The 110,657-nt window shown below is 72.1% G+C and carries 111 protein-coding genes, 1 rRNA gene, 1 pseudogene and 1 riboswitch (1 of these 114 running past the window's edge); of the genes and pseudogenes, 20 read left to right on the forward strand and 93 right to left on the reverse strand.

Features of this window, described 5'->3' with window-relative positions:
* From BM223_RS07570 to argC, 12 genes are all read right to left on the reverse strand, one after another.
* Positions 1-230 (reverse strand): 16S ribosomal RNA (locus tag BM223_RS07570); the annotation flags it as partial.
* Between the two features lie 452 nt (positions 231-682).
* The gene (locus BM223_RS07575) at positions 683-1,282 is read right to left on the reverse strand and encodes a DNA-3-methyladenine glycosylase (protein ID WP_038678694.1); all 600 of its coding nucleotides are present in this window, start codon (positions 1,280-1,282) and stop codon (positions 683-685) included.
* A gap of 10 nt (positions 1,283-1,292) precedes the next feature.
* The gene (gene argH, locus BM223_RS07580) at positions 1,293-2,723 is read right to left on the reverse strand and encodes an argininosuccinate lyase (RefSeq protein WP_038678692.1); all 1,431 of its coding nucleotides are present in this window, start codon (positions 2,721-2,723) and stop codon (positions 1,293-1,295) included.
* Positions 2,720-3,196 (reverse strand): NUDIX hydrolase, encoded by a 477-nt coding sequence (locus BM223_RS07585; RefSeq protein ID WP_038678691.1) that lies wholly within the window; start codon positions 3,194-3,196, stop codon positions 2,720-2,722. Before BM223_RS07585 ends, argH begins: the two co-directional genes overlap by 4 nt.
* Position 3,197: 1 nt before the next feature.
* Entirely contained in the window at positions 3,198-4,628 is a 1,431-nt protein-coding gene (gene argG / locus BM223_RS07590) for an argininosuccinate synthase (protein WP_038678690.1), read from the reverse strand.
* A 1-nt stretch (position 4,629) separates the two neighbouring features.
* Positions 4,630-5,154: an arginine repressor gene (locus BM223_RS07595; protein ID WP_038678689.1), complete on the reverse strand. Its 525-nt coding sequence runs from the start codon at positions 5,152-5,154 to the stop codon at positions 4,630-4,632.
* Between the two features lies 1 nt (position 5,155).
* Positions 5,156-6,088, reverse strand: coding sequence for an ornithine carbamoyltransferase (gene argF, locus BM223_RS07600; RefSeq protein ID WP_038678687.1), 933 nt, complete (start codon positions 6,086-6,088; stop codon positions 5,156-5,158).
* A complete protein-coding gene (locus BM223_RS29700; protein ID WP_038678685.1) occupies positions 6,085-7,290 on the reverse strand; it encodes an acetylornithine transaminase in 1,206 nt (401 codons plus the stop codon). Before BM223_RS29700 ends, argF begins: the two co-directional genes overlap by 4 nt.
* A complete protein-coding gene (argB, locus tag BM223_RS29705) occupies positions 7,287-8,210 on the reverse strand; it encodes an acetylglutamate kinase (RefSeq protein ID WP_038678683.1) in 924 nt (307 codons plus the stop codon). The genes BM223_RS29700 and argB overlap by 4 nt, the downstream gene beginning before the upstream one ends.
* Positions 8,207-9,367, reverse strand: a complete 1,161-nt coding sequence (gene argJ / locus BM223_RS07615; protein WP_038678682.1) for a bifunctional glutamate N-acetyltransferase/amino-acid acetyltransferase ArgJ — start codon at positions 9,365-9,367, stop codon at positions 8,207-8,209. The genes argB and argJ overlap by 4 nt, the downstream gene beginning before the upstream one ends.
* Positions 9,368-9,398: 31 nt before the next feature.
* Entirely contained in the window at positions 9,399-9,824 is a 426-nt protein-coding gene (locus BM223_RS07620; RefSeq protein ID WP_052138549.1) for an ACT domain-containing protein, read from the reverse strand.
* Positions 9,821-10,867: an N-acetyl-gamma-glutamyl-phosphate reductase gene (gene argC / locus BM223_RS07625; RefSeq protein ID WP_038678680.1), complete on the reverse strand. Its 1,047-nt coding sequence runs from the start codon at positions 10,865-10,867 to the stop codon at positions 9,821-9,823. Before argC ends, BM223_RS07620 begins: the two co-directional genes overlap by 4 nt.
* Before the next feature lie 102 nt (positions 10,868-10,969).
* On the opposite strand from argC, the gene BM223_RS07630 reads away from it, so the two are divergent.
* Positions 10,970-11,980, forward strand: coding sequence for an ATP-binding cassette domain-containing protein (locus tag BM223_RS07630; protein ID WP_052138548.1), 1,011 nt, complete (start codon positions 10,970-10,972; stop codon positions 11,978-11,980).
* A complete protein-coding gene (locus tag BM223_RS07635; RefSeq protein WP_038678678.1) occupies positions 11,980-12,822 on the forward strand; it encodes an ABC transporter permease in 843 nt (280 codons plus the stop codon). Before BM223_RS07630 ends, BM223_RS07635 begins: the two co-directional genes overlap by 1 nt.
* A 3-nt stretch (positions 12,823-12,825) precedes the next feature.
* Here BM223_RS07635 and BM223_RS07640 read toward each other — a convergent pair whose 3' ends face one another.
* From BM223_RS07640 to BM223_RS07685, 10 genes are all read right to left on the reverse strand, one after another.
* A complete protein-coding gene (locus tag BM223_RS07640; protein ID WP_038684274.1) occupies positions 12,826-15,906 on the reverse strand; it encodes an AfsR/SARP family transcriptional regulator in 3,081 nt (1,026 codons plus the stop codon).
* Positions 15,903-18,386, reverse strand: a complete 2,484-nt coding sequence (gene pheT, locus BM223_RS07645) for a phenylalanine--tRNA ligase subunit beta (protein ID WP_038678676.1) — start codon at positions 18,384-18,386, stop codon at positions 15,903-15,905. Before pheT ends, BM223_RS07640 begins: the two co-directional genes overlap by 4 nt.
* A gap of 1 nt (position 18,387) precedes the next feature.
* Positions 18,388-19,485 (reverse strand): phenylalanine--tRNA ligase subunit alpha, encoded by a 1,098-nt coding sequence (gene pheS, locus BM223_RS07650; protein ID WP_038678674.1) that lies wholly within the window; start codon positions 19,483-19,485, stop codon positions 18,388-18,390.
* A 45-nt stretch (positions 19,486-19,530) separates the two neighbouring features.
* Positions 19,531-20,133, reverse strand: a complete 603-nt coding sequence (locus BM223_RS07655; RefSeq protein ID WP_038678672.1) for a DinB family protein — start codon at positions 20,131-20,133, stop codon at positions 19,531-19,533.
* Positions 20,134-20,137: 4 nt separating this feature from the next.
* On the reverse strand, positions 20,138-21,163 hold the full coding sequence (locus BM223_RS07660; RefSeq protein ID WP_038678670.1) for a sensor histidine kinase: 1,026 nt from the start codon (positions 21,161-21,163) through the stop codon (positions 20,138-20,140).
* A complete protein-coding gene (locus tag BM223_RS07665; protein ID WP_038678668.1) occupies positions 21,160-21,936 on the reverse strand; it encodes a TrmH family RNA methyltransferase in 777 nt (258 codons plus the stop codon). The genes BM223_RS07660 and BM223_RS07665 overlap by 4 nt, the downstream gene beginning before the upstream one ends.
* A gap of 5 nt (positions 21,937-21,941) precedes the next feature.
* A complete protein-coding gene (gene rplT, locus BM223_RS07670; RefSeq protein ID WP_038678666.1) occupies positions 21,942-22,328 on the reverse strand; it encodes a 50S ribosomal protein L20 in 387 nt (128 codons plus the stop codon).
* Between the two features lie 41 nt (positions 22,329-22,369).
* Positions 22,370-22,564, reverse strand: a complete 195-nt coding sequence (gene rpmI, locus BM223_RS07675; protein WP_028654205.1) for a 50S ribosomal protein L35 — start codon at positions 22,562-22,564, stop codon at positions 22,370-22,372.
* Between the two features lie 63 nt (positions 22,565-22,627).
* On the reverse strand, positions 22,628-23,257 hold the full coding sequence (gene infC, locus BM223_RS07680) for a translation initiation factor IF-3 (RefSeq protein WP_235319263.1): 630 nt from the start codon (positions 23,255-23,257) through the stop codon (positions 22,628-22,630).
* A gap of 328 nt (positions 23,258-23,585) precedes the next feature.
* Entirely contained in the window at positions 23,586-24,113 is a 528-nt protein-coding gene (locus BM223_RS07685; protein ID WP_038678662.1) for an SseB family protein, read from the reverse strand.
* A gap of 26 nt (positions 24,114-24,139) precedes the next feature.
* Between BM223_RS07685 and BM223_RS07690 the strand changes: the two genes are divergently transcribed.
* The 4 genes from BM223_RS07690 (at position 24,140) to BM223_RS07705 (ending at position 28,240) form a co-directional block, all read left to right on the forward strand.
* Entirely contained in the window at positions 24,140-25,387 is a 1,248-nt protein-coding gene (locus BM223_RS07690; RefSeq protein ID WP_052138546.1) for an amino acid deaminase/aldolase, read from the forward strand.
* A complete protein-coding gene (locus BM223_RS07695) occupies positions 25,371-25,907 on the forward strand; it encodes a uridine kinase family protein (protein ID WP_038678660.1) in 537 nt (178 codons plus the stop codon). The genes BM223_RS07690 and BM223_RS07695 overlap by 17 nt, the downstream gene beginning before the upstream one ends.
* A gap of 41 nt (positions 25,908-25,948) precedes the next feature.
* Positions 25,949-27,235: an HNH endonuclease signature motif containing protein gene (locus BM223_RS07700; RefSeq protein WP_038678657.1), complete on the forward strand. Its 1,287-nt coding sequence runs from the start codon at positions 25,949-25,951 to the stop codon at positions 27,233-27,235.
* Positions 27,236-27,331: 96 nt separating this feature from the next.
* Positions 27,332-28,240 carry an aldose 1-epimerase family protein gene (locus tag BM223_RS07705; protein ID WP_038678655.1) on the forward strand — a complete coding sequence of 303 codons (909 nt, stop codon included), beginning with the start codon at positions 27,332-27,334 and terminating at the stop codon, positions 28,238-28,240.
* Positions 28,241-28,262: 22 nt separating this feature from the next.
* On the opposite strand, the gene BM223_RS07710 is transcribed toward BM223_RS07705, so the two are convergent.
* Genes BM223_RS07710 through ribD form a run of 7 tightly spaced genes read right to left on the reverse strand, consistent with a single transcriptional unit; the run spans position 28,263 to position 33,300 of the window.
* Positions 28,263-28,712: a PH domain-containing protein gene (locus BM223_RS07710; protein ID WP_158510197.1), complete on the reverse strand. Its 450-nt coding sequence runs from the start codon at positions 28,710-28,712 to the stop codon at positions 28,263-28,265.
* A 5-nt stretch (positions 28,713-28,717) separates the two neighbouring features.
* A complete protein-coding gene (gene hisG / locus BM223_RS07715) occupies positions 28,718-29,560 on the reverse strand; it encodes an ATP phosphoribosyltransferase (protein ID WP_038678651.1) in 843 nt (280 codons plus the stop codon).
* 28 nt (positions 29,561-29,588) lie between these two features.
* The gene (locus tag BM223_RS07720; protein ID WP_038678649.1) at positions 29,589-29,852 is read right to left on the reverse strand and encodes a phosphoribosyl-ATP diphosphatase; all 264 of its coding nucleotides are present in this window, start codon (positions 29,850-29,852) and stop codon (positions 29,589-29,591) included.
* A gap of 59 nt (positions 29,853-29,911) precedes the next feature.
* Positions 29,912-30,397: a 6,7-dimethyl-8-ribityllumazine synthase gene (gene ribH / locus BM223_RS07725; RefSeq protein ID WP_038678647.1), complete on the reverse strand. Its 486-nt coding sequence runs from the start codon at positions 30,395-30,397 to the stop codon at positions 29,912-29,914.
* Position 30,398: 1 nt separating this feature from the next.
* Entirely contained in the window at positions 30,399-31,667 is a 1,269-nt protein-coding gene (locus BM223_RS07730) for a bifunctional 3,4-dihydroxy-2-butanone-4-phosphate synthase/GTP cyclohydrolase II (protein WP_038678645.1), read from the reverse strand.
* Positions 31,664-32,272, reverse strand: coding sequence for a riboflavin synthase (locus BM223_RS07735; protein WP_038678643.1), 609 nt, complete (start codon positions 32,270-32,272; stop codon positions 31,664-31,666). The genes BM223_RS07730 and BM223_RS07735 overlap by 4 nt, the downstream gene beginning before the upstream one ends.
* The gene (gene ribD / locus BM223_RS07740; RefSeq protein WP_038684269.1) at positions 32,272-33,300 is read right to left on the reverse strand and encodes a bifunctional diaminohydroxyphosphoribosylaminopyrimidine deaminase/5-amino-6-(5-phosphoribosylamino)uracil reductase RibD; all 1,029 of its coding nucleotides are present in this window, start codon (positions 33,298-33,300) and stop codon (positions 32,272-32,274) included. The genes BM223_RS07735 and ribD overlap by 1 nt, the downstream gene beginning before the upstream one ends.
* A 136-nt stretch (positions 33,301-33,436) precedes the next feature.
* Positions 33,437-33,566, reverse strand: a riboswitch (FMN riboswitch).
* A gap of 151 nt (positions 33,567-33,717) precedes the next feature.
* Here ribD and BM223_RS07745 point away from each other — a divergent pair.
* On the forward strand, positions 33,718-34,233 hold the full coding sequence (locus tag BM223_RS07745) for a TrmH family RNA methyltransferase (RefSeq protein ID WP_038678641.1): 516 nt from the start codon (positions 33,718-33,720) through the stop codon (positions 34,231-34,233).
* A gap of 35 nt (positions 34,234-34,268) precedes the next feature.
* Positions 34,269-34,763 (forward strand): cupin domain-containing protein, encoded by a 495-nt coding sequence (locus BM223_RS07750; protein ID WP_038678639.1) that lies wholly within the window; start codon positions 34,269-34,271, stop codon positions 34,761-34,763.
* A gap of 3 nt (positions 34,764-34,766) precedes the next feature.
* Here BM223_RS07750 and BM223_RS07755 read toward each other — a convergent pair whose 3' ends face one another.
* The 5 genes from BM223_RS07755 to BM223_RS07770 are packed head-to-tail and all read right to left on the reverse strand — an operon-like array spanning position 34,767 to position 39,400.
* Positions 34,767-35,939, reverse strand: coding sequence for a lipid-transfer protein (locus BM223_RS07755; protein ID WP_038678638.1), 1,173 nt, complete (start codon positions 35,937-35,939; stop codon positions 34,767-34,769).
* Positions 35,936-36,334: a MaoC family dehydratase gene (locus tag BM223_RS07760; RefSeq protein WP_038678636.1), complete on the reverse strand. Its 399-nt coding sequence runs from the start codon at positions 36,332-36,334 to the stop codon at positions 35,936-35,938. Before BM223_RS07760 ends, BM223_RS07755 begins: the two co-directional genes overlap by 4 nt.
* The gene (locus BM223_RS28850) at positions 36,331-36,720 is read right to left on the reverse strand and encodes a Zn-ribbon domain-containing OB-fold protein (RefSeq protein WP_235319262.1); all 390 of its coding nucleotides are present in this window, start codon (positions 36,718-36,720) and stop codon (positions 36,331-36,333) included. Before BM223_RS28850 ends, BM223_RS07760 begins: the two co-directional genes overlap by 4 nt.
* Complete coding sequence (locus tag BM223_RS28855; RefSeq protein ID WP_038678635.1) at positions 36,717-37,247, reverse strand: FAS1-like dehydratase domain-containing protein; 531 nt, start codon at positions 37,245-37,247, stop codon at positions 36,717-36,719. Before BM223_RS28855 ends, BM223_RS28850 begins: the two co-directional genes overlap by 4 nt.
* On the reverse strand, positions 37,244-39,400 hold the full coding sequence (locus BM223_RS07770; protein WP_038678633.1) for an acyl-CoA dehydrogenase family protein: 2,157 nt from the start codon (positions 39,398-39,400) through the stop codon (positions 37,244-37,246). The genes BM223_RS28855 and BM223_RS07770 overlap by 4 nt, the downstream gene beginning before the upstream one ends.
* Positions 39,401-39,434: 34 nt before the next feature.
* Between BM223_RS07770 and BM223_RS07775 the strand changes: the two genes are divergently transcribed.
* Positions 39,435-40,349 carry an alpha/beta fold hydrolase gene (locus tag BM223_RS07775; RefSeq protein ID WP_038678631.1) on the forward strand — a complete coding sequence of 305 codons (915 nt, stop codon included), beginning with the start codon at positions 39,435-39,437 and terminating at the stop codon, positions 40,347-40,349.
* Here BM223_RS07775 and BM223_RS07780 read toward each other — a convergent pair.
* Positions 40,306-41,715, reverse strand: coding sequence for a WS/DGAT/MGAT family O-acyltransferase (locus tag BM223_RS07780; protein ID WP_082003642.1), 1,410 nt, complete (start codon positions 41,713-41,715; stop codon positions 40,306-40,308). The genes BM223_RS07775 and BM223_RS07780 overlap by 44 nt on opposite strands.
* Before the next feature lie 66 nt (positions 41,716-41,781).
* Between BM223_RS07780 and BM223_RS07785 the strand changes: the two genes are divergently transcribed.
* Positions 41,782-43,086 (forward strand): alpha/beta hydrolase, encoded by a 1,305-nt coding sequence (locus BM223_RS07785; protein ID WP_052138543.1) that lies wholly within the window; start codon positions 41,782-41,784, stop codon positions 43,084-43,086.
* Positions 43,087-43,121: 35 nt separating this feature from the next.
* Positions 43,122-43,340 carry a hypothetical protein gene (locus BM223_RS07790; protein ID WP_038678627.1) on the forward strand — a complete coding sequence of 73 codons (219 nt, stop codon included), beginning with the start codon at positions 43,122-43,124 and terminating at the stop codon, positions 43,338-43,340.
* A 387-nt stretch (positions 43,341-43,727) separates the two neighbouring features.
* Here BM223_RS07790 and BM223_RS07800 read toward each other — a convergent pair whose 3' ends face one another.
* Complete coding sequence (locus BM223_RS07800) at positions 43,728-45,785, reverse strand: acyl-CoA dehydrogenase family protein (protein WP_038678623.1); 2,058 nt, start codon at positions 45,783-45,785, stop codon at positions 43,728-43,730.
* A 50-nt stretch (positions 45,786-45,835) separates the two neighbouring features.
* On the opposite strand from BM223_RS07800, the gene BM223_RS07805 reads away from it, so the two are divergent.
* Positions 45,836-46,495, forward strand: a complete 660-nt coding sequence (locus BM223_RS07805; protein WP_235319261.1) for a class I SAM-dependent methyltransferase — start codon at positions 45,836-45,838, stop codon at positions 46,493-46,495.
* On the opposite strand, the gene BM223_RS07810 is transcribed toward BM223_RS07805, so the two are convergent.
* The 3 genes from BM223_RS07810 to BM223_RS07820 are packed head-to-tail and all read right to left on the reverse strand — an operon-like array spanning position 46,466 to position 49,654.
* Positions 46,466-47,623: a prenyltransferase gene (locus BM223_RS07810; protein ID WP_052138541.1), complete on the reverse strand. Its 1,158-nt coding sequence runs from the start codon at positions 47,621-47,623 to the stop codon at positions 46,466-46,468. The two genes, BM223_RS07805 and BM223_RS07810, sit on opposite strands and share 30 nt — an antisense overlap.
* Positions 47,620-48,369: a class I SAM-dependent methyltransferase gene (locus BM223_RS07815; protein ID WP_038678621.1), complete on the reverse strand. Its 750-nt coding sequence runs from the start codon at positions 48,367-48,369 to the stop codon at positions 47,620-47,622. The genes BM223_RS07810 and BM223_RS07815 overlap by 4 nt, the downstream gene beginning before the upstream one ends.
* 10 nt (positions 48,370-48,379) lie before the next feature.
* Positions 48,380-49,654 (reverse strand): glycosyltransferase family 4 protein, encoded by a 1,275-nt coding sequence (locus tag BM223_RS07820; protein ID WP_038678619.1) that lies wholly within the window; start codon positions 49,652-49,654, stop codon positions 48,380-48,382.
* A gap of 153 nt (positions 49,655-49,807) precedes the next feature.
* Between BM223_RS07820 and BM223_RS07825 the strand changes: the two genes are divergently transcribed.
* Entirely contained in the window at positions 49,808-50,419 is a 612-nt protein-coding gene (locus BM223_RS07825) for a TetR family transcriptional regulator (RefSeq protein ID WP_038678617.1), read from the forward strand.
* A gap of 22 nt (positions 50,420-50,441) precedes the next feature.
* On the opposite strand, the gene BM223_RS07830 is transcribed toward BM223_RS07825, so the two are convergent.
* The 15 genes from BM223_RS07830 to BM223_RS07900 are packed head-to-tail and all read right to left on the reverse strand — an operon-like array spanning position 50,442 to position 64,089.
* Positions 50,442-51,197, reverse strand: a complete 756-nt coding sequence (locus tag BM223_RS07830; RefSeq protein ID WP_038678615.1) for a glucose 1-dehydrogenase — start codon at positions 51,195-51,197, stop codon at positions 50,442-50,444.
* A gap of 2 nt (positions 51,198-51,199) precedes the next feature.
* Positions 51,200-52,102, reverse strand: a complete 903-nt coding sequence (locus tag BM223_RS07835; protein ID WP_038678613.1) for a 3-oxoacyl-ACP reductase — start codon at positions 52,100-52,102, stop codon at positions 51,200-51,202.
* A gap of 2 nt (positions 52,103-52,104) precedes the next feature.
* The gene (locus tag BM223_RS07840) at positions 52,105-52,305 is read right to left on the reverse strand and encodes a ferredoxin (protein ID WP_038678612.1); all 201 of its coding nucleotides are present in this window, start codon (positions 52,303-52,305) and stop codon (positions 52,105-52,107) included.
* Between the two features lie 8 nt (positions 52,306-52,313).
* Positions 52,314-52,781 (reverse strand): pyridoxamine 5'-phosphate oxidase family protein, encoded by a 468-nt coding sequence (locus tag BM223_RS07845; RefSeq protein WP_038678610.1) that lies wholly within the window; start codon positions 52,779-52,781, stop codon positions 52,314-52,316.
* Positions 52,782-52,788: 7 nt separating this feature from the next.
* Positions 52,789-53,793 (reverse strand): NAD(P)/FAD-dependent oxidoreductase, encoded by a 1,005-nt coding sequence (locus tag BM223_RS07850; protein ID WP_235319260.1) that lies wholly within the window; start codon positions 53,791-53,793, stop codon positions 52,789-52,791.
* Between the two features lie 19 nt (positions 53,794-53,812).
* The gene (locus BM223_RS07855) at positions 53,813-54,658 is read right to left on the reverse strand and encodes a hypothetical protein (RefSeq protein WP_038678605.1); all 846 of its coding nucleotides are present in this window, start codon (positions 54,656-54,658) and stop codon (positions 53,813-53,815) included.
* Between the two features lie 11 nt (positions 54,659-54,669).
* The gene (locus BM223_RS07860) at positions 54,670-55,257 is read right to left on the reverse strand and encodes a hypothetical protein (RefSeq protein WP_052138537.1); all 588 of its coding nucleotides are present in this window, start codon (positions 55,255-55,257) and stop codon (positions 54,670-54,672) included.
* Positions 55,254-56,525: an MCE family protein gene (locus BM223_RS07865; protein WP_038678603.1), complete on the reverse strand. Its 1,272-nt coding sequence runs from the start codon at positions 56,523-56,525 to the stop codon at positions 55,254-55,256. Before BM223_RS07865 ends, BM223_RS07860 begins: the two co-directional genes overlap by 4 nt.
* Positions 56,522-57,880 carry an MCE family protein gene (locus tag BM223_RS07870; RefSeq protein ID WP_075018537.1) on the reverse strand — a complete coding sequence of 453 codons (1,359 nt, stop codon included), beginning with the start codon at positions 57,878-57,880 and terminating at the stop codon, positions 56,522-56,524. The genes BM223_RS07865 and BM223_RS07870 overlap by 4 nt, the downstream gene beginning before the upstream one ends.
* Positions 57,877-59,127, reverse strand: coding sequence for an MCE family protein (locus BM223_RS07875; protein WP_141267247.1), 1,251 nt, complete (start codon positions 59,125-59,127; stop codon positions 57,877-57,879). The genes BM223_RS07870 and BM223_RS07875 overlap by 4 nt, the downstream gene beginning before the upstream one ends.
* Positions 59,128-59,132: 5 nt before the next feature.
* The gene (locus BM223_RS07880) at positions 59,133-60,122 is read right to left on the reverse strand and encodes an MCE family protein (RefSeq protein WP_038678601.1); all 990 of its coding nucleotides are present in this window, start codon (positions 60,120-60,122) and stop codon (positions 59,133-59,135) included.
* A complete protein-coding gene (locus BM223_RS07885; RefSeq protein ID WP_038678598.1) occupies positions 60,119-61,198 on the reverse strand; it encodes an MCE family protein in 1,080 nt (359 codons plus the stop codon). The genes BM223_RS07880 and BM223_RS07885 overlap by 4 nt, the downstream gene beginning before the upstream one ends.
* Complete coding sequence (locus BM223_RS07890) at positions 61,195-62,520, reverse strand: MCE family protein (RefSeq protein ID WP_052138534.1); 1,326 nt, start codon at positions 62,518-62,520, stop codon at positions 61,195-61,197. Before BM223_RS07890 ends, BM223_RS07885 begins: the two co-directional genes overlap by 4 nt.
* Positions 62,521-62,527: 7 nt before the next feature.
* Positions 62,528-63,367, reverse strand: a complete 840-nt coding sequence (locus BM223_RS07895) for an MlaE family ABC transporter permease (RefSeq protein WP_038678596.1) — start codon at positions 63,365-63,367, stop codon at positions 62,528-62,530.
* Complete coding sequence (locus tag BM223_RS07900) at positions 63,367-64,089, reverse strand: MlaE family ABC transporter permease (RefSeq protein ID WP_052139280.1); 723 nt, start codon at positions 64,087-64,089, stop codon at positions 63,367-63,369. The genes BM223_RS07895 and BM223_RS07900 overlap by 1 nt, the downstream gene beginning before the upstream one ends.
* A 234-nt stretch (positions 64,090-64,323) precedes the next feature.
* Here BM223_RS07900 and BM223_RS07905 point away from each other — a divergent pair, with 234 nt between their 5' ends.
* Positions 64,324-65,013 carry an ion channel gene (locus tag BM223_RS07905; protein WP_052138532.1) on the forward strand — a complete coding sequence of 230 codons (690 nt, stop codon included), beginning with the start codon at positions 64,324-64,326 and terminating at the stop codon, positions 65,011-65,013.
* A gap of 174 nt (positions 65,014-65,187) precedes the next feature.
* Here the strand turns inward: BM223_RS07905 and BM223_RS07910 are convergent, their stop codons facing one another.
* From BM223_RS07910 to BM223_RS07990, 17 genes are all read right to left on the reverse strand, one after another.
* Entirely contained in the window at positions 65,188-65,625 is a 438-nt protein-coding gene (locus tag BM223_RS07910; RefSeq protein ID WP_038678594.1) for a VOC family protein, read from the reverse strand.
* A 186-nt stretch (positions 65,626-65,811) separates the two neighbouring features.
* Entirely contained in the window at positions 65,812-67,941 is a 2,130-nt protein-coding gene (gene uvrB, locus BM223_RS07915; protein ID WP_038678592.1) for an excinuclease ABC subunit UvrB, read from the reverse strand.
* Positions 67,942-67,975: 34 nt separating this feature from the next.
* Positions 67,976-68,515 carry a carboxymuconolactone decarboxylase family protein gene (locus BM223_RS07920; RefSeq protein WP_038678590.1) on the reverse strand — a complete coding sequence of 180 codons (540 nt, stop codon included), beginning with the start codon at positions 68,513-68,515 and terminating at the stop codon, positions 67,976-67,978.
* Positions 68,512-69,399: an SDR family oxidoreductase gene (locus BM223_RS07925; protein WP_038678588.1), complete on the reverse strand. Its 888-nt coding sequence runs from the start codon at positions 69,397-69,399 to the stop codon at positions 68,512-68,514. The genes BM223_RS07920 and BM223_RS07925 overlap by 4 nt, the downstream gene beginning before the upstream one ends.
* Positions 69,400-69,409: 10 nt before the next feature.
* Positions 69,410-70,018 (reverse strand): TetR/AcrR family transcriptional regulator, encoded by a 609-nt coding sequence (locus BM223_RS07930; RefSeq protein ID WP_038678586.1) that lies wholly within the window; start codon positions 70,016-70,018, stop codon positions 69,410-69,412.
* 175 nt (positions 70,019-70,193) lie between these two features.
* Positions 70,194-71,456 carry a phospholipase D-like domain-containing protein gene (locus BM223_RS07935; protein ID WP_235319259.1) on the reverse strand — a complete coding sequence of 421 codons (1,263 nt, stop codon included), beginning with the start codon at positions 71,454-71,456 and terminating at the stop codon, positions 70,194-70,196.
* A gap of 30 nt (positions 71,457-71,486) precedes the next feature.
* Positions 71,487-72,074, reverse strand: coding sequence for a hypothetical protein (locus tag BM223_RS07940; protein ID WP_038678584.1), 588 nt, complete (start codon positions 72,072-72,074; stop codon positions 71,487-71,489).
* On the reverse strand, positions 72,071-73,165 hold the full coding sequence (locus BM223_RS07945; protein ID WP_052138531.1) for an MlaD family protein: 1,095 nt from the start codon (positions 73,163-73,165) through the stop codon (positions 72,071-72,073). Before BM223_RS07945 ends, BM223_RS07940 begins: the two co-directional genes overlap by 4 nt.
* On the reverse strand, positions 73,165-74,373 hold the full coding sequence (locus BM223_RS07950) for an MCE family protein (protein ID WP_082003640.1): 1,209 nt from the start codon (positions 74,371-74,373) through the stop codon (positions 73,165-73,167). Before BM223_RS07950 ends, BM223_RS07945 begins: the two co-directional genes overlap by 1 nt.
* Before the next feature lie 5 nt (positions 74,374-74,378).
* Positions 74,379-75,425 (reverse strand): MCE family protein, encoded by a 1,047-nt coding sequence (locus BM223_RS07955; RefSeq protein ID WP_141267246.1) that lies wholly within the window; start codon positions 75,423-75,425, stop codon positions 74,379-74,381.
* Positions 75,422-76,396, reverse strand: a complete 975-nt coding sequence (locus tag BM223_RS07960) for an MCE family protein (protein ID WP_075018538.1) — start codon at positions 76,394-76,396, stop codon at positions 75,422-75,424. The genes BM223_RS07955 and BM223_RS07960 overlap by 4 nt, the downstream gene beginning before the upstream one ends.
* Before the next feature lie 5 nt (positions 76,397-76,401).
* Positions 76,402-77,418, reverse strand: coding sequence for an MCE family protein (locus tag BM223_RS07965; protein ID WP_038678577.1), 1,017 nt, complete (start codon positions 77,416-77,418; stop codon positions 76,402-76,404).
* Positions 77,415-78,473: an MCE family protein gene (locus BM223_RS07970; RefSeq protein ID WP_052138530.1), complete on the reverse strand. Its 1,059-nt coding sequence runs from the start codon at positions 78,471-78,473 to the stop codon at positions 77,415-77,417. The genes BM223_RS07965 and BM223_RS07970 overlap by 4 nt, the downstream gene beginning before the upstream one ends.
* A 7-nt stretch (positions 78,474-78,480) precedes the next feature.
* Positions 78,481-79,347 (reverse strand): MlaE family ABC transporter permease, encoded by an 867-nt coding sequence (locus BM223_RS07975; protein WP_082003639.1) that lies wholly within the window; start codon positions 79,345-79,347, stop codon positions 78,481-78,483.
* On the reverse strand, positions 79,347-80,171 hold the full coding sequence (locus BM223_RS07980; protein ID WP_038678575.1) for an MlaE family ABC transporter permease: 825 nt from the start codon (positions 80,169-80,171) through the stop codon (positions 79,347-79,349). Before BM223_RS07980 ends, BM223_RS07975 begins: the two co-directional genes overlap by 1 nt.
* Positions 80,171-81,124, reverse strand: a complete 954-nt coding sequence (locus tag BM223_RS07985; protein ID WP_038678573.1) for an SCP2 sterol-binding domain-containing protein — start codon at positions 81,122-81,124, stop codon at positions 80,171-80,173. The genes BM223_RS07980 and BM223_RS07985 overlap by 1 nt, the downstream gene beginning before the upstream one ends.
* A 57-nt stretch (positions 81,125-81,181) precedes the next feature.
* Positions 81,182-82,120 carry a DNA-3-methyladenine glycosylase family protein gene (locus tag BM223_RS07990; RefSeq protein WP_052138529.1) on the reverse strand — a complete coding sequence of 313 codons (939 nt, stop codon included), beginning with the start codon at positions 82,118-82,120 and terminating at the stop codon, positions 81,182-81,184.
* A gap of 83 nt (positions 82,121-82,203) precedes the next feature.
* Here BM223_RS07990 and BM223_RS07995 point away from each other — a divergent pair, with 83 nt between their 5' ends.
* From BM223_RS07995 to BM223_RS08005, 3 genes are read left to right on the forward strand one after another with little or no spacing between them, the layout of a single operon-like run.
* Positions 82,204-82,812 carry a TetR/AcrR family transcriptional regulator gene (locus BM223_RS07995; RefSeq protein WP_038678569.1) on the forward strand — a complete coding sequence of 203 codons (609 nt, stop codon included), beginning with the start codon at positions 82,204-82,206 and terminating at the stop codon, positions 82,810-82,812.
* Between the two features lie 4 nt (positions 82,813-82,816).
* Entirely contained in the window at positions 82,817-84,355 is a 1,539-nt protein-coding gene (locus BM223_RS08000) for an ATP-dependent DNA ligase (RefSeq protein WP_038678567.1), read from the forward strand.
* A 10-nt stretch (positions 84,356-84,365) separates the two neighbouring features.
* Positions 84,366-84,797, forward strand: coding sequence for a hypothetical protein (locus BM223_RS08005; RefSeq protein ID WP_141267244.1), 432 nt, complete (start codon positions 84,366-84,368; stop codon positions 84,795-84,797).
* On the opposite strand, the gene BM223_RS08010 is transcribed toward BM223_RS08005, so the two are convergent.
* The gene (locus tag BM223_RS08010; RefSeq protein ID WP_038678564.1) at positions 84,770-85,339 is read right to left on the reverse strand and encodes a hypothetical protein; all 570 of its coding nucleotides are present in this window, start codon (positions 85,337-85,339) and stop codon (positions 84,770-84,772) included. The two genes, BM223_RS08005 and BM223_RS08010, sit on opposite strands and share 28 nt — an antisense overlap.
* Positions 85,340-85,599: 260 nt before the next feature.
* On the opposite strand from BM223_RS08010, the gene BM223_RS08020 reads away from it, so the two are divergent.
* Positions 85,600-86,292, forward strand: coding sequence for a TetR/AcrR family transcriptional regulator (locus BM223_RS08020; RefSeq protein ID WP_038678561.1), 693 nt, complete (start codon positions 85,600-85,602; stop codon positions 86,290-86,292).
* Positions 86,293-86,386: 94 nt separating this feature from the next.
* On the opposite strand, the gene BM223_RS08025 is transcribed toward BM223_RS08020, so the two are convergent.
* Positions 86,387-87,667: an acetyl-CoA C-acetyltransferase gene (locus BM223_RS08025; protein WP_038678559.1), complete on the reverse strand. Its 1,281-nt coding sequence runs from the start codon at positions 87,665-87,667 to the stop codon at positions 86,387-86,389.
* A gap of 156 nt (positions 87,668-87,823) precedes the next feature.
* Between BM223_RS08025 and BM223_RS08030 the strand changes: the two genes are divergently transcribed.
* Complete coding sequence (locus BM223_RS08030; RefSeq protein ID WP_038678557.1) at positions 87,824-89,170, forward strand: 3-oxoacyl-ACP reductase; 1,347 nt, start codon at positions 87,824-87,826, stop codon at positions 89,168-89,170.
* 2 nt (positions 89,171-89,172) lie between these two features.
* The gene (locus BM223_RS08035; protein WP_052138528.1) at positions 89,173-90,018 is read left to right on the forward strand and encodes a MaoC family dehydratase; all 846 of its coding nucleotides are present in this window, start codon (positions 89,173-89,175) and stop codon (positions 90,016-90,018) included.
* Between the two features lie 52 nt (positions 90,019-90,070).
* Here BM223_RS08035 and BM223_RS08040 read toward each other — a convergent pair whose 3' ends face one another.
* The 20 genes and pseudogenes from BM223_RS08040 to BM223_RS08130 all read right to left on the reverse strand — a co-directional run.
* A complete protein-coding gene (locus tag BM223_RS08040; protein WP_052138527.1) occupies positions 90,071-90,472 on the reverse strand; it encodes a hypothetical protein in 402 nt (133 codons plus the stop codon).
* Positions 90,473-90,476: 4 nt separating this feature from the next.
* The gene (locus BM223_RS08045; RefSeq protein WP_307723157.1) at positions 90,477-91,361 is read right to left on the reverse strand and encodes an acyl-CoA thioesterase; all 885 of its coding nucleotides are present in this window, start codon (positions 91,359-91,361) and stop codon (positions 90,477-90,479) included.
* Entirely contained in the window at positions 91,358-92,308 is a 951-nt protein-coding gene (locus tag BM223_RS08050; protein WP_052138526.1) for a proteasome assembly chaperone family protein, read from the reverse strand. Before BM223_RS08050 ends, BM223_RS08045 begins: the two co-directional genes overlap by 4 nt.
* Before the next feature lie 9 nt (positions 92,309-92,317).
* Positions 92,318-93,097 carry an amino acid permease gene (locus BM223_RS30030; protein ID WP_269465048.1) on the reverse strand — a complete coding sequence of 260 codons (780 nt, stop codon included), beginning with the start codon at positions 93,095-93,097 and terminating at the stop codon, positions 92,318-92,320.
* A gap of 148 nt (positions 93,098-93,245) precedes the next feature.
* Positions 93,246-93,803: pseudogene (locus BM223_RS30035) on the reverse strand (amino acid permease); the annotation flags it as partial.
* Positions 93,804-93,848: 45 nt separating this feature from the next.
* A complete protein-coding gene (locus BM223_RS08060; RefSeq protein ID WP_038678555.1) occupies positions 93,849-95,102 on the reverse strand; it encodes a gluzincin family metallopeptidase in 1,254 nt (417 codons plus the stop codon).
* Positions 95,089-96,999 carry a 1-deoxy-D-xylulose-5-phosphate synthase gene (gene dxs / locus BM223_RS08065; protein ID WP_038678553.1) on the reverse strand — a complete coding sequence of 637 codons (1,911 nt, stop codon included), beginning with the start codon at positions 96,997-96,999 and terminating at the stop codon, positions 95,089-95,091. Before dxs ends, BM223_RS08060 begins: the two co-directional genes overlap by 14 nt.
* A 25-nt stretch (positions 97,000-97,024) precedes the next feature.
* Positions 97,025-97,975, reverse strand: a complete 951-nt coding sequence (locus BM223_RS08070) for an SMP-30/gluconolactonase/LRE family protein (RefSeq protein WP_038678551.1) — start codon at positions 97,973-97,975, stop codon at positions 97,025-97,027.
* A complete protein-coding gene (locus tag BM223_RS08075; protein WP_038678549.1) occupies positions 97,972-98,400 on the reverse strand; it encodes an NUDIX domain-containing protein in 429 nt (142 codons plus the stop codon). Before BM223_RS08075 ends, BM223_RS08070 begins: the two co-directional genes overlap by 4 nt.
* Before the next feature lie 22 nt (positions 98,401-98,422).
* Positions 98,423-99,724: an aminotransferase class V-fold PLP-dependent enzyme gene (locus BM223_RS08080; protein ID WP_038678547.1), complete on the reverse strand. Its 1,302-nt coding sequence runs from the start codon at positions 99,722-99,724 to the stop codon at positions 98,423-98,425.
* Entirely contained in the window at positions 99,721-102,546 is a 2,826-nt protein-coding gene (locus BM223_RS08085) for an Ig-like domain repeat protein (protein ID WP_038678545.1), read from the reverse strand. Before BM223_RS08085 ends, BM223_RS08080 begins: the two co-directional genes overlap by 4 nt.
* 51 nt (positions 102,547-102,597) lie before the next feature.
* Entirely contained in the window at positions 102,598-103,818 is a 1,221-nt protein-coding gene (locus tag BM223_RS08090; RefSeq protein WP_038678542.1) for a fibronectin type III domain-containing protein, read from the reverse strand.
* Entirely contained in the window at positions 103,815-105,227 is a 1,413-nt protein-coding gene (locus BM223_RS08095; protein ID WP_052138525.1) for a dicarboxylate/amino acid:cation symporter, read from the reverse strand. Before BM223_RS08095 ends, BM223_RS08090 begins: the two co-directional genes overlap by 4 nt.
* Positions 105,228-105,447: 220 nt before the next feature.
* Complete coding sequence (locus BM223_RS08100) at positions 105,448-105,957, reverse strand: hypothetical protein (RefSeq protein WP_038678540.1); 510 nt, start codon at positions 105,955-105,957, stop codon at positions 105,448-105,450.
* Positions 105,958-105,965: 8 nt separating this feature from the next.
* Positions 105,966-107,039 (reverse strand): DNA polymerase III subunit beta family protein, encoded by a 1,074-nt coding sequence (locus BM223_RS08105; protein ID WP_200887109.1) that lies wholly within the window; start codon positions 107,037-107,039, stop codon positions 105,966-105,968.
* A 48-nt stretch (positions 107,040-107,087) separates the two neighbouring features.
* A complete protein-coding gene (locus BM223_RS08110; protein WP_052138524.1) occupies positions 107,088-107,762 on the reverse strand; it encodes a thioredoxin-like domain-containing protein in 675 nt (224 codons plus the stop codon).
* Positions 107,759-108,058 carry a thiamine-binding protein gene (locus BM223_RS08115; RefSeq protein WP_038678536.1) on the reverse strand — a complete coding sequence of 100 codons (300 nt, stop codon included), beginning with the start codon at positions 108,056-108,058 and terminating at the stop codon, positions 107,759-107,761. The genes BM223_RS08110 and BM223_RS08115 overlap by 4 nt, the downstream gene beginning before the upstream one ends.
* Positions 108,055-108,555 carry a SigE family RNA polymerase sigma factor gene (locus tag BM223_RS08120; RefSeq protein WP_038678535.1) on the reverse strand — a complete coding sequence of 167 codons (501 nt, stop codon included), beginning with the start codon at positions 108,553-108,555 and terminating at the stop codon, positions 108,055-108,057. Before BM223_RS08120 ends, BM223_RS08115 begins: the two co-directional genes overlap by 4 nt.
* Positions 108,542-109,849, reverse strand: coding sequence for a hypothetical protein (locus BM223_RS08125; RefSeq protein ID WP_038678533.1), 1,308 nt, complete (start codon positions 109,847-109,849; stop codon positions 108,542-108,544). The genes BM223_RS08120 and BM223_RS08125 overlap by 14 nt, the downstream gene beginning before the upstream one ends.
* 91 nt (positions 109,850-109,940) lie before the next feature.
* Positions 109,941-110,657, reverse strand: partial view of a nucleotidyltransferase domain-containing protein gene (locus BM223_RS08130; protein ID WP_052138523.1) — the 3' portion only. 90 nt of this gene lie beyond the right edge of the window; only the last 717 of its 807 coding nucleotides appear in the window; its start codon lies beyond the right edge, outside the window; it ends in the stop codon at positions 109,941-109,943.

A 110,657-nucleotide genomic window follows, 5' to 3' on the forward strand; every position in this document is an offset into this window, starting at 1 on the left:
CGAGCACATCCTGGACCGAAAAACTTTCCACCACCACTAGATGCCTAGAGTGGTCATATCCGGTATTAATCACCGTTTCCGGTGGCTATCCCAGAGTCCAGGGCAGATTACTCACGTGTTACTCACCCGTTCGCCGCTCGAGTACCCCCGAAAGGGCCTTTCCGCTCGACTTGCATGTGTTAAGCACGCCGCCAGCGTTCGTCCTGAGCCAGGATCAAACTCTCCATAAGAAAATTCTAACCTGACAATCGACGGACACTGACAACAAACGTTGTCAGAATCATCATTGTCACAAACACATCCATCATAAAGACAGACGCACACAAACGTCACAACAATCTATTTGCATGACACACTGTTGAGTTCTCAAACATCACACGCACTCGCGCTCTCACCCTTGCGGGGCCTGAGTCGCGGGGCAACCTGTGAAACCTTACCCGGTTCGTTTCCCCCCGTCAACTCGGCCTGTTCGGCCTCGTATCGGGGTGGGGCGAACCCCGGGTGCTGGGCACATGACGAAACTTCTTGTGGCTAGGTCGAGGACCTTGGCCCGAAGGTTTTCCGCCGCGTGCTCCGGCAAGAAGAACATTACCAACACATGGCGGCGCGGTTGCAAATCGGGGGGCCCTCCGGCGTCCGGAGGGGGCTCTCTGAGCGTGCGTGCAGGGGTTCCGGACCCTGCTCAGCCGGCCTCGGGACCCTCCGCGCGGGGGTGGCGCCGATAGGGAGAGACGGTGGGATCGGCGTCGATCCAGAAGCGCCACGGGCGGTCGCTCGCACGGCGCAGTCCGGTGCGCGGTCCGGTGCGGACGGCGGTCACGGGCACCGGGGTGTCGGGCAGCTCGAGCCGGATCGGACCGGTCGCGAGGTCGGTCCCGTCGTCGGCGAGCGAGAGCCCGAGTGCCTGGCCCAGCCGGCCGGGGCCGCGGGCGAGGTCGCGATCGGTGGAGCGGGGACGGCGGGCACGGGCGACGTCGAGCCCGGCGACGACCTCGCCGGCGCGGAGGAGGACGGCGCCGGGGCCGTGCTCCTCCCCCACGGTGATGTTCGCGCAGATGTGGATGCCGTGGCTCAGGTAGCAGTAGAGCCGGCCGGCAGGGCCGAACATCGTGCCGTTGCGGCGGGTGGGGCCGCCGAAGGCGTGGGAGCCGGGATCGGTGGCGCCGGCGTAGGCCTCGACCTCCGTCAGCCGGACGGCGACGTCGCCGTACCGCAAAACGGCGCCGAGCAGCCGGGGCGCCACCTCGAGGGGCGGCGCCGCCAGCTGCTCGGCGAGCGACATGGTCGGTCGATCAGCCCAGAGGGCCGCGCGCTTCGGCGACCCGGGCGCGCAGCTCGGCGAGCTGCTCGGTGACCCGGACAGGCGACGTCCCCCCGCGACCGTCCCGCGAGGCGACGGAGCCCTCGGCGGTCAGCACCGATCGCACCTCGGGCGTCAGGTACGGCGAGATGTCGGCGAACTGCTCGTCGGTGAGCCCGTCGAGCTCGATCCCCAGCTCCTCGCAGCGGCGCACGCAGGCGCCGGCGAGCTCGTGCGCGATCCGGAAGGCGACGCCCTGCTTGACCAGCCACTCCGCGATGTCGGTGGCGAGCGAGAAGCCCTGGGGGGCCAGCTCCCCCATGCGGTCGGTGTCGAACACGAGGGTGGCGACCTGGCCGGTGAAGGCGGGCAGCAGCACCTCGAGGGTGTCGACGGAGTCGAAGACCGGCTCCTTGTCCTCCTGCAGGTCGCGGTTGTAGGCGAGCGGGAGCGCCTTGAGCGTGGTGAGCAGCCCGGCCAGGTTGCCGACCAGGCGGCCCGCCTTGCCGCGGGCGAGCTCGGAGATGTCGGGGTTCTTCTTCTGCGGCATGATGCTCGACCCGGTCGACCAGGAGTCGTGGAGCGTCACGAAGCCGAACTCCTTGGTGGCCCAGAGGATCACCTCTTCGGCGATCCGGCTGATGTCGATGCCGGTCTGCGCCGCGACGAAGGCGAACTCGGCGACGAAGTCGCGGGAGGCGGTGCCGTCGATCGAGTTGGCCGTCGAGCCGGTGAAGCCCAGCTCCCGGGCGACCAGCTCGGGGTCGAGACCGAGGCTCTGGCCCGCCAGCGCCCCCGACCCGTACGGCGAGTCGCCGGCCACCCGGCGCCGCCAGTCGGCGAGCCGCTCGACGTCGCGGAGCAGCGCCCACGCGTGGGCCAGCAGGTGGTGCGAGAGCAGCACCGGCTGGGCGTGCTGGAGGTGGGTGCGCCCCGGCATGATCGCCGGCCGCCCGTCCACGGACGTCAGGTGCGCGTCGGCCTGGGCGGCGAGCGCGTCGACCAGGTCGAGCACGAGCCGGGCCACGGTGACCGAGTGGTCGAGCAGGTAGCAGCGGAAGAGCGTGGCGATCTGGTCGTTGCGGGAGCGTCCGGCCCGGAGCTTGCCGCCCACCTCGGGGCCGACCTCCTCGATGAGGAGCCGTTCGAGCGCGCCGTGCACGTCCTCGTCGGACGGGTCCGGGCGCAGCGAGCCGTCGGTGAACCGCGCGGCGAGCGCGTCGAGCCCGGCGTGCAGCGCCGCCTCCTCGTCGGCGGTCAGCAGCCCGGCGGCGCCGAGCGCCTTGGCGTGGGCGTGCGAGCCGGCGATGTCGTAGAGGCCGAGGCGCCAGTCGAAGTGCGTCGAGCGCGAGAGCGCGTCGAGCTCCGGCGACGGGCCCCCCTCGAAGCGGCCGCCCCAGAGCTTGCCGGTGTTGGTACTCATGCGTCGGTTCCTCCTCGGACGTGCGCGATCGCCGCCCGCATCTGGTCGATCAGCCGCGGGTCGACCGCGCGGCCGTCGTGGTCGAGATCGTCGGGGGTCCACCAGGCGGCGTCGAAGATCGACTGCGACTCCAGCTGGTCGAGCCCCTCGAAGCTGATGGGCGTCTCCTCGAGGGCGAGCGCGAACAACGTCGACTCGTTGACGTAGTCGCGCCCGTCCCAGGAGAACTCCACCTCGAACGTGCCGAACGGCGCACCCAGCCGGGCGGGGTCGACGGCGATGCCGGTCTCCTCGCGCAGCTCGCGGGCAGCGGCCTCGGCGAGGGACTCCCCCTCGTCGGCCGCTCCCCCGACGGTGAACCAGTAGCGCACCTCCGGCAGCGCGGGGTCGCAGCCGAGCAGCAGCAGGACCTTGCCCTCGCTGCTGACCGGTAGCACCCGCGCCACCGTGCGCCGGGTCGGCTCGTGGTGCACGTCAGTCGGTCCCGAGCTCCATGGCGGCCTCCTCGAGGATCGCCTCGCTCTCGTCGCCGCCGTCGGGGTTCGCGGTGATCTGGTCGTACCCGCCGGCCGGCAGCTCGCCGAAGAGCGTGCCGTTCTCGACCAGGACGGTGCCCTGATCGAGGGGCTGGCCGGCGTACAGCTCGAGCTTGGCGCGGCTGTCGGCGATGTCGAGGTTGCGCATCGTGAGCTGGCCGATCCGGTCGGTCGGGCCGAAGGCGGCGTTCTCGACGCGCTCCATCGAGAGCTTCTCGGGGTGGTAGGAGAAGTTCGGGCCGTCGGTCTTGAGGATCGTGTAGTCGTCGCCGCGGCGGAGCCGCAGGGTGACCGTGCCGGTGACCAGCGAGGCGATCCAGCGCTGGATGGACTCGCGCAGCATGAGCGCCTGGGGGTCGAGCCAGCGGCCCTCGTAGAGCAGCCGGCCGAGCTTGCGGCCCTCGAGGTGGTAGTTGGCGAGCGTGTCCTCGTTGTGGATGGCGTTGAGCAGCCGCTCGTACGCCGTGAAGAGCAGCGCCATGCCGGGCGCCTCGTAGATGCCGCGGGACTTGGCCTCGATGATCCGGTTCTCGATCTGGTCGGACATGCCCAGGCCGTGCCGGCCACCGATGGTGTTGGCCTCGACGACGAGGGCGACCGCGTCGTCGTAGTGCCGCCCGTTGATGGCGACGGGACGACCGGCCTCGAACGTGACCGACACGTCCTCGGTCTCGATCGGGACGGACGGGTCCCAGAACTTCACGCCCATGATCGGCTCGACGGTCTCGAGCGAGACGTCGAGGTGCTCGAGGGTCTTGGCCTCGTGGGTGGCACCCCAGATGTTGGCGTCGGTGGAGTACGCCTTCTCGGTGGAGTCGCGGTAGGGCAGGCCGTGCGCGACGAGCCACTCGCTCATCTCGTGCCGGCCGCCGAGCTCGGCGACGAAGTCGGCGTCGAGCCACGGCTTGTAGATGCGCAGCTCGGGGTTGGCCATCAGGCCGTAGCGGTAGAACCGCTCGATGTCGTTGCCCTTGTACGTCGACCCGTCGCCCCAGATGTTGACGTCGTCGGACTGCATCGCGCGCACGAGCATCGTGCCGGTGACGGCGCGGCCCAGGGGCGTGGTGTTGAAGTAGGCCTTGGCGCCGGAGCGGATGTGGAAGGCACCGCAGGCCAGCGCGGCGAGACCCTCCTCGACCAGCTGCGGCTTGATGTCGACGGCGCGGGCGATCTCGGCGCCGTACTCGCGCGCACGAACGGGGACGCCGGCGATGTCGGGCTCGTCGGGCTGGCCGATGTCGGCCGTGTACGTGCACGGGATGGCGCCCTTGTCGCGCATCCAGGCCACCGCGACGGACGTGTCGAGGCCGCCGGAGAAGGCGATACCGACGCGCTCTCCCCTAGGCAGGGAGGTCAGGACCTTGCTCAACTCATGAATCCTTTCGGGTGTCGCCTTCGGCGAGAGCGGTGAACTTGTGGGCCAGGGCGTCTCCCCCGGCGGGATCGCGCCCGATCACGAGCACGGTGTCGTCGCCGGCGATGGTGCCGAGGACGTCGCCGAGCTCGACCTTGTCGATGGCGCTGGCGAGGAACTGCGCAGCACCCGGAGGCGTGCGCAGGACGACGAGGTTGGCGCTGGCCTCGGCGCTGACGAGCAGCTCGGAGGCCAGCCGGGACAGGCGGTGCTGGGAGGCGGCGCTCTCGCCCGTGACCGGGGTGCGGTCGCCGCCCTCGGCCGGGACGGCGTACACGAGGCCGCCGGTGGTGGAGCGGACCTTGACCGCGTCGAGCTCGACGAGGTCGCGGCTCAGCGTGGCCTGGGTGACGTGCACGCCCCGACTGCCGAGCAGGTCGGCGAGCTCCTGCTGGGACCGCACCTCGCGGGTCTCCAGGAGCTCGACGACGATCGCCTGCCGGGCGTTCTTCGTCATCGGGGTCAGGGCGTGCTCGCTCATGTCAGGCCCGGGCCTTCTCGTGCAGCCAGGTCATGATCGCCTTCTGCGCGTGCCGGCGGTTCTCGGCCTCGTCCCAGACGACGCTCTGCGGGCCGTCGATGACCTCGGCGGCGATCTCGACCCCGCGGTACGCCGGGAGGCAGTGCATCACGATGGCGTCCGGGTTGGCCGCCGCGACGAGGTCGGGCGTCACCGACCAGGGCCCGAAGACCGCGCGGCGGGTGGACGCCTCGTCCTCCTTGCCCATCGAGATCCAGGTGTCGGTGATGACGACGTCGGCACCGGCGACCGCCGCGAGCGGGTCGCCGACGGCACTGGCCGAGCCGCCGGTGGTGGCGCCGATCTCGCCGGCCCGGGCGAACATCTCGTCGGAGGGGACGTAGCCGTCGGGACCGCTGATCCGGATGTGCATGCCGGCGGTGGTGCCGGCCAGCAGCCACGAGTTGCCCATGTTGCAGGCACCGTCGCCGAGGAAGGCGGCGGTCAGGCCGGCGAGCTCGCCCTTGTGCTCGCGGATGGTGAGCAGGTCGGCGAGCAGCTGGCAGGGGTGGAAGTCGTCGGTGAGCGCGTTGATCACCGGGACGGACGAGTGGGCTGCCATGTCGTCGAGGTTGGCCTGGGCGTAGGTGCGCCAGACGATCTGCGCGGCCTGCCGGTCGAGCACCCGGGTCACGTCGGCGACGGACTCGCGCTTGCCGATGCCGGCCAGCGTGCCGTCGACGAGCATCGCGTGCCCACCGAGCTCGGCGATGCCGGCCGCGAACGAGGCCTGGGTGCGCAGGGTCGGCTTGTCGAAGATCATCGCCACCGTGCGGGGGCCGGCGAGCGGCTGGTGGTCGAAGGGCTCGGCCTTGAGCTTCGCGGCGAGGGCGAGGACCTCGGCCTGCTCGGCCGGGGTGAGGTCGTCGTCGCGGAGGAACGAGCGGGTGCTCATGCGGAGACTCCTGCCTGGTCGAGGATCGCGGGCCAGGCGGCGACGAAGGCGTCGGCGTCGGCGTCGGTCAGCACGAAGGGGGGTGCCATCCGGATCCGCTCGGGGGTGGCGCCGTTGACGACGAAGCCGGCGTCCTGGGCGGCGGCGACGACCTCGGCAGCCTTGGGCTGGGCGAGGGTGAGACCGACGAGCAGGCCCGCTCCCCTGGTCTCGGTGACCCGGGCGTCGGCGCCGAGCCCCTGCTGCAGCCGGGCGCCGAGCGTGGTCGCACGGGCCAGCAGGTCGTCATCGACGATCGTGTCGAGGACGGCGAGCGCGGCCGCCGCGGCGACCGGGTTGCCGCCGAAGGTCGTCCCGTGGTTGCCGGGGTCGAAGAGCTTGCCGGAGCCGTGGGTCGCGATGCAGGCACCGATCGGGATGCCACCGGCCAGGCCCTTGGCGAGCGTGACGATGTCGGGCACGACGGGGGCGTCGACGAGCGCCGGGTTCTGGTGGGCGAACCAGGTGCCGGTCCGGCCGGCGCCGGTCTGGATCTCGTCGAGCCAGAGCAGCGCGCCGTGCTCGTGGGCGATCCGCTGGGCGGCGGGCAGGTAGCTGCGCGGCGGCACGATCACGCCGGCCTCACCCTGGATCGGCTCGACCAGGATCGCGGCCGTCGTGTCGTCGACGGCGGCCTCGAGCGCGGCCTCGTCGCCATAGGGGACGAAGACGACGTCGCCGGGCAGCGGCTCGAAGGGGGCGCGGTAGGCCTCCTTGGAGGTGAGCGCGAGCGCGCCCATCGTGCGGCCGTGGAAGGAGCCTTCGGTGGCGACGATCTTGGTGCGGCCGGTCCGGCGGGTCAGCTTGAACGCCGCCTCGTTGGCCTCGGCGCCGGAGTTGGTGAAGAACACGCGGCCGTCGGCGCCGAGCAGGCCCACGAGCCGCTCGGCGAGCGTGATCTGGGGGGCGCTGGCGAAGAAGTTGGAGATGTGCCCGAGGGTCTGCAGCTGCTCGGTGACGGCGGTGACCAGGCGCGGGTGGGCGTGACCGAGGGCGTTGACGGCGATCCCGCCGAGCAGGTCGACGTACTCGCGGCCGTCGGCGTCCCAGATGTGGGCACCCGCGCCGCGGGCGAGGACGATCTTGGGCGGGCCGAAGGTGTTCATCAGCGCGCCGGCGTACCGCTCGGTCCACTCGGCGGTGCTCGGGTTCGTGGTGGTCACTTCAGGGCCTCCCGGGCCTTGCGGGTCTTGGTGGTGACGCCGGGCAGCACCTGGGTGCCGACGCCCTCGTCGGTGAACAGCTCGAGCAGGACGGCGTGGGCCTGGCGGCCGTCGACGACCGTCGCCCGCTTCACGCCCTCGCGCACCGCCTGCAGGCAGGCGCTCATCTTGGGGATCATGCCGCTGGCCAGCGACGGGAGGATCTCCTCGAGCGCCTCGGGGCTGATCTCGCCGATGACCTCCTCGGGGTCCGGCCAGTCGAGGTAGAGCCCCTCGACGTCGGTGAGCACGAGGAGCTTCTCGGCACCGAGCGCGGCGGCCAGCGCGGCGGCGGCCGAGTCGGCGTTGACGTTGTGGACGACGCCGTCGGCGTCGGGCGCGACGCTGGAGACGACGGGGATCCGGCCGGCCTCGATCAGGTCGAGGACCGCCTCGGGCCGGACCTGGGCGACCTCGCCCACGAGGCCGAGGTCGACCTGCTCGCCGTCGACGACCGTGCCGGTCTGCTCGGCGGTGAAGAGGCCGGCGTCCTCGCCGGAGAGGCCGACGGCCAGCGGGCCGTGCTCGTTGATCAGGCCGACCAGCTCGCGCTGGACCTGGCCGACGAGCACCATCCGGACGACGTCCATCGCCTCGGGGGTGGTGACCCGCAGGCCGCCGCGGAACTCGGACTCGATGCCGAGCCGGTCGAGCATCTGGGAGATCTGCGGCCCGCCGCCGTGGACGACGACCGGCCGGAAGCCGGCGAAGCGCAGGAAGGCGATGTCCTCGGCGAACGCCCGCTTGAGGGTGTCGTCGGTCATCGCGTTGCCGCCGTACTTGATGACGACGACCTTGCCGTGGTAGGCCTTGAGCCACGGCAGCGCGCCGGCGAGGGTCTCGGCCTTGAAGGGGTCGGGCTTGCCCGGGATCTCGGTCATGAGGAGTACGCGCTGTTCTCGTGGACGTAGGCATGGGTGAGGTCGTTGGTCCAGACCGTGGCCCGGGCGTCGCCGGCCTTGAGGTCGATGGTGACGGTGACCTTGCGGCCGGACAGGTCGACCAGGGAGGGGTCCTCGGCGGGCGTGCTGTTGCGGCAGACCCACACGTCGTTCATGGCGACGTCGAGGTCGGCCGGGTCGAACGCGGCCTGCGTCGTGCCGACGGAGGCGAGGACCCGGCCCCAGTTGGGGTCCTTGCCGAAGACGGCGGCCTTGAACAGGTTGCTCCGCGCGACGCTGCGGCCGACCTCGACCGCGTCGTCCTCGCTCGCGGCGTTGAGCGTGGTGATCGCGATCTCGTGGTCGGCGCCCTCGGCGTCGGCCAGGAGCTGGAGGGCGAGCGAGCGGCAGACCTCGGTGAGCGCGGCGGTGAAGTCGGCCAGGGACGGCGTCACGCCGGAGGCACCGCTGGCCATCAGGGTCACGGTGTCGTTGGTGGACTGGCAGCCGTCGGAGTCGAGCCGGTCGAACGAGACCCGGGTGGCGGCGCGCAGCGCGGCGTCGAGGTCGGCGGCCGGGACGACGGCGTCGGTCGTGATGACGACGAGCATGGTGGCGAGCGCGGGCGCGAGCATCCCGGCGCCCTTGGCCATGCCCCCGATCGACCAGCCGGCGCCGTCGGGGCCCTCGATGACGACCTGCTTGGCGACCGTGTCGGTGGTCATGATCGCCTCGGCCGCATCGTTGCCGCCCTCGGCGGACAGCTGCGCGTGGAGCGTGCCGACGCCGTCGAGCAGCGTCTGCCGGTCGTTGACGAGGCCGATCAGCCCGGTGGAGCAGACCACGACGTCGCCGGCGGCGATGCCGACGAGCTCGCCGACCTTCTCGGCGACCTGGTGGGTGGTCTGGAAGCCCTCGGGGCCGGTGTAGCAGTTGGCGCCGCCGGAGTTGAGGACGACGGCGCGCACGACGCCGTCCTTGACGACCTGCTCGCTCCACAGCACGGGGTTGGCCTTGCAGCGGTTGCTGGTGAAGACCGAGGCGGAGTCGTAGGTGGGGCCCTGGTTGACGACGAGGGCGAAGTCCTTGTTGCCGCTGGCCTTGAGGCCGATGGCGGCTCCGGCCGCGACGAAGCCGGCGGGATGGGTGACGCTCATGGTTCGGGGTGGTTCCTTCTCGGGCGAGGGGTCAGGCGGGCACGGCGGGGGCGACGGTGCACCCCGATCGTCGCCAGGCCTCCTCGGCCGCGTCCGCCTTCGCGGTGGGCACCAGGATCCAGTCGGTGTCGTAGGTCGAGAGCGTGAAGACCGGGATCTCGGCCTCGGCCAGCGGGGTCAGCAGGCCGACCAGGATCCCCACGGCGGACAGGTCGAGCTGACCGTCGACGCTGAACGCGGTGAGCGGCTTCTGGTGCCGGGCCTTCTTGGGCACGCTGCGCCCGGCGCAGACCAGCGAGGTCTCGGTGGCCGTCGCGGTGATCGAGAAGATCGAGGAGGACTCGGCCCACTCGGGGATCTCGGCGCCCGGGGCGAGCCGGACGACCGCGAGGGTCTCGGGGAAGCGGGACAGGGAGAGGGGCTGCTGCTCGGTCTGCTCGGTCTGCTGCTCGGTCACGGGGCCAGTCCTACGGTCGAGAGGCCCGTGGTCTCGTCGAGACCCAGGGCCAGGTTCATGCACTGCACGGCGGCGCCGGCAGTGCCCTTGGCGAGGTTGTCGATCGCGCCGACGGCGACGAGCCGGCCGGCCGCCTCGTCGACGGTGACCTGGAGGTGGACGGCGTTGGAGCCGAGCACCGCCTGGGTCTGCGGCCACTGCCCGGCGGGCAGGACGTGGACGAAGGGCTCGTCGGCGTAGGCCTTGGCGTAGACGGCGTGCGCCTCCTCGGCGCTCACCGGTCCGGCCAGGGGGGCCGAGCAGGTGGCGAGGATGCCGCGCGACATCGGCACGAGCAGCGGGGTGAAGCTCACCTTCACCTCGGCGTCGGTGAGCCGGCCGAGGTTCTGGGTGATCTCGGGGGTGTGGCGGTGGACGCCGCCGACGCCGTAGGCGCTGGTGTTGCCCATCACCTCGCTGCCGAGCAGGTGCGTCTTGGCGGCCTTGCCGGCGCCGCTGGCCCCGGAGGCGGCGACGACGACGACGTCGGGGACGACGAGGCCGGCGGCCACGGCGGGCGCGAGGGCGAGCGAGGAGATCGTCGGGTAGCACCCCGGGACGGCGACCCGCCGGGTACCGCGCAGCACGTCGCGCTGACCGGGCAGCTCGGGCAGGCCGTAGGGCCAGGTGCCGGCGTGGGCGCTGCCGTAGAAGTGCTCCCACGCGGCGGCGTCGTCGAGCCGGAAGTCGGCACCGCAGTCGACGACGACCACGGCGGGATCGAGCGCGGTGAGCTCCTCGGCGAGCGCACCGGACTGGCCGTGCGGCAGGCCGAGGAAGACGACGTCGTGCCCGGCGAGCACCTCGACGGTGGTCGGCTCGAGGACCCGGTCGGCCAGCGGCAGCAGGTGCGGCTGGAGGGCACCGAGCCGCTCCCCCGCGTTGCTGGCCGCGGTCACCGCACCGATCTCGACGCCGGGGTGCCCCAGCAGCAGCCGCAGCACCTCGCCCCCGGCGTACCCGCTGGCGCCGGCGACGGCGACCTTCACCTTGCTCATGTGCATGAATATACAGGACCCTGCATGTTCGTGCGCAAGCGACCCGCTGAAACCGGCGGCGCGTGCGGTGAAGGCGAACTGAAACCGGGTGCTCCCAGGCTAGGGCCCATGAACGACATCCTCCACTCCCCGGCGCCCCGCGGCGACCTCGCGGTCGACGCGACGGGCCTGGTCAAGACCTTCGGCGACTTCCGAGCCGTCGACCAGGTCGACCTCCAGGTCGCCCGTGGCGAGGTGTTCGGCGTGCTCGGGCCCAACGGCGCCGGCAAGACGACGACCCTGTCCATGCTCGCGACCCTGCTGCCCATCGACGGCGGCCGCGCCTCCATCTTCGGCGTCGACGTCGCCGAGCAGCCGCACCGGATCCGGCAGCTGCTGGGCGTCACCGGGCAGTACGCCTCGGTCGACGAGAACCTGACCGCCACCGAGAACCTCGTCCTCTTCGCCCGGCTGCTCGGCCACCGCCCGCCGGCCGCACGCACGATCGCGGCCGACCTGCTCGAGCGGTTCGGCCTCACCGAGGCCGCCACCCGGCAGATCAAGAACTTCTCCGGAGGCATGCGCCGGCGCCTCGACCTCGCGGCCTCGCTCATCGCCCGGCCGCCGCTGATCTTCCTCGACGAGCCGACCACCGGCCTCGACCCGCGCACCCGCGGCCAGATGTGGGACACCATCCGCGAGCTGGTCGCCCAGGGCTCGACGATCCTGCTCACCACGCAGTACCTCGACGAGGCCGACCAGCTGGCCGACCGGATCGCCGTCATCGACGCCGGCCGCAAGGTCGCCGAGGGCACGCCGGAGCAGCTCAAGGCCGGGGTCGGCTCCTCGACCCTCCACCTGCGGCTCACCGACCGCACCCAGACCGCCGCGGCGGCCGCGGTCGTCGAGCGCGCGCTCGGCGAGGCGCCCGTGCTCACCCCCGAGGCCGGCGGGCTCAACGTCGCGCTCACCAACGCCGACCGGGCCGGCGACGTGCTCATCGCTCTGCGCCAGGCCGAGCTGTCCATCACCACCGCGACCGTGCGCCAGCCGACGCTGGACGAGGTCTTCCTGGCCCTCACCGGGCACCACAGCGACACCACCGACGAGACCACCGACGAGACCGAGGAGGTCGCCTGATGACCGCCGCCACCGAGAGCCGGCAGGCTCCCCTCGCCGCCCGCGCGGCCGTCGTACCGGACGAGCTGCCGAGCCGGCCGTCCCTGCGCGAGACCGTCGACCAGACCCTGGCCATGGCCTGGCGCGCGACGAAGAAGATGCGCCGCAACCCGGAGCAGTTCTTCGACGTCACCGTCCAGCCGCTGCTGTTCACGGCGATGTTCGCCTACATCTTCGGCGGCGCGATCTCGGGCAGCGTCAAGGACTACCTGCCGCTGATCATCCCCGGCATCCTTGCCCAGACCGCGCTCACCACCTGCATGGCGATGGGCACCCAGCTGCGCGAGGACATGGACAAGGGCGTCTTCGACCGCTTCCGGTCGCTGCCCATCGCCCGGATCGCTCCCCTGGCCGGGCCCGCGCTGGCCGACGTCATCCGCTACATGATCGCCGCGACGCTGACGATCCTGGTCGGCATCGCGATGGGCTTCCGCCCCGGCGGCGGCTTCCTCGGCACGCTGGGCGGCTGGCTGCTGACCATCGTCGCGGCCTGGTCGCTGGCCTGGATCTTCACCTGGCTGGGCACCGTCGCCCGCTCCGCGCAGGCCGTGCAGGGCATCTCGATGATGATCATGTTCCCGCTGACCTTCCTGTCCAACGCCTTCGTCCCGGCCGAGTCGCTGCCGGGCTGGCTCGAGGCGTTCGTGAAGGTCAACCCGGTCTCGCACGTGGTCACCGCGTGCCGCGACCTGATCAACGAGGGCCAGGTCACCGCCGAGGTCGGCTGGGCGCTGCTCGGCTGCGCCGCGGTGGTCGCGATCTTCGCGCCGCTGGCCGTGCGGTCGTACTCGCGGAAGCTCTGAGCCCTACCTGAGCAGCCGGGCGACGACGTCGCGGGTCTCGTCCAGGAGGGCGTGCCCGCGGCGTCCGTCGTACTCGGCAGTGACGACGGCGAGCCGGCCCGGGTCGGCCTCCTCGCAGCGCGCGACGGCCCGGTCCCAGGAGAGGGACGGCACGAAGCGGGGGTACGACAGCCGGTCGGCCAGCACCAGCAGCCGGACCGCCTCGGCGACCGGCAGCGTGCGGTAGCGCAGCGCCCAGGTGCCGAGCGCGAAGACCATCAGCCCGACGATGGGGACGTCGACGAACTTGCGGTCCCGGTCGACCACGCGCGGCAGCGCACCGACGAGCCACCGGTAGAGATCGCGGCCGCGGTCCTCGCGACCGTGGAGGGCGTAGGCGAGGATCGCGACGGTGTTGCCGTAGATCCGCCAGGGGGCGATGTCGGCATCGGCGCCCATCCCGGGGAAGCGGACCGCGGCCATCGCCTCGGCGGCCTGCTCGACGATCCGGCAGCCCTCGTCGACCTCGCCTCGGGCGAAGGCGACCTCCGCCTGGGTGACCAGGAGCGTGCCGCGCGCGTTGTAGCCGCCGTTGGTGGCGACGTCGGTGTGCGCCAGTACGTCGTCGATCACCCGCTGCGCGCCGGCGGGGTCGCCGCGCTCGAGGCAGGCGACGGCCGAGACGGTCATCGCCTGGAGCGCGTCCTCCTGGGCGCCGAGCCGCAGCAGCACCGGGACGGCGGCCTGCGCGTGCGGCTCGGCCTCCCGCAGCCGCCCCACCTGGCTGTAGAGCCCGGCCAGCTGGGCGTGGAGGACGGCGCCGGTCCACGGGCCGCCGTCGTCGGCCCGGGCCCCGATCGCCAGCGCCTCCTCGGCGGCGGCGATCGCGGCCTCGGGCTCGCCGATGTTCTCGCGCTCGTGGCTGCGCCACTGGAGCGCGACGCTGCGCACCAGCGGGTCCGGGTCGTTGACGAGCGCGTCGGACGGCGAGAGCAGCGGGCTGTCCGCCGGCGCACTGGCACCGAGGACGACGGTGGTCATCGCGGCGACCCGCGGGCTCGTCGCGCCGGGACCGAGGGCGGCCAGCTCGGCGAGCAGGTCGTCGAGGACGTCGAGCTGGGCGATCCAGGAGTTCACCAGGGTCAGGCACAGCGCGGAGCGGGCCTGGTCGGCGCGCTCCGGCGCGGCCCGTTGCTCGGTGAGGACGCCGGCGACCGCCTCGCACAGCGTGATCACCCGGGCGTGCTCGCCGCGGATGCTCCAGAAGCCGCCCAGCGTCGCGAGGAGCGCGACGACCGCGTCGGCGTCCGGAGCGGCCAGGGCGCGGCGGAGCGCGTCGGCGAGGTTGTTCTCCTCGACGGCGATCGTGTCGACGGTGGCGACCTGGTCGCGGCTGAACAGGCGCGCGCCGAGCCGGTCGGCGACGGCGACCGCCCAGTCGCGGTGGTCGCGCTGGGCCTCGGCCTCCTCCCCCGCGGCGACGAGCTGCATCCGGCCGAACTCGCGGACCGTCTCGAGCATCCGGTAGCGCAGCGGCGCGCCGGCGCCCGCGTCGACGACGGTGAGCAGCGACTGGGCGACGAGCTCCTCGAGGCTGTCGAGCGCGCCGCTCCCGAGCATCGCCTCGGCGCCGTCGAGGGTGAACCCGTCCTGGAAGACCGAGAGCCGGCGCAGGGCGCGGCGGTCGCGGTCGGCGAGCAGGTTCCAGGACCAGTCGATGACGGCGAGCAGCGTCTGGTGCCGGTCGGGCGCGCTGCGGTCGCCGCCCCGCAGCAGCGCGAAGCGGTTCTCGAGACGGACGGCGATGTCGTCGACCGACATCGCGCGGACCTTCACCGCAGCGAGCTCGATCGCGAGCGGCAGGCCGTCGAGGCGCTCGACGATCTCGGCGACGGACGCCTCCGGGAGCGCGACGCCGGGCCGGGCGGCCAGTGCGCGCTGCCGGAAGAGGTCGCCGGCGTCGTGCGCGCCGAGGCGGCTGAGCTCGAAGACGTGCTCGGCGGCGATCGCCAGCGGCGCGCGGGTCGTGGTGAGCACCCGCAGCGACGGCGTGACCGCGACGAGGAAGGCGACGAGGTCGGCGACCGCCTCGACGAGGTGCTCGCAGTTGTCGAGCACGAGGAGGGCGGGCGCCTGGTCGAGCTGCTGGGCGATCCGGGAGCGGACGTCGCGCACCTGGGCGGGCGTCATCACGGCCCGGCCGTGCACCGAGTCGCGGACGCCGAGCACCGAGCCGACCTCCGGGACGACGTCGGCCGGGTCGACGACGCCGACGAGCTCGACGACGTGGACCACCGGCTGCTCGGCCTCGGCCGCGACCAGCTGGGCCAGCCGGGTCTTGCCCAGGCCGCCGGGTCCGACGATCGAGACCACCCGGTGGGTCCGCACGAGCGTGCGCAGCCGGGCCAGGTCGTCGTCGCGGCCGACCAGGCTGCTGGCGTAGTGGCTCAGTCCGGAGCGCACCGGGCGGTCGCGCAGGAGCAGCTCGTGGTGGAGCGCCTGGAGCTCGGGGGCCGGGTCGACTCCGAGCCGGTCGGCGAGCGCCTCGCGGTGGGCCTCGTAGCGGGCGAGTGCGGCCGGGACGCCGCGCACCGCCGCCTCGCTGCGCAGCAGCGCCGCCAGGCAGGCGTCGTCGCGAGCGGTGCCGCCGGCCTGCAGGAGGAGCGGGAGCGCCTCGTCGTGGCGGCCCAGCGCGGAGAGGATCCGGCCGGCCAGCCCGGGCTCGCTCTCGAGGTGGGACAGGTGGGCGACGGCCTCGCTCCAGGCGCCGGCCGCGACGGCGCGGCGCGCGGCCTCGACCGCGTGGTCGTGGGTCCAGACGTCGACGTCGCCGGTGGCGAGCGCCAGCCGGTAGCCGTGCCCGGCGCGCTCGACCGCACCGGGCGCGGTCGCCGAGCGGGCCCGGGAGACGACGACCTGGAGCGCCTTCGTCGGGTTGGCCGGCGGCTCGTCGCCCCAGATCTCCTCGATCAGGCGCTCCTCGCCCACCGCCTTGCCGCGGGCCTCGGCCAGCACGGCGAGGAGGACGCGGGTGCGCTCACCGGGGACGGCGGCGCCGTCCCAGGTGACCTCGTCGGCCAGCCGCAGCCGCGGCCCCGGCCTCAGCGTTGCACCGCTCCGGTCAGCTCGGCGGCGCGGGCGACGGCCGCGTCGCGCGCAGCGCCGGTCTCGGCCTCGGTGAGGGTGCGGTCGGGCGCCCGGAAGCGCAGCGCGAACGCCAGCGACTTCTTGCCGGCACCGATCTGCTCGCCGGTGTAGACGTCGAAGAGGCGCACCGTCTCGAGCAGGTCGCCGGCACCCTCGCGCAGGGCCGCCTCGACGGCCGCCACGGTCACGGCGGCGTCGACCACGAGGGCGACGTCCTCCTTGGCGAGGGGCATCGTCGAGAACGACGGGCCCGGCGCGACGTCGGTGGCCGCCGCCATGAGCGCGTCGAGGTCGAGCTCGACCGCCGCGCTGCGGGCCGGCAGGCCGTAGGCGCGGCACACGGTCGGGTGGAGCTCACCCGCGTGGCCGACCTGGACCCCCGCGATCGAGACGACCGCGCACCGGCCCGGGTGCCACGGCATCCGGTTGGCGGAGGCGACCTCGATGGTGACGCCGAGCTCGCCAGCGAGACGTCGTACGACGGCCAGGGCGTCGCTCCACGCGGCGTCGGACCCCGCGCCCCACCAGCCGGTGCGCCGCCGCTCGCCCGCGAGGACGACGGCGAGGTGCTGCGGCTGGAGCGGCAGTGCCTCGTCGAGCTTCTCGAGCTCGGCGACGGACGGCCGGGTGTGCACGCCGTAGATCGGCGCCGGCCCGTTGTCGGCAGGGAAGGCGACGGTGCCGGTCTCGAAGAGGGCGACGCCGGGGGCGCCGCGGCCCAGGTTGCGCCCGGCGGCCTCGAGCAGGCCCGGCAGCAGCGTCGTCGTGTAGGCCGGCTCCTCGCTGGAGAGCGGGTTGGCGAGGCCGACCGTCGTGCGCAGCGGGTCGTCGGCGACCAGACCGAGCTTGTCGAAGGTGGCCTCGCCGACGAACGGGAAGCTCACCACCTCGACCAGGCCCGCCCCGGCCAGCGTGCGGCCGACCCGGCGGCGCAGCCGCTGGGTGCGGGTCAGGCCGCGGCCGGTGGCCCGGCGCGGCAGCACGCTCGGGACCTGGTCGTAGCCGACGATCCGGACGACCTCCTCGACCAGGTCGTAGGGGTCGTTGAGGTCGGGGCGCCAGGTCGGCGGGAGGACCTCGATGGTGCCGGCCTCGCGCTCGGTGACCGTCGCGCCGATGGCGCGGAGGTTCTCGACGGTGGTCATCGCGGAGATCTCGATGCCGCTCAGCCGGGCCGGGAGGTCGGTCGCGATGGTGATCGAGGAGCGCTGCGGCGCGCTGCCGACCAGCGTGTAGCCGGGCTCGGCGGTCGCGCCGCCGTGCTCGACGAGCAGCTCGACCACGCGGTCGGCCGCGATGCCGGGCAGCAGCGGGTCGACGCCGCGCTCGTTGCGCTTGCCCGCCTCGGAGGTCAGCTTGTGGCGGCGGCCGGTGCGGAACATCGAGACGGCGTCCCAGTGCGCGGCCTCGACCAGGATCCGGGTCGTGGTCGCGGACATCTCGGTGGTCGCGCCGCCCATGACACCGGCCAGGCCGATCGGGCCGGAGTCGTCGGTGATGACGAGGTCCTCGGAGGCCAGCGTGCGCACGGTGTCGTCGAGGGTGGTGAGCGTCTCGCCCTCGTGGGCCCGCCGGACGCCGAGCGCGCCGGCGACCTTGTCGGCGTCGTAGCCGTGGATGGGCTGGCCGAGCTCGAGCATCACGTAGTTGGTGATGTCGACGGCGAGCGAGATCGAGCGCATGCCCGCCTGCTCGATGCGCTGCTTGATGACGTCGGGCGTCGGAGCGGCCGGGTCGAAGCCGCTGACCAGGCGCGCGGCGAAGACCGGGCAGCCGGCCGGGTCGTCGACCACGACCTCCCAGGCCTTGCCGTCGGGCGCGGGGAGCTCGCGGACGGCCGGGTCGGCGTACGGGACGCCGAAGCCGAGCGCCGCCTCGCGGGCGACGCCGCGCAGCGAGAGCGCGTAGGCGCGGTCAGGGTTGATCTCGAACTCGATGACCTCCTCGTCGAGCCCGAGCAGGCCGAAGACGTCGTCGCCGGGCGCGCCGGCGTCGGGCGGCAGCACGAGGATGCCGTCGTGGTCGTCGCCGATGCCGAGCTCGCGCACCGAGCAGATCATCCCGGCCGAGACGTGGCCGTAGGTCTTGCGCGCGGAGATCTCGAAGCCCCCCGGCAGCGCACCGCCGGGGAGGATGACCACGACCAGGTCGCCGGGCTCGAAGTTGTGCGCTCCGCAGACGATGCCCTGGGGCTCGCCGGTGCCGTTGGCGTCGCCGACGTCGACGGAGCACCAGTTGATCGTCTTGCCGTTCTTCTGCGGCTCGGGCTCCTTGGTGAGCACCTTGCCGATGACGAGCGGGCCGCGGATCTCGGCGCCGGCGGCGTGGATGCCCTCGAGCTTGAGGCCGAGCGCGGTCAGCCGGTCGGTCAGCACCTCGGTGGTGACCTCGGCGGGCAGGTCGACGAGCTCCCGGATCCAGGAGACGGGGGCCTTCATGTCAGAGCTCGCTTCCGAATGCGGTGGTGAAGCGCACGTCGCCCTCGAAGAGGGTGCGCAGGTCCTCGAGGCCGTGCCGGAACATGAGCGTCCGGTCGATGCCCATGCCGAAGGCGAAGCCCGAGTAGCGCTCGGAGTCGACGCCGCAGGCCTGGAGGACGCGCGGGTTGACGATGCCGCAGCCGCCCCACTCGATCCAGCCCTCGCCGCGGCACGTGCGGCACTGGTCGGAGTCGACGCCCCGGCACACGAAGCAGACGAGGTCGACCTCGGCCGACGGCTCGGTGAACGGGAAGTACGACGGCCGGAAGCGGGTGGTGATGCCCTCGCCGAACATCTGCGAGGCGAAGTGGTCGAGGGTGCCCTTGAGGTGCGCCATCGAGATGCCCTCGTCGATGGCGAGGCCCTCGACCTGGTGGAACATCGGCGAGTGGGTGGCGTCGTACTCGTCGGTGCGGAAGACGCGGCCCGGGCACACGACGTAGATGGGAGGCGTGCGGGTGAGCATGGTGCGCGCCTGGACCGGGCTGGTGTGGGTGCGCAGGACGACGTGGTGGTCGGCCGGCTCGGTCCAGAACGTGTCCTGCATGGTGCGCGCCGGGTGGTCCGGGCCGAGGTTGAGCGCGTCGAAGTTGAGCCACTCGGCCTCGATGACCGGGCCCTCGGCGACCTCCCAGCCCATCGCGACGAAGATGTCGGCGATCAGCTCGGCGCCGGTGGTGAGCGGGTGCCGGGCGCCCACGGGCTCCGCGTCGGTCGGCAGCGTGACGTCGACCGCCTCCTCGACCAGGATGCGCGCCTCGTGCTCGGCCTCGAGCACCTCCTGGCGCGCGGTCAGCGCCTTGCTCACGGCGCCGCGGGCCTGACCGACGCGCTGGCCGGCCTCCTTGCGGGCCTGGGGCGGCAGCGCGCCGATCTCGCGGTTGGCCAGCGCCAGCGCCGAGCGGTCGCCGGCGTGCTCGGTGCGCACCGCCTTGAGCTGCTCCAGGTCGGCGGCGGCGGCGATCGCGGCGAGCGCGGCGTCGCGCGCGGCCTCGAGCTCGGCAGGGCTCACGGCGGCGACCTCCACGGGGTCGTAGTCAGTGTTCGGGCCAGACATCGGCGCAAGTCTAGGAACCCCGACCCCGGTACCGCGAACCGGTATTCACTCCGGGGGGAAGCGCTCGGCGATCGCGCTCAGCCGGGCGACGTACGACGGCCAGTCGTAGCCGTCGGGAACGTTGGTCATCCCGGGCCGCAGCCCCACCGCGCCGTCGTGTGCCTCGCGGAGGATGTCGGCGTGCCCGGCGTGGCGGTAGAGGTCGGACATCACGTGCACCGCGACCTCGTGGAGCGTGGTCTCGGCGCGGCCCTCGGGCCACCACGGGACCCGGCCGGGGGCGTCGAGCGGGAGCTCGTCGAAGGCGGCGTCGGCGAACTCCCCCACCCGGCCGTAGAAGGCGAGCAGCTCGGCGGCGGGCAGGTCGGCGGGGACGGCCCAGTCGGCCTGCGGCTCGGTGTCGTAGGCGTCGTCGGGGATCAGCGCGGGGTGCAGCGGCTCGGGCCAGGACCGGCCGAAGGTCGGCCCGAAGTAGCCGATCTCGACGTTGGCGCAGTGCAGCACGATGCCGAGCAGGCTGGTGCCGGTGGGCGTCCGCGGCGTGCGCAGGGCCCGCTCCCCCAGGCCGTCGACCTTCCAGAGCAGGGCGGTGCGAGCGCTGGCGAGGTACTTGCGGAGCACCTCGGTGGGTCCCGGGAGCGCGGTCATGGCCCTATTGTGCCCGCGGCCACGTGGTGACGAGGCGCGCTCCGCCGCCGGGCCGGTCGTCGACCACGATGGTGCCGCCGTGGGCGCGGACCAGGCCGTGCACGATGTAGAGCCCGAGGCCCGAGCCGCCGCCGGTGCCGGCGGTCCAGAACTTCGTGAAGATGCGCTGGCGCAGCTCCGGCGGGATCCCGGCGCCCTCGTCGCTCACGCTCACCGCGAGGTACGACGGGTCGTCGGCCCAGGTGCCGACGTGGATGCGCACCGTGCCGCTGCCGTGGCGCACGGCGTTCTCGGCGACGTTGGTGAGCACCTGCATGACCTTGTCCGGGTGGGCGTCGACCGGCGGCAGGTCGTCGTCGATGCTCAGCTCGATCGGCGTGGACGTGACCACGCCCAGCGACTGCACGACCCGGTCGGCCTTGGCACCGAGGTCGGTGGGCCGGCGGTGCAGCTGGAGCCGCCCGGTGTCGATCCGGGCGACGTCGAGGAGCTCGGTGATGAGCCGGCTGAGCCGGTCGGCGTCCGCGCCGGCGGTGGTGAGCATCAGCCGCTTCTGCTCGTCGGAGAGCTTGTCCCAGCGGTTGAGCAGCGCGTGCACGAAGCCCTTGACGCCGGTCAGCGGCGAGCGCAGCTCGTGGGCCAGCGTGGCGACGAGGTCGGAGCGGTCCCGGTCGAGCCGGGCCCGGCCGCGCCCCGAGCGCAGGCTGACGGCGACCGCACGGACCGGTCCCCCGCGCTCGTCGCGGTGCAGCCGGGCGGTGACCAGCACCTCGGTGCCGTCGGGGAGCAGCCAGGACTGCTCGGGCACACCGGTGCGGGTGGAGAGGCCGGCGTAGGGGGTGTTGACCGCCGTCCAGGCGAGGCCCTCGTGGTCGGAGAGCGCCAGCACCTCGTCGAGCGGGCGGCCGGCGGCGCCGGAGGAGGGAGCGGTGCCGAGCATCTGCGCGGCGACCACGTTGACGGCGGTGACGCGGCCGTCGGGGCCGGCGACGACGACGCCGTCGGGGAGCAGGTCGAGGGGGTCGGTCACACGTTCATCATGGCGCGGGCGCTGGCGTAGAGACAGACCGCCGCCGCCGTGGCGAGGTTGAGCGACTCGGCCGCGCCGAGGATCGGGATCCGGACCCGGTGGTCGGCCAGCTCGGCCAGCTCGGGCGGCAGGCCCCAGGCCTCGTTGCCGAACAGCCACGCCGTGGGCCGGGTGAGCAGCTCGTCGGCGGCGAAGAGGTCGACCTCGCCCTCGCCGTCGGCGGCCAGCACGGTCAGACCCGCGATCTGCGCCCGTCGTACGGCGGTCGCGGCGTCGCGCTCGACCTCGATCGGGACGTGGAAGAGACTGCCCACGCTCGCCCGCACGGTCTTGGGGTTGTAGGGGTCGACCGAGTCGCCGGCCAGCACGACGCAGTCGGCACCGGCGGCATCGCTCGTGCGGATGACCGTGCCGGCGTTGCCGGGGTCGCGCACGTCGGCGCAGATGGTCATCAGCAGCGGCGTCGGGATCCGCTCGTTGTCGAGGAAGCGGCACACGGCGACCAGTCCGGCCGGCGTCACGCTGTCGCTGAGGCTGCTCATCGCCCGCTCGTCGACCAGGGTCACGGGGGCGGTGCCGAGCAGGACGTCGTGCTGCTGGGCGGCGGCCGGCGTCGCGAAGACCTCGACGACGCAACCGGGCACCGCGAGGGCGCCCTCGACGGCCTTGGGGCCGTCGGCAAGGAAGAGCCGCCGCTCGGTTCGCACCGAGCGGCGGCTGAGCTTCCGTGCCTCCTTCACGCGGGAGTTGCCCGCGGTCAGGGGATCCGTCATGCGACTCAGGCGGAGACCTGGGGCGCGTTGACGTCCTCGGGCAGCGCGGCCTTGGCCTGCGCCACGATCGCCGAGAAGGCGGCCGGGTCGTTGACGGCGAGGTCGGCGAGGATCTTGCGGTCGACCTCGATGCCGGCCAGGTTCAGACCCTGGATGAAGCGGTTGTAGGTCATCCCCTCGGCGCGGGCGGCCGCGTTGATCCGCTGGATCCACAGGCGGCGGAAGTTGCCCTTGTTCTTGCGCCGGTCGTTGTAGCTGTAGACCAGCGAGTGGGTGACCTGCTCCTTGGCCTTGCGGTACAGGCGCGACCGCTGGCCGCGGTAGCCGCTGGCCCGGTCGAGGGTGGTCCGACGCTTCTTCGCCGCGTTCACTGCGCGCTTGACGCGTGCCATCTCTTAACTCCTTGTGTCGTGCTCAGGTACGGAAGGGCCGGTCAGAGACCGAGCATCTTCTTCGCGCGCGGGACGTCGTTCTTGGCGACCTCGACCGTGCCGGTCAGGCGGCGGGTGACCTTGGAGGCCTTCTTCTCGAGGTTGTGGCGCTTGCCGGCCTTCTCGCGAAGGATCTTGCCGCTGCCCGTGACCTTGAACCGCTTGCTGGCACCGGAGTGCGTCTTGTTCTTCGGCATCTCGTCTCTATCTCTCGTTACTTCGTGGGCGTCTCAGGCGCTCAGGGCCCTCAGAGCCGACGCTCAGGCGTCGATCTCGGGATCGAGGTTCTCGGAGCGACCCCGCTCCTTCTTCTGCGCCGCGGGCTTCTGCGCCACGCGCTCGGCCTGGGCGGCGGCGTCGAGGGCAGCCTCTGCCTCACGCTCGGCGCGCCGCTCCTCCTTGGCCGCCTTGACCTCGGCCTTGGCCTCGGCCTTCTTCTTGTGCGGACCGATGACCATGGTCATGTTGCGGCCGTCCTGCTTGGGGTTCGACTCGACGAAGCCCAGCTCCTGGACGTCCTCGGCCAGCTTCTGCAGCAGCCGGTAGCCCAGCTCGGGGCGGTGCTGCTCGCGGCCGCGGAACATGATGGTGATCTTGACCTTGTCGCCGGCCTTGAGGAAGCGAACGACGTGACCCTTCTTGGTCTCGTAGTCGTGCGCGTCGATCTTCGGCCGGAGCTTCATCTCCTTGATGATGACGTTGGTCTGGTTCCGTCGCGCCTCACGGGCCTTCTGGGCGTTCTCGTACTTGAACTTCCCGTAGTCCATGAGCTTGCAGACGGGGGGCTTGCCCATCGGGGCGATCTCCACCAGGTCCAGGTCGGCCTCCTGCGCGAGCTTGAGGGCCTGGTCGGTGGGGACGATGCCGACGGTCTCGCCGTTGGGTCCCACGAGACGGACCTCGGGAACCCGGATCCGCTCGTTGATGCGCAGCTCGGTGCTGATGTGTCCTCCAAACTCGTACGGTCAGGAGCTCATCAGGCGCAAAATGCGAAAGTGGCTCCCGCTTGTCACGAAGCGGAAGCCAGCCACGAAGCCGTCGTACCCCCTCCGTCGCCGGAGGAGGAGAGTCGGGCTCTCCATGGACCGGACCCGACGACCTGGCGGTCGTTGCGGGTGGGAGACGATGGTGCCGGTCCCCGCTTGTGGATCTGTCGCGCCCGTGAAGGCATGACGGATCGGTCAACGCCAGATGCTAGCCGAGTTGTTCCCGGGAGCGCTAATCCGCGGAGCCGAGCCAGCCCCAGCCGCCGTCGTCGAGCTGGACGGGCTGCCAGCCGGACGCGATCCGGGTCAGGTCGTCGCCGTCGAGGACGAAGGGGTGCGGCCCGGCGACGTCGACCACGAGCGCGGCCGCGCCCTCCTGGACGGCGGTCGCCGCGGCCAGGTGCGCGGCCACCGGGACCGGGCGGGCCTGGGGGTCCCAGCGGGTGAGCGCGGCGAGGTCGGTGAACGCGAGGAGCGCCATCCGCCCGTCGGCCCCGGTCAGCAGGACGGCGGCCATGTCGCTCGACTTGTCGCGGGCCAGGCCGTCGTCGCCCACCTCGACCTCGCCCAGCACCGCGACCACGGGGACGAGCAGGCGGGCGGAGGCCAGCGCCGCGAGGACGGCCGGGTACGGCGCCGTCCCGCCCGCGTGCGCGGCGAGCGCCGTGGCCAGGGCCGGGTCGGCGGTGCCGTCGTCGTCGACGTACTCCGAGCCCTGGAGGCGGCGGGCGTCGGGACGCTCGTTCGGCGATGCGGTCACCGGTCCAGTGTCCCATCCGTGGAACCATGGCCGGTGTGCAGCACCACTCGTTCGTCGCGCGCAACCGTCTCGCGGCCCGGCTGACCGACGCGGTCCGCGCCTGGCCCGAGCCGCTGTCCACCCCGACCTTCGTCGTCGACCTCGACGCCTTCGACGCCAATGCCGCGGATCTGGCGCGCCGGGCCGGCGGGACGCCGATCCGCGTGGCGTCCAAGTCGCTGCGGGTGCCCGCCCTCGTGACCCGGGCGCTGGCGGCCGACGGCTTCGCGGGGGTCCTCGCCTACACACTGGCCGAGGCCCTGTGGCTGGCCGACCACGACGTGTGCGACGACATCGTGGTCGCCTACCCGTCGGTCGACCGGGCGGCGCTGACCGCGCTCATCTCCTCTCCGCGGGCGGCCTCGCGGATCACGATCATGGTCGACGACGTGGCCCACCTCGACCTCGTCGACTCGCTGCGCGCCTCGACCGCCGTCCCGGTCCGGGTCGCGCTCGACATCGACGCCGGTCTGCGCTGGGGCGGCCAGCTCGTCGGGCCCAAGCGCTCCCCCCTGTTCGACGTCGGCGCGGTCGCCGGGCTCGCCCGGACGGTCATCGACCGGCCCGGCTTCCAGCTCGTGGGGGCGATGACCTACGAGGGCCAGGTGGCCGGCGTCCCCGACGCGGTGCCCCACCAGCGCGCCAAGTCCGCCGTCGTGCGCAAGCTCAAGCAGCTGTCGGTGACCCAGCTGGTCACCCGCCGCACGGCGATCGCCGAGGCGCTGCGCGGGCTCGAGGGCCGCGGCGACTTCACCGGCCTCGAGTTCTGGAACGCCGGCGGCTCCGGCTCGATCGAGTCCTCGGCCGCCGACCCGGTCGTCACCGAGGTCACCGCCGGCTCCGGGCTGCTCGGGCCGACCCTCTTCGACCACTACCGCTCCTTCTCCCCCGCGCCGGCGGCCTTCTTCGGCCTCCCGGTCACCCGTCGTCCCTCGCCCGAGGTCGCGACGGTGCACGGCGGCGGGCTCATCGCGTCGGGACCCACCGGCGCCGACCGGGCGCCGACCCCCTGGGCGCCGGCCGGGCTCTCCCTGACCGGGCTCGAGGGCGCGGGCGAGGTGCAGACCCCCCTCGTCGGCACCAACGCCGGCACGCTGGCGATCGGCGACCTGGTCTGGTTCCGGCACGCCAAGTCCGGCGAGCCCTTCGAGCACGGCACGACCGTGCTGCTCGCCCAGGGCGACCGGTTCGTCGACGCGGTGCCGTCGTACCGGGGCCATGGTCTCGCCTTCTGAGGTCCTCGAGCTCACGCTGTCGCGACCGCCGTCGCTCGGGACCGGCCGGCTGATCTGCATCGACGGACTGGCCGGCTCGGGCAAGACGACGCTCGCCCGCGCCCTCGCCGCGCTCGCGCCCGAGGCCGTGGTGATCGGGACCGACGAGATGCTCGAGGGCTGGCGCGGCCTCCCCGGCCTCGCCGCCTCGACCGAGGCGCTGCTGCGCCCGCTGGCCGCCGGACGGCCCGGCACCTGGCGGCGCTGGGACTGGTACGCCGACGGCTGGGCCGAGACCCGGACCGTCGCGCCCGCTCCCCTCGTGATCCTCGAGGGCGTCGGGAGCGCCGCGGCGTCGTACCGCGACCTGGTGACGGTGCTCGTGTGGGTCGAGGCGCCGCTCGACGTCCGGCTGGCACGCTGGCTCGAGCGCGACGGCGAGGACGCCCGCCCGCACTGGGACGACTGGCTCGCCGACGAGGCGGCGCTGCACGCCCGCGAGGACACGCGGTCGTGGGCGGACGTCGTCGTACGGACCTGAGGGTGGGGGGTTCTGTCGGACCCTCCTGATCTAATACGGGTATGACTTCGACCGCCCTTCTCGCCGGCCTCCGGGCGGGGGTGCGGGTGCGTGAGGAGTCGGTGGTTGCCGAGTGGGCGGGGATCGTGGAGTGGGCCGCGGGCAACGTGGTGGCCGGCTCGGCTGGGGCGGTGGGCGCGGCGACCATCCGGGACGGTTTCGTGGACACGGGTCTGCCGATCGCGGGCGAGGGCGCGCCGCTGGTGTCGGAGTTCGCGCTCATGGAGCTGGTGGCCGTCTTGGGTCGTTCTCCTGATGGTGGCCGGGTGTATGTGGGCCGGGTGCTGGAGTGTGCGTGGCGTCTGCCGCAGGTCTATGCGTCGGTCGTTGCGGGGCGGTTGGCGCCGTGGCGGGCCGAGCGGATCGCCGAGGCGACGCGGCCGTTGTGTCGTGAGGCGGCGGCTTTCGTGGACCGGCAGCTGTTCAACGCCACCGGCGTGGGTTGGGCGCAGCTGGAGCGGTTGATCGCGGAGGCGGTCATCCGGTTCGACCCCGAGCGCTACGAAGCAGAGCGGGCGGCCGCGAGCGACCACCGCTACGTCGAGGTCGGGGCACCCGACACGAATGGGCTGGTGCCGATCGACGGTCTCGTCGATGCCGCCGACGGTGCGGACCTCGACCAGGCGATCGCCCGCCGCGCCACACTGCTGGGCCGGCTCGGCAACGAGGCGAGCCTGGACGTGCGCCGCTCCCAGGCACTGGGGGACCTCGCTCGGAACGACCTCACGCTCGACCTCGGCCCCGACGGCGCCCCTAGCCGCCGAGCCGTCCTGAACGTGCACATCACGGACGCGACCCTTGCGGGAAGCAACGCGGTAGGCCGGTGGGACCAGCAGCCGGTCAGTGCCGAGCAGATCCGCGAGTGGCTGACCCAGCCGGGCATGTCGGTGACGGTCCGCCCGGTGATCGACGTGGCCGGGCATGTGCCGGTGACGGCCTACGAGATCCCCGACCGCCACCGTCAGCAGGTCGAGCTCCGCGACCACACCTGCAGGTTCCCCTACTGCACCCGAGCAGCAATGCGCTGCGACCTCGACCACGCGACACCCCACGGCCGAGGCGGGCCGACCTGCCCCTGCAACCTCGTCCCCTTGTGCCGGCGCCACCACCGAGCCAAGACCCACAGCCAATGGCGCTACCAGGTCACCACGATCGGCACCTACGTCTGGCGAAGCCCGTCGGGCTTCCGCTTCGAGGTGAGCCACCGCGGAACACATGCCGTCGAGCACTCCGATGGAGCCGACGACCCCGCGCCAGGGGTGTACCGGCAGCAACCCGCAGCCCGCTGAAGACCGCAACCAGGTACCGCAACCACTGCGGCGCGCCACCACGCCATCAGTGAAGAAGACCCCAGCCAAAGCAGACCCCAGCCCTAGGCTCGACGCGTGAGCGCACCTTCTGGCGACCAGTACCTCCTCGCGGCCCACGGCTACCGCGCCGTCGTCACCCAGGGCGGCGGTGCCCTCCGCGCCCTCTCGTACGACGGGCGCGACCTGGTCGCGGGCTTCGCCGAGGATGCGCAGCCCTCGGGCGGGAGCGGGCAGCTGCTGGTGCCGTGGCCGAACCGGATCCGGGACGGGCGCTACCGGTTCGCGGGCACCGAGCAGCAGCTCGCGCTGACCGAGCCGAAGCGGGCCAACGCCTCCCACGGCCTGGTCCGGTGGGTCGCCTGGACGGCCGCGTCGGTCGCGGCGGACCGGGTGGTGCTGTCGTACTTCCTGCCGGCGCAGACCGGCTACCCGTGGGCGCTCGCGCTCACCACGACGTACGCGCTGGGCACCGATGGACTGACCGTGACGCAGGCGGCGACCAACCTGGCCGCGACGGCGGCGCCCTACGCGTCGGGGGCGCACCCGTACCTGGTGGCCGGGCCGGGGCCGTGCGACGGGTGGACGCTGGAGCTGCCGGCGCGCACCCGGCTGGTCACCGACGACGAGCGGCTGCTGCCCGTCGGGCGCGAGCCGGGCGACGCCTTCCGTGCGGCGGCGCCGATCGGCGACGCCGTCCTCAACCACGCCTACACCGACCTCGACCGGGACGGGTCGGGGCGGGCGACCGTCACGCTGCGGTCCACGGCGGGCGAGGGCGTGGCGGGCGAGGGCGTGGCGCTGTGGGTCGACGAGCACCACCGCTGGCTGCAGGTCTACACCGGCGACGACACCGGGACGCCGCGGGCGAGCGTCGCGGTGGAGCCGATGACCGCTCCCCCGGACGCGTTCAACTCCGGCGACGACCTCGTCGTGCTGGAGCCGGGCCAGAGCCTCGCGGCGTCGTGGGGGCTGCGAGCGCTCTAGCCCAGAGCCCAGAACTCAGGGCTCAGCTGTCGACGCGATGGGCGGCGACGACCGCCTTGAGCTCGCGCACGGCGGTCTCGGCGCGGGCGCCGTCGGAGGTGTGGATGCCGAGCAGCGAGATCCGCACGTCGTCCCCCTGGTCGAGGTGGGGCCACGGGGCGCCGCGCGGCATCCGGACGGTGCCGACCTCGGCCCAGGTGAGCTCGCGCTTGCGGTAGCCGTTGACGATGGTCAGCCCGTCGGGGCGGGCGACGACGCGGGAGCGGGCGAGCGCGAACATCAGGGCGAGGCCCAGGCCGACGATGGCGATGACGGTCGCCTTCTCGAGGACGTTGACCGCCTCCTTCGTCTGCTCGTCGAAGCGCAGCCACAGCCAGGCGAACGCGCCGACGAGAACGACCGCGAAGACGGCCGCGGCCATGCGGGGGCCGAAGGGGCGCCAGGTGCGCGGGAGCGGGGGAAGGTCGGGCATCGTCATCAGAGCCGGCAGGCGTGGATGTCGGTGGTCAGGATGGCGCGTGCGCCGAGCGCGAACAGCTCGTCCATCACCCGCTGGGCGGTGGCCCGCAGCACCATGGAGCGGACCGCGACCCAGCCTTCGCGATGAAGCGGGCTGACCGTGGGGCTCTCGATGCCGGGGGTCAGCGCGATGGCCTGCTCGACCTTCTCGGCCCGGATGTCGTAGTCCATCATCACGTAGGCGCGGGCGACCAGGACGCCCTGCAGGCGCCGGGTGAACACCTCGAGCGCGCCGGCGTCGGCACCCTCGCGGGTGATCATGACGCCTTCGGACTCGAGGATGATGTCGCCGAAGACCTCGAGGCCGGCGTTGCGCAGCGTGCTGCCGGTCTCGACGACGTCGGCGATCACATCGGCCACGCCGAGCTGGATGCTGGTCTCGACCGCGCCGTCGAGGCGGACGACGGTCGCGTCGATGCCGCGCTCGGCGAGGTAGCGGGCGACCACGCCGTCGTACGACGTCGCGATCCGCTTGCCGGCGAGGTCGTCGACGCTCTCGGCGGTGCCGGGTCGGGCCGCGAAGCGGAACTTCGAGCGGCCGAAGCCCAGCTGGAGCGCCTCGTTGGCGGTCGCGTGCGAGTCGAGGAGCAGGTCGCGGCCGGTGATGCCGGCGTCGAGCGTGCCCTCGCCGACGTACAGCGCGATGTCGCGCGGACGCAGGTAGAAGAACTCGACGCCGTTGTCGGGGTCGATCTTGGTGAGCTGCTTGGAGTCCGAGCGCTGCGCGTAGCCGGCTTCGCGCAGCATCGTCGACGCGGACTCGGACAGGGCCCCCTTGTTGGGGACGGCGATCTTGAGCATTCGTGAGCCTTCTTGCTGAGGCCGGGCCTCAGAGGTGGGAGTAGACGTCCTCGAGCGAGAGTCCGCTCGCGATCATGAGGACCTGGGCGTGGTAGAGCAGCTGGCTGATCTCCAGAGCCGTGGCGTCCTTGCCCTCGTGCTCGGCGGCCATCCAGGACTCAGCGGCCTCCTCGATCAGCTTCTTGCCGATCGTATGGACGCCGGCGTCGAGCGCCCGGACGGTGCCGGACCCCTCGGGCCGCGTCTGTGCCTTCTCGCTGAGCTCTGCGAACAGCTCGTCGAACGTCTTCACGGGGGCTCAGCCTACGGCGTCGCCCCCGGCGTCCCTGCGCCGGTCTCAGGTCCCGCGGCTCAGGCGGTGTAGCCGCGCTTGATCCGCTTGAGCGTCGCGGCGGTCTGCAGCGCCGCCGAGGCCGCCTCGTAACCCTTGTCCTCGCGCGATCCCTCGAGCCCGGCCCGGTCGAGCGCCTGCTGCTCGTCGTCGCAGGTGAGGACGCCGAACCCGATGGGCACGTGGTGGTCGAGCGAAACCCGGGTGAGCCCGTCGGTCGCGGCGTTGCAGACGTACTCGAAGTGCGGCGTGCCGCCCCGGATGACGACGCCGAGCGCGATCACCGCGTCGTACGACGGCGCGAGGGCCGCCGCGGTGACGGGCAGCTCGAACGTGCCGGGGACCCGCACCACGACGGGGGCCTCGACCTGGTGGTCGGCGAACGCGCGCTGCGCGCCGGCGATGAGGCCGTCCATCACCTGCGTGTGCCAGCTCGCCGCCACGACCGCGACGCGGAGGTCGTGGCAGTCGACGGGGGCGATGTCGGGGGCGCCGTGTCCGGCCATGTCAGTTGGCTCCTTCGAGGTCGGCCGGGACCAGCTCGGGCTGGTCGAGGTCGGGAAGATCGTGGCCCATCCGGTCCCGCTTCGTCAGCAGGTAGGACAGGTTGTGCCCGTTGGGGTGCGGCGTGAGCGGCACCCGCTCGGTCACGGTGACGCCGTAGTCCTCGAGCGAGCTGACCTTGTCGGGGTTGTTGGTCAGCAGCCGGACCTCGGAGACGCCGAGGTCCTTGAGGATCTGGGTGGCCGCGCCGTAGTGGCGCGCGTCGGCGGGCAGGCCGAGGTCGAGGTTGGCGTCGACGGTGTCGCGGCCGCCGTCCTGGAGCTGGTAGGCCTGCAGCTTGGCGACCAGGCCGATCCCCCGGCCCTCGTGGCCGCGCAGGTAGATGACGACGCCGCGCCCCTCCTCGACGATGCGGTCCATCGCCTCGTTGAGCTGGGGGCCGCAGTCGCAGCGGCTGGAGCCGAAGACGTCGCCGGTCAGGCACTCGGAGTGCACCCGGGTCAGCACCGGGCCGGCGTCGGTCAGGGTCGCCGGGTCGCCGTAGACCAGGGCGACGTGCTCGCTGCCGTCGACGGTGATCGTGTAGCCGATGGCGGTGAAGTCGCCGTGGCTGGTGGGCAGCCGGGTCTCGGCCTCGCGCACCACGTGGCGCTCGACCCGGCGCCGGTGCCGGACCAGGTCCTCGATGGAGATCATCGCCAGGCCGTGCTCGTCGGCGAACGCCCGCAGCTCGGGCGCGCGCTTCATCGTCCCGTCGTCGTTGACGACCTCGACGAGCACGCCCGTGGGCGTGAGGCCGGCGAGCCGGCACAGGTCGACGGCGGCCTCGGTGTGCCCGCGCCGGACCAGGACGCCGCCCTCGCGGTAGCGCAGCGGGAACACGTGCCCGGGCCGGGTCAGCTCCCACGGCTCGGTCGCCGAGTCGGCCAGGACCCGCACCGTGTGGGCGCGGTCGGCCGCGGAGATGCCGGTGCTGACGCCGTCGCGGGCGTCGACCGACAGCGTGTACGCCGTGCGGTAGGCGTCCTTGTTGTGCGGCGTCATGAGCGGGATCTCGAGCCGGTCGAGCATGTCGCCCGGCATCGGGGCGCAGATCACGCCGCTGGAGTAGCGGATCGTGAACGCCATCAGCTCGGGCGTGGCCTTGCTGGCGGCGAAGATGATGTCGCCCTCGTTCTCGCGGTCCTCGTCGTCGACGACGACGACCGCGCGGCCGGCGGCGATGTCGGCGATCGCGCGCTCCACCGAGTCCAGGCGGACCTTCTCACTCATGCGGTCTTCTCCTTGGTGTAGGCGCCGAGGAGCTTCTCGACGTGCTTGGCGAGGACGTCGACCTCGAGGTTGACCTGGTCCCCCGCGGCCCGGAAGCCGAGCGTCGTCCGGGCGAGGGTCTCGGGGATGAGGCTGATCGTGAAGCTGGTGTCGCCGGCCTCGACGACCGTCAGCGAGATGCCGTCGACCGTGATCGACCCCTTGTCGACCAGGTAGCGCCCCAGCTCGGCGGGCATGGCGATCTCGACGACCTCCCAGTGCTCGCTCGGCGTCCGCGCGAGGACCTGGCCGATCGCGTCGACGTGGCCCTGGACGATGTGCCCGCCCAGCCGCTTCTCGGCGGTGACCGCGCGCTCCAGGTTGACCTGGTCACCGGCAGCGAGGCCGCCGAGGCTGGTCTTGGCCAGCGTCTCGGCCATCACGTCGGCGGTCCAGGTGGTGTCGGTGCGCTCGGCGACGGTCAGGCAGCAGCCGTTGACCGCGATCGAGTCGCCGAGGCCGGCGTCGGACAGGGTGACGTCGGAGGCGATGGTCAGCCGGATGGCGTCCCCCTGGTCCTCGACGGCGGCAACGGTGCCGAGCTCCTCGACGATGCCGGTGAACATCAGTTGGTTCCTCTCTCGGTGGGACGCAGCGCGGGGCGCAGGACGAGCCGGACGTTGGCGTCGGGTCCGTCCCCGACGACGGTGGTGCCGGCCAGCTCGAGGCGCAACGCGTCGGCGATGGTGGCGATTCCGAGGTCGCCGACGGCGGAGCGCCCGGCGCCCAGCAGCATCGGCGCCACATAGGTGACGACCTCGTCGACGAGGCCGGCGCGGAGGAAGGACGCGGCCAGCGTCGGCCCGCCCTCCAGGAAGACGTGGTGCCGGTCGTGCTCGGCGTAGAGCGTGCGCAGGGCGGTGTCGGGGTCGCGGGTGCGCAGGTGCAGCGTGGGTGCGGCGTCGTCGAAGACCCGGCGCTCGGCCGGCAGGTCCCGCTCCCCCATCACCACGCGCAGCGGCTGGACGCCGACCGGCAGGTCGTCGTCGCCCCGGACGGTGAGCTGGGGGTCGTCGACCGCGACCGTGTTGGTGCCGACGAGCATCGTGTCGGCCAGGCCCCGCAGCCGGTGGGTGTCGCGGCGCGCGGCCGGCGACGACACCCAGCGCGACGTGCCGTCGGCGGCGGCGCTGCGCCCGTCGAGCGTCGTCGCGAACTTCCACGTCACGAACGGGCGGCCGTGCCGGTGCGCGAACGTCCAGGCCGGGTTGACCCGCTCGGCCTCGTCGGCCAGCAGCCCGGTCTCGACCTCGACGCCCGCGGCACGCAGCGTGTCGGCGCCTCCCTGGGCGAGCGGGTTCGGGTCGCGCTGGGCGACGACCACTCGCCGTACGCCGGCGGCGATGAGGGCCTGCGCGCACGGACCCGTGCGCCCCGTGTGGTTGCACGGCTCGAGCGTCACGACGGCGGTCGCCCCCCGTGCCCGCTCACCCGCCACCGCGAGCGCCTCGACCTCGGCGTGCGGCGTCCCCGCGCCGTGGTGGTAGCCCTCGCCGACGACCGTGCCGTCGGGCGCGAGCAGCACGCAGCCCACGCGGGGGTTGGGGTGGAGCGGCACGCCCGGGCTGGCCGCGAGCGCGACGGCGCGACGCATCGCGTCGGTCTCGCTGGTGGTCGTCTCGGCCACGGGTGCCTCTCGTCGTCCTGATCGTCGGTGACGCGGACTCCGGGGCTGGCGGGACACCCGGCGGCTCACCCGTCGTTTCGACCGGCTCGTCCGTCGGACGCTCCTGCGTGCACTTCCCATCCGGACTTTGACCGTCGGTCCAGGAGTTCCACCTGGTCAACCGATCACTGGCTGCGATCGGGTCGCGGACTTTCACCGCCGGCTCGGATTTTCACCGACCCCAGAGCACGCGAGCTCTTGCCGACCATGGTGACATACGCAGGTGCGGGGCGGGATGTGGGTCCGGTCACTGGGACGGTGTACCGTCACCTCCCCCACCTCCGGTGATGGCCCGGCGCTGCCGACGAAAGGCGCCCTGACGATGGAGATGTCTCTCCCCGCCCGATGACGGCGACCAAGTCCCGTGCCCGCGACCTCCGCCGGCACCGGCGCTCCCGGACCCACTCCTGCTGGGGCCACCTGATCATCGCCCCGCTGTGGGTGGCCTACGACGCCAACCTCGGCACCCTGCTGCGCACCTGCGACGCGGTCGGCGCCTGCCTCGCCGTACCGGCGACGGCGCACTACCGCGCCGCGCTCGCCCAGGGCGACACGCTGCGACGCCGGCGGCCCTGCATCCACTGGACGCGGAGCAAGGCCGGGTGGATCGACGAGCAACGAGCCGCCGGCTGGCGGATCGTCGCGGTCGAGCTCGCCGAGGGGGCGACCCCCCTGCCTCGCCTGGCGCCGGCGCGCGAGCCGACCGTCGTCCTGCTCGGTCACGAGCACCACGGCGTGCCGGACGAGATCGTCGAGGAGGTCGACGAGTGCGTCGAGATCCCGATGGTCGGCGTCGGCTCCAGCCTCAACGTCGCCGTCGCGGGAAGTCTCGTCCTCTACCGACTGGCCGGGCTCGCCTGATGCCGGCGAGCGGCGTCGGGTCGTAGCGTGAGGCCATGTCGTATCCCCCTCCCCTCTACGACGGCGACGGCGAGATCTCGGCCTGGGTGCGCCCCGGCGACGCCGAGGCCGACCTCGTCTACCCCAACGGCAACCGGGTCCACTACCTCGCCCGCGGCGAGGCCACCGGCGGCCTGTTCGGGCTCTACCGCTGGGAGTTCTCCGAGGCGGTGAGCGGCCCGGGACCGCACTTCCACCGCAGCATCGCCGAGTCGTTCTACGTCCTCGACGGCGAGGTCCGCATCCACACCGGCGAGGAGTGGGTGACCGCCCGGCCGGGCGACTTCCTGCACGTCCCGCCGGGTGGGGTGCACGGCTTCCGCAACGAGTCGGGGGCGCCGGCGTCGATGCTGCTGCACTTCGCTCCGGGCGCGCCGCGCGAGCCCTACTTCGAGGGGCTCGACCGGCTCGCGCGGGGCGAGCAGTGGACGCCGGAGGAGTACGACGCCTTCATGCGCGAGCACGACAACGTCTGGGTCGAGGAGTCCTAGCCCTCAGGCCGACAGGATCAGCCCGCTGGTCGGCACCCCCGTGCCAGCCGTGACCAGCACGTGCGCGGCATCGGCGACGGGGTTGACGGAGGTTCCGCGCACCTGGCGGACGCCCTCGGCGATGCCGTTCATGCCGTGGATGTAGGCCTCGCCGAGCTGCCCGCCGTGGGTGTTGATGGGGAGCCGGCCGCCGATCTCGATGGCGCCGTCCTTGACGAAGTCCTTCGCCTCGCCGCGGCCGCAGAAGCCGAGCTCCTCGAGCTGCATCAGCACGTAGGGGGTGAAGTGGTCGTAGAGGATCGCCATCGGCATGTCCGAGGGGGTGAGCCCGGACTGCTTCCACAGCTCGCGGCCGACCACGCCGATCTCGGGGATGCCGATGTCGTCGCGGTAGTACGACGTCATCACGAACTGGTCCTTGCCCGAGCCCTGGGCCGCCGCGGCGACGTACGCCGGCTTCTGGGCCAGGTCGCGCGCCCGCTCCGCCGAGACGATGACGAGCGCCACCGCCCCGTCGGACTCCTGGCAGCAGTCGAGCAGGTGCAGCGGGTCGGCGATCATCCGGGAGGCCTGGTGGTCCTCGAGCGTGATCGGCTTGCCGTAGAAGAAGGCGGCGGGGTTGGTCGCGGCGTGCCGGCGATCGGCGACCGCGACCCGGCCGAAGTCCTCGGACGTCGCGCCGTACTCGTGCATGTAGCGGCGGGCCTGCATGGCGACCGTGGCGGCCGGGGTGGACAGGCCGAGGGGGTAGGTCCACGCGTTGTCGAGGCCGTTGGTGTTGACCTGCGCGGCGGCCCACTTCGAGACCTGGCCGAAGCGGTCGCCGGAGCGCTCGTTGAAGCCGCGGTAGGCGACGACGACGTCGGCGACCCCCGTGGCGACAGCCATCGCGGCCTGCTGCACGGTCGCGCAGGCGGCGCCGCCGCCGTAGTTGATCCGGCTGAAGAAGCGCAGCTCGGGGATGCCGAGCTCGCGGGCGACCGCGATCTCGGACGACGTGTCCATCGTGAAGGTGACCAGGCCGTCGACGTCCTGGGGCGTCAGGCCGCAGTCGGCCAGTGCGTGCCGGACCGCCTCGACGGAGAGCTGGAGCTCGGAGCGACCGGACTCCTTGGAGAACTCGGTGGCGCCGATGCCCGCGATCGCGGCCTTGCCGGAGAGGGTGCGCTCGCTCATGCCGCCACCGTCACGGTGCCGATGACGTGGTCGCCGAGCGAGACCGCGCCGACCACCTTGATCGTGGCGACGCCGTCGTCGACCGCGGTCACCTCGCCGGTGAACGTGAACGTGTCGTAGGGGTACGCCGGGGCGCCCAGCCGGATCGCGATCCCGCGGATCTGCACGTCCGGTCCGGCCCAGTCGGTGACGTAGCGCTCGCAGAGCGCCGTCGAGGTGAGGATGTTGACGAAGATGTCCTTCGAACCTGCGGCCTGCGCGATGTCCCGGTCGTGGTGGACGTCCTGGAAGTCACGGGTCGCGATCGCCGTCGACACCACGAGGGTCGGGGTGATGGGCAGGCTCCACTCGGGAAGCCGGTCCCCCACGGTCAGCGTGGTCAGCGCGGTGCTCATCGGTCCACCTTCGTCCAGATCGGGAGGGTCAGGTCGTCGTCGATCTCGTTCCAGCCGACCTGCAGCCGGTCGCCGATCTCGACGGGCTCGGTCACCTCGGCCACCATCCGCACGCCCTCGTCGAGGTCGAGCAGCGCGATGACGAGGGGCAGCTCCTTGCCGGGCACCTGCGGCGCGTGGTGCACGAGGTAGGAGAAGACCGTGCCGGTGCCCGCGGCGACCACGTAGCCGCGGTCGAACGCGCCGCAGTCCGGGCAGGCCGGACCGGGCGGGTGGCGCAGGACGCCGCACGCGTTGCACTTCTGGATGCGGAGCTCGCCCTCCTTCGTCCCCTCGAAGAAGTAGGCGTTGTCGCGGCTGACGACCGGGCGCACCGGGCCGCTCACGACTGCGCCTCCTTGCCCCGCGGGATGAACTTGAGGACCCGGAAGAGCATGGTCGCGACGCGCTCCTCGCCGACGTACCAGGTGTTGCGCGAGGTCACGAAGTAGCCGACGCCCATGCCGGTCGCCTTCGGGCCGACGACGGAGTCGAGCGCGGTGGTCACCCGCACCCGCTCCCCCACGGTCAGGTAGCGGTCGTAGGACTGCTCGCAGTTGGTGCCGAGGACGGCGGTGAAGCCGGCGTCGGTGAGCACCCGCATCATCGCGTGCAGGGGGTCCTTCTCGGACGGCTTGCCGCCGAGCCCGTACATCGTCCAGACCTGGGCCATCGACGGCGGCGCCTCGCCCGCCGTGAAGCGCGGGTTGTCGACGCCCATCGCCTCGAGCCAGTTGTTGATCGTGGGCTGGTTGACCTCGTCGCGCGCAGTGCGCTCGGCAGCCTCGCCCCAGCCCTGGATCCGCTCCGCCTCGGACATGAGGTGGGCGTGCAGGTCGGCCGGGACGAGCTCGGGAGCAGGTGCGGCGCTCATCGCGGCACCCGCGGCAGGCCGAGGCCGAACATCGAGATCAGCTCGCGCTGCACCTCCTGGACCCCGCCACCGAAGGTGAGGACGAGGTTCCGCTTGGCCTGCGCGTCGAGGTAGTCGAGCAACCTCCTGGTCTCCTCTTCTCCCGGGTCGCCGTGCCGGTGCACGAGCGCGATCAGGTCGGCGAGCAGGTGCTGGACCTGGTCGGCCGCGAACACCTTGGACGACGAGGCGTCGGCCACCTTGATCTCGCCCGAGGCAGCCGCGCGGGCGACCTCCCAGTTGAGCAGCTCGTTGATACGGAACACCGCGGTGGTCCTGCCGAGCACGTCCCGCACGTCGGGAGCGTCGCGGAGCCCGGCCGCGTCGGCCCAGCGCACGACCCGGTCGCGCAGGCCCTCGATCCGGCCGGCCGGTCCGAGCATGACCCGCTCGTGGTTGAGCTGGGTGGTGATCAGCCTCCACCCCTGGTTCTCCTCGCCGACGAGCATGTCGACCGGCACCCGCACGTCGTTGAAGTAGGTCGCGTTGACGTGGTGGGAGCCGTCGGCGGTGATGATCGGCGTCCAGGAGTAGCCGGGGTCGGTCGTGTCGACGATGAGGATCGAGATCCCCTTGTGCTTGGGGGCGTCCGGGTCGGTGCGCACCGCGAGCCAGACGTAGTCGGCCTGGTGGCCGCCGGTGGTCCACAGCTTCTGGCCGTTGACGACGTAGTGGTCGCCGTCGCGCCTGGCGGTCGTGCGCAGGGACGCGAGGTCGGTGCCGGCGTCGGGCTCGGAGTAGCCGATCGCGAAGTGGACGTCGCCCTTGAGGATGCGCTCGAGGAACAGGTCCTTCTGCTTCTGCGTGCCGTACTTGATGAGCGTGGGACCGACGGTCTGCAGCGTCACCGCGGGCAGGTGGACGTCGGCGTACTGGGCCTCGTTGGCGAAGATCGTCTGCTCGATCTCGCCGAGCCCGTGGCCGCCGTACTCCTTCGGCCAGCCGACGCCCATCCAGCCGTCGGTGCCGAGCTGCCGGATCTGGGCCTGGTACGACGGGCCGTGCCGGTCGAACGTCCCGTCGTCGGCGACGTCGGCCGGCGCGTCGTGCGCGAGGCGTGCGAAGTAGGCGCGCACTTCGGCCTTGAGCGCGCGCTGCGCCTCGGTCAGCTCGGGGTTCTTGGCGCCGGAGTCCTCGACCGGGACGTCGGCGGCGAGCGTGTCGAGCGCGTGGGCGAGGTCGGTCCCCCAGGTCGTGAACGCGACGAGCGGGTAGGTGATGTCGACGCCCATGCCGCCGTGCAGGTGGTGGCACGTGCGGAACGCGTAAGGGGCGACCTGGCTGACCCAGTAGCCCGCGACGGCGAGGTCGTCGGCGGCGGGGATGCCCTCGCTGACCCTCCAGACCGCGTTGTCGGCGGCGAGGTCGAGCGTGCGCGAGGTGACGTAGACGTCGGCCATCTGCAGGGACACGGCCTGGAACTCCGCCAGCGCGCGGCCGAACTGCCGGCGGCCCTTGACGTAGTCGGCGGTCAGGTCGCGGGCGCCGGCGAGCACACCGGCCGCGGTGACGGTGAGACCGGTGCGGGCCAGCGCGTCGAGGCGCTCGGCGGCCCCCTCGTCGAGGAGGTCGGCCGGCGCGCCGTCGAGGACGACGGTGTGCTGGGGGTTCGCGCTCGACGCGCTCGACGGCGCCAGGGTGACCCCGGGGCCGTGCGGGTCGACCAGCGCGACCACGGCGCGGCCCGTCGCCCCGTCGGTGGCGACGACGAGCAGGCGATGAGCCCGCTCGGCGTAGGTCACGGCGAGCTTGCGGCCGCTGAGCGTGCCGTCGGCGTACGTCGCCGAGCCATGCAGCGCGGGCGTGACGACGACCTCGCCGGAGGCGATGCCGGGCAGCAGCTCCTTGCGCTGGGCGTCGGTGCCGTGGCCGGCCAGGGTGAGCGCGCCGCAGCACAGCGTCTCCCAGGCGGGCACCTGCACCGCTCGTCGTCCGGCCTCGCGCAGGAGCACGGCGACGGCGTCGAGGCCGAGCCCCTCACCGCCGTGCTCCTCGGGAACGGGGAGCGACGTCAGGCCGGCCGCGGCCCAGGCGGACCACTCCCGGGCATCGGACTCGCGCTCGAGGACCTCGCCGACGACGGCGCGGACTGCGTTGATCGCCTCTGCATCCACGAGACAAACTGTAACGTGTTCTAGTCTTGCGCGCATGGCCGTGCTCCCACTGGACGTCGCCCGCCGGAGGGTGCACCTCCCCTCGACCCTCGTGCCCGAGGGCCGGCTGGTCGAGCTGCCGGGGCGCGGCACGACGTACGTGACCGACACGCCGGGGCCGGATCCCCACTCTCCCACGATCGTGCTGCTCCACGCGCTGGGCACGACCGGCCTGCTCACCTGGTTCCCCGCGATCGAGCCGCTGTCCCGGCGCTTCCGGGTGGTCACGCTCGACCAGCGCTGGCACGGCCGGGGCATCCAGAGCCCGGAGTTCTCCCTGGTCGACTGCGCGGACGACGTCGCGGCGCTCGCGGCGGTGCTGGGCCTCGACGAGGTCGTCGTCGGCGGCTACTCGATGGGCTCGATCGTGGCGCAGCGGGTGTGGCGCCAGCATCCGTCCCTGGTCTCCGGACTGGTCCTCGGCGCGACCACCGACCGCTTCCAGCTCACCCCGGCCGAGCGCGGGTTCTTCTTCGGGATGGGCACCTCGATGCTCGCGCTGCGCGGCGTGTCGCGCTCGCGGACGGCGCTGCGCGCGGCGCGCGCGGCCGCGCGAGGCGGCGGGCTCGAGCCGTCCGACATGCACGAGTGGGCGCTGCGGGAGTTCCGGTCCACCAGCCCCTGGGCGGTCGGTCAGGCGCTCGCCGCGCTCGGGCGGCACCACTCGCGGCCCTGGCTCGGGCGGATCGACGTACCGACCGCGGTGGTGGTGATGATGCGCGACCGGGTGATCCCGACGTCGCGGCAGATCACCCTCGCCCGCTCGATCCCGGGCGCGACGATCCACGAGGTGGACGACGGGCACGCCGGCTGCGTGCTGGCGGCGGAGAAGTTCGTGCCGAAGATGGTCGAGGCGGCGGCGACCGTCAACGCGCGTCGGCGGGACTTCCCGCGGCGACCGCCTCGCTGAGTCGCGCGAGCTCGTCGGGGAAGTGCCGCACGAGCGCGTCGGTGTCGGGCATCGACTCGCGGCACGCGATCGCGCCCACGTGCATCTGCCCGGCGTTCGACATCACCGTGATGTTGAGCCCGGCGCCGTGGAAGACCGGCCCCAGCGGGCAGAGTGCGTCGATGCGCGCGCCCATGAAGTAGAGCGGGATCGGCGGCCCGGGCACGTTGGAGATGACCAGGTTGTGCACGACCGGGTGCCGCTCGGCCAGGCGCAGGTTGGCGTAGGCGCGCACCGCGAGGCCGAACGTGCGCGGCGCCGCGAACTCGGCCCAGTCCTGCAGCGCGTCGGCGCTGATCGCGTTGTGGTGCTCCTTGGCGTGCTGGTTGCGCTCGGCGAGCATGTGCAGCCGCTCCAGCGGGTCGGCCACGTCGGTGCCGAGCTTGGTGAACAGCGCGGAGACCTTGTTGGCGCCCGTCGAGCGGCGCGAGCTGTCGCGCACGCTGACCGGCACCGTGGCCAGCAGCGAGCTCTCGGGGAGCTCGTCGCGCTCGTCGAGGTAGGCGCGCAGTGCCCCGCCGGCGACGGCGAGGACGACGTCGTTGACCGTCGTCCCGGTCACCTTCTTGATCCGGCGGATCTCGTCGAGGTCGAGGTCGGCCATCGCGATCGAGCGGTGCGAGGTGATGGTGCCGTTGAACGACGTGCGCGGAGCGGAGAACGGCGCCGCCATCGCCGTCCCCCTGCGGGCGCGGCCGATGCTCTTGGTGACCAGCTGCGCCGAGGGCTTGAGCACCTTGACGAGGGTGACCGGGCGCGCCGCCGTACCGATCACCGCGCGGCCGAGCAGCTCGCCGCGGCCGGGATCGCGCGGTGGCGCCGGGTGCTCGCTGACCATGGGCGCGGCGTCGGGCTCGACGGAGCACAGGTGCGAGACCAGGTTCGCGCCGGAGACGCCGTCGACCGTGGCGTGGTGCATCTTGGCGAAGACGACGACGCGGCCGTCGTCGTACCCCTCGATGACCCACATCTCCCACAGGGGGCGGGACCGGTCGAGCGGGAGGGAGGCCAGGTGGGCGCAGAGGTCCATCAGCTCGGGGTACCCGCCGGGCGTGGGCAGCGCGAGGCGGTGGACGTGGCGCTCGATGTCGAACGCCTTGTCCTGGACCCACACCGGGTGGTCGAGGCCGAGCGGCACCCCGCGCACCTTGCGGGTGAAGGCGGGCACGTCGCGGACCCGCAGGTCGATCTCGCGCTGGAGCCCCTCGAAGGAGTACGGCGCGGTCATCGTCGCCGGGTCGAGCACCATCACCGCGCACACGTGCATGAGCTGGGCCGGCGTCTCCAGGTAGAGGAAGCTCGCATCCAACCCGGACAGTCGGTCCATCCCGTTACCCCCATGAGTCCTAGAACGTGTACCAGTTTGTCACAACGAGCCGGATATCCTCGGGTCATGGGATTCGTACGGCGCCAGGCGATCACCGCCGCGCTGACCGCCAACGCCATCCGCCCGCTCCCGGGCTTCCGCACCGGGATCCCCGCGTTCTTCGCGGGCTGGCTGACCGGTGAGCTCGCCCCCCACGTGCTGGGCCTGACCGTGGCCGACGCCGCCGGCCACGTGAGCGCGCGGCGCCGGTCGGTGCCCGGCCTGGCCCTGGCCGGGCTGTCGTCCGCCGGGTTGGCGTACCTGATCCGGCAGAGCCGGCAGGCGGTCGACGTCGCCGAGGAGGCGCTCGTCGAGGGCCTCGGCGTCGACTACGTCGAGGAGCTCGACGCCAAGCCCACCCCCGCCGACCTCGCCACCCCCTGGCGCCGGCTGGCCAACCCGTTCGCGTTCGGACGGGCGGCCCGGCGCGCGGGGGTCGAGGTGCACCGCGACATCCCGTTCACGTCGTACGGGCGGCGCGGGGTGCTCGACGTCTACACCTCCGAGGTCACCCCGGCGGCCGGCGCCCCGGTGCTGCTGCAGGTGCACGGCGGCGGCTGGACGATCGGCAACAAGGACCAGCAGGGCCTGCCGCTGATGCAGCACATGGCCGCACGGGGATGGGTGTGCGTGGCGATCAACTACCGGCTGGCGCCCCGGGACCCGTGGCCGGCGCAGATCGTCGACGTGAAGGCTGCTCTGGCGTGGATCCGGTCGCACATCGCCGAGTACGGCGGCTCGCCCGACTACATCGCGATCACCGGCGGATCGGCCGGCGGGCACCTCACCGCCCTGGCCGCGGTGACGCCCAACGCGCCGGAGTTCCAGCCCGGCTTCGAGTCGGCCGACACCTCGGTCCAGGCGGCGGTCCCCTACTACGGCGTCTACGACCTGGCCGGCGCCAGTGGCCTGCGGACCGCCGAGCAGATGCGCGACCACTTCCTCGCGCCCATCGTCTTCAAGAAGTCCCCCCGCCGCGAGCGCGAGGTCTTCGAGCAGGCCAGCCCCCTCCTCCGCGTCACCGCGGACGCCCCCGACTTCTTCGTCATCCACGGCTCCCGCGACACGCTCGTCGACCCGGGCCAGGCGCGCGCCTTCGTCGCCGTCCTGCGGGCGACGTCGAAGCGCAGCGTCACCTACGCCGAGCTCCCGGGCGCCCAGCACGCCTTCGACATCTTCCCGTCGATCCGGTCGCAGCACCTCGTCCGGGCCACGGACCGGTTCCTGCACTGGCACTGGAACCGGTGGCTGCGGGAGCGTGCCGGCAGCGCGGATTCGACGATTTCCACAGGGCCGGCGCAGGCGCTGGTGGGCGAGGTGGAGGGGACGTAGATTTCGCGGTGCACCCAGCCATCTCGGAGGAAACCATGGCCGCATCCCACGCAGAGCTCGACCTCCGTGTCGAGCGCAACACCAATGACATCGCAGCGATCTACGAGATGATCGACGAGAACAAGCGGCTGCTCGTGGAGGGGCTCGCCCGGATCGACGGCCGCCTCGACAAGGTCGACAGCCGCCTCGACGGCCTCGACCAGCGTCTCGACCGGATGCAGACGACCCTCGAGCGCATCGACGCGCGCGGCTAGGGCGGGAGCTCTCCCTCGTGGAGGATCGACGATCTCCGATCAGCACCTGCACCATGCTGGCAGGCACGGTCGAGGCGACGTAGGTTCGCCGTACCCTGCCCATCTCGGAGGACCAGATGACCAGTTCCCTCGACCGCTTCGACCCTCACCTCCGGCGCGACATCGAGGACGTTCTCGACGCGCTGCACAGCGAGCGAGCCAGCGCACACCTCGACTACGCAAGACTCGCGAACGCCGACTGGGGCGCTACCGGGCGGCTGTCCGGGCCCGACGCGGCCGAGCGACACCCGAACGACGTCATCCATCGTCGCGATGCCGCTCAGCGACGCATCGACGGTGCCCACGTCGCGCTGCGCAGCTTCGAGCACTTCCTGGCCAGCGTGACTCCTAGCGCGGCAGCCCCAGGATCCGCTCCCCCGCCACATTGCGCAGGATCTGCGTCGTCCCGCCCGCGATCGACAGGCAGCGGGTGTTGAGCTGCTCCCAGACGTCGGCCGCGAGCGGGTCGTCGGACTCCTTGCCGAGGGGGCCGAGGAGGGCGAGGTCGTCGCCCTGGAGGGTGACGACGAGCTCGGAGGACTCCTGGCGGCTGCGGACGCCGAGGAGCTTGGCGACGCTCGACTCGGCGCCGGGGCCGTGGCCGCCGAGGGCGCGGAGGGTGGTGCGGACGCCGAGGAGGCCGCCGACGGTGGCGAGGGCGACCTGGTGGCCGACCTCGGTCCGGGCGACGGGGCCGAGGTCGCGGGTGGCGGCGAGCTCGACGGCGCGCTCGACGCTCTTGGTCAGGCGGGCGCTGGCCATGGCGACGCGCTCGTTGGCGAGGGTGGTGCGGGCGAGCTTCCAGCCGTCGCCGGGCTCGGCGACGACGCAGTCGTCGGGCACGAGGACGTCGTCGAGGAAGACCTCGTTGAACAGGGCCTCGCCGGTGATCTCGCGGAGGGGGCGGACCTCGATACCGGGCGAGCGCATGTCGACGAGGAAGTACGTGATGCCCTTGTGCTGCGGGGCGTCGGGGTCGGTGCGGGCCAGGCAGATGCCCCAATCGGCGCGCTCGGCGACCGACGTCCACACCTTCTGCCCGGTCAGCGACCAGCCGCCGTCGACGCGCACCGCGCGGGTGCGCAGGGAGGCGAGGTCGGAGCCGGAGCCTGGCTCGGAGAACAGCTGGCACCAGGTCAGCTCGCCGAGCAGCGAGGGGCGCACGAAGCGCTCGCGCTGGGCGTCGGTGCCGTGGGCGAGGATGGTGGGGACGGCCCAGCCGGCGATCACCAGGTCCGGACGTACGACGCCGGCCCTCCCCAGCTCCTGATCGATGACCAGCTGCGTGGCGGGATCGGCCCCGAGACCGTAGGGCGCGGGCCAGTGCGGCGTGAGGTACCCCGCGTCCACGAGCGCCGCGCGCTGCTCGGCGGCCGGCAGGCCGGCGATCTGCTCGGACGTGGTCCGCACTCCGGGGCGGATCGCCTCGTCGCGGCCCTCGAGGTCGACGTCGACGCGGCGGCGGGTGCCGGTCACCGCGGCGGCGGTGAGCCGCTCGGCGGCGGCATCGGCGGAGCCGACGAGGGCGCGCAGGGACAGCGCCCGGCGCAGGTAGAGGTGGGCGTCGTGCTCGTAGGTGAAGCCGATCCCGCCGAGCACCTGGATGCAGGCCTTGGCCACCTCGACGGCGCCGTCGAAGCAGATCGCCTGGGCGACGTCCACGGCGAAGGCCCACTGAGCGTCGGCGTCGGCGGAGTCGTCGGTGTCGTGGAGGGTCGCGGCACCGGCCGCGTCCCAGGCCGCGGCGGTGACCGACTCGGCGGTCTCGAGCATCTGGGCGCACAGGTGCTTGATCGCCTGGAAGGCGCCGATCTTCTGGCCGAACTGCTCGCGCACCTTGGCGTAGTCGACCGCGGTCTCCAGGCACCACCGGGTCACGCCGGACGCCTCGGCGGCGGCGAGGGTGACGGCCAGCAGCCGGCGCCGCTCGTCAGTCGACGCGGCCGCGCCCCCGGCGAGCCGGGCGTGGCGGGAGCCGAGGTCGAGGCCCGGCTCGGAAGTGACGGTGCCGCCGTCGTCGAGCAGCAGCAGCCGGTCCGGGTCCGCGGCGAGCGCGCCGCCGTCCCACACGACGCCGCCGGGGTGCACCTGCACGCCGTAGCGGCCCGGCCGCCCGGTCAGCAGCGACCCGATCGTGGCGCCGAGCAGCCCACCGGGGACCAGCTCGTGGGCGCAGGCCTCGAGAGCGACGGCCTGGTCGAGCAGGCTGCCGCCGCCACCTCCGGCGGACTCGGGGACCGCGATGGCGGCGATGCCCATCTCGTCGGCGGCCGCCCAGACGTCGGCGAAGCACGCGGAGACCTCGCCCTCGGCGGCGCGCACGGCTGCCAGCGGGGACAGGCTCGCCGCCCACTTGCGCAGGCTGTCGGCGAGCTCGGCCTGCTCGTCGCTGATCCCGATCGACATCGATGCTCCTCAAGAACTAGAACGCGTTCTAACTCTACTAGAGTGGCCCGGTGACCGACACCATGCCGTCCGACCTGCTGGACCACGCCCGCGCGGCCAAGGGCTTCATGCCCGAGGACGAGGGTGCCCTGCTGCACCGGATCGCGCTCGAGCGGCTCCCCCACGGGCCGGTGCTCGAGGTCGGCACCTACTGCGGCAAGTCGGCGATCTACCTCGGCGCCGCCGCCCAGCAGGTGGGCGGGACGGTGTTCACCGTCGACCACCACCGCGGCTCCGAGGAGAACCAGGCCGGCTGGGAGCACCACGACGCCAGCGTCGTCGACCCCGAGCTCGGGCTGATGGACACGCTGGGCCAGTTCCGCAAGAACATCGCCCGGGCCGGGCTCGAGGAGCAGGTGGTCGCTGTCGTCGGCCAGTCCACGACGGTGGCGGCGCACTGGCGCACCCCGCTCTCGCTGCTGTTCATCGACGGCGGGCACGGCGAGGAGCCCGCCCGCGCCGACTTCGCGGGGTGGGCGCACTGGGTCGCGGCCAGCGGCTACCTCGCCATCCACGACGTGTTCCCCGACCCCGCGGACGGCGGGCGGCCGCCGTACGAGCAGATCTACCTGCCCGCGCTGGCGAGCGGCGCGTTCACCGAGGTGACCCACACCGGCTCGCTGCGCGTCCTCGAGCGCACCTCAGGCGCGGCCGGAGAGCCGCTCGCCTGAGGCCTCCGAGGCGCAGTCGCACTCGAGCGCGATCTCGTCGAAGTGCGGCGCGAGCGAGGTGCCGCGCATGATCCCCGAGCCCGGGGTCGCGTGGCCGTAGGTCTCCCCCAGCGCGTCGACGGCGAGGATCACCGCGGCGGCCGTGTAGGTCGTGTGCTCGTGCGGCCAGTGGACGTCGCGCGGCTCGTCATCGGGCGCCGGTCGGGAGGCGTCGGCGTAGACCCAGCCCGTCCAGTAGCGGCCGTCGGACTCGCGCAGGTGCTGCATGTCGGTCAGCAGCTGGCGGGCCCGGCGGCTCGACGCGGGGTCGCCGATGACGTCGAGGGCCATCGCGAGCTCGCAGGTCTCGGCGCCGGTGACCCAGGGGTTGGTGTCGACGCAGTGGATGCCGAGGCCGGGCACGACGAAGTCGTCCCAGCGCCGCTCGATGAGGGCCCGGGCCGCGTCGCCGCGGACCGCGCCACCGAGGACCGGGTAGTACCAGTCCATCGAGTACGTCGACTTGTCGGCGAACCGGTCCGGGTGGGTGCGCACCGCGTGGCCGAGGCGGCCGCCGGCGAGCTCCCACTCGGGCTGGGGGTCGTCCATCAGGTCGGCGAGCGCGACGCCCGCGCGCAGCGAGTGGTAGATCGAGGAGTTGCCGGTGAGCAGGCAGAAGTCGTCGACGGGCGTCCAGCGGATGCCGCCGAAGGGCTCCTGCAGCGAGACCACGAAGTCGAGACCGGCCCGCACGGAGGGCCAGTAGCGCTCGATGAACCGGATGTCGCGGCGCAGCAGCCAGTGGTGCCACAGGCCCACCGCGAAGTACGCCGACATGTTGACCTCGCCGCGCTCGTCGTCGGCGACGCCGCCGACGATCTTCATCGGCCACGAGCCGTCGGCGCGCTGCATCGTGGGCACCCAGGCGTAGGCCCGCTCGGCGGCCTCGACCTGGCCGCCGACGAGCATCGCCATGGCGGCCTCGACGTGGTTCCAGATGTCGACGTGCTCACCGGTCGTCCACGGCACGGCGCCCCACGGCTCCTGCATCGCCGCGATGGCGGCCGCGGTGTCGGCGACCTGCTGGGCGGTGAGGACGCCGTCGACGTAGGGCAGCCGGGACAGCGCGACCTCGGGGGTCGCGGTCATGCGGCGTCCGGCTTGCGGAAGTAGAGGACCATCGACTTGCCGATCATCGGGTCGAGGACCTTGCCGGCGAGCTGGAGCGCCTTGGGCTGCTTCATGATCTCCCAGACCAGCAGCTTGTGGTACGCCTTGGCGAGCGGGTGGCCGTCGTTCTCGACGCCGACCGCGCACTTGATCCACCAGTACGGCGCGTGCAGGCCGTGGGTGTAGCTCTTGCCCTCGAAGAGCATCGCGTCGCCGGGCGTGCCGTCGTTGAACCGGCCGCCCTTGGTGACCTTGTCGACCAGCTCGTGGTCGGTGTAGATCCGGATGTGGCCGCCCTCGGCGTTGTGGTAGTCGGCCGAGAGGCGCCAGTTGATGACCTCGGGCAGCCAGCGGGGCACCGTGACGGCGAGCGTGCCGCCGGGACGCAGCACCCGGATCAGCTCGCGGATCGCGGCGACGTCGTCGTGGATGTGCTCGAGCACCTCGGAGCACACGATGCGGTCGAACTCGCCGTCGGCGAAGGGCAGCGCGAGCGCGTCGCCCTGCTTGACGTCGGCCTCGGCGCCGGCGGGCACCTCGCCGGCCTCCTTCATCGCGACGAAGAGGTCGCGGACGCCCTCGAGCTCCTCGGCGTCGAGGTCGAAGGCGATGACGTCCGCGCCGCGGCGGTACATCTCGAAGCTGTGCCGGCCGGCGCCGGCGCCCATGTCGAGGACGCGGTCGCCGGGCTGCAGGCCCAGCCGGTCGAAGTCAACGGTCAGCATCTCTGTCTCCTCAGGCCTTCTCGGCCTTGTACTCGGCGATCACGTCTTCCAGCACGGCCGCGGTGCTCTCCGCGACGGCGCTCCAGCTGAACAGCTCCTTGACCCGGCGGCGGCCCGCGGCGCCCATCGCGGCCCGGCGCTCCGGGTCGTCGAGCAGGGCGGCGAGCGCGGTGGTCAGCGCACCCACGTCACCGGGCTCGACGACGTCGGCGCACTCGCCGTCAGGACCGACGACCTCGGGGATCGCACCGGCGCGGGAGACGACGAGCGGCGTCTCGCACGCCATCAGCTCCGCGGTCGGCAGCGAGAAGCCCTCGTAGAGCGAGGGCACGCAGGCGAGCTCGGCCGAGCCCATGAGGGCGACCAGCTCGTCGTCGGTCAGTCCGTTGGCGAAGGAGACGCGGCCGGCGATGCCGAGCTTGTCGATGAGCTTCTCGGTCACCCCGCCCTCCTTGGGCTTGGTGACGAGCACCAGCTCGAGGTCGCGCTCGACGACCAGCTTGGCGAACGCCTCGAGCAGGACCGAGATGCCCTTGAGCGGCGCGTCGGCACTGGCCATCGCGAGGATGCGCCCGGGCACCCGCGGTGCCGCGGACGGCGCGAACCGCTCGTCGACGCCGAGCAGGATGGTCTCGATCCGGGCCGGGTCGACCTTGAACTCGCGGACGACGTCGCGCTTGGACGACTCCGACGGCACGATCACCCGACGCAGCCGCGGCGCGGCACGCTTCTGCTGGTTGAGGAACGAGTACCAGCGCCACACGCCGATCTTCGGCAGCTCGAAGCGCCACTTCGAGCCCTGCTTGCGCTTGGCCCAGACGGCGGCGGCGAGCTCGATGCGCCGGTCCATGGTGATGGGGTGGTGGATCGTCGTCGCGAGCGGCAGCCCGAGCTTCTCGATGCCGAGCAGCGGGGTCGCCAGCGTCTGGTTGTCGAAGACGACGTCGAACTCGTCGCGCCGCTCGGCGAGCAGCTTGACCACGCGCTTGCTGAAGGTGACCGGCTCGGGGAAGGCGCCGCTGCGCATGGTCAGCCACTCCTCGACGTCGACCAGGTCGCGGAACTCGCTGGGCCGCGGGTTGCGGAACTCGTCACCGGGCCGGTAGAGGTCGAGGCTCGGCACCTTCGTGAGGCGCACGCCCTCGTCGAGCTCGGGGTACGGCTGGCCGGAGAACACCTCGACCGTGTGACCGAGCGCGGCGAGCTCCCGGGTGAGCCGGCGGATGTAGATCCCCTGGCCGCCGACGTGGGGCTTGCTGCGGTAGGACAGCATGGCGATTCGCATCAGGTACTTCTCCCCTTTTTTCGGGCTCCCGGGGAGCAGGGCCGAAACAGAAACGTAGTGGAACGTGTTTCAAATTATGCGCTACTTGCCGGTAGCCTATCCACTGGGTCCACAATGACCCGCCTCGTCGCAGCACCTCACAAGGGAGACCCGGTGACCATCGCGAACCCGTCCACGACCGACGACCTCGGCTCGGCCGCGCAGCGGGAGCGACGCAAGCGCATTCTCGACGCGACCTACGAGCTGGCGAAGTCGGGCGGTTTCGACGCGGTCCAGATGCGTGCGGTCGCCGAGCACGCGGACGTCGCCCTCGGCACCCTCTACCGCTACTTCCCGTCGAAGATCCACCTGCTGGTCTCCGCACTGGGCCGCCAGTTCGACGAGGCCGCCACCCGCCTCAACGAGCGCGAGATCCCCGGCGACAACCAGGCCGACCGCGTCCTCTACGTGCTCAAGCGGATGGCGCGCGGCATGCAGGGCGACCCCAAGCTCACCGAGGCGCTCACCCGCGCCTTCATGTTCGCTGACAGCAGCGTCGCCGCCGAGATCCACGTGGTCGGCATGGCGATGACCTCGATCGTCACCCACGCCATGCACGGCGGGGCGCCCAGCGAGGGCGCCGTCTCCGACGAGGACGTCGCCGTGGCGCGCGTCATCGGCGACGTGTGGCTCTCGGCGCTGGTCTCGTGGGTGACCGGCCGCTCCACGGCCGCGGAGACCGCGGCGCACATGGAGACGGCGATTCACTTGATCCTCCGCGACTGACTGACGGACGGGTCGGCCGGACTCAGGCGCCGAAGGCGTGGGTCGAGGTGACCCCGCCGTCGACCGCGATCTCGGCACCGTTGATGTACGACGACTCGTCGCTGGCCAGGAAGACGTAGACCGGCGCGATGTCGTCGGGGACGCCGACCCGGCGCAGCGGCACCTTGCTGGCGCCGTACTCCATCGCGGCGTCGCCGCCGTGCACGCGCGTCATCGGGGTGTCGATCATGCCGGGGTGCACGGAGTTGACCCGGACGCCCTTGGGGCCGAGCTCCATCGCCGCGCACTTGGTCATGCCGCGGATGGCCCACTTGGTGGCGGCGTACGCCGTGCACGACGGCATGCCGGCGAGGCCCTCGACGGACGAGGCGTTGATGATCGAGCCGCCGCCGTTCTTGCGCATGGTGCGGCTGACCGCCTGCATGCCGAGGAAGACGCCGAGCTGGTTGACCCGCCAGACGAGCTCGACCTCGTCGGCCGGCATCCGCTCGATGTCGCCGAAGCGCAGGATGCCCGCGTTGTTGGCGAGTACGTTGACCGGGCCGAAGCGGGTGTTCGCGTCCTCGACCAGGGTGGCCCAGGAGGCCTCGTCGCTCACGTCATGGTGCGCGAAGTGGGCCGCGGCGCCGAGCTCGTCGGCCAGCGCCTGGCCCTGCTCCTTGGCGACGTCGGCGATGACGACCTTCGCGCCCTCGGCGACGTAGGCGCGGACGATCGCCTCGCCCTGGCCCATCGCGCCGCCGGTGACGATCGCGATCTTGCTGTCCAGACGTCCCATGCTCACACCGTCAGCTTCATGATCGAGTCGGCCGCGAAGCCGACGTTGGGGTCGCGGTCGGCGAAGAAGCCGCCGAGCTGCTTGTCGAGGTCGTCGCCGGTCCACAGGTCGCCGGCGGCGTCGAAGCGCTGCTCGACGACGGGCGCGGCGACGAGCGCGACCATGCCGCCGTACACGACGAAGACCTGGCCGGTGATCCGCTCGGCGGCGGGCGAGGCGAGGTAGGCGACGAGCGGCGCGACGTGGTCGGCCGAGTAGGGGTCGACGGCCTTGCCGGACGCGTCCTCGCCGAAGACCTCGGCGGTCATCGCGGTCCGGGCCCGGGGGCAGATCGCGTTGGCGCGCACGCCGATCCGGGACAGCCCGCGCGCGGTCGACAGGGTCAGCGCGGCGATGCCGGCCTTGGCGGCGGCGTAGTTGGCCTGGCCGGGCGAGCCGCCGAGGAAGGCCTCGGAGGCGGTGTTGACGATGCTGCCGTAGACCGTGCCGGACTCGCTCTCCTTGGCCTTGCCCCGCCAGTACGCCGCGGCGTTGCGCGAGAGCAGGAAGTGGCCGCGCAGGTGGACGGCGATGACCGCGTCCCACTCGTCGTCCCCGAGGTTGAAGAGCATCCGGTCGCGCGTCATGCCCGCGTTGTTGACGACGATGTCGAGGCCCCCGAGCTCGACCGCGGCTGCGACCATGGCGTCGGCGGTGGCGCGCTCGCTCACGTCGCCCGCGACGACGACCGCCTGGCCGCCGAGCGCGCGGATCTCGTCGACCGCGTCATCCCCCGCCCCGGGCAGGTCGTTGACCACGACCCGGGCCCCGGCCCTCGCCAGCGCCACCGCCTCCGCGCGCCCCAGACCGGCGCCGGCGCCGGTGACGATCGCGACCTTGCCGTCCAGCGACGTCGTCGCCTCCATGCTCACTCCTCCACCAGCGTGATCGCGGCGCGCGGACAGGCCGCGACGGCACGCTTCACGTTGTCCATGTTCTCGTCCGTGGTCTCCTCCGCGTTGAGCTGGAGGAAGTCGTCGTCGTCCAGCTCGAACACCTCGGGTGCCATCGCCTCGCACAGGCCGTTGGACTCGCACAGGTCGAAGTCGACCTTGATCTTCATCGTCATGCCTCTTCTCAGGTCATCTTCCGGTGGTCCCAGGACGCGACGCGGTCGGGGTGGATGATCACGCCCACCCGCTTGGTCGCCTGCTTCTCGACGGTCTGGGCGCCGATCTCGCCGAGCGCCTCGAAGGAGTCGACGCCGAACATCCGCACCGAGACGGCCTTGCCGATCTCGAGGATCCGGTCGCGGTCGCGAACGATCTCGGCCCGTCCCTCGATGGAGACGCCGCGCAGCTCGAAGTAGTCGGTGCCGTCCTCGACCAGCGCGGTCACCCGGGGGTCGCGCTCGAGGTTGAGGATCTTCTGGCTGCGGCCGTAGGTCCAGAAGACGATCTTGCCGTCCTGGACGTCGTAGAACAGCGTGGTCAGGTGCGGGAAGCCGTCCTTGCCGTTGGCGGCGACCTGGACCTTGATGTTCTCGTGGAGCAGGCCCTGGACCTCCTCCTCGCTCAGCTTGACCTTGTCGCGTCCTGCGCTCATTCCTGAGTCATCCTTCCGAGGAGTGGCCGGGGAACACGTGGGCCGACGGGTCGACGACGACCGCGGCGTTGTTGACGGCGGTCGCGGCCTCGCCGAAGCCGACCGCGATCAGCCGGACCTTGCCCGGGTACTCGGTGATGTCGCCGGCGGCGAAGACCCGGGGCAGGTTGGTGCGCATCGACGGGTCGACGACGAGGTGGCGGCGGTGGGTCTCGAGGCCCCACTGCTGGAGCGGGCCGAGGTCGGCGACGAAGCCGAGCGCGGCCACCACGGCCTGGGCCGGGCGGGTCTCGACGACACCGTCGACGGTGAGCTCGACCTCGGCGAGCGGGCCCGCCGTCCCGCCGTCGGCGTCGCGCAGGGCGCTCACCTCGGCCTTGGTCACGATCGCGGCGGACGACGCGCGGACCTGCTCGACCGTCCGGGCGTGGGCCCGGAAGGCGTCGCGGCGGTGGACCAGGGTCACCGAGCGCGCGATCGGCTCGAGGTGGTGGGCCCAGTCGAAGGCGCTGTCGCCGCCGCCGACGATGACCACGTCGAGGTCGCGGTAGGGCTCGAAGCCGGGCACGAAGAACTCCACGCCGCGGCCGACCCAGCCCTCCGCCGCCGGCAGCGGGCGCGGGCTGAACTTGCCGATGCCCGCGGTCACGATGAGCGCCTTGGCGCGCACGGCGGTGCCGTCGTCGAGGGTGAGGGTGAGGCCGTCGTCGTCGGTGGCCAGCTCGGACGCCGTCCGGCCCAGGAGCTGCTCGGGCTTGGCGGTGAGCGCCTGCTCGACCAGGCCGTCGACCAGGTCGCGGCCCTTGACCGACGGGAAGCCGGCGACGTCGAGGATCGCCTTCTCCGGGTACATCGCCGTGATCTGGCCGCCCAGCTCGGGCAGCGAGTCGATCAAGGCCACCCGCAGGCCGCGGAATCCGGCATAGTAGGTGGCGAACAGTCCGGTCGGACCGGCACCGACGATCGCCACGTCGCAGTCGACCTGGCTCGCTCCGCTCACGGGTGTAGGCACCCCCGAACTGTAACGTGTTCTAGTTCGTCTTGTCTTCGTTCACCGACGGCGATTCGGCCGGCGCCGTCGCGCCCGGCTGGGCCGCGCCGTCGGAGGCGTCGGTGTCGAGCTTGTCGACGAGCCAGCCGTGGTCGGTGTGCACCATCGTGACGAGCACCTTGAAGGGCGTCACGACCGTCTCCTTCTTGCCCTCGCGGGTGCGCTCGACGACCTGGTTGAGGAAGATCAGCGCCTCGAGCCGGGTCCGGCTCGCCCGGACCACGCCCTGGGCCACGACGCTGGCCTGGACGACCGTCTGCTGGCCGACCACCTGCTCCTTGATCTCGACCGCGGTCTCGCGGTACTGCTTCTCGAAGCGCGCCGTCATCAGCTTCGCGGCGTTGGCGACCTCGTCGTCGTACTTCTTGAAGTCGACCGCCACGATCTCCTGCGCAGCCTTGGCCGCGGCCTCGACGCCGTCGCGGGTCTGGAGCGTCGCGGCGACGACCGGGCGCCCCTTCGGCACGCTCAGCGAGGTGGTGCCGTCGGCGGCGGTGGCGTCCTTGTCGTCGTCGCCCAGCTTGTCGAGGGCCAGGACGGCGAACTCGGCGACCAGGGCCAGGGTGACCAGGACCAGCGTCGCGATGAGCACGCGCGTCGTCTTGGGGCGCGCCAGGACGCCGGGGCGGTCACCGGTCGGCGGGGTGGGCGCCGGCTTCTCGGCCGGGGCGGGCTCGGCGCTCTCGGCGCTCTCGGCCGGCTCGGCGCTCTCGGCGGCGGCGTCGTCGGCCGGGCGCGGGACGCCGGGGGCCTGCCCCGCGATCTTGCGGGGCCGGGGCGTCTGCCCGCGCGAGCTGGCGGGACGGCGGGGCGTGGGGCGGCTCATCGTCTGTCTCCTCAGCCCAGCGCGACGTACTGGAGGTCCTTGGTCAGCCAGCGGCCGTCCTCGAGCACGAGCTCGAGCTGCAGACGGTAGTTGCGGGCCTCCTCCTGGAACTGGGTGGTCTTGTTCTTCACGACGCCGCTGGTCGCCACGATGACGGTGGCGGTGTCGTCGTCACCGGCGACGAGGCCGGTCCAGACGACCTTGGCGACCATGTCGGACTGGGCCTCGCCGGCGAGCTTCTTGAGGGAGGCGGCGCCCTTGGTGTACTGCTCCTTGAAGTCGCCGGTCGCCATCGAGGTCACCGCCTCGATCGTCCGGTCGGGCTCGCGGTAGTCGAAGTTGACGAACGCGGTGACCATCTTCGAGGCGGCCGCGAGCTGGTCGGCGGTGCGCTGCTGCTCGCTGTCGTCGGCGAGCGGCACCGGCTCGACGACGCCGCGGCCGACGTCCTGGCCGGCGCCGGAGACGACGTCGGTGCCGTCGACCGTGTCGCCCGAGGTGACGTGGAGGTAGAGCAGCAGGATCGCCACGCAGCCGCAGATCACCGTCGCGGCGTAGAGAGCGATGTTGAGCCGGACCCGACTGCGCTCGTCGGTCACTTGCTCGCCACCGGACCGATCAGCAGCCACTTCCACGCATCCCCTCCCAGTACGGACAGGTTCTCCGGCTGGTTCAGCCTGACCGGATTGCCCGCGGTGTCGACCAGACCCGGCACTGCCCCCGTGGCCGGATCGTAGGTGTCACTGTAGACGCGGCCGGGCGACGCGCGGTCGTTGCGGTTGCCCGGCGCGTACTTGCTGCCGCGCATGACGTACGGCGGCCCGGCCGTGCAGTTGACCTGGGCCGGCTCGGTGTCGGTGAGGTCCTGCGTCGAGCGCCACTCGCTGGGCGGCACGTAGCCCTTCGTGCAGGGGGGCACGCTGTAGTCGAACTGCAGGTTGACGTGCCCCCAGCCGTCGGACGTGCTGCCCGTCGGGCCGCCGGCGATGAGCGCCGGGTAGGTGACGAGGAGCTGCTCGATGCCGTCGAGCTCGCTGAGCAGGATCTGGTCGACCGAGACCAGGTCGCCCAGCAGGATCGGCAGGGTCGGCTCGAGCTGGCGCAGCAGCTGGTCGAGCTCCCGGGCGGCGCCGGGCGTCGCGCTCAGCACCTTGCGCAGGTCGCCGTCGCTGCCGCGCAGCGTCGAGGTGATCGTGTTGAGGTCCTGGGAGAACTTGCGGATGTTCTCCTTCTGGCCGCGCTGCGTGCGCAGCACGGCGAGACCGTTGTCGAGCAGCGCGATCGTCTCGTCGGTGTGCTCGCTGGCCTCGGCGATGAATGCCTGTCCCCCGTCGAGCAGCTGCTGCAGGTCGGTGCCGGTGTCGTCGAACATCAGCCCGAGCTCGCGCACGACCGTCTGCAGGCTGCCCTTGTCGACCGAGTCGACGAACCGGCTCAGGTCGACCAGGAGGTCGCCCTCGTCGACCGGCAGGGACTTGTCGCTGCCCGTGAAGCGGGTGCCGTTCTCGGCGTACGGGCCCTCGTCGTCGGGCGGCTGGAAGTCGAGGTACTGCTCGCCCACGGCCGACAGGTTGTGCACGAACATCGGCGCGTCGCGCGGCAGCTTCGTGCCGTCCTTGAGGTCGAGGGTGAGGTCGACGCCGTCGTCGGTGGTGTCCATCCGCGAGACCCGGCCGATCTTCACGCCGCGGTAGGTCACCTCGCTGCCCTCGAAGAGGCCGCCGGAGCCGGGCAGGCTGGCGGTCACGGTGAGCCCGCGGCCGGTGATCTTGTCGACCAGGCCGAGGTAGCTCGCGCCGATGTAGGTGATGCCGACCGCGCTGAGGACGACGAACGCCATCAGCCGGATCCGTACGCCGCGGCTCATGCCACACCTCCGAGCAGGCTGCGGGTCGACCCGTTGTCGTACGACGACGGTTGGGTGCCGAGCAGCCCGCGGGTCAGCCCGCTGAGCGGTCCGTCGCTGCCGAGCAGGCCGCCCTTGCCGCCGAGCAGGCCACCCAGGTCGAGGTTGGGCAGCGCCCGGAGCAGCTTGCAGACCGGGCTGTCGCGGATCGTGCGGTCCTGGCACTTGGTCTGCAGGTCCTTGAGCAGGTTGACGTCGCTGAGCACCTGCAGGCAGGCCGAGCTGGTCAGCTTGCCGCTCTTGAGGCACTGGCCGACCTGGTTGAGCACGGCCTCGAGGTCGGGCAGCTGGATCTCGGGCAGGCCGAGCGTCTTGTAGAGGTTCTCGAAGTTGAGGTCGGCCCGGATGATCGTGTCGGCGTAGTCGCCCTTGACGATGTTGTTGGCCGCCTGCGGGAACGGGAAGCTGATCAGCAGGTTGAGGCCGGGCGCGAGCTGCTCGTTGGCCTCGGTGAGCTTGCGCAGCACCGGGCTCAGGTCGCGCAGGATGGAGAGCACGTCCTCCTTGCTGGCGTTGATCACCCGGGTGCCGACCTTGCCGAGCCGGTCGAGCGCGCCGAGCATCTCGATCAGCTCGTCGTGCTGGGCGGAGAGGACGTCGATCGCCGGCCCGGTCGCGTCGAGCGCGTCGCCAATCGTCTTCTTCTCCTTGTTGAGCGTGGAGGTCAGGTTGTTCAGCGACTCGAGCGCGCTGATGATGTCGACCTTCTGCTCGTCGAGCGTGCCGACCACCGAGTCGAGCGACGAGAGCAGGCTGCGCAGCCGGTCCTCGCGCCCGTTCATCACGAGGTTCGCCTCCCGGGTGATGGTGCCGAGCTGGGCGACGCCGCCGCCGCTGAGCAGGAAGGACAGCGCGCCGAGCACCTCCTCGACCTCGGGGTTGCGCCCGGTCTTGGCGAGCGCGATCTCGTCGCCGTTGGAGAGCCGGCCGACCGGGGCCTCCTGCTCGGGTGCCTCGAGGGCGACGTACTTCTCGCCGAGCAGCGAGACCTGGCGGATGTCGGCGATCGCGTTGTCGGGCAGCTTGACGTCGTCGCGCACGCGCAGCTTGACCTTGGCGTTCCAGCCGGAGCGCTCGACCTCGGTCACCTCGCCGACGACGACGTCGTCGACCATCACCGGCGAGCGCGGGACGACGTTGAGGACGTCCTTGAAGTAGGCGGTCACCTCGAACGCCTCGTCGGCGTCGACGGGGTGGCCGGGCAGCGGCAGGTCGTAGGCGCCGCGGAAGCCGCTGCAGCCGGTCAGGACGGCCAGGCCGACCAGGAGTGCCACCGCGCGGCACCACCGGCCGGGACGTACGTTGCGCGTGCTCACGACCCACCTCCGAGCAGGGACTCCATGGTGGCGCCGTCACCGGTCGAGTACGACACCTCGGCCGGGCGGGGCACGCTCAGCCCCTGGTCGGTGTCGGTCAGGCCGGACGGTCGGGCCTTCCCGCCGGGCAGGGCGGTCTTGAACTCCGGCGGCAGCCACGGGAGCTTGGACACGATCGGCTCGATGAGCTTCTCGATCAGCGTGCAGGCGGTGTTCTTGAGCGCCTTGGGCATCGCCGGGTTCTGCTGGATGAAGGCGCAGATCAGGCCGTCGACGTCCCAGACCAGGCCGCCGATGGCGAGCCGGGAGTTCTGGGTGCCGGTGACGTGGTCGAAGCCCATGTGCAGGTTGCCCATCGCGACGGGGGCGATCTTGACCGCGGTCTCGATGTTGTCCTTCTCGGACACGATCGTGTTCATCACGTCGGTGAGCTTGCGGATGTCGGTGACGAAGGCGTCCCGGTTGTTCTTGACGAAGCCGCGGACGCTGCCGACGGCCTTGGCCACCGCGGCGACGGCCTGCTCCAGCTCGTCGCTCTCGTCGGCGAGCATCGCCGAGACGCCGGTGAGGTCCTGCATGAACGCCCGCACCAGGCCGTCGTTCTCGGCCAGGGTCTTGGTGAACTTGGCGAGCTGGCTCACGGTGTCGAACAGCGGGCCGGCGCCGTTGCCGAAGGTCTGCGCGGCCTGGGCGAGGTCGCGGATCATCTGGTTGCCCTTGGTCCCCTGCCCGCCGAAGGCCTTCTCCCCCGCCGCCAGCAGGTGGTCGAGCGTGCCGTCCTTGTTGACGCCGTTGGGGCCCAGCGCCCGGGTCAGCGTCTGCAGGCTGCTGTAGATCCGGTCGAGCTCGACCGGCACGGCCGTCTCGGGGAGCGCGATGTCGGCGCCGTCGGCCAGGACGTCGCCGCCCTGGAAGACCGGGGTGAGCTGGACGAAGCGGTCGGCGACCAGCGTCGGGGTGACGATCACGGCCTGCGCGTCCTTCGGGACCTGGTACGACGCGTCGTACTCCATCTCGACGCGGACCGAGTTGCCCTCGGGGATCACCGAGGTCACCTTGCCGACGTTGACGCCGAGGATGCGCACGTCGGTTCCCTCGTAGACGCTGACCGCGCGCGGGAAGTGCGCCGTCACCGTCTTCATGTCGGCCGGCGAGCGGAAGACGTTGACGAGGACGCCGAGCACGAGCACGACGCCGATGGCGACGAGCACGCGCTTGTCGACGCGCTTGAGGATCGTGGACACCATCGCGATCACCCCTGGAACCCGGGCACGAACTCACCGGTGGGCAGCGCCAGGAGGTTCGAGGCGTACGCGTCGAACCAGGGGCCGGTGCCGATGATGTTGCTGAGGATGGACACGTAGGGGCCGAGCGCGGCGAGCGTCTCCTTGATCTTCTGCTTCTTGGAGACCAGGAAGGAGACGAGGCCGTCGACCTCCTTGAGCGCGGGCGCGATCTGCGCCTCGTTGTCCTTGACCACGCCGCGCAGCTCGACCGCGAGCGAGCGGGCGTTGACCAGCAGGTCGTGGACGGCGGCCTTGCGCTTGGTCAGCTCCTTGAAGACCAGGTCGCTGCTCTTCATCAGGCTGACGATGTCGTCGCTGCGGTCGGCGAGCACCTTGCTGACCTGCTGCGAGCTCTCGAACAGGGTCTGGATCTCGGCGTCGCGGGCGGCGACGCTGCGCGAGAGCCGGGAGATGCCGTCGAAGGACGCCTTGATCTCGGGCGCCGAGACGTCGAGCGTGTCGGCCACCGTGTCGAGCGCCCGGGAGAGCTGGTCGGTGTCGATCTCCTCGGTCGTGGTGGTCAGGTCACCGAAGACGCCGACGATGTCGTAGGCCGCCTTGGTGCGGTCCATCGGGATCGTCGCCCCGTCGGCGAGCTGGCCCTTGCCGACCGGCTGCAGGTCGAGGTACTTCTCGCCGAGCAGGTTGAGCACCTCGATCGAGGCGTGGCTGTCGGAGCCGAACTCGACGTCGCCGTCGATCTCGAACTTCACCTTGACCCGGTCGCCGGCGAGCTCGACGCCGCTGACCCGGCCGGCCCGGATGCCGCCGACCTGGACGATATTGCCCTTGTGGATGCCGCTGGCGTCGCTGAACTCGGCGTAGTACGTCGTCCCGCGGAAGCCGGGGAACTTGCCGAGGTTGAAGGTCGCGGCCGAGACCAGCGCCATCACCACGAGGGTGATCACGCCGAGCCGGACGACCCGGGCCTCGCGGGCGGCGCGGTCGCGGCTCATCGGCGGCACCTCGGGGCGGTCGAGCGGAACTGGAACTTGGTGATGTAGTCCTGGATCTCCTTGATGATCGGCAGGTTCGCGATCAGCGGGAGCCGGATCCGGGCCGAGACGCCGCAGACGTAGTACTGGTACCAGGAGCCGTAGGTGCCGGTCCGGGTCTGGTCGGTCATCGTCTCGGGCATCCGGTCGAGGAGCTCGGCGAGGTCCTCCCGGTTCTCCTTCTTGTTGAGCAGCTTGCTCAGCGCCCGCAGCGCGGCGATGTCCTCCTTGACCAGCGGCCGGCCACGGCGCAGCAGGTCGGCGACCGTCACGGTCAGCTCGGAGATGTTGTCGAGCGAGGAGCCGATGGTGTCGCGGTCCTTGGCGAGGTCGGTCATCCAGTCCTTGAGCTCGACGATGAGCGTGCTCAGCTGCTGGTGCCGGTCGTTGACCGTGCTCAGCGTCTGGCTGAGGTTGGTGATCACGTCGCCGATGAGCTGGTCGCGGTCGGCGAGCGCCGAGGTCAGCGAGGCGGTGTGGTCGAGCAGGCTCTTGACCGTGCCGCCCTCGCCCTGGAGGACCTGCACCAGGTTCATGCTCAGCTCGTTGACCTGGTCGGGCGTCAGCGCGGCGAACAGCGGCTTGAACCCGTCGAAGAGGACGGTGAGGTCGAGCGCGGGCTCGGTGTTGTCGGCGGGGATGGTCGCGCCGTCGGCGAGCGGCTTCGCGTCGTCGGCACCGGTCCCCTGCTCCAGCGCCATGTAGCGGTCGCCGACCAGGTTGAGGAAGCGGATCTTGGCGAGCGAGGCGCTCGTCAGCTTGACCCCCGCGTCGACCTTGAAGGTCACCTTGGCCATCGTCCGGCGGTAGTGCTCGACCTTCTTGACCTCGCCCACGTTGACGCCGGCCACCCGGACGTCGTCGCCCTTCTCGAGCATGGTCGCGTTGGCGAAGATCGCCTGGTACTGGTTGCGGTCGCCGAAACCGACATTGCCCATGATGACGGCGAGCAGGCCGGTGACGAGCACCGAGACGACGGTGAAGACGGCCAGCTTGATCGCGGCCGAGATCGTGGTGGCGTTGCGGCTGGTGCTCATCCGGCTGCCTTCCCCTCGCGCACGACCGGTCCGTAGAGCAGCGGCCCGAGCGCGCCGTACGTCTCGGGCGCGCGACCGCTCGCGCCGGCCAGCATCGCGTTGACCACCCGCTGCTCGGCCTCGCTGCCGGCGTACCCGCTGTCGATGGCGCCGCCCGCGGTGGGCCGGCCGAGCAGGCCCTGGAGGGGCAGCGGCGAGAAGCCGCCCTTCTCGTCGATGTCCGAGCCCTGGTCGAGCGGGTTCGGCGTGCCGGGGACCTTGAAGCCCGGCAGCCCCGCGCACCACGGACCGTGCCCGACCTCGCCGTACTCGGGGAGGTCGCGCTCGTCGTAGGGGCGGAACTGCGGGTTGAAGAACTCGATGTACTGCTTGACCCAGCCGCCCTCGAACGTCTTGGACAGGATCGGCTCGTAGTTGGCCGCGCCGCGGATCAGGCACGGGAACTCCGGGGAGTACTCCGCGAGCAGGCCGATCACCGGAGCGGTCACCTGGCCCATCCGGATGAGGTTCTGCTCGTTGTCGCCGAGCAGCCGGGTCGAGGTGTTCGCCAGCCCGGTCAGGTCGGAGAAGAAGACGTCGAGGTCGGCGGCCTTCTCGGTGATGGTCTTGCTGGTCACCGTGACGTTGTCGAGGACGTCGAGCAGGTCGGGCGCCGCCATGTCGTAGGCGTCGGCGACGTCGGCGAGGGCCTGGAGGTCCTTGCGCAGGGTCGGCAGGTGGTCCTCGATCCGGCCGATGTAGTCGCCGAGCTGGTCCATCGTCCGGCCCAGGTCCTCGCCGCGCCCCTCGAGCGCGGTGGCCAGCGCGTGGAGCGTGGCGTTGAGGTCGGCCGGGCGGACCGCCTCGAGCAGCGGGAAGAGGTCGGCGAGCACCCGGCTCAGCTCGACGTTGGTCTCGACCCGGTCGGACGGGATGACGTCGCCGTCGGCGATCGGCCGGGCCTTCGCGCCGTCGGGACGGACGAGCGCCACGAACTTCTGGCCGAAGAGCGTGGTCGGCACGATCCGCACGCTGATGTTGGACGGGATCTTCTTGGCCGCGTCGGGGTCGAGCGCGAGCGTGATCTCGGCCTCCTCGCCGTCCTGGTCGATCTTGTCGACCCGGCCGACCAGCACGCCGTTGATCCGCACGTCGCCGAACTTGGCGAGCTGCAAGCCGGCCCGGTCGGCCTTGACCTTGACCGTGGTCACGCTGTCGAACTTCTTGTTGTAGATCGCGATCGAGAGCCACATGAGCAGCGCGAGCACGCTGAGGAAGACGACGCCGGCGACGAGGAGGCGGTTGTGCTCCTTGGCGCTGTCGTGATGGATGTTCACCAGCATCGGCGCGTCACCCCGTGATCCGGACGGTGGTGGTCGAGCCCCAGATCGCGAAGCTCAGGAAGAAGTCGGCGACGACGATCGTGACGATGCTGGTCCGGATCGCCTTGCCGACCGCCCGGCCCACGCCGGCCGGCCCGCCCGAGGCGGTGTAGCCGTAGTAGCAGTGGATGAGGATCACCGCGACCGCGAGGAAGAGCAGCTTGAAGAACGACCACAACATGTCGATGGGCGGCAGGAACTGCAGGAAGTAGTGGTCGTAGGTGCCTGCGGACTGGCCGTAGATGTAGGTGACGATCAGCCGCGGCGACAGGTACGACGCCAGCAGGGCCACGATGTAGAGCGGGATGACCGCGATGAAGGCCGCCACCATGCGCGTCGTCACCAGGAACGGCAGCGACGGGATGCCCATCACCTCGAGCGCGTCGATCTCCTCGGAGATGCGCATCGCGCCCAGGCGGGCCGTGTAGCCGCAGCCCACGGTCGCGGCGAGCGCGATCGACGAGACGAGCGGGGCCACCTCACGGGTGTTGAAGTACGCCGAGATGAACGCGCTGAACTTCGCGACGCCGATCTGGCTGAGCGAGGCGTAGCCCTGGATGCCGACCTCGGTGCCCGCGAAGAACGCCATGAACGCGATCACGCCGACCGAGCCGAGGATCAGGCTGAGCCCGCCCGCGCCGAAGGCCACCTCGGCGAGCGTGTTGGTGATCTCGCGGGGGTAGCGGCGGACGGCACGCGGCACCCACGAGAGCGCCTTGAGGTAGAAGAGCAGCTGGTCGCCGTACCCCTCGAGGGTGCTGCGGCCGGCCTTGTAGCCGTCGCCGAGGAACTCCCCTGCCGCGGCCATCAGAGGCCCGCCGGCGGGGAGATCTGGAAGTAGATCGCGGTGATCACGGCGTTGAGGAAGAACAGCGCCATGAACGCGATGATCACCGACTCGTTGACCGCACGGCCCACGCCGCTCGGTCCGCCGCCGGCGTTGAGGCCCTTGTAGGCCCCGATGATCGCGGCCAGCCAGCCGAAGATGATCGCCTTGACCATCGCGATGTAGAGGTCGGGCAGCGAGGCGAGCGCGGTGAACGACGACAGGAAGGCGCCGGCCGAGCCGCCCTGGACGATGACGGTGAAGAAGTAGCCACCGCCGATGCCCGTGCCGATCACGATGCCGTTGATCATCAGCGCCACGAACATGGTGGCCACCACGCGCGGGGCGACCAAGCGCTCGAGCGGGTCGATGCCCAGCACCTCCATGGCGTCGATCTCCTCGCGGATCTTGCGCGCGCCCAGGTCGGAGCAGATCGCCGACCCGGCGGCACCGGCGATGATCATCGCCGCCGCCATCGGCGCCGCCTCCCGCACGGTGGCGAGCACCGCTGTCGCGCCGGCGAAGGACTGCGCGCCGAGCTGTCCGGTCAGGTTGCCGACCTGGAGCGAGATGACCGCGCCGAACGGGATCGAGACCATGATCGTCGGCACCAGCGTCACGCTCGTGACGAACCACGCCTGCTCCAGGAACTCCCGGAACTGGAACGGTCGCGTGAAGATCCGCTTGGTGACCTCGACCACCATGAGCGCGATCTCACCGGGGCCACGCACGATCGAGATGGCATTGAACGCCACGCGACGTCTCCTCTCCCCGCTCCCATGTGTCCCCGGCTCGCTACGAGCTTTCGCGATATTAGAACACGTTCTCGTTGTGACCGGCACGACACGTCCGAGGAGTGGCGTCGATCACGTACGACATCACCCTCAACGGGCCCCGCGTGGCCCGGGTCACGCTCGGGCGGTCCTACCATCGGGCACGTGCCGACCGCCGACGCCCGACTCCCCCGCCTGCTCCGCACCGTGGGCCGGCACTCGTCCGGGATCCTGCTGGCGGCCCAGCTGCTCGTCGTCCTGGCCTACCCGGCGCTCGAGGGCTCGGTCGTGGGCCGCTCGGTCGCGGGCGTGTTCCAGCTGCTCGTGCTGCTCGCCGCGGTGGTCGCCGTCCGTCGTACGCCGGCGCTGACCTGGGTCTCGCTGCTGCTCGGCGTCCCGGCCGTGGTGCTCACCGTGGCCGAGGCGATCCGGCCCGAGACCGACGGCGTCGTCCTCGCCTCGGCGGTCTTCCACGCGCCCTTCTACTTCTTCGTGTCGTACGCGCTGATCCGCTACCTCTTCCACGACGACAAGGTCACCCCGGACGAGCTCTTCGCCACCGGCGCGGCGTTCACCGTGGTCGCCTGGGGCTTCGCCTACCTCTACGCCGCGGCCCAGGTGCTCTGGCCCGGCGCGTTCGTCAGCTACACGAGCCCCACCGGCGCCGCGCCGCTCGACTGGTTCGAGCTGCTCTTCCTGTCGTTCACCACGATGACCAGCGTCGGGCTCTCCGACGTCTACCCGGTGCTCGGGCACGCGCGCTCGCTGGTGATGGTCGAGCAGGTCGCGGGCGTCTTCTACGTCGCGCTCGTCGTCGCCCGGCTGGTCGGGCTCAGCGCGCGGCGCAGGGACTAGGGCCGGGACTAGGCCGGCAGCGCGGCGAGAGCCGCCACCGAGGGCAGCTTGCTGCCTCCCCGGGCGGCGAGGACGCGCTCGGCCAGACAGCTCACGCCGGCAGCGCGGCGAGAGCCGCCACCGAGGGCAGCTTGCTGCCTCCCCGGGCGGCGAAGACGCGCTCGGCCAGAAAAATCAGTCGAGGCAGAACTCGTTGCCCTCGGGGTCCTGCATCACGAGGTGCCCGGCCCCCATCGGCGGCGCCGGGTCGTGCCGCTCGACGCGCGTCGCTCCCAGCGCCACCAGCCGCTCGGCCTCCGCCTCGAGGACCGCCATCCGGTCGTCCCCCGCGAGCCCCGGCGCGGCCCGGACGTCGAGGTGGACCCGGTTCTTCGCGCTCTTGCCCTCGGGCACCCGCTGGAAGAACAGCCGCGGCCCGGCCCCTGCAGGGTCGACGCACGCCGAGGCGCTGTTGCGCAGCTCGGGCGGCAGCGAGGCGCGGAACGCGTCCCAGTCGGCGAAGCCGGGTGGGGGCGGCGGCAGGACGTAGCCGAGCACCTCGTTCCAGAACTCGGAGAGACTCCGGGGGTCGGCGCAGTCGAAGGTGACCTGGACTTCCCTGACGGTGCTCATCGGGTGCTCCTCACTTGGTCGCCAGTGCTCGCTTCGCTCGCACAGCGCCTCGCTTGTCGCGAACACTCGGCCTCGTTCCTCGGCCGGCGTTCGCTCCTCACTTCGTTGCCTGCGCTCGCTCGCGCTCGCGCGCTCCCGCGCTCGTCGGGCGCACTTCGAGCTCGTTCCTCGCTCGGCACGCCCTCCTCACTTGGTCGCCTCCATCATCTGCCGCAGCTCCTTCTTGAGGTCGCCGATCTCGTCGCGCAGCCGCGCCGCGAGCTCGAACTGCAGCTCGGCGGCAGCCGCCTTCATCTGCTCGGTCAGGTCCTGGATGAGCTGGGCCAGGTCGCTGCTGGGCAGCCCGGCGAGCTCGGCCGCGTGGCCGCCGATGTCGGTGGAGCGCAGGTTCGGGGTGGGGGCGACCTTGGGCTTCACGCCGCCGGCGCGGCCCTTCTGGCCGACGTCGGCCCAGGTCTGGAGGAGCTCCTGGGTGGTCTCGTCCTCGCGAGCGAGCATCTCGGTGATGTCGGCGATCTTCTTGCGCAGCGGCTGCGGGTCGATGCCGTGGGCCTCGTTGTAGGCGACCTGCTTGGCGCGGCGGCGGTTGGTCTCGTCGATGGCCGACTCCATCGAGGGGGTGATCTTGTCGGCGTACATGTGGACCTCGCCCGAGACGTTGCGGGCGGCGCGGCCGATGGTCTGGATGAGCGACTTGTCGGAGCGGAGGAAGCCCTCCTTGTCGGCGTCGAGGATCGAGACCAGGGAGACCTCGGGGAGGTCGAGGCCCTCGCGGAGCAGGTTGATGCCGACCAGGACGTCGTACAGGCCCAGGCGCAGGTCGCGCAGCAGCTCGATGCGCTTGAGGGTGTCGACCTCGGAGTGCAGGTAGCGGGTGCGGATGCCGGCGTCGAGGAGGTAGTCGGTGAGGTCCTCGGACATCTTCTTGGTCAGCGTGGTGACCAGGACGCGCTCCTCCTTCTCGGTGCGCAGCTTGATCTCGTGGATCAGGTCGTCGATCTGGCCCTTGGTCGGCTTGACGACGACCTCGGGGTCGATCAGGCCGGTCGGGCGGATGATCTGCTCGACGACGTCGCCCTGGACCTTGTCGAGCTCGTAGTCGCCGGGCGTCGCGGACAGGTAGACGGTCTGGCCGATCCGCTCGAGGAACTCCTCCCAGCGCAGCGGGCGGTTGTCCATCGCGCTCGGGAGCCGGAAGCCGTGCTCGACCAGGTTGCGCTTGCGCGACATGTCGCCCTCGTACATGCCCCCGATCTGGGGGACGGCGACGTGGGACTCGTCGATGACGAGCAGGAAGTCCTCGGGGAAGTAGTCGATCAGCGTGTTGGGCGCGCTGCCCCGCGAGCGGCCGTCCATGTGCATCGAGTAGTTCTCGATGCCCGAGCAGGAGCCGACCTGGCGCATCATCTCGATGTCGTACGTCGTGCGCATCCGCAGCCGCTGCGCCTCGAGCATCTTGCCCTGCCGCTCGAAGGTCTGGAGCTGCTCGGCGAGCTCGGCCTCGATGCCGCGGATCGCGCGCTCCATGCGCTCGGGGCCGGCGATGTAGTGGCTGGCCGGGAAGACGTAGAGCTCCTGGTCCTCGGTGAGCACCTCGCCGGTGACCGGGTGCAGCGTCATCAGCCGCTCGATCTCGTCGCCGAAGAACTCGATGCGGACCGCGAGCTCCTCGTAGACGGGGAAGATCTCGAGCGTGTCGCCGCGCACCCGGAAGGTGCCACGGGTGAACGCGAGGTCGTTGCGGGTGTACTGGATCTCGACCAGCCGGCGCAGCACCGAGTCGCGGTCGTGCTCCTCGCCCACGCGCAGCCGGACCATGCGGTCGACGTACTCCTGCGGGGTGCCGAGGCCGTAGATGCACGAGACCGTCGAGACCACGATGACGTCGCGCCGGGTGAGCAGGCTGTTGGTGGCGGAGTGCCGCAGCCGCTCGACCTCCTCGTTGATCGAGGAGTCCTTCTCGATGTAGGTGTCGGTCTGCGGGACGTACGCCTCGGGCTGGTAGTAGTCGTAGTACGAGACGAAGTACTCGATGGCGTTGTCGGGGAAGAGCTGGCGCAGCTCGTTGGCGAACTGCGCGGCCAGCGTCTTGTTGGGCTGGAGCACGAGCAGCGGCCGCTGCACCTGCTCGGCCACCCAGGCCACGGTCGCCGTCTTGCCGGTACCGGTCGCACCCAGCAGGACGACGTCCTGGACCCCGTCGTTGAGCCGCTTGGTGATCTCGGCGATCGCCGCGGGCTGGTCGCCGGAGGGCTGGTAGTCGGACTGGACGTGGAAGGGCGCGACGCGACGCTCGAGATCGGTGACCGGACGCATGGATCCAGCGTACGAGGGCCCGCCGACAGTGCCCCTAGCGCGCCCGGTCGGGGCGCACCCGGAGCGCGTGGAGCGCGGTGGCGAGCATCGCGTAGTGGCCGACGAGCATCAGGATCTCGATCCGCTCCCGGTCGTCGAACCGCTCCCCCAGCGCCGCCCAGAGGCCGTCGGACAGGTCCTGGTCGGCGAGCAGCTCGTCGGTGGCGCGCAGCAGAAGCCGCTCGCGGTGGGTGAAGCCCGCATGCTCCGCGGCGGTCTCGACCGCCGCGATCTCGTCACGGGTCAGGCCGGCCCGGCGGGCCAGCCGTCGGTGCTGCGCCAGCTCGTACGACGAGCCGCGGCGCGCAGCGACCCGCACGATCACGAGCTCGGACTCGCGCCGCGAGAGCCGGCCGCCGGGCATCAGCCGTCCGGCGAAGTGCAGCCAGCCCCAGAACAGCCGCCGGTGCCGGCCGAGGGTGAGGAAGACGGCGGGCGGCTCGGTGCCCTGGACCCGGCCGGCGATCCGGGCGAAGAGCGCGACGAAGGGGCCGACCTCGCGCCAGGTGCCGGGCGCGATCCGCGGCTCACTCACGCGGCGTCCGTCCGGCGGGCCTGCTCGACCGCGGGCAGCACCCGGTTGGCGCCGTAGTTGAAGACCCGCATCGCGATGGCGTACCCGGGCGGGAAGTACCGCTGCAGCCAGTGCACCAGCCGGATGTCGGGCGAGGTGTAGACCCAGTACCGGTTGCGCAGCGCGCCGCGCCAGATCGCCTCCGCGGCCTGCTCGGGCGAGACCGCGCGCTTCTGGAAGTGCCCGCGGGCCCGGACGAACGCCTTGCTCTGCTGGTCGATGCCGGCGATCCGGATCGTCTCGACCAGGCCGGTGTCGACGCCGCCCGGGCAGACCAGGCTGACCCCGATCCGGTGCTTGCGCAGGTCGTAGCGCAGCACCTCCGAGACCCCGCGCAGGCCGAACTTCGTCGCACTGTAGGCCGCGTGCCAGGGCATCGCGATGATCCCGGCCGCCGACGAGATGTTGACCAGCTGTCCCCCGCGCCGCGCGTCGATCATCGGCGGGAGGAGCTCCTCGATCACGTGGATCGGGCCCATCAGGTTGACGTCGACGAGCCGCTGCCAGTGCTCCGGCTCGAGGCTGCGCACGGTCCCCCAGATCGCGATGCCGGCCACGTTGAGGACGACGTCCATCGCGCCGGCGCGCTCGGTGACCAGCGCCGCGAGGCGCCGTACCTGCGCGTGGTCGGCGATGTCGGCGACCTCGGCCGTGCCGACCCGGCCGCCCGCGGCCCGGATCTCGTCGGCGACCGCGGCCAGCGCCTCGGGCTGGATGTCGGTGAGGTGGACGACGGCGCCGCGATCGGCGGCGTAGCGGGCGACCGCGCGCCCGATCCCGCTCGCGGCGCCCGTCACGAACACCTGCTTGCCGGCCAGGTCGCGCACCGGCGCTCGGAACCACATGGACTTCTCCTCAGCTCGGGAACAGCGTCGCCGCGAGGGCGACGAGAGGGGGTCGGAGGGAGGCGAGCGCCGCGGCGTCGTCGAGCACGACCCGCGCGGTCACCATCTGGATGGTCGCCGCGAGCAGCGCCTCGCAGGCGAACCGCTGGGCCTCGTCGCTGCTGTCGATGCCGAAGAGCGCGGCCAGCGCCGCGGCCGCCTCGGCCTGGACGGCGAGCCGGCGGCGCATGATCTCGGGGCCGGCGGCGTACGCCTCGACCAGGAACAGCCGGGCCCGGCGCGGGTCCTCGGCCAGCGCGGCGAGGTAGCGCCCGAGCAGCGCGTCGAACCGCTCCGCCGCCGGCCGGTCGGCTCCGGCGCCGAGGCCCTCGGCGAAGCCCTCCCGGAGCAGGTCGGTGGCCCACTCGTACGCCGCGAGGAAGCAGTCGTGCTTGGACCCGAAGTGCTGGTAGAAGGTCTCCCGCGAGACCCCGGCCCGCTTGATCACCGCGGCGACCGGGGTGCCGGCATACCCGTGCTCGGCCATCGCGTCGGCCATCGCGTGGAAGACCCGCTCCCGCTGCACCGCCGCGACCTCGTCCCGGCTCAGGCCGTGCCGACCGCGGGGCAGCGTCGTCATGGGCCGGAGCGTTTCACGAACACCAGTGTTCGTCAATGGGGTCCTGGGCTGCGCCAGTTTCGCCGGTCGACCGGCGAAACTCGCGCTGGACCGATGAAGTTCCGTCGGTCAAGCGTGAGTTTCATCGGTCCAGTCCACCCCGACGCCGCCCGCGACCCTGAACCCGCCCTGCACCTCAGAGCAGCGGACGCAGCGGCGCGAGGACCAGCTCGGTGAACTTGCGGTGCATGTCCCGCGCCTCCCACTCGCCACTGGTGAGCTCGAGGCAGTGCGACTGGTCGACCTCGAAGATCTCCTCGAGCTCGGCGGCGAAGGCCTCGTCGATGATCTCGACGTTGATCTCGTAGTTGCCCGACAGGCTGAGCCGGTCGATGTTGGCGGTGCCCACCGTCGCCCAGGTGCCGTCGACCGTGGCGGTCTTGGCGTGCACCATCGCGTCGCGGTAGCGCAGGATCCGCACGCCGGCGCCGAGCAGCTGGGTGAAGTAGCCGCGGGAGATCCAGTCGGCCACGATGTGGTTCGACTTGAGCGGCAGCAGCAGCCGGACGTCGACGCCGCGCCGGGCGGCGTCCTTGAGCGCGGTGATGAAGTCCTCGTCGGGCAGGAAGTAGGCCTGGGTCATCCAGATGTTGCGGCTGGCCCGGTTGATCGCCTCGAGGTACATCGCGCGGATCGGGAACATCCACAGCCGCGGCACGTTGCGCTGCAGGCGCACCCGCGGCTCCCAGGTGGACGCCGTCTCGAGCAGCAGCGGCCGCTCGGAGCCGCGCAGGCGACGACGCCGGTTGAGGTTCCAGAAGTCGGCGAAGGCCCGCTTGAGGTCCCACACCGCGGGGCCGGTGATCCGGACGTGGGTGTCGCGCCACTCGCTCTCGTACGCCGAGCCGATGTTGTAGCCGCCCACGAAGCCCACGTGGTCGTCGACCACCAGGATCTTGCGGTGGTCGCGCCCGTAGCGGCGCAGGTCGAAGAAGCGCCAGCCCGCCGAGTACACCGGGTAGCGCAGCACCTTGACGCTCGGGGGGAAGCGCTGGAAGGCCGGGGAGACGACCAGGTTCGCGAAGGCGTCGTAGGTGCAGTAGACGTCGACGCCCCGCTCGGCGGCCGCGATGAGCGCCCGCTTGAACCGCTCCCCCGTCGCGTCGCCCTTCCAGATGTAGGTCTCGAAGAGGATCTGGCGCTGCGCGCCGTCGATCGCGGCGAGCATGTCGTCGTACAGGTCGCGCCCGAAGGTGTACGTCGTCACGTCGCCGTCGCCCACCGCGACCGTGCGCGGCGGCGTGGTCGGGAACGGCTTGGGCCGCTTGCCGCGGCGCCGGTACGAGTCGACGAGCGACATCGCGATCGCGACCACGAACGGGACACCGATCAGGGTGATCAGGATCCGCCGCAGGGCGGTCCGCAGACCGGCCAGGGAGTCTCCTTCGGGATGCGCCACGCGCGTCAATCTATCGGCAGCGTCGCGGCGTTACGGGGTGCCCTCACCAGCCGCGCCGCTCGGGTCGGCACCGGCGTTGTCGCCGCTGAGCAGCTCGAGCCGGTCGACGAGCCAGTCGCCGCCGACGAGCTTCATGGTCATGCTGACCCGCTGCTGCTCGATCTTGACGTCCTTGTTGGTCTCGTCGGTGAGCGCCTGGTCGACGAACGCCAGCACCTCGACCTGCGTCCCGCTGATCGCCCGGGACGCCGCGTCGACGACCTGGCCCTTGGCCGAGACCTTGCCGTCGACGATCGCCTTCTGCAGCCCGCTCACGTTGGGCGCGAGCTTGTCCTTGAGCTCGGTGTTGGCGATCTTGTCGAGCCAGGCGAACTCGTGCTCGCCGTCCTTCCAGGAGTACGACGTGATCTCGGCCAGGATCGTCTTGGCCGCCGCGAGCGCGGCCTGCTCGGCCTCGTTCTCGCCGGTCAGCTTCTGCACCTGCGCCTGGGCGCGGGAGAGATCGTCCTGGGCGCTCCGCTCCTGGACCAGGAGCCAGGCGCCCACGGCGAGGCAGGCGACCAGCAGCGCGGCGAGCCCGATGACGAGGTTGCCGGGCCTCTTGTCCGCGGCGCTCACCGGACCGGTCCCGGCGCGTTGGCGGCACCCCGCTGGAGCGTGGTCATGCCGGCAGCACAGCGCCCGTCGCGCTGGAGCGGACGGCGCCGGTCGACCTTCGGGTCGAGCCGGGCGGTCCCGTAGGTGCAGCGGTCCTCTTCCTTGTCGGGGATGAGTGCGATGCGCAGCTCGCCGTCGCGGACCTTGGCCAGCAGCGAGCGCAGGCCCGGCGAGTAGTTCTGCAGCAGCGCCCGCAGGTGCGGCTCGTAGGAGCGGAAGACGTCGGTGAAGCTCACCCCCGTCGTCAGGAAGCCGGGCAGCACCTCGTTGGCGTCCTGGACCAGCTTGATCAGCTCGTCGAGCTGACCGGGGCCGCGCTTGAGGATGTCGCGCAGCTCGGGGTCGTACTCGCGCAGGAACTGCGCGAACCTCTTCGAGGACGTCGCCAGCTGGCGCAGCGAGTCGGCGTTGTCGGTCGCGATGGAGAGCACCGAGCCGGAGCTGGTGATCACCCGGTCGGTCTCGGGCCAGACGGCGTCGAGCGTCTGGAGCAGCGCGGTGCCCTGGTCGAGGATCCGGCCCAGGTCGTCGCCGGTGCCCTGCAGACCGGTGCTCAGCTCGCCGAGCACCACCCGGAGCTTCTTGTCGTCGATCTGGCGCAGCACGTTGTTGACCGCGACCACGGTGGAGCTCAGGCTCTTGGGCAGGTCGGTCGAGGTGGCCGGGATCGTGTCGCCGTCGGCGAGGAACGGCCCGGACTCCTTCTTCGGCTGGAAGTCGAGGTACTGCTCACCGACGGGCGAGAGGCTGCGCACGCGGGCGAGGGCGTCCTTGGGGATGTCGGTCCCCGAGGTGATCGCGATCGTCGCGAGGACGCCGTCGTCGGACGGCACGATCGAGCGCACCTTGCCGACCTTGATGCCGCGGTAGGTGACCACCGAGCCTTCGAACAGGCCGCCGGTCTGGGCGAGCTCGACCTTGACCTCGACCGGCCGGGAGGTGAGCGGCTGGTCGAGCACCGCGGCGAAGAGGTACGCCGTGGTCACGACCAGCACCACGACGATGCCGGCCAGGCTCAGGTAGAGCCGGTCCCCCAGGATCTTCTTGACCATCAGCCCCTCCCTCCGAACAGGCCGCCGAGCAGCCCGTTGAGCCCGAGCGGGTCGGAGCCGGGGGCCGGCGCGCCGCCCGTCTTGCCGCCCGTCTTGGCGCCGGTCTTGCCGCCGGTCGCCTTCGGGCCGCCGAGCAGGCCGCCCAGACCGGGCAGCAGCTTGTCGAGCCCGACCAGGTCGAGCAGGTCGCGGACCAGGCCGGTCACGGTCCCGCTGAGCAGGCCGTTGACGTTGATGTTGTCGAGGTGGAGCTCGAGCGCGATGTTGAGGTAGTCGGTGGCGACCACTCCGTCGGCGGCCTTGGCGGCGTCGATCACCGCGCGCAGCGAGGTCTCGAAGGTGCCGTTGTTCTTGGCGAACTCGGCCAGCACCGGCTCGAGCTCGCCCAGCAGGGTGAGCAGCTGGGCGCGGGTCGCGCCGACCGTCTGGTTCGCCGCGCCGGTGAACTTCTCGATCTCGGCGAGGAGCTCGGTGAACTCCGGAGTCTTCTCGCGCAGCACCTTGGCCGCCGGCCGGATCTCGCGGACGGCGCGGTTGATCGTCTCCTTGCGCCCGTTGAGCGTCTTCGACAGCGAGTTGAGCGAGGTGAGCACCGCGTCGATGCTCTGCGTCGTCGCATTGGCCCGGGTCAGGAACACCGAGGCCTTGTCGAGCAGCGCCCGGTAGTCGCCCTCGTTGCCGTTGAGCGCCTTGTTGAGCTCCTCGGTCACGGTCTGGAGCTGGTCGAGGCCACCGCCGTTGATGAGCAGGGACGCCTGGGCCAGCGCGTCCTCGACCGACGGGGCGGTGGTCGTCGAGGCCCGGGTGAGCACGGCGTCGTCGGCGAGCGCCTTGCCGGTGGCGGGATTGGTGATGTCGACGAAGAGCTCGCCGAGCGGCGTCGTGTAGCGCAGCCGCGCCCGGGCGCCCTCACGAACCTCGGCGTCGGTCTTGAGCGTCAGCGTGGCCACCGCGGTGAAGTCCTTGGGCTTGATCTCGGCGACCTTGCCCATGTCGACGCCGTTGACCTTGACCGGGGCGCCGACGGCGAGGTTGAGCGCGTCGTCGAACTCGGCCTGGATCTCGATGGTGTCGCCGCTGACCCCGGTGCCGGGGATCGGCAGGTCCCGCATCGTGGTGCTGCAGGCGCTGAGCGTGCCGAGCAGCAGCGCGACCAGCACCGCGAGGCCTGCGCGCAGGGACGTCGTCCTGGCTGTCGTGGTCGTCATCGCCCTCACCGTCCCGGCTGCGTTCCGTCGAGGATGGTGCACAGCGGCCCGAGGACGTTCTTGCAGACGGTCTGCAGGACGCCGCCGAGCGGGTCGAGGATCAGCGGGTCGATCCGGACCGGCAGCCGGTCGCCGGGGATCATCCGGAGGTTCTCGAGCGCCAGCGGCATGACCCGCAGGATCTCGGTCAGCTGGTCCTGCTTGCTGAGCACGGTCTTCATCAGCTTGGTGCCGCCGTCGAGGTTGCGCACGATCTCGGCGCGGTTGTCGACCGCGAACTTGGCGACGGTGGTGACCGCCTCGTCGAGCGAGCGCAGCGCGGTGCGGAAGTTCTCGCGCTCGTCGGCGAGCATCTTGGACGCCGTGGAGACCTGCTGGATGAAGGTGCGCGCGGTCTGCTCGTTGGTCGAGATCGTGGTGAGCAGGACGTCGAGCGACTTGAGCGTCGCGGCGATGTTCTCGCGCTGGCTGGCCACGCCGTCGATGCCGTCGGCCAGGGAGTGGATCGTCTGGTTGAGCAGCGGGCCGCGGCCCTGCAGCGCCTCGGTGCCGGCGTCGATGAAGCGCTGGACCGCCTTGGTGGTCTCCTTGTTGCCGCCGATGCCGGTCGCGAAGTCGTTGAGCGACTCGAGGACCTGGTCGAAGTCGACGGGCGTCTGGGTCTTGTCGAGCCCGATGGTCGCGTCGTCGCGCAGCTTCGGGCCCGAGCGGTAGACCGGAGTGAGCTCGACGTAGCGGTCGGTGGCGACCGAGCGGGCGACCACGACGGCGCCCGCGTCGGCCGGGACCGGCTGGTCGGCGTCGATCTCCATGGTGACGAGCACCTTGTCGCCGGCCGGCTCGATCGACTTGATCGTGCCGACGTTGACGCCGAGGATGCCGACGTCGTTGCCGACGAAGAGGCCCGCCGAGTCGGCGAAGTAGGCCTTGACGGTCATCTTGTCGCCGCCTCCGCCGACGACACCGCAGCCGGTGGTGAGGAGGACGGCGAGCACGGCGACGAGGACGCCGGCGAGACGGCCGAGCCGGCCGGGACGGGTGGTCGTGCTCATCGGCGGCACGTCCCTTCGAGCTTGCAGGTCGTGTCGTCCGCCGGGATGGCCGGCGGCTTGACGTAGAGCGGCAGGAACGGGCCGCTGCCGGTGGCGTTGGCGACGTAGCGGACGGCGGGCGCCATCACCTCGAGCAGGTGGGTGAGCTGCTTGTCCTGCCGGTTGAGCGTGTCGAGGACGGCGTTGAGATCGGTGAGCGCGGGCTTGAGCTTTCCGTTGGTCGACTTCACGATGGCGGTGAGCGCCCGGGACAGGTCGGTCGTCTCGACGAGCAGCCGGTGGATGGCCTGGCGGCGGGCGGTGATCTCGCTGACCACGAGGTTGGCCTGCTTCATCAGCCCGACGATGTCCTGGCTGCTCGCGGAGAGCTGGTCGGTCACCTTGCGCGTCGACTCCATCAGGTCGCCGACCTGGTCGGAGCGCTTCGAGACGACCTCGGAGAGCCGGGCGACGCCCTCGAGCGCCGGGCCGATCTCCTCCTTGCTGGCGCCGAGGGTGCCGGCCATCTCGGTCAGCGCCTTGGCGAGCAGCTCGGGGTCGAGCTCGTCGAGGGCGTCGGAGCCCTGCTCGATCACGTCCTGGAGGTTGTAGGGCACCGAGGTGCGCTCGAGCGGGATCTGCTCGCCGGCCAGGCTGCCCGACCCGTGGGGGTCGACCTCGAGGTAGTGGGTGCCGAGCAGGGTCGCCACCTTGACCGTCGCCGTCGAGCGGGAGCCGAGGTCGATGCCGCTGTCGAGCGCGAAGGTGACGAGCACGTGGTCCTTCTGGAGCTCGATGCCGGTCACCTTGCCGGAGACGACGCCGTGCACCTGGACGTCCTCGCCGCTGCGCAGCCCGGCGGTGTGCTCGAGGACCGCGGTGTACTTCTTGGTGCCGAAGGTGGCCACGCTGAGGAAGATCACCAGCCCGCCGACCAGGGCGAGGACGACGAGGGTGACGATGCCGACGTGGAGCGGGTTGCGCTCGTTCATGGGCTTCACTTGCACACCGCCGACCAGGGGCCGTTGTTGCCGACCGGGTTGATGCCCTTGCCGTTGGCGGTCAGCGCCAGGGACAGCGAGCAGACGTAGACGTTGAGCGCGCTCTCGTACGACGTCGCGCGGCCCAGCGACTCGAAGACGGTCGCGAACGCGGGCACCGCCGCCTTGAGGCTCCCCCGGGAGCGCTCCAGCATGTCGGCGACAGTGACCAGCCGGTCGGTCGTCCTCACCAGCGGCACCTTGACCTCCTTGAGCAGCGAGCTGGTCGCGCCGACCAGGCGGCTGACGCCGTCGATGGAGGCGCCGATCGACTTGCGGTCCTCGGCCAGGCCGGTCATCAGGGCCCGCAGCTCCTGGACGGTCTGGGTGATCTCGTCACCCTGGCCGGCCAGGTTGTCGAGCACCGGCTTGAGGTTCGTCATCACCTCGCCGATGACCTGGTCGCGGTCGGCCAGGAAGTTGCTGAGCTGGCCGGTCTGGGAGAGCAGCTGCTCGACCGTGCCGCCCTCGCCCTGGAGCACCTTGATCAGCGAGCTCGCCAGGGTGTTGACGTCGCCCGGCTGGAGCACCCGGAAGAGCGGCCGGAAGCCGTTGAGCAGCCCCGTCAGGTCGAAGCCCGGGTCGGTGTGCGCGAGCGGGACGACCGCGCCGTCGTCGAGCTCGGCGCCGCGCTGGGCGCCCTGGACGAGAGCGATGTAGCGCTGGCCGAGCAGGTTCTGGTAGCGCATCACGAGCTGGGTGGTGTCGAGCAGCGGCTGGTCCTTGACGAGCTCGATGCCGATCTCGGCGCCGTCGTCGGTGGCCTCGATGCTGGTCACCTGGCCGACCCGGACGCCGGCCGCCTTGACGTCGTCGCCGGTGCGCAGGCCGTTGACGTCGGCGAACTCGGCCTTGAACTCGCGGGTGTCGCCGCTGACGCCGTTCTGCATGGTGTTGACCAGCAGCAGGAGCAGCAGCCCGCTGACCGCCGCGAAGGCGGCGAACTTGATCGCGATCGTGCGCAGCCCGGTCATCGGCCCTCCCCCAGCAGCCGGCCGAAGCCGGCCGGGTCGCTGCTCCCGGTGCGGTACGTCGGCCGCTGGCTCTCGCCGTAGTAGTCGGGCGGCGAGAGCCGCAGGGTGCCGTCGGTCCGCACGAATCCCTCTCGGACGGTGCTCGGCAGCGTGCGGCCGAGCGCGAGGTTGACCGACAGCGCGTCGGTGATGCCGGCGCGGCGGTTGTCGTAGACCGCGTCGAGCAGCACCGCGGACCCGTTGATGAACCGGACCAGGTTGCGCTGGTTCTTGTCGAGGAACCTCGTCGAGAGCCGCGCGAGGTTGGTGCCGCCGGTGATGAGCGCGGTCAGCGAGGCCTCCTGGGTCACGATGGTGTGGAGCGTGACCAGGACGTCGTCGGTCGCGTCGAGAAGGTCCGGAGCGATCTCGTCGAGGAGCCGGGTGGTGGAGGCGAGGGCGTCGAGGTCCTCGCGCACCTGCGGCATCCGCGGGTTGAGCCGGTCGAGGTAGGAGTTGAGGGTCCGGACCGTCTTGCCGATCTGGTCGCCGCGCCCGTCGAGCGCGGCCGACGCCGAGCCGATCGCGGAGGCCAGCTCGGCCGGGCCGAGCGCCTTGACCAGGCGGTCGATGTCGTCGAGGGCCTGCTGGAGCTCGAGCGTGCCCTGGGAGCGGTCGGCCTGGACCACCGCGCCCGCGGCGAGCTCGCCGGTGGGCTTGCCGTGCACGACCAGGTCGACGAACGTCGTCCCGAAGACGGTGGCGGGCAGGATCCGGGCGACCACGTTGGCCGGGACGGCGTCGAGGTCCTGCTTCGACATCTGCATGTCGACGGTGACGCCGCCGGAGTCGGAGCGGCCGATCTTGCTGACCTTGCCGACGATGACGCCGTTCATCTTGACGTCGGAGCCGGTGCGCAGCGCGCCGCCGGCGTTGGCGACCTCGGCGGTCACGTGCGGCTGGGAGCCGAACGTGCCGTTGCTGCGCAGCGTGATGAACGCACCGATCACGGCGATCGCCACCAGGGTGATCAGCCCGCGCCGGGCCAGCTGCTGTCGGGAGACCTCGCGTGCCATCGCTACCTCACCCCGAGATCCGGAAGCCCGGGTCGCCGCCCCAGAACACCAGGGTCAGGACCATGTCGAGGACGACCACCGAGACGATGCTCGCCCGGATGCCGGTGCCGGTGGCCTCGCCGACGGCCTGGGGGCCGCCGCCGACGCGCATGCCGTACCAGCAGTGGATCAGGGCCACGGTCAGCGAGAAGATCAGGATCTTGATGATCGAGAAGACGATGTCGCGGCCCTGGATGAACGTCGAGAAGTAGTGGTCGTACTGGCCTGGTGACTGCCCGAAGAGGACGACGACCGAGACCTGCGAGGCGACGTAGCTGCCGATCAGGCCGATCAGGTAGAGCGGCAGGATCGCGACCATGCAGGCGATCACGCGGGTGGTGCAGACGTAGCGCACCGCGCTGACCGCCATCACCTCGAGGGCGTCGATCTCCTCGTGGATCTTCATCGAGCCGATCTGGGCGGTGAACCGGCAGCCGACCTGGGCGCCCAGCGCGAGCGCCGCGATGAGCGGCGCGAGCTCGCGGGTGTTGACGCTGGCGGAGATGAAGCCCGTCAGCGGCGCGAGGCCGACGATCTCGAGGCCGTTGAAGCCCTCGATGCCGATCGACGTGCCGGCCGCCACCGAGAGCAGGATCATCACGCCGACCGTGCCGCCGCCGACCAGGAGGGCGCCGCTGCCCCAGGCGATGTCCTTGATCTGGCGCAGCACCTCCTTGGGGTAGAGCGCGATCGTCGTCGGGATCTCGCGGAAGACCTTGCCGGAGAAGCTCACGAAGGAGCCGAGCATGGCCAGGGTGTTCATCACCCCGTCGGCGGTGCCGACGAGGACGTCGGAGACCCGGTCGCCCGGCCCTCTGCCCAGTGTCTTCGCCATCAGGCACCTCCGGGGAAGAGCATCACGTAGGCCTGGGTCAGCCCGACGTTGATGACGGCGAGCAGGATCACGCTGAGGACGACGGCCTGGTTGACCGCGTCGGCCACCGCCTTGGGACCGCCGCGCGCGCTCAGCCCCTTGTGGGCGCACACGATGATCGCGACGAAGCCGAAGATCAGGCCCTTGAGCTCGGCCAGGACCAGGTCGCCCGGTTGGGCGAGCCCGACGAAGGAGTCGAGGTAGGTGCCGGAGGAGATCTGGCCGCCGCCGACCACGATCACGAACGCGGTGGTCATCGCCGTCATCGCGACGATGACCGTCAGCAGCACCGAGACGAGCAGCGCGGCGAGGATGCGGGGGGCGACCAGCCGCTGGATCGGGGAGATGCCCATGACCTTGAGCGCGTCGATCTCCTCGCGGACCGTGCGGGCGCCGAGGTCGGCGCAGACCGCGGACCCCACGGCGCCGGCGATCATCAGCGAGGTGACCAGCGGGGCGCCCTGGCGCAGGACGCCGATGCCGTTGACCGCGCCGATGAACGACTGGGCGCCGATCTGGTTGGCGGCCGCGCCGATCTGGACCGACGTGATGACGCCGAACGGGATCGCGACCAGGATCGTCGGCAGCAGCGAGACCCGGGTCATGAACCAGCACTGCAGCAGGAACTCGGACCACGAGAAGCGCCGGGCGACGATGTCGGAGAAGCCCCACTGGATGGACTCGACGGCGAGCTTGACCAGCTCGCCGGTGGTCACGACGCCGGCCCGGAAGCGACCGGTGAGGTTGTCGAGGACGGAGCGTCCCCCGGCGGCGACCGCGCTCATCAGGCAGCCGCCTTCGGGATGTCGAAGGCCGCGCTCAGCCGCAGCGCGGCGGTCTTGTCGCCGCGCACCCGCAGCTGTCCGCGCAGCACGCCGGTGATCGCGCTCAGGTGCCCGGTCACCAGCCGCAGGAAGTCGTGGGCCTCGCAGGTGACGGTCGCGTCGCGATCGTCGGGACCGACGGCGTCGGCCGCCTCGCCCGCGAGGACGGTCGCCCGACCGTCACTGAGTCGGAGCACGTAACGGTCCACCTCTCCGTCGGGACGGCCGGTCAGGCGGAAGCCGACCGTGATCCGCGCACCTGCCGCCTTGCGGCCGTTCACATGGGCCGGCATGCGGCCGAAGATCTCATCGAGCACGACGGGACGGAAGCCGGACTCCAGAACTGCCCGCAGGTGCTCGACCGGGACGCCGTGCAGCGCCCGGGAGACCGCGACCGGGTCGATGTCGCGCGGGTCGACCGGAGCGCCGGTGAGCGGTGCGGTGCCGTCGACGGCGAAGAGCCCGGCCAGGCCGAGCGCGAGCGCGCTGTCGCCCTCGATCGCGAGCGCGCCGCCGAGGTAGTCGACGGCCAGGTCGAGCTGGCCGGCCACGAGCCGCAGCAGCTGGACGACGCTGCCGCGCACCACCAGGTCGGGCCGGACGCCGGCCGCGACGGGCTCGGTGGCGCCGTCGTGCACCCGGACGCTCGCCGCGAGGGCGCCGTCGGGCGTCTCCCAGCGGACGACGCCGCTCACCCCGGCCCGCTGGGCGGGGACGGCGAGGTCGCTGATCCGGCTCGTCACGACTTCGACAACGGCCCGACCCCGCTCGGCGTCATGCACCAACGTGACCAGGGTCTCGTCGGAGGCTGCGCGGACCGCCTGGACCAGGTCGACCGGATCGGCCTCGCGCAGCGCGGTGACGAGCTCGTCAGGGGTGGCGCGCGACCATGCGTCCAACCGCACCCGTGCCATTCGCGACCCCTCCCCCGGAGTACTCCCTCGACTGCCTGTTGCTCGGTGTAACAGATATCACGTCATTTGGTCACGCGTCGGGAGGTGTTCACGTGGAGACATCCGCGGGCCGTGCCGGGGACGGCGCAGCCCGGCCGCTCCGAGGAGCAGCGGGACCCGGCCGCGATGACCGGCCCACGGCTCCAGGTAGCGGGCCAGCTCGGCGTCGTCGAAGAGCCGGCCCTCCAGCGCCCAGCCGACGTCCTTGGCGATGTGGTAGTCGCCGTACGACACGGCGTCGGGGTCGCCCAGCGCCCGCTGGCGCACCTCGGCCGCGGTCCACACGCCGATGCCGGGCAGGCTGCGCAGCCGGCGCTCGGCCTCCTCGCCGGACAGGCTCGCCGCCCGCTCCAGCGCGACGGCGTGCCGGGCCGCCGTCACCACGGCGCGGCTGCGCGCGGGGTCGACGTGGAGCCGCAGCCACTCCCACGACGGGACGGCGCGCAGCGTCGCGGCGTCGGGCTGGACCATCACGCCGCGCGCGGCACCAGGCCCCGGGGCGGGGACCCCGTGGCGCCGGACCAGGGCGCGGAAGCCGGCGAACGCCTCCTGGCCGGTCACCTTCTGCTCGATGATCGAGGGCACGAGCGACTCGAGGACCAGGCCGGTGCGGCCCAGCCGCAGGTGCGGGTGGCGGCGGTGCGCCTCGACGAGCACCGGGTGGCGCGGCTCGAAGCCGGTCCAGTCGTCGAGGTCACCGAGCAGCGCCGGGAGCTGGTCGAGCGCCCACGCGGCGCCGGGCCCCCAGGCCTCGGCGAGGATCGCGCCCGCGGCGTCCTGGTCGCGGACGGCGAGCGTGACCAGTCCCTCCGGCGTCCGGCTCCCCCGCCAGTGCCGGCCGTCGAGGGCCAAGCGCAGCGTCGGGTCGCCGCCCCCGCGCCGGTGCTGGCGCAGCAGTGCGGCCACCGGGACCGGGCGACCGGGATGCCACACGCGGGCGGCGTCCGGGGAGGTCACCGGAGCACTGTACGGCGCCGGGTGGACTAGGCTCTCTCGCGCAACGACGAATCACTTTCATCTCCTCAGGCTCCGGAGGGCAGTTGAGCATCGACCCGACCCGCAGCCGCCGGGCCCGCCTCGACCAGGAGGCGGTGCTCCAGGCGGCCGAGGCGCTCGTCGACCGCGACGGGTACGACGCGCTGACGATGACCTCCCTCGCCACCGAGCTCGAGGCGCGGGTGTCGTCGCTCTACAACCACGTCGCGAACCTCGAGGACCTCCGTGCGCTCATCCAGGTGCGCGCCATGCGGCTGCTCGGCGACCACGTCCGCAAGGCCGCGATGGGCCATGCCGGCCTCACCGGCCTGCGCGCCCTCAGCCACGCGCTGCGCGCCTTCGCCCGGACCCACCCCCAGCGCTATGCGGCCCTCACCCGGCCCCCGATCGACCGCGAGGCCTTCTACGCCGCCGCGCTCGACGCGATCGAGGCGCTCGCCGTGATGGTCCGCTCCGCCGGGCTGCCCGACGACCGCCTGCTGCAGAGCGCGATGGCGCTCTTCGCCTCGCTCCACGGCTTCGTCTCGCTCGAGGTGGCCGGCTACTTCGGCGACCTGTCCGGCACCAGCGCCGAGTCGCTCGACCTCGACCAGGTCTACGAGCAGGTCATCGACGGCGCCGTCAGCGCCGCCTCCCTGGAAGCCACCCGCTGACGCGATGCTGCTCCACGACCTCGTCGACGTCTCCCGCGCGGTGGCGGCGACGCGGTCGCGCAAGGAGAAGGTCCGCCTCCTCGCCGACCTGCTGAGCGCCGCCCCACCGGAGGAGCGCTCGCTGGTCGCGCACTACCTGGGCGGGCGGCTGCGCCAGCGCCGGACCGGGCTCGGGTGGCGCAGCCTGCAGACCCTGCCGCCCCCGGCGCCCGACGCCTCCCTGGAGGTCGGCGAGGTGGACGCGGCCTTCGCCGCCATGGCGCTGCTCGCCGGCCCGGGCTCCGCAGGTCTGCGGTCCGCCGCTGTCGTCGACCTCTTCGGCCGGGCCACCGCCGCCGAGCAGGACTGGCTGCGCGCCGTCACCGTCGGCGAGGTCCGCCAGGGCGCGCTCGAGGCCGTCGTCACCGAGGCGCTGGCTCTGGCGGCCGACGTGCCCCTGACCGCCGTACGCCGGGCGGCGATGCTGGCCGGCGGGGCGACGTACGTCGTGGACGCGGCGTTCGCCGGCACCGACGCCCTCGCCGACGTCGGCCTCACCGTCGGCCGCCCGATCCTCCCCATGCTCGCCTCCTCGGCCCCCGACGTCGCCGCCGCGCTCGCCAAGGCCGGCGGCGGCGACGGGCCCGTCGGCGTCGACGCCAAGCTCGACGGCATCCGGATCCAGGTCCACCGCGCCGGCGACGACGTCGTCATCGCCACCCGCAGCCTCGACGACATCACCCACCGCCTCCCCGAGGTCGTCGCCATCGTCCGCGCCCTCCCCGCCACCCACCTCGTGCTCGACGGCGAAGCGCTCTCCCTCGCCGCCGACGGCCGCCCGCGGCCCTTCCAGGAGACCGCCTCCCGCACCGCCACCGACGCCGACGACTCCCCCGGCGGCTCGGTGGTCACGCCGTACTTCTTCGACGTCCTGCACCGCGACGGCACCGACCTCCTCGACCTCCCCGCCCACGAGCGCTGGCAGGTCCTCGAGGACCTCGTCCCACCCGAGCACCGCGTCCAGCGCTGGCTCGGCACCGACCCCACCGAGGCCGAGGCCTTCACCTCCGCCGTCCTCGCCTCCGGCCACGAGGGCGTCGTCGTCAAGTCCGCCACCGCCCCCTACGACGCCGGCCGCCGCGGCTCCGCCTGGGTCAAGGTCAAGCCCGTCCACACCCTCGACCTCGTCGTCCTCGCCGTCGAGCACGGCTCCGGCCGCCGTCGCGGCTGGCTCTCCAACATCCACCTCGGCGCCCGGGACCCGTCGTCGCCGTCCGGGTTCGTGATGCTGGGCAAGACCTTCAAGGGGATGACCGACGAGATGCTCGCCTGGCAGACCGCCCGCTTCCGCGACCTGGAGGTCTCCGACGACGGCTGGGTCGTCACCGTGCGGCCCGAGCAGGTCGTCGAGATCGCGTTCGACGGGCTGCAGCGCTCGACGCGGTACCCGGGCGGGCTGGCGCTGAGGTTCGCGCGGGTGGTGCGGTACCGGGACGACAAGAGTGCGGACGAGGCGGACACGATCGAGACCGTGCGGGCCCACTTCGTCGGCGGTGGCCCGTAGGGTCGCCGACATGGCGACCAAGGATCAGCAGCGTGCCGAGCTCGTCGAGGGCCTCGGGCTCGGACTAGCTGCGCTCGGCGTCGACCGCGTGCCGTCGGGGAAGTTGGATATCGAGTTCCCCTTCTCGCACGCATGGCGGGAGTGGGCACACTCCGGCGACTACCCCTCGATCCGCAACGCGCCGAAGCCCGATAACGAGTTCTGGATCGGCGTGACGAAGTCGGAACGCCGAAAGTGGGCATGGGTCACGTGGCGCCAGGACGGCGGAGATTACGAGATCGACCTTCGTGATCGGACGCCGGAGGAAGCGGCACAGTTGCTCAGCGACCGGCCACTCGATGAGTGGGTCGAACTTGCGCAGGCGTATCGAGAGTGTCTCGACGAGATCGTCGCCCGACGGGAAACCGAGGACCGTCAACCGGGGAACGGCAACGACTCGTAGCCGCCGGGGCACGTGCCGACGTCGTCGCCGTTGACGTTGAACGCCGCTGACCAAGAAGCGACGTCGCCGGGGTCGAGGTCGCCGAGAGCACTGGCGGGGAAGGTGCCGTCGATCGTCTTGCCGCTGACTTCGGGGGATCCGTCTAGGTTCGTCTGCTCCGAGGTGTCGAAGTCGAAGACGAAGTATGCGATCTGCTTTCCGTCGAGGTACTTCGCTCCGAGTTGCCTGCCGACCTCGCCCGCCTCGTCCCACACGGTCGCGACGTAGAGCGCCGTGCCGCTCTTCGTGATCGGCTGGCCCGTGAACGTGACGGTGAGGGCGTCCCCGGCGTCTTCGAGCGTCACCTTCGCCCGCTTGCCCTTCAGGTTGCAGGATGCGCGCCGGGGCGCTGCGGCCGTCTCGGTGGGCTCGTCGCTCGTGGAAGCTGACGGCCTGCTTTCGGCCTTGTCGGTTGCGGCGTCGGGCTTGTCGTCGGACGCGCCGCCGCATGCGGTCAGCGTGAGCAGGGCAAGGGCGACGAGCGGCCTGAGTCGGCGAGTCATGCGGAGGACGCTACTTCTCCCGTTGCGTGTGGGTGCGTGATTTCAGAGCACCGGCTCAGCGGGCTTCGTCGGCGCGCCGCGCTGCCTCGGGCCAGGTGATCGCCTCGCCCACGGCGTCATCGCCGTCGCCAAGGACGGCAACCGCGCGGCGGCGAGCTCCGGCGCCCGGGCACTGGGCGGCGCCGTGGTCCCGGTGGGGGCCTGACGCCCACCCGCCGAGATGTTGCAACACCGAGTTGCACATCTCGTACACTCCCCCTATGGCGACCCACGCACCTCCCACCGACGGACGCCGCAAGGCGGCCGCAGCGCGCCGCAAGGCGCGCCAGGCGGAGATCATCGCGGCGACGCGGCAGATCTTCGACTCCAAGGGTGTGCGGGAGGTGCAGATCGAGGAGATCGCGACTGCGGTCGGGATCAACCGGGCGATCGTCTACCGGCACTTCACCGGCAAGGAGGAGCTGTTCGCGCTGACCCTCGTGGGCTACCTCGAGGAGCTGCACGACGCGATGGCGGCGGCCGCGGCCGGCGCCGACGAGCCGGCCCGGCAGCTCGAGGCGATCGTGGGCGCCTTCGTCGACTACGGCGTGGCGCACCCGGCGTTCGTCGACTGCGCGCAGGCGCTGATGGTGCGGCCGGGTGACGAGCTGCTCGACGAGATCGCCGAGGGTCCGCTCTTCAAGCTCGGGCGGGGCATCACGTCGTGCCTGACGGTGCTGTCGGAGACGCTGGCGGCCGGGGTCGACAAGGGCGCGTTCCACCTGACCGACGACCCGATCCTGCTCGCCAACGCGCTGTACGCCAGCGGGCTCGGTGCGCTCCAGCTCGCGCGGCTCGGCATCCTGGTGAGCGAGATCGCGCCGGGCATCCCGACGGTCGGCGAGATCTCGTCGGAGCAGGTCCGCTCCTACATGGTCCGCTCGGCGCTGGCGCTCGTCACCGCCGCCGCCTGAGCCCGTCCGGCCCCACCCGGCCCGAGCCCGAGTACGACGAACGGCCCGCCCCCACCAGGGAGCGGGCCGTTCGCGCGAGCGAGCAGAGGGAGTCTCAGCGCTCCATGATCGCGACGACGCCCTGACCACCGGCCGCGCAGACCGAGATGAGGGCCCGGCCGCCGCCGTTGGCCTTGAGGAGCTTGGCGGTGTTGGCCACGATCCGGCCGCCGGTGGCGGAGAACGGGTGCCCCGCGGCGAGCGAGGAGCCCTTGACGTTGAGCTTGGCGCGGTCGATCGAGCCCAGGGGGGCGTCGAGGCCGAGGCGCTCCTTGCAGAACACCGGGCTCTCCCAGGCGGCGAGCGTCGAGAGCACCTGCGAGGCGAAGGCCTCGTGGATCTCGTAGAAGTCGAAGTCCTGGAGGGTCAGGCCGTTGCGCTCGAGCATCCGCGGGACGGCGTACGCCGGCGCCATGAGCAGGCCCTCGGCGCCGTTGACGAAGTCGACCGCGGCGACCTCGGAGTCGACGAAGTAGGCGAGCACCTCGAGGTCGTGGGCGGCCGCCCACTCCTCCGAGCCCAGCAGGACGGCGGACGCGCCGTCGGTCAGCGGGGTCGAGTTGCCGGCGGTCATCGTCGCCGCCTCGCCCTTGCCGAAGACCGGCTTGAGCTTGGCGAGCTTCTCGAGCGAGGAGTCGGCGCGCAGGTTGTTGTCGCGCTCCAGGCCGCGGAACGGCGTGATCAGGTCGTCCTGCCACCCCTCGTCGTACGACGCCGCGAGGTTGTGGTGCGAGGTGACGGCCAGCTCGTCCTGGGCCTCGCGGGCGATCTGCCACTCCAGGGCGGTCAGCGCCTGGTGCTCGCCCATCGAGAGGCGGGTGCGCGGCTCACCGTTGGAGGGGATCGCCAGGCCGATGTCGCCGGGGCGGATGGTGGCGAGGATCGCGAGGCGGTCCTTGGTGGAGCGCGCGTTGTTGAGCTGGATCAGCTTCTTGCGCAGCTTCTCGGAGATCGCGATCGGCGCGTCGGACGTCGTGTCGACGCCGCCGCCGATACCGGACTCGAGCTGGCCGAGCTTGATCTTGTTGGCGATGTAGTTGATCGCCTGCAGGCCGGTGCCGCACGCCTGCTGCAGGTCGACCGCGGCGGTCTCGGGCGCGAGCTTGGTGCCGAGCACCGACTCGCGGACCAGGTTGAAGTCCCGGCTGTGCTTGAGGACGGCGCCGCCGGCGACCTCGCCGAGACGTTCACCCTCCAGCCCGAAGCGGGCCACCAGGCCGTCGAGCGCGGCGGTCAGCATCTCCTGGTTGGAGGCGGTGGCGTAGGCCCCGTTGGAGCGAGCGAAGGGGATCCGGTTACCACCGAGTACGGCGGCCCGACGAACAGTGTCTGCCATGGTTCCATCCTCACCTCTGTCGGTCCTCAGGAGAACCGTTTGAGTGCCAGATCACGAAATGTGGACTCAGAGTTACACATCTAGTTACATAGGCTACGAGCGGGCCCGGCCCGTGGACAAACCTTCCGCAGCACCGACACAGATTGCGACCTGAGCATGAGCGACAAGTACCAGGGCTTCGTGAGCTCCCCGATCGGCAAGATCCTCGTCAAGAACCTCGGCCTGCCCAACCCGGTCGAGCTCGACCGCTACACCGCCGGCGACCCGCTCGTCCACGGCACCGTCCTGGTCGGCGGCACCGGCCGCCTCGCCGAGTCCCTGCCCGGCCTGCTCGACCTGCTCGGCGTCGCCTCGACCACGGTCGCCGGCGACGGCCAGCGCTTCAAGGGTCTCGTCTTCGATGCCACCGGCCTCAAGGACGCCGCCGACCTCGTCGCGCTGCGCGACTTCTTCACGCCCCTGCTGCGCAGCCTCGAGTCCTGCGCCCGGGTCGTCGTCATCGGGACGCCGCCCGAGCAGACCAAGGGCGGCGAGCGGATCGCCCAGCGCGCGCTCGAGGGCTTCACCCGCAGCCTCGGCAAGGAGATCGGCCGCGGCGGCACCTCGCAGCTCGTGTACGTCGCCGAGGGCCAGGAGGCCGCCGCCACCAGCACGCTCGCCTTCCTCCTCTCCCCCAAGTCGGCCTACGTCTCGGGCCAGGTCGTCCGGATCGGCGTCCACGGCAAGGCCACCACCACGACGGTCGACGACTGGACCCGGCCGCTGGCCGGCAAGGTCGCGCTCGTCACCGGCGCCAGCCGCGGCATCGGCGAGGCGATCGCCCGGGTGCTGCACCGCGACGGCGCCACCGTCGTCGGCGTCGACGTGCCGCAGGCCGCCAGCGAGCTGCAGTCGCTGATGAACGAGCTCGAGGGCGACTGGATCACGCTCGACATCACCGGCAAGGACGCGCCGCAGCGGATCGCGCACCACCTCAAGGAGAAGCACGGCGGCGTCGACGTCGTCGTCCACAACGCGGGCATCACCCGCGACCGCAAGCTCGCCAACATGGCGCCCAACGACAAGGGCGACCGCTGGACGTCGGTGATCGCGGTCAACCTCACCGCTCCCGAGCTCATCACCCGCGAGCTGCTCGACCAGGGCGTCGTCAACAAGGGCGGCTCGATCGTCGGTGTCGCCTCGATCGCCGGCATCGCGGGCAACGTCGGCCAGACCAACTACGCCGCCTCGAAGGCCGGCGTGATCGGCCTCGTCGACAGCTTCGCCGACGAGCTGAAGGACGGCATCACCATCAACGCCGTCGCGCCCGGCTTCATCATCACCCAGATGACCGCGGCCGTGCCGTTCGCGACCCGCGAGGTCGGCCAGCGGCTCAACGCCATGTCCCAGGGCGGCCTGCCGGTCGACGTCGCCGAGACGATCGCCTGGTACGCCAACCCCGCGTCGTCCGCCGTCAACGGCAACGTCGTGCGGGTCTGCGGCCAGATGATGCTGGGAGCCTGAGCATGGCGCTCCCCGTGATGCTCAAGGCGGCGCTGCCCGCCGTCCCGGGTCTCAACCAGCTGCCCGGGATCAAGAAGACCGGCGGTGCGCTGCCCGACGTGACGCTGCGCCGCGACGACGTCGTGGTCGAGCGCGCCCAGGTGCAGCGCTACGCCGAGGTGTGCGGCTTCCCCAACAAGGACGTCGCCCCGGTGCCGTACCTGCACATGCTGGCGTTCCCGCTGCACCTGCAGCTGATGACCGACGCGTCGTTCCCGTTCCCGGCCATCGGCTCGGTGCACCTCGAGAACACGATCGTCCAGCACCGGCCCGTCGCCATCGGCGAGACCGTCTCGCTGGCGCTCACCGCCGACAACCTGCGCGCCAGCACCAAGGGCCGCGCGTGGGACATGAACGTCACCGGCACCGTCGGCGACGAGGTCGTGTGGGAGTCCGTGTCGACGTACCTGCGGGTGGGCAAGGGCGACAAGGAGAACGGCGACCCGGGCATGTCCCTGGCCACCGTCGACGCCAAGGGCCCGGTGTGGAGCCTCGGCAGCGACCTGGGCCGGCGCTACGCCGCCGTGTCCGGCGACCACAACCCGATCCACCTCTACCCGCTGACCGCGAAGGCCCTCGGCTTCCCGCGCCACATCGCCCACGGCATGTGGAGCAAGGCCCGCTGCATCGCGGCCCTCGAGAACCGGCTGCCCGACGCGGTCAAGGTCGAGGTCGCCTTCAAGAAGCCGATCTTCCTGCCCGGCAAGGCGCAGTTCGGCACCACGGCGACGGCGAGCGGCTGGGACTTCACGCTCGTGAACCCGAAGTCCGGTGCGCCGCACCTGCTGGGCCGCACGAGCGCGCTGTGAGCTGACGACCTGACAGCCTGACGATCGCGACGAGGCGCGTCGGCCCCGGCGGCTACCCGGCCGCGACGGGCCGGCGCGCCTCGTGCGTCACCGGGCAGCACCACACGGCCGCCCCGCCGACCAGCTGGGCCTGCAGCGGGTGCTGCGGGTGCAGGTCGCACGGCGGGAGCGGCTGCCCCCAGCCGGCCGCCGACTCGCCAAGCTCGTCCTGGAGCCGGTCGGCCAGGCGCAGCAGGGCGTGCGCGCGGGGCTCGAGCTCGTCCGCGGGGAACCAGATCCGCACGTCGCCGTCGAGGTCGGAATCGGACGAGACACAGACCCACACGGCCCCGTCGGCGTCCGGCTCACGATCGGGCACGACGCGGGAGAACCGCCACCCTGCGGCGATCCCGGGCGGGAAGTCGCGCAGCACGGCCGCGACGAGGTCCGCGAGCACAGCGTCGTCGTCCGCCACCGGCTCACCCCCGCCGGCTGGGGCGGATCAGGCCCTCCTGCGCGACGGTCGCGACGAGCGTCCCGTCCTGCGTGAAGACCCGGCCGAGGGCGAGCCCGCGCCCGCCGGAGGCGGACGGCGACCACTGGTCGTAGAGCCACCACTCGTCGGCGCGGAAGGGCCGGTGGAACCAGATGGTGTGGTCGAGCGAGGCCATCTGGACCTTGTCCGGGGTGTGCCGGGGGTGGGCGGCGAGGGCGGCGCCGAGGATCGAGACGTCGCTGGCGTAGGTGAAGGTGGCGAGGTGCTCGACGGGGTCGTCGCTGAGGCGGCCGTCGACCCGGATCCAGGCGCGGGCCTGGGAGGGGCGGGCCGGGTCGAGGGCGTCGAGCCCGTACGACGAGCTGCCGAGCCAGCGCACGTCGAGCGCGGCCCACTCCTTGCTCAGGCCGTCGTCGGTACCGCGGTCGGCCATGAGCTGCATGAGGTCGAGACCCTCGTCGGGGGGCTTCACCTCGGGCATGAGGTCCTGGTGCTCCAGGCCCTCCTCGGCGCGCTGGAAGTTGAGCGACTGGTAGTAGATCGGCCGCCCGTGCTGGCGGGCCAGGACCCGGCGGGTGGCGAACGAGCGGCCGTCGCGGATGCGCTCGACGTCGTAGATGATCGGGACGTTGTAGTCGCCGGGCAGCAGGAAGTACGAGTGCAGCGAGTGGACGTGCATGCCCTCGTCGACCGTGCGGGTCGCGGCGATGAGCGCCTGGGCGGCCACCTGGCCGCCGTACACGCGCTGGCGGATGGTCTCGGGCTGCTGCCCGCGGAACAGGTCGGTGTCGAGCTGCTCCAGGTCGAGCAGGGAGATCAGCTTGCGCGTGGCCTCGCCCATCTCGCGGTCGGCGCCCAGGTCGGTCACGGCGTGCCTCCGGTCTCGTCGGGCCCTTCGAGCCCGGCCAGGAACTGCTCGAACTGGCGGCCGATCTCCTCGCCGGTGGGCAGCGGCTCGTCCTCGGCGAGCAGGCTGCTGCCCTCTTCCTCGGCGCGGGCGAAGGTGTCGTACTGCTGCTCCAGCGCGGTGACGACGTCGGCCACCTCGTCGTTGGCGGAGAGGTAGCGGCCGATCTCGTCCTCACGGTCCTCGGCGAGCTCGCGGACCTCGGTGAGGTCGATCGTCAGCCGGGCCGCGAGCTCGACCTGCTCGAGCAGCGACAGCGAGGCGCGGGGGTAGTCGAGCTGGGCCAGGTAGTGCGGCACGTGGGCGACGAAGCCCTGCGCGTCGTGGCCCCACTCCCCCAGCCGCACCTCGAGCAGCGCCTGGACGCTGCTCGGGACGCGGAGCTCGCCGCGCCAGGGGCTGGTGCCGGTGATGAGGTCGGCGTTGTTGGCGTGGTGGGTGATGGCGATCGGCCGGGTGTGCGGCACGGCCATCGGCACCGATCCCATCGAGACCACGAGGGTGACGCCGAACCGCTCGATCACCGAGCGCACCGCGCGGCAGAACGCCTCCCAGCGGATGTCGGGCTCCGGCCCGTGCAGCAGCAGGTACGGCGAGCCGCCCGCGTCGCGCAGCATCCGGACGACGAGCCGCGGGGCCTCGTAGCCCTCGTAGTGGTCGCGCGCGAACGTGAGCGGGGGCCGGCGAGCGCGGTAGTCGTGGAGCTCGTCGACGTCGAAGGTCGCGACGACGACCCCGCCGCCCTCGGGCGAGGCCGCACCGGTGCGGACCAGGTGCCGGCAGGCGAGCGCTCCGGCGTTGCCCGCGTCGAGGAAGCCGTCGAGCGCGACGATCATCGGCAGCGTCTCGACGCCCTCGAGCTCGGGCACCTCGTCGACGATGTGGACGAGGCGGGTCGATGAGGTCACGCGGAAAGACTATTCCCCCGCTGTCACCTGCTGCTCGCGGGCGGCGCCGAGGCGGCTGTGCCGGCGTCCGTAGAGGAAGTAGACGACGACGCCGATCGCCATCCAGGCCAGGAACCGGATCCAGGTGTCGCCGGTGAGGTTGAGCATCAGGTAGAAGCACATCAGGGTCGAGACGGCGGCGACGAGCGGCGCGACGGGCGTCCGGAAGCCGCGCGGCAGGTCGGGCCGGGTCCGGCGCAGGACCACCACGCCGATGCTCACCAGCATGAAGGCGAACAGGGTGCCGATGTTGACCAGGTGGGCCAGGGTGCTGAGGTCGACGAAGCCGGCCAGCGCCGCGACCGCGATGCCGGTCACGATCGTGATCCGGTACGGCGTCCCGAAGGTCGGGTGAACCTTGGCGAGCGGCCGGGGCAGCAGGCCGTCGCGGGCCATCGCGAACGCGACCCGGGTCTGGCCGAGCATGAGGATCATCGCGACGACGACCAGCCCGATGCAGGCGCCGATCGAGATGAGGTCGGGCATCCAGCTCACGCCGGCCGCCTTGAAGGCGTCGGCGAGCGGGGCGGCGCTGTTGGGGTCGATGTCCTTGTAGGACCGCACGCCGGTGACGATGAGGCTGACCGCGGAGTAGAGCACCGTGACGATCGCCAGCGAGCCGAGGATGCCGATCGGCACGTCGCGCTGGGGGTTCTTGGTCTCCTCGGCCGTGGTGGCGACGATGTCGAAGCCGATGAACGCGAAGAACACGATCGCCGCGCCGGAGATGACGCCGGCCAGCCCGAACACCGCCGGCTCGAGGCCGAGCAGGCTGGTGATGAGCGGGACGTCGGCGAAGCCGCCCTCGGACTTCGGCGTCGGGGATGAACGGCGTCCAGTTGCTGAGCTTGATGTGCGCGATGCCGACGACGATGACGGCGGCCACCACGACGAGCTTGAGCGCGACGACGACCTGGTTGACCCGGCTCGAGAACTTCGTGCCGCGGATGAGCAGGAAGGTCACCAGGAGCGCGATCACCATCGCGGGCAGGTCGACGACGCCGGTCGCCGCCGAGCTGATCTGCGTGGGCAGCGTGATGTCGGCGATGCTGAGCACCTCTTGGAGGTAGGCCGAGAAGCCCGTCGACAGCGCCGCGGCGCCGACGGTGAACTCGAGCACCAGGTCCCAGCCGATGATCCAGGCGACCAGCTCGCCGAGCGTCGCGTAGCTGAACGTGTAGGCACTGCCCGCCACCGGCACGGTCGAGGCGAGCTCGGCGTAGCAGAGCGCCGCGAGGCCGCAGGCGACCGCGGCGATCACGAAGCTCAGCGCCAGCGCCGGTCCGGCGTTGCTGGCGGCGACGGTGCCGGTCAGCACGAAGATGCCGGCGCCGATGATGACGCCGACCCCGAAGACGGTCAGGTCGAGCGCGGACAGGTCCTTGCGCAGGCGGTGGTCGGGCTCGTCGGTGTCGGCGATCGACTGCTCGACCGACTTGGTGCGGAACAGGCTCACGCGGCGACGTTACCACGATCCGGCGGGGTCATCCCGGAGCGGCGCTCAGCCGCGGTAGGTCGTCGTCATCAGCGTGACGCCGCGCTGGACGAGCTGGGCGCTCGTCACGCCGAGCAGCTCGGAGAGCACCGCGGACTGGTCGGCACCGTCGCGGAGCCGGTCGACGAGGCGGAAGAGGACCTGCTCGCCGTAGACGCTCGCGACGTACTCGCAGACCCACCAGGAGACGGCGTACCAGGCCTCGGCGTCGGGCCCGGCGAACTGGGCGGGGCCGGGCAGGTCGGTGGCACCGGCACCGACGCGGAGCGCGGCGGCCGGCAGCCGGCGGCGGTCGGGGGCCATCGGGCGGACCGAGACGTACTCGGCCACGCCCTCGTTGAGCCACAGCGGGAGGCCGCGGGCGCGGTCGCCGAGGGTGGCGTGGGTCAGCTCGTGGCGGACCAGCCGGCCCAGCACGGCCGGCTGCTGGGTGAGCACCCGCGGGTTGAGGTAGACGCGGTACGACGCCACCCCGCGCGCCGGGTCGTGGGAGTCGGCGGGCACCGCGATGGTCAGCCCGTCGGCGCGGTCCGGGTCGCCGACGGTCTGGCCGGCCAGGCCGCGCAGGAAGGCCGGATCGTGCACGGCGTAGACCACGACGCCGCTGCTCACCGGCGAGTCGTCGGCGGCGACGACGCTGCGGACGTCGTAGCGCCCGCTGCTCGCCGCGTCGAGCACCTCGGCGGCGTCGGCGACCGTCTCGTCGTCGAAGACGCCCAGGACGCCGACCGCCTGCTTCACCCGGACCGGGCCGAGGTCCCAGGGCTGGGCGTTGCCGGGGTGGTCGGTGCTCCACCGGCGGTCGGAGGTCGCGGCGATGACGAGCCGCTGCCCGTCGCTCGACGGCGTGAACCGGAACCGGCCGCGGGTCCGGGCCGGGACGGCGTCGTACCCGTCGAGGCGCAGCACGAGCGTCACCTCGGCCCAGTAGTCGCCGGTCCCCTCGACCGGCGTGATCGTGCTGTCGTCGAGGCGGTAGCGCAGCTTGCCGACGGGCAGCTGCTCGATGTTGTCGAAGTAGACCTGCTGGTCGCCGATCAGCGTCGCGTCGGCCCGGTCGAGGCTGCGCCGGAAGCGGGCGACGTCGTGGCGGCGCAGCCCGGCGGCCCGCAGGTCGAGCGTGGTCTGCATCTGCGCGGCGACGCCCTCGTACGCCGCTCCGGACGACGTCGGCGGTGGCGGGTCGTCGGAGCAGGCAGCCAGCGGGAGCAGCGCCAGCGCGAGGACCGCGACGAGGGAACGCGCCCTAGCGCGTGCCATCCACATCGTGCAGCGCCCGGCCCTCCGGTGCGGTCTCGGCACTGATGTCGTGGAGGATGCCGAGGGCGATCGCGGACGGCGTGAGCCCGATCCGCTCGAGGATGGCGGCGCGCTTGGCGTGGTCGAGGAACTGCTGCGGGATGCCGTGCAGCTTGACCGGCGTGCGGACCCCGGCCTCGGCGAGGGTCTGGAGCAGAACGGCGCCGACGCCGCCCACGACGCCGTTGTCCTCGATGGTGACGACGCGGCGGTGGGTGCCGGCGAGCTCGACGAGCGCGGGGTCGACGGGCTTGACCCAGCGGGGGTCGACGACGGTCACGCCGACACCCTGGTCGACCAGGCGCCGGGCGACGTCGACCGCGATCTCGGCCATCGAGCCCACGGCCACGACGAGCACGTCGCGCGCGCCCTCGCGGACCAGGACGTCGCAGCCGCCGGCCTTGCCGATCGCCTCGATGTCGGCGGGCGGCGGCCCCTTGGGGTAGCGGACGACGGTGGGGGCGTCGGCGACCTCGACGGCCTCGTCGAGCAGCTCGCGCATCCGGGTGGCGTCGCGCGGCGCGGCCAGGCGCAGGCCGGGGACGACCTGGAGCAGCGACATGTCCCACATGCCGTTGTGGCTGGCGCCGTCGTCGCCGGTCACGCCGGAGCGGTCGAGCACGAAGGTGACGCCGCACTTGTGGAGCGCGACGTCCATGAGGACCTGGTCGAAGGCGCGGTTGAGGAAGGTCGCGTAGACCGCGAAGACCGGGTGCAGCCCGCCCATCGCCAGGCCCGCGGCCGAGGTGGCGGCGTGCTGCTCGGCGATGCCGACGTCGAACGTGCGCTCGGGGAAGCGCGCCTGGAACTTGTCGAGGCCGACCGGGTGCATCATCGCCGCGGTGATCGCGACGACGTCGGGGCGCCGCTCGCCGATGGTGACGATGTGCTCGGCGAAGTGGTCGGTCCAGATCGGGCCCTTGGGCTTCTCGGCGCCGGTCTGCACGTCGAACGGGCCGGGCGAGTGGAACTGGTCGGCCTCGTGCCGCTCGGCCGGGTCGTAGCCGAAGCCCTTGCGGGTGATCGCGTGCACGATCACCGGCCCGCCGAACCGCTTGGCCTGGGCGAGCGTCTGCTCCATGGCCGCACGGTCGTGGCCGTCGACCGGGCCGACGTACTTGAGGCCGAGGTCCTCGAACAGGCCCTGCGGCGCGAGCGCGTCCTTGAGGCCCTTCTTCATGGCGTGCAGCGCGTCGTAGGCGGCCGCACCGACGCCGGGCACCGCGGTGAGCCGGCGCTTGACGATGTCGAGGACGTGCTCGTAGCGGGGGTTGGTGCGCAGGCTGGTCAGCGCCGTGGCCAGGCCGCCGATGGTCGGCGTGTAGGAGCGGCCGTTGTCGTTGACCACGATGACGAGCCTGGAGTCGTGCTGGATCGCGATGTTGTTGAGCGCCTCCCAGGCCATGCCTCCGGTGAGCGCGCCGTCGCCGATGACCGCGACGACGTGGCGGTCCTCGCCGCGCACGGCGTAGGCCTTGGCCAGGCCGTCGGCGTAGCTGAGCGCCGTGGAGGCGTGGGAGTTCTCGACCAGGTCGTGCTCGGACTCGGCCTGGCTCGGGTAGCCGCTCAGGCCGCCCTCGCGGCGCAGCGTCCCGAAGTCGGCGGACCGGCCGGTGACGAGCTTGTGCACGTAGGACTGGTGGCCGGTGTCGAAGACGATCTTGTCGCGCGGCGAGTCGAACACGCGGTGCACGGCGAGCGTCAGCTCGACCACGCCCAGGTTCGGGCCCAGGTGACCGGTGTTGGTGGCCACCGTGCGGATCATCACGTCACGGATCTCGGCGGCCAGCTGGGTCAGGTCGTCCTCGCTGAGGGTCCGCAGGTCGCGCGGTCCGGTGATCGTGTCGAGGACAGGCATGGCGTCGATTCTAGGCCGTCGGGGTTCAAACGCGGGAAAGGTCGACCCGGGCGACCGCGGCCTCGTGCAGGCTGCCGAGCCAGAGCGTTCCCTCGTGCTCCCGGACGCCCGTCACCATGTGGTACGCCGTCCCGTGGTCGGCCGGGCGGAGGTCGACGTCGCGCACCAGCCGCCCCTGGTCGTCGTACGCGACGGCGCGCACGGTCTGCTTCGGCTTGGGCTGCAGCGCCTCGGGCACCTTGGTGATCAGCTTGCGCAGGCCCAGCGGTGCGGTGTGGAGCCGCTCGACGAGCGGGTCGGTGGGGCTGGCGATGCTGATCCAGATCAGGCCGTCGGAGCCGCGCGCGATGTTGTCGGGGTAGCCGGGCAGGTCGGAGCAGAGCAGGTCGCGGGTGCCGGCGTCGGGCCCGCTGAGCCAGTGCCGCACGACGGTGCGGGCGCCGGTCTCGGCGACGCAGACGTAGTCCTCGGCCGCCGACAGCGCGACGCCGTTGGCGAAGGCGAGCCCGTCGAGGACGGTGGTGACCGTGCCGTCGGGATCGCGGCGCAGCAGCCGGCCGGTGCGGGTGTGCTGGACGAAGTCGTCCTTCCACTGGTCGATGCCGTACCTGGTCGAGGAGTCCGACCACCAGATCGTGCCGTCGGAGCCGATGGCGGCGTTGTTGCAGAACCTCATCGGCGTGCCGGCGACCCGGTCGGTGATCTGCTCGACGGACCCGGTGGCCGGGTCGACCCAGAGCAGGCCGCGCTGCGCGTCGCAGACGAGCAGCCGGCCGTCGGGGGCGATCTCGATGCCCAGCGGCCGGCCGCCGGTGTGCGCGACCCGGTCGACGGCGGCGCCGTCGGGGCTGATCCGGAAGATGGCGCCGTCCTCGGTGCCGGTGAACACGCAGCCGGCGTCCGGGCCGGAGGTGGCGACGACGACGTCCTCGGCGCCGGGTCCGGGGACGGGGATCACGGTGAGCGGTGCGGTCATCGGAGCAGCTCCTGGTAGCGGTCGGAGGCGAGGAACTCGGGCAGGATCAGGCTCGCCGCCTCGCCGACCCGCAGCGCGGGGAGCGCCGCGGGCTCGACGAAGACGATCTGCCGGCCCTCACCGAGCACGATGTCGGCGTCCGTCGCCGTGGTGGCGGCGGCGTAGACCCGGATCAGGTCGTCGGTGCCGTAGGCCGGGTGCACGACCGGGAACGCGCGCCAGGGACGCAGGGTCGGCGGCTCGAGCTGCAGGCCCGTCTCCTCGGCGAGCTCGCGGTAGGCCGCGTCGTCCGGGTCCTCGCCCTCGTCGACGTGGCCGCCGACCAGGCTCCAGCAGTCGGGCGCGATCGCCGGGTGCTCGTCGCGCTCCTGCAGGAGCAGCCAGCCACGCTCGTCGACGAGGATGACCGAGGCGAAGACGTGCACGCCGTCACCGTAGCGGGTCCGCTCAGCCGGGCCGGCCGATCCAGTGCGGCAGCGGCCGCGGGTCCGGCGCCGGCAGGTGCGCGGCGTCGTAGGTCCAGCGCGGTCCGGTGGTGACCAGCGCGTCGAGCGCGGCGAGCAGCCGGTCGACGTCCGCACTGCTCGTGCCGAGCCCGACGCTCGCCCGGACGGCGGTGCCGCCGTCGTTGAGCCGCGCGAGGAGGGGGTGCGCGCAGAACCGTCCCGCGCGCACGGCGATGCCGTGCTCCGCGGAGAGGTACTGCGCCACCAGCTCGGCCGGGTGGTCCGCCAGCGTGAACGTCGCGAGACCGAGCGTGTCGGTCGCGTCGTCCCACAGGCGGAGCACCCGGAGACCGGGCAGCGCGGCGAGGCCCGTGCGCAGCCGCTCTCCCAGCGCGGACTCGTGCCGAGCCTGCTCGCCGGGGGGCAGCGCGGCGAGGGTCTCGCAGGCCGCGGCCAGCGCGACCGCGCCGACCACGTTGGGCGTGCCCGCCTCGTGCCGGGCCGGGACGGGGGCCCACTCGACGGCGTCGAGCGCGACCGCGCGGACCGCTCCCCCGCCCGCGAGGTACGGCGGCGCGGCCTCGAGCCAGTCCGGCCGGCCGACGAGCACCCCGGCACCGTAGGGGGCGTAGAGCTTGTGCCCCGAGAACGCGAGGTAGTCGATGCCGAGACCGGCCACGTCGACGCGGCGGTGCGGGACGAGCTGCGCGCCGTCGACGGCGATCCGGGCGCCGTGCCGGTGCGCGACCGCGACGAGGTCGGCCAGCGGCAGCACCTCGCCCGTCACGTTCGACGCACCGGTGACGGCCAGCAGCGCGGCCGGCTCCCGGGCGAGCTCGGCCTCGACCGCGGCCACCGTCGCGGCGAGCGTGCGGCCCGCCGCGACGGTCCGCCGGCGCCCGCGCGCCCACGGCAGGAGGTTGGCGTGGTGCTCGACGTCGAGCGTGACCACGTCACCGGGGACCGCGGAGGCCAGCAGGTTGAAGGCGTCGGTCGTGTGCCGGACCACCTGCACGACGTCGTCGGGCCGGGCCCCCACGAACCCGGCCACCGTACGACGGGCCGCGTCGAGCGCCGCCGTGCTGACCGCCGAGCCGTGCCCGGCGCCGCGGTGGACGCTCGAGTAGTACGGCAGCAGCTGGTCGACCCGCTCGGACACGCTGCGCAGCGCCGGGGCGCTGGCCGCGATGTCGAGGTTGGCGTAGGGCGCGCTCCCGCCGGTCACCAGCGGGACCCGGAGGTCCGCGCCGGTGACCGGAAGGAGCGGGCGGACGGCCTCGGCCGTCTGGTCGACCAGGGTCACTTGGTGACCTTGAGCGACGTCGTCGCCGAGGCGGCCGCCTTGTAGGTGGTGCTGCCGGCGTACTTCACGCTGATCTTCCAGGTGCCCTTCTTCAGCTTGGGCAGGGCGACCGTGACGACGCCCTTGGCCAGCGTGCCCTTGACCGTCTTGGTCGTGGCGCCCTTCTTGAGGGTCACCGTGACCGGACCGGTGGCGGCGGCGAGACCCGACGGGACCGTGACGGTGACCCGTCCGGCGCCGGCCTTCTTCGAGGTCGGCTTCTTGGTCACCGCGAACGCCACCTTGGAGGGGGCGATCGACGTCACCGTGTAGGAGACCTGGGTCTGCGAGCCGTTGCGGTCCGCGCTGCCGCCGTAGACGAGCTTGGCCGAGTAGCGCTGGACCGCCAGCGTGCGGGGCAGGGCGAAGGTCGCGACTCCCCCGGTGAGCGTGACGGTCTGCGCCGCGCCCACGCCGGTGAGCGTGACCGAGCCGGTCGGCACCGGGCCGCCGCCGGGGCTGCTGACGGTCACCTTGATGGCGCCCGCCTTGCCGTAGGGGGTGCTCGCCGACGCGGCGCTGCTGATGGTGAGCGCCTTGCCGACGGTCAGCGTGACCGGCGCGGAGGTCGAGGACGCGTAGGTCCCGTCGCCCGCGTAGGTCGCGGTCAGCGCGTAGCTGCCCGCCGGCACGGTGCCCGGCACGGTGAAGGTGGCCGTGCCGCCCTGGACCTGCGCGGTGAGCGCGCCTCCGGGCAGACCCGCGAGGCTGACCTCGCCGGTGGCGCCGGCCGAGACGGTCGCGGTGATGGTGCCGCTCTTGCCGAAGGTGAGCGCCGGAGCTGCGCCGAGGGTGGTCGCCGAGGTCTTCGCGACGACCTTGAGGGTCTGCTCGGTCGACGAGGTCAGCACCCGGCCGCCCGCGCCGCCGCCGTACACGTAGCGGAGGGTGTGGTCGCCCGCGGTGAGCGCCGGCAGCGGGACGTCGATCGGCGCGGTCCGGTCGGGACGCACGTCGGCCTCGCCGATCTTGGTGCCGTCGAGCTGCACCTCGACCGAGCCGCCCAGCGTGCGGTTGCCGGTGAGCGGGGCGAGCGTGGCGCCCGCCGTCCGGTCGGAGTAGAAGCCGGTGAAGGCGGTCTCGACCTGCACCTGGGCGGTCAGGCTGCCCGGGTTCTCGACCGAGACCGACGTGGGCGCGCCGGTGACGGCGACCGTGCTGTCGTAGCCGCCGGCGACACCGGCGACCACGTCGCGGATCTGGTCGATGGCCTCCTTGGCGAAGTTGCGCTGGTTCTGCAGCGCGTTCTGGCCGACCTCGGTGCTGACGTTGACGTTGCCGCGGAGCTGGTCCGGGTCGGCGCTGTCGTAGGTGGCGTCCTTGCCCTGGGTGAACCAGACCTCGGTCATGTACTCGACGTTGCCGGCGAAGGTGCCGCCGTCGGGGTTGGTCCAGTCGCTGCGGATCGCCTGGTCGCGCACGGGCGCCGGCTGGCCGCCCTCGGTGGCGTCCTTGTCGTACGACAGCAGGTGCCCGACCTGGATCTTGCGCGCGAGCTTCTCCTCGCCGCCGACGTAGTACTTCACCGGGCTGGTGCTCTGGGTGCCCGGCTCCTCGCCGAGGACCTTGTACTGGGTCTTGGCGTTGGCCAGCTTCTCGAGGATCCGTCCGTAGAGCTGCGCGGGACGGGTCTTGCGCGAGACGCCGCCCACGGTGCGGAAGGCGTTGTCACGGATGTGCTTGTCGAGCGAGCCGCCGTTGCCGGTCGAGTCGAGCGAGAAGTCGAAGTTGTAGACCTTCTTGATGCCGTAGCGGCGCGCGTACTCGGCGGTCTGCTTGATGATCGCGGCCGTGTTGTGGCACCACGTCCCGCCGAACAGGACGAGGAACTCGCCGTCGCTGTCGAGGATGTTGAGCAGCTCGGGGTAGGTGATGCTCTCGACCCGGAAGTCGTCCTCGTCGCCGTCGGTGAGGTCCTCGTCGGCCTTGAACACGTCACCGCCGAAGCGCTTGCGGTTGGCCGTCTCGGTCGCCGGGTCGGCGTTCTTGACGTAGCGCTCGTAGTGGCGGCGGTTGTGCTCGGTGCTGAGGAAGTCCCACTGGGTGTCGACGTCGAGGGTGGTCGACGTGAGGACCCGCTCGACGTCGTTCTCGTACGCCGTCACGGCGGCCGGCGAGCTCAGGTCGGCCGGCGGGGTCACCAGCGCGTCGACGATCCGCGCGTTGTCGCCGCCCGCGGCGTCGTACACGAAGAGGTAGGGGTGCTCCGGCGCCACCCGGCGGTCGGGCTTCGCGGCGTCGTTGGCGAGCGTGAACGGCGTCTCGGCGTCCTTGCCGAGGTAGTTGGTCACCAGCCGCTCGCCGAGGTCGAGGAACTGGTCCTTGCCCGCGTTGTCGGCGCTCTCGAGGTCGTAGCCGGTGAGGTCGAAGACGCTGAGCGCCTCGCCGTCGAGGTTCGGGTCGAAGTTGTAGATCTTCTCGATGCCCTCGGCCTCGGCGACCTTCTCGATGTGACCGATCGTCTGCTGGAGGTAGGGGTCCTCCGGTCCGCCGATCACGAAGGCCCACTTGCCGGTGTTCTTCTTGAGGAGGTACTCGAAGCGCTCGAAGGTGACCGTCTCGAAGACGCTGCCCTTGTCGAGGGCGGGGTACTTCGCGTCGAACCAGTCGACCGTGGCGCCGTGGGTGGGCGTGGGATAGGTGGTGGGGGCCGCGGCGTGCGCGGCCGCCGGGGCCGCTGCGGCGGCCGTGGCGGGGCTGGAGCCCGCCACCAGCGGGGCGACCGCGAGGGCGGCGACGGTGCCGGCCGCGGCGGTACGCCGCAGGAGGGTGCGGTGGTTCATCGGGATGCTTCGCTTTCGTGTCGTGTCACGTCGTTGGCTGGGGGGTGCTGGTCAGGAGACGTGGGGCACCACCTTGTGCGCGGCCAGCGGGCCGCTCGGGCGGCGGCGGCCGCGGGCGAGGCGCCACACCAGCGAGAGCGCGCCGGCGGCGCCCAGCGCCCCGAGGATGAGCAGCCCGGCGTGGTCCGGGATCGGCTCGGCGTCGTCACCGGTGTGGGCGACGTCGGCGCTCGCCTCGTCACCGCTCGGCGTGCCGGCGGCGGCCGCGACGGTGACCGGGCTGGTCGCCACCTCGGCGCCCTCGAAGAGGACGACGAGCTGGTGGTCGCCCGCGACGACGTTCGCCGGGACGACGACGTCCGCGGTGAAGCCGCCGTTGTCGTCGGTCTTCACCTCGCCCAGCGGGACCGGGTCGGAGTGCAGCTCGAGGGCATAGCCCTCGATCCGCGGCGCGAAGCCCGTGCCGGTCACGGTGACCGTGGCACCGGGTGCGAGGTCCCCGGTCACCGTGACCGTGCCCTGGACCGTCGTCGGGTCGACCCCGACGACGACCGGCTCGGAGGGCGGCGAGCCGGCCGACTCGCCTGCCGCGTTGCGGGCCCACACGGCAGCGCGGTAGCTGCCGGGCTCGACGTTCTTGAAGACGTAGGTGAGCGTGTCGGCGTCCGTCTCGACGGCCTCCTGGCCGGTGAACCGGATGAGGTAGCCGGTGACCTGCTCGATCTCGGCGTTCGGCGAGGCGGCCCACGAGACCGTCACGGTCTTGCCCTCGACCGTCAGCGTCGGCGCGGCGAGCGCGCTCGGCGCTCCGGCGGCGACCTGCTCGGTGGCGCCGGCGGAGGGCGTGGGGCTGAGCGGGTCGGTGGTGCCGGTCCCGGTGCCGGTCCCGCCCGTGCTGCCACCGCCGGTGCCGCCGGTGCTGGGCTTGGTCGGCTTGCCGCCGGGCTTGGGGGTGGACGGCGACGGCGTGGGCGTCGGGGTCGGCTTCGGCGTGGTGGGCTTGTCGCCCTTGTAGCTGTAGCTGCCGGCCGGGTACGACGTCTTGCCGTTGCGGTTCGGGTAGATCGGGTGCTGGTTCTCGTCGAGCTCGCAGTCCTGGATCCACAGGCAGGTCACGTCGTCGAGGCAGGGGAACTCGTCGCCACCGTCGACCCAGCCGTCGGCGTGCGCGGCGGGCGCCGGGCCGAACGAGACGGCCAGGGTCGCCGCGATCGCGGCGGCGGGCAGCAGGGAGAGGATCCGGAGTGATCGGAGGGATCGCCGGGTGGTCATGCGGTTGCTCCTTGGGGGGTGGGGGTGGGCAGGGCGCAGGCCCCGATGGGGACGCCCGGGTCCGAGTCGATGAGCTCGCCGGAGATGTCGTCCGGGACGACGAGGCCGTCGAACACGGCGTCGTCGAGACGGCCCTCCTGGCGGGCGACGATGGTGGCCGCGACGGCGGCGGACGTGACGTTGTCGAGCGTGCGTGCCATGTCGGCGACCATGCTCACCGGCAGCGTGATCGCGACCAGCTCGAGCGGGAGGCCGGCGGCCGTGAGCACGGTGGTCGCGGTGATGGTGGCCGTGCCGGGCACGCCCGCCGTACCGACGGAGACGATGACGCCGAGCAGCACGAGGACGACGTAGTCCTGGATGCCCCACGAGATGCCGAGCGCGTTGACGCCGAAGACCGCCAGCAGGATCGGCCACACGCCGGCGCAGCCCGGCATGCCGATGGTGGTGCCGAGCGGAGCGGTGAAGCCGGCGATGTCCGAGGGGACGCCGATCCGCTCGCGCAGCAGCCGCGTGGTGACGGGCAGCGTCCCGGCGCTGCTCTGCGTGGTGAACGCGGTGAGCTGCGCGGGCACCATCTTGCGGAAGAACCGGATCGGGTTGACGTCGCCGAAGACCCGCAGCAGCACGCCGTTGATGACGTAGGCGTGGAAGAAGCAGGCGAACCACGCGAGCCCGAGGACGCCCAGCAGCGAGACCATCTGCGACCACTGCCCGGCGGCCCGGGCGGTCGCGACCGCGGTGAGCGAGAGGACGGCGTACGGCGTCAGGGCGATCACGAAGCCGACCGCGCGGTAGATGATCTCGCGCAGCGCGTCGATGAAGCCCTTGAACGGCGCGACCGTGGCGGGCGCCTTCTCCGCGACGAGCGCGTAGGCGACGGCCAGCATGACGCTGAACAGGATGATCGGGATGACGTTCGTCTCGGCGATGTCGGCCACGATGTTGGTCGGGAAGAAGTCGATGAAGACCTCGCTGAACGGCTTCTTGATGTTCTCCAGCGCCGACGTGTTCGTCTCGCCGATCTTGATGTCGGCGCCCTTGCCGAGGCCCAGCTCGAGCGCGAGGCCGAGCGTCAGCAGCACCGCCAGCGCGTTGAGGCCGAGCAGCCAGCCGACCGACCGCGCCCCGATCGTGCGCAGCTGCGCCGTGGTGCCCAGCGAGGTGATGCTGGAGAGGATCGAGACCATGATGAGCGGCGCCACGATCGCGAGCAGCAGGTTCAGGTAGACCTTGCCCACCGGCTCGACGTAGTCGAGGTGGCCCTCGAAGACCACCCCGACCCCCACACCGAGCGCCAGTGCGCCGATGGTGAGCAGGCTGAAGTTCACCTTCACCCGGCCCAGCACGTAGATCCCTGCGAACAGCCCCAGCGTCACCAGCAGCGCGGCGACGTCGTACCCGCCCATCGAAGTCCCTCCCTCGGCAGGCGCACCCGTTCGCCCTTTTGTTGATTAACTTGATTGACTTAAAGCCTAGGGGGTCGCGGAGGGTGCTCCTGACCAGATCGCCCAAAATGCGAGCAGCCATCCCGGATTCCGGGATGGCTGATCGGTTTCGCCTATCGGGGCGTCGGTCCTGGGACGCAGGTCCTAGGTCGTTCGGAGGTGAGCGGCGCTCACGGGTGCGTCACCGCGGCGCACCGGGCGCCGACGCCCGGCGTGCGGTGTCGCGGCGGGCGACGGCCTCGCGGACCTCGGCGATCGCGGTGCGGATGGTGTTGCCGTAGGTGTCGTCGGCCAGGACGCCGGCGTGCTGCTCGCCCTGGTGGAGGTGTTCCGCGGCGGCGTCGAAGGAGCCCAGGCGGCGGAGGTTGTCGGCGACGTTGAGGTGGAGGCTCGGGTAGAAGCCGGCGACCTGGAGGCTGGCGTGGTGCCGCTGGGTGCGCTCGTCGGTGAGGGCCTCGGCGGCGTCCAGGGCGCGGACGTCCCAGATGAGCGCCTCGGCGGGATCGTCGTGGAGGTCGGCCAGGTAGTGGGCGAGCGTGCAGCGGTGGAACGCGTCGCCGGCGGCGCCGATCCGGCGCCAGAGGGCGAGCAGGTCGCGCCGGGCCGAGTCCGGGTCACCCTCGTGCCCGAGGGCCACGGCGTCGCCGATCGCCTCCATGGTCGGGTCGGGCGCGGCGGCGGTATCGGTCATGAGTGGGCTCAGTCCTTGTCATCGGGGGTGGGTGTGCGGCAGGGCATGACGAGCGTGGTCAGGTCACCGTCGTCGGCCGACCGGACCGTGGCGGGCTGGTCGGGTCCCCGGACGTCGAGCATCACGTCGTTGCCGAGCGCCTGGCTCACCGCGGGGTACAACGTCGTCAGCTCGAACCAGAGCGTCAGGTCGGGGCCGGTCGCGGCGCCGTCCAGGTCGACGGCGGCGTCCGGCAGCAGGACACTCGGCCGGCCGTCCGCGACCCGCAGACCGAGCTTCGCAGGCGCTCGCTCGAGCGCCCTGAGGAGCTGCTGCGCCTCGACGGTGACGCGATGGGTCACCGCCGGGAGCGACCCCATGAGGAGCCTGTGGTCGGGGAAGACGTCCGTCAGCACGCGGCAGTGGATCACGGTGCCGTCGGCCGTGCGGAAGCCCAGGGTCTGCTCGCCCGCGTCCAGCGTCACCGCGTGGCTCCGCCGGAGCCGCGAGGCCGCGGCCCGCAGGTCGTCTCCGGCGAGCGTGCCTGCCCACGAACCGGCCGACGGCCGGCTGGGCACCAGCGTCCGCGTGGCGAGGCGGTAGCGATCGGTGGCGGTGAGCGACACGGCGTCGGGACCGGCTTCCAGGCGCACGCCGCCCAGGACGGGGACCTCGGGGTCGTGGGCCGTGGCAGCCAGGACCTGGTCGACCGCAGCCGCGAGGACCGGGCCCGGCAGCACGCACAGGGTGAGGCAGGCGCTCTCGCCGAGGGAGGCCTTGAGCGCCGCTGCTGCCTGCTGGGCGCTGTGCGCCTCGGCGGCGACCCTGGCCGCCTGGTCGTCGATCAGCCGCGCCGCCTCCGCAGCGCTGGCGGCGAAGAACCTGCCGATCGTGGGCAGCGGCATCCCGATCTCGCGCAGCTGACGCACCCGCAGGGCACGCGCCAGCTGCGGCTCGCTGTAGAACCGGTACCCGCTCAGCGGGTCGACCCGCTCGGGACGAAGCAGGCCGGCATCGTCGTAGAACCGCAGCGCGCTCGCCGTCAGCCCGGCGCGCCGGGCGAACGCGCCGATCGACATCAGCTCGGGATCGGGATCAGCCACCGGAACATCGTCGGGTCTCAACCAGATCGAAGGTCAACCCCGAATCGCCTAGACGACGGGCCCGCCGGGCGGCGCGAGGTCACCCGGGTCGACGCCGCCGTTGCAGGAGGCGAACGGCTCGGGCGCGGTGTCCCCCGCGCCGTACTCCTGGACGAAGAGCGGCAGCCGCGGGTCGTCCGGCCCCTTCAGCGCGAGCTGGCGGCCCCAGACCGTCACCACGACCGGGGCGTCCTGGTCCGGGTAGGGCGAGAGCAGGCCGTTGTCCGGCAGCGCCTCCGTGAGCGCCCGGACGCCGGCCGCGTCGACGTCGTCGGGGCGGTAGGTGATCCAGGTGGTGCCGTGCTCCAGGTCGTGCACCGCGTTGACCTCGGGCAGCGGCTCGTCGTACGCACCGCACTCGATCCAGACCGGCGCGTGGTCACCGCCGACGGGCGGCGACTGCGGGTAGTCGTGCTCGGCACCCGCGGCGAGGTGCCGGAAGGTCAGGCCGTCGTACGAGCGGACGGAGGAGAGGTCGTCGTCGCCGCCCGCGGACGCCGCGGGGGCGTCGTCGTCACGGGTCAGGAGGACGGGGACGAGCACGGCCGCGCCCACCACCAGCACGGCGGCCAGCACGGCCAGGACCACCGGCCCGGTGCGGGCCCGGCGGCGCGGGGGCACGGGCGGGTGGAACGGGGGCGGCGGCGGTGGGTAGGGCGGCGGCGGGAAGAGCGGCTCGCTCACTCCCCCAGCGCCCTCTCGACGCGCTCGACCTTGGCCGTGAGCTCGCCCTCGAAGCCGGGCCGGATGTCGGCCTTGAGGACCAGCCCCACCCGCGGGGAGACCGCGGCGACGGCGTCGACGGCCCGCTTGACCACGGCCATCACCTCGTCCCACTCCCCCTCGATGTTGGTGAACATCGCGTTGGTCTCGTTGGGCAGACCCGACTCGCGCACGATCCGGACCGCGGCCGCCACCGCCTCGGAGACACCGCCGGTGTCGTCGGCGGCGGAGGGGCTGATGCTGAACGCGACGATCATGCTCGAACGGTATCCACCGCCTCCAGCCGGAGCCGGGCCAGGGCGTCGCGGGCCTGCGACTTCACGGTGCCCACCGAGATCCCCAGCACCTCGGCGGTCTGCGCCTCGGTCAGGTCCTCGTAGTAGCGCAGCACGATCACGGCGCGCTGCCGCGGCGCGAGCCGGTCGAGCGCCTGGCGCAGCACCATCCGGTCGTCGACCCCGTCCTGCGCGCGGTCGGCGGCCACCCGCTCGGGCGGCTCCTCGGTCGCCACCTCGCGCCAGCGGCGCCGGCGCCAGCGGTTGACGCTCTCGCGGGCCAGCACCCGGCGCACGTAGGGGTCGGGGTGGTCGGCGATCCGGCCCCAGGTGCCGACGACCTTCAGCAGCGCGGTCTGGACGAGGTCCTCGGCCGCGTGCGCATCGCCGGTGAGCAGGTACGCCGTGCGCAGCAGCGCACCACGGCGGGCGACGACGTACGCCTCGAAGGAGGCCTGGAGGTCGTCAGCGCCGGGCACGACGCCTCCCGAGCACACCCGCGGCGACCAGGAGGACGACGAGCAGGCCGACAGCACCCAATTGCCAGGGCCGCCGCGGGTCTCCGGCCCGGTCCGGCGCGACGCCGTCCACGAGCGGGTTGGCCCACAGGTCGGCGGCGAACCGGGGAAGGCTGTCCAGCTCACGGTCGAGGCTCAGCCCCAACCCGGTCGCGCGACCGGTGACGATGTCGACCTCGACCGCGCGCCCGTCCGGGAGCTGGCGCACGACCAGGTGCCGCGGGTCGCGCCAGCCGAGGATCTCGTCGACGTCGATCCCCGGATCCAGCTGGCGCAGGGCGTCCGGGCGCGGCCCGGCCCAGAGCCGCCAGGGTGTCCCGTCGGCGCCCGCGAGGTCGATCGCGGCGAAGGACCGGCCGTCCGGCCCGTAGACCGCCTGTCCGACGTCGAAGCCGCTGCGGACCGAGGTGGTCCGGCCGGTCGCGGTGTCGAACGTGAACGTCTCGCCGCCGCGCGACCACACCACCCCGGACGGCGCCCGGCCGGGGATCGGCATCCAGTAGTGGCCGGCCGGCTCGGCGACGGTCGGCTCGCCGGTGGTGACGTCCCACACGACGAGGGAATCCTGCCGCGCGCCCTCGGACCCGGTCAGCGAGTACGTCGTCTCGAGGTGGCGCGAGTCGCCGCTGAAGGTGAGCTCGGAGGCCACGCCGCCGCGGATCACCGGGTTGTCCGGGTCGTCGAGCAGCGTCGTGCGGCCTGTCACCGTGTCGTAGACGCCGAACCCGATCACGCGCGGCTCCCCGCGCCACGACTCGTGGCGCTGGTAGCCGACCTTCGTCCCGTCGGGCGACAGCGCGAGCGCGTCGGCGTAGAACGGCCCGGCGCCCGCGCCGCGGAGGTCGAGGTAGACCGCCCTGCCGTCGACCGCGGACACCCCGAAGACGGCGAGCGCGGTCCGCACTCCGCGCAGACCGGTCGCCTCGTTGCGCTGCGCCAGGCCCACCACCGCCAGCGGCCCCGGCGCGCCCGTCTCGTCGGTCCCCGGCGCCCACGGGCCGGGCGCGTGCACCGCGCGCGGGAGGTGCAGCTGCCCGAAGGGCACGTCGACCGGCGCGGGCGGCGGCGCCGCCGGCTGCAGCCGCACCACCGCCGCCAGGACGGCGACGACGGCCACCGCCGCGACCACCGCGCCGATCCGGGCCGCCTGCCGGCGCCGCCGGCGCCGGACGCCGCGCCCCCACAGGCCGGGGTCGGGCCGGCCGGCCGGCGCGTCGTCGGCGAGGTCGGACAACAGGTCGTGCAGCGTGCTCATGGGTCCTCCGCAGGTGATCTCACCACCTCTCACGCCACGAGCGCCGCAGAAGGAGGGGTGTGCCGCGGGGAAAGGTTCCGGCCGACGTCGCTCAGGCCGGCGGCGCCCACCGCTCGAGCAGCTCCCGGAACCCCGCCTCGGCGCGCGCCCGTCGCGCCGGGTCCGGCACCGTGACGCCGTCCGCCTCGCCGTCGAGCACCTCACCGACCCAGGCCGCGATCGCGCGCGGCACGGGCGCGGTGCCGAGCTCGCGGGTGCGCGCCTTGAGCGCGCGCAGGCGGTCCAGCTCGGCCGCCACGTCGTCCGGCACGCCCACCTCGGCGAGCAGCGCGTCGACGGCCATCGGCGGCACCCCCGCGTGGGCGTCGAGCCAGCGCAGGGTCAGCGCCGGGCGCACCGCGTAGAAGACCCGCTTGAGCCGGACCCGGTCGCCGTCCCCCTCGGCGGCGTGGGCCCACTGCGCCCGAGCCACGTGCGCGTAGTGCCGGCGCAGGGCCGCCGGATCGGCGACCTCGGCCACGAGGGCGAGGAGGTCGTCGCGGAAGTCCGGGTCGCCGTCGTACACGAGGGGCGAGCGGAGCCACTCGCCGACCGTCGCGTTGCCGGCGGTCGCCAGCCGGACCGCCTTGGCGAGGTCCCAGCCGTTGACGTCGAGGACGGCGTCCAGCGGGGTCTCGATGACGTCGCGCTGCGGCCACAGCGCCAGGTAGGCCGGGACCGGGCGCACGAAGAGGAAGCGGCAGTCGTAGTCGCTGTCCGGCGAGGGGAAGCCCCAGGCCCGGCTGCCGCTCTCGATCGCCCACACGAC

This window comes from Pimelobacter simplex, assembly GCF_900114845.1.
Lineage (GTDB): Bacteria > Actinomycetota > Actinomycetes > Propionibacteriales > Nocardioidaceae > Nocardioides > Nocardioides simplex.

Excerpts from the sequence above, each read along its gene's own strand:
- BM223_RS08095 (WP_052138525.1), bottom strand. The coding sequence starts at position 105,227 with ATGGGCGGGTACGACGTCGCCGCGCTGCTGGTGACGCTGGGGCTGTTC.
- BM223_RS07965 (WP_038678577.1), bottom strand. The coding sequence starts at position 77,418 with ATGACCGGGCTGCGCACGATCGCGATCAAGTTCGCCGCCTTCGCGGCG.
- BM223_RS08010 (WP_038678564.1), bottom strand. The coding sequence starts at position 85,339 with ATGACTCGCCGACTCAGGCCGCTCGTCGCCCTTGCCCTGCTCACGCTG.
- BM223_RS08100 (WP_038678540.1), bottom strand. The coding sequence starts at position 105,957 with ATGACCGATACCGCCGCCGCGCCCGACCCGACCATGGAGGCGATCGGC.
- BM223_RS07910 (WP_038678594.1), bottom strand. The coding sequence starts at position 65,625 with ATGAGCACCGTCAGGGAAGTCCAGGTCACCTTCGACTGCGCCGACCCC.
- rpmI (WP_028654205.1), bottom strand. The coding sequence starts at position 22,564 with ATGCCGAAGAACAAGACGCACTCCGGTGCCAGCAAGCGGTTCAAGGTC.
- pheS (WP_038678674.1), bottom strand. The coding sequence starts at position 19,485 with ATGTCTGGCCCGAACACTGACTACGACCCCGTGGAGGTCGCCGCCGTG.
- BM223_RS07865 (WP_038678603.1), bottom strand. The coding sequence starts at position 56,525 with ATGAGCCGCGGCGTACGGATCCGGCTGATGGCGTTCGTCGTCCTCAGC.
- BM223_RS07960 (WP_075018538.1), bottom strand. The coding sequence starts at position 76,396 with ATGAACGAGCGCAACCCGCTCCACGTCGGCATCGTCACCCTCGTCGTC.
- BM223_RS07700 (WP_038678657.1), top strand. The coding sequence starts at position 25,949 with ATGACTTCGACCGCCCTTCTCGCCGGCCTCCGGGCGGGGGTGCGGGTG.
- argJ (WP_038678682.1), bottom strand. The coding sequence starts at position 9,367 with ATGAGCGTCACCCATCCCGCCGGCTTCGTCGCGGCCGGAGCCGCCATC.
- BM223_RS07985 (WP_038678573.1), bottom strand. The coding sequence starts at position 81,124 with ATGGCACGGGTGCGGTTGGACGCATGGTCGCGCGCCACCCCTGACGAG.
- BM223_RS07595 (WP_038678689.1), bottom strand. The coding sequence starts at position 5,154 with ATGAGCGAGCACGCCCTGACCCCGATGACGAAGAACGCCCGGCAGGCG.
- BM223_RS07835 (WP_038678613.1), bottom strand. The coding sequence starts at position 52,102 with ATGGAGGCGACGACGTCGCTGGACGGCAAGGTCGCGATCGTCACCGGC.
- pheT (WP_038678676.1), bottom strand. The coding sequence starts at position 18,386 with ATGAAGGCCCCCGTCTCCTGGATCCGGGAGCTCGTCGACCTGCCCGCC.
- rplT (WP_038678666.1), bottom strand. The coding sequence starts at position 22,328 with ATGGCACGCGTCAAGCGCGCAGTGAACGCGGCGAAGAAGCGTCGGACC.
- dxs (WP_038678553.1), bottom strand. The coding sequence starts at position 96,999 with ATGCCTGTCCTCGACACGATCACCGGACCGCGCGACCTGCGGACCCTC.
- BM223_RS07695 (WP_038678660.1), top strand. The coding sequence starts at position 25,371 with ATGGTCTCGCCTTCTGAGGTCCTCGAGCTCACGCTGTCGCGACCGCCG.
- BM223_RS08025 (WP_038678559.1), bottom strand. The coding sequence starts at position 87,667 with ATGGCAGACACTGTTCGTCGGGCCGCCGTACTCGGTGGTAACCGGATC.
- BM223_RS07780 (WP_082003642.1), bottom strand. The coding sequence starts at position 41,715 with ATGGACCGACTGTCCGGGTTGGATGCGAGCTTCCTCTACCTGGAGACG.
- BM223_RS07945 (WP_052138531.1), bottom strand. The coding sequence starts at position 73,165 with ATGGTCAAGAAGATCCTGGGGGACCGGCTCTACCTGAGCCTGGCCGGC.
- BM223_RS08070 (WP_038678551.1), bottom strand. The coding sequence starts at position 97,975 with ATGACCGCACCGCTCACCGTGATCCCCGTCCCCGGACCCGGCGCCGAG.
- BM223_RS07890 (WP_052138534.1), bottom strand. The coding sequence starts at position 62,520 with ATGCTGGTGAACATCCATCACGACAGCGCCAAGGAGCACAACCGCCTC.
- BM223_RS08005 (WP_141267244.1), top strand. The coding sequence starts at position 84,366 with ATGGCGACCAAGGATCAGCAGCGTGCCGAGCTCGTCGAGGGCCTCGGG.
- argB (WP_038678683.1), bottom strand. The coding sequence starts at position 8,210 with ATGACCGAGATCCCGGGCAAGCCCGACCCCTTCAAGGCCGAGACCCTC.
- ribD (WP_038684269.1), bottom strand. The coding sequence starts at position 33,300 with ATGCGTCGCGCCGTCGCGCTCGCGGCCAGCCCGGGCGTGCCGCTCCAC.
- BM223_RS08035 (WP_052138528.1), top strand. The coding sequence starts at position 89,173 with ATGGCGCTCCCCGTGATGCTCAAGGCGGCGCTGCCCGCCGTCCCGGGT.
- BM223_RS07950 (WP_082003640.1), bottom strand. The coding sequence starts at position 74,373 with ATGACGACCACGACAGCCAGGACGACGTCCCTGCGCGCAGGCCTCGCG.
- BM223_RS08030 (WP_038678557.1), top strand. The coding sequence starts at position 87,824 with ATGAGCGACAAGTACCAGGGCTTCGTGAGCTCCCCGATCGGCAAGATC.
- BM223_RS08020 (WP_038678561.1), top strand. The coding sequence starts at position 85,600 with ATGGCGACCCACGCACCTCCCACCGACGGACGCCGCAAGGCGGCCGCA.
- BM223_RS08000 (WP_038678567.1), top strand. The coding sequence starts at position 82,817 with ATGCTGCTCCACGACCTCGTCGACGTCTCCCGCGCGGTGGCGGCGACG.
- BM223_RS07800 (WP_038678623.1), bottom strand. The coding sequence starts at position 45,785 with ATGTCGATCGGGATCAGCGACGAGCAGGCCGAGCTCGCCGACAGCCTG.
- BM223_RS07900 (WP_052139280.1), bottom strand. The coding sequence starts at position 64,089 with ATGGTGGTCGAGGTCACCAAGCGGATCTTCACGCGACCGTTCCAGTTC.
- BM223_RS07845 (WP_038678610.1), bottom strand. The coding sequence starts at position 52,781 with ATGAGCGCAGGACGCGACAAGGTCAAGCTGAGCGAGGAGGAGGTCCAG.
- BM223_RS07635 (WP_038678678.1), top strand. The coding sequence starts at position 11,980 with ATGACCGCCGCCACCGAGAGCCGGCAGGCTCCCCTCGCCGCCCGCGCG.
- argF (WP_038678687.1), bottom strand. The coding sequence starts at position 6,088 with ATGAGCACCCGCTCGTTCCTCCGCGACGACGACCTCACCCCGGCCGAG.
- BM223_RS07655 (WP_038678672.1), bottom strand. The coding sequence starts at position 20,133 with ATGACCGCGCTCCCGGGACCCACCGAGGTGCTCCGCAAGTACCTCGCC.
- BM223_RS28855 (WP_038678635.1), bottom strand. The coding sequence starts at position 37,247 with ATGAGCGCCGCACCTGCTCCCGAGCTCGTCCCGGCCGACCTGCACGCC.
- BM223_RS07745 (WP_038678641.1), top strand. The coding sequence starts at position 33,718 with ATGACGGCGACCAAGTCCCGTGCCCGCGACCTCCGCCGGCACCGGCGC.
- BM223_RS07785 (WP_052138543.1), top strand. The coding sequence starts at position 41,782 with ATGGGATTCGTACGGCGCCAGGCGATCACCGCCGCGCTGACCGCCAAC.
- BM223_RS07885 (WP_038678598.1), bottom strand. The coding sequence starts at position 61,198 with ATGAGCACCAGCCGCAACGCCACCACGATCTCGGCCGCGATCAAGCTG.
- BM223_RS07930 (WP_038678586.1), bottom strand. The coding sequence starts at position 70,018 with ATGACGACGCTGCCCCGCGGTCGGCACGGCCTGAGCCGGGACGAGGTC.
- BM223_RS07830 (WP_038678615.1), bottom strand. The coding sequence starts at position 51,197 with ATGGGACGTCTGGACAGCAAGATCGCGATCGTCACCGGCGGCGCGATG.
- hisG (WP_038678651.1), bottom strand. The coding sequence starts at position 29,560 with ATGCTCAAGATCGCCGTCCCCAACAAGGGGGCCCTGTCCGAGTCCGCG.
- argH (WP_038678692.1), bottom strand. The coding sequence starts at position 2,723 with ATGAGTACCAACACCGGCAAGCTCTGGGGCGGCCGCTTCGAGGGGGGC.
- BM223_RS07760 (WP_038678636.1), bottom strand. The coding sequence starts at position 36,334 with ATGAGCACCGCGCTGACCACGCTGACCGTGGGGGACCGGCTTCCCGAG.
- BM223_RS07925 (WP_038678588.1), bottom strand. The coding sequence starts at position 69,399 with ATGTGGTTCCGAGCGCCGGTGCGCGACCTGGCCGGCAAGCAGGTGTTC.
- BM223_RS08085 (WP_038678545.1), bottom strand. The coding sequence starts at position 102,546 with ATGAACCACCGCACCCTCCTGCGGCGTACCGCCGCGGCCGGCACCGTC.
- BM223_RS07975 (WP_082003639.1), bottom strand. The coding sequence starts at position 79,347 with ATGGCGAAGACACTGGGCAGAGGGCCGGGCGACCGGGTCTCCGACGTC.
- BM223_RS07750 (WP_038678639.1), top strand. The coding sequence starts at position 34,269 with ATGTCGTATCCCCCTCCCCTCTACGACGGCGACGGCGAGATCTCGGCC.
- BM223_RS08090 (WP_038678542.1), bottom strand. The coding sequence starts at position 103,818 with ATGACCACCCGGCGATCCCTCCGATCACTCCGGATCCTCTCCCTGCTG.
- BM223_RS07970 (WP_052138530.1), bottom strand. The coding sequence starts at position 78,473 with ATGGCACGCGAGGTCTCCCGACAGCAGCTGGCCCGGCGCGGGCTGATC.
- BM223_RS08125 (WP_038678533.1), bottom strand. The coding sequence starts at position 109,849 with ATGAGCACGCTGCACGACCTGTTGTCCGACCTCGCCGACGACGCGCCG.
- BM223_RS07665 (WP_038678668.1), bottom strand. The coding sequence starts at position 21,936 with ATGACGGATCCCCTGACCGCGGGCAACTCCCGCGTGAAGGAGGCACGG.
- BM223_RS08115 (WP_038678536.1), bottom strand. The coding sequence starts at position 108,058 with ATGATCGTCGCGTTCAGCATCAGCCCCTCCGCCGCCGACGACACCGGC.
- BM223_RS07690 (WP_052138546.1), top strand. The coding sequence starts at position 24,140 with ATGGCCGGTGTGCAGCACCACTCGTTCGTCGCGCGCAACCGTCTCGCG.
- BM223_RS07895 (WP_038678596.1), bottom strand. The coding sequence starts at position 63,367 with ATGGCCGCGGCAGGGGAGTTCCTCGGCGACGGCTACAAGGCCGGCCGC.
- BM223_RS07855 (WP_038678605.1), bottom strand. The coding sequence starts at position 54,658 with ATGAGCCGCCCCACGCCCCGCCGTCCCGCCAGCTCGCGCGGGCAGACG.
- BM223_RS07790 (WP_038678627.1), top strand. The coding sequence starts at position 43,122 with ATGGCCGCATCCCACGCAGAGCTCGACCTCCGTGTCGAGCGCAACACC.
- BM223_RS07840 (WP_038678612.1), bottom strand. The coding sequence starts at position 52,305 with ATGACGATGAAGATCAAGGTCGACTTCGACCTGTGCGAGTCCAACGGC.
- BM223_RS07810 (WP_052138541.1), bottom strand. The coding sequence starts at position 47,623 with ATGACCGCGACCCCCGAGGTCGCGCTGTCCCGGCTGCCCTACGTCGAC.
- BM223_RS07880 (WP_038678601.1), bottom strand. The coding sequence starts at position 60,122 with ATGAGCCGCGACCGCGCCGCCCGCGAGGCCCGGGTCGTCCGGCTCGGC.
- argC (WP_038678680.1), bottom strand. The coding sequence starts at position 10,867 with ATGCACATGAGCAAGGTGAAGGTCGCCGTCGCCGGCGCCAGCGGGTAC.
- uvrB (WP_038678592.1), bottom strand. The coding sequence starts at position 67,941 with ATGCGTCCGGTCACCGATCTCGAGCGTCGCGTCGCGCCCTTCCACGTC.
- BM223_RS08060 (WP_038678555.1), bottom strand. The coding sequence starts at position 95,102 with ATGGCACGCGCTAGGGCGCGTTCCCTCGTCGCGGTCCTCGCGCTGGCG.
- BM223_RS07775 (WP_038678631.1), top strand. The coding sequence starts at position 39,435 with ATGGCCGTGCTCCCACTGGACGTCGCCCGCCGGAGGGTGCACCTCCCC.
- BM223_RS07820 (WP_038678619.1), bottom strand. The coding sequence starts at position 49,654 with ATGCGAATCGCCATGCTGTCCTACCGCAGCAAGCCCCACGTCGGCGGC.
- BM223_RS07815 (WP_038678621.1), bottom strand. The coding sequence starts at position 48,369 with ATGCTGACCGTTGACTTCGACCGGCTGGGCCTGCAGCCCGGCGACCGC.
- BM223_RS07710 (WP_158510197.1), bottom strand. The coding sequence starts at position 28,712 with ATGCCCGACCTTCCCCCGCTCCCGCGCACCTGGCGCCCCTTCGGCCCC.
- BM223_RS07735 (WP_038678643.1), bottom strand. The coding sequence starts at position 32,272 with ATGTTCACCGGCATCGTCGAGGAGCTCGGCACCGTTGCCGCCGTCGAG.
- BM223_RS07630 (WP_052138548.1), top strand. The coding sequence starts at position 10,970 with ATGAACGACATCCTCCACTCCCCGGCGCCCCGCGGCGACCTCGCGGTC.
- BM223_RS07980 (WP_038678575.1), bottom strand. The coding sequence starts at position 80,171 with ATGAGCGCGGTCGCCGCCGGGGGACGCTCCGTCCTCGACAACCTCACC.
- ribH (WP_038678647.1), bottom strand. The coding sequence starts at position 30,397 with ATGGCCGGACACGGCGCCCCCGACATCGCCCCCGTCGACTGCCACGAC.
- BM223_RS07955 (WP_141267246.1), bottom strand. The coding sequence starts at position 75,425 with ATGAGCACGACCACCCGTCCCGGCCGGCTCGGCCGTCTCGCCGGCGTC.
- BM223_RS07575 (WP_038678694.1), bottom strand. The coding sequence starts at position 1,282 with ATGTCGCTCGCCGAGCAGCTGGCGGCGCCGCCCCTCGAGGTGGCGCCC.
- BM223_RS07755 (WP_038678638.1), bottom strand. The coding sequence starts at position 35,939 with ATGAGCGAGCGCACCCTCTCCGGCAAGGCCGCGATCGCGGGCATCGGC.
- BM223_RS07875 (WP_141267247.1), bottom strand. The coding sequence starts at position 59,127 with ATGGTGTCCACGATCCTCAAGCGCGTCGACAAGCGCGTGCTCGTCGCC.
- BM223_RS07730 (WP_038678645.1), bottom strand. The coding sequence starts at position 31,667 with ATGAGTGAGAAGGTCCGCCTGGACTCGGTGGAGCGCGCGATCGCCGAC.